The following is a 114,373-nucleotide window of genomic DNA, read 5'->3' as shown; positions in this document are numbered from 1 at the left end:
TAACCCTTCGGAAAACGCTGCTTGATCTCTTCCTCATCCTTGAGCGAAGGCACGATCACCACCTCTTCACCGTCCTGCCAGTTGGCCGGGGTGGCCACCTTGTAGTTGTCGGTGAGCTGCAGCGAATCGATCACCCGCAGAATCTCGTGGAAGTTGCGCCCGGTGCTCGCTGGGTAAGTGATGGTCAGGCGAATCTTCTTGTTCGGGTCGATCACGAACAGCGAACGCACGGTCAGCGTGTCGTTGGCGTTCGGGTGGATCAGATCGTAGAGGTCGGAAACTTTGCGATCGGCATCGGCCAGGATCGGGAAGTTGACGACCGTGTTCTGGGTTTCGTTGATGTCTTCGATCCACTTGTGGTGCGAGTCCACCGGATCGACCGACAGCGCAATGGCTTTGACGCCGCGTTTGCTGAACTCATCCTTGAGCTTGGCGGTGAAGCCCAGCTCAGTGGTGCACACCGGGGTGAAGTCCGCCGGGTGGGAGAACAGCACGCCCCAGCTATCGCCCAGCCATTCGTGGAAACGAATCTTGCCGGCGCTGGAATCCTGTTCGAAATCGGGGGCGATGTCGCCGAGTCTGAGGCTCATGGTGCTGCTCCTGATGAGTTGTTCGAGACCTCAACTGTAGCCCGTGATTTGCCATCGTGAAAAAGAATAAATAATGAGATATCTAGATCATAAGTGAATATTAAACATCTGTTCACTGGACGCTGGCAGGCATCCCGACGAACATCGGCCCCAAGGTTCGAGAAGGCCTTGAGTTGCTGTAAAGAGGGGAATTTCGGGGAGGGCTTACGGGGGTGAGTCTGACTCGAAAACGCAAAAGCCCCGTCCGGCGCGATGCCGGACGGGGCTTTTTTTACTTCAGCGAGTCGAGGCGCGCTATTACAGCAGCGGGATCGAGTAGCTGAGGATCAAGCGGTTTTCATCCTGGTCGCGAACGCCCGGGATGTTGGTGCGCCAGGTAGCGTTTTTCCACATGAAGCCGACGTTTTTCAACGGGCCTTCCGGTACGACGTAACCGATGGTCAGGTCGCGCTCCCACTCGGAGCTGTTGTTGCCAGCTGGAGCGGTAGAGGTTCTGTTGGTGTCGATATCGTCACCACGCAGGTAAACCATGCCAGCAGTCAGGCCAGGCACACCAACTTTGGCGAAATCATAGGAGTAGCGTGCCTGCCAGGTTTTCTCGCCAGCACGACCGAACTTCTGGATTTGCATGTCAGTGATGGTGTAGTTCGAGGAACCGTCGCCCTGGTTCAGCCAAGGGAAGTCGCTGCTGCCGTTGCTGACCTGATAACCGCCACCGAAGGTGTGGCCTTCAACGGTGTACAGGAACAGGCCGCTGTAAAGGTTGTTGTCGACTTTACCTTTACCGTTACCGGTACTGCTGTAGTTGCCGTTGCTGTAATAAGCCGGGTTGTGGCCGTTCAGACCGTCGTCGGAGCTATTGAAATAACGGAAATCGGACTTCAATACACCTGGGCCGATCGACCAGTTATGAACCAGGCCCAGGAAGTGCTGCTTGTAGAAGTCTTCCAGGTTGCCGTAGTAATACTGAGCTGTCAGGTCCTTGGTGATTTTATAATCACCACCGGCATAGATGAACTTGTTGCTGTTAGCGGTACGCGCGTTTGCACCACCGATGGACAGCTGTTCATTGTTGCTGGAGTTACGACCTTTAACGTGTTCGATCTGACCGCCGACCAGGGTCAGGTCTTTGATCTCGGCGGAGGTGATCTGACCACCCTGCCAGGTTTGTGGCAGCAAACGACCGTCGTTGGTAACGATAACCGGCAGTTTTGGCTGCAGGGTGCCCAGTTTCAGTTCGGTCTGAGAGATCTTGGCTTTGGCAGTCAGGCCCAGGCTGGAGAAGTCATCAACTGCTTCGCCATTGGACTTGCTCGGGAACACAGTGCCGCCGTACGAGTTGTTGGAAGCACCGTTGGTGCCGCCACCTGAATCCAGACGCACGCCCAACAGGCCGATAGCGTCGACACCAAAGCCCACAGTGCCTTGGGTGTAGCCGGAAATGAACCGCAGATCGAAGCCTTGGCCCCACTCTTCGTTCTTGTTGGCGCCCGGACCACTACGGTTGTCAGTGTTGATGTAGAAGTTACGCAGCCCCAAAGTAGCTTTGCTGTCTTCGATGAAACCGGCGGCGCCTGCCTGCTGCGCCATAACCCCTACGGCCACAGCCAGGGCCAAGGTGGACTTGTTCATGTAAAGCTCCTCTCGTTTCTAATTCTTGTGTTCCTGGCCCGGGGTCTGATGCCCTGGGTCCTAAGATGCGCGATTAGCGCCAGACCGTGACTGACAAGTCAATCGTAACCTTGTATGTCTACGACCAAGGTCTAATCGCAGTGATTTGGTCCGTGCAGAGTAAAGATTTCCTGATAAACCCAAAAAGAATTTATTCATTCTTTTTCATATCATTTCGGAATATGGCCATTATCGTGCCATCTCCGCTGGGAAACAGCGTATCGGCGACTAAGCTCATTCCTAAATGGTATTTGTTAGCCTTTTTTTATATCGATTAGCTTTGGCGCAACCCCGAATCGTCAAACCCTATCGAAAAGGCGACGCCATGATGGCCAAACGCGCACTATCTAGTCAATTTGTTACAGTTTGTGTGTCGGCGATGATTAGTTTTTCCGCCCATGCCGCCAACCTCACCGTGGGTTATCAAACCGGTATCGACCCGAGCAAAGTCCCCCAGGCCGACGGCGTCTACGAAAAAACCATCGGCGAGAAAATCGACTGGCGCCGCTTCAACAGTGGCCCGGAAGTTGTGACAGCCATTGCTTCGGGTGACGTGCAGATCGGCAACCTCGGTTCCAGCCCGTTGGCAGCGGCGGCCTCGCGTAATCTGCCAATTGTCGCGTTCATCGTTTCAGCGCAGATCAATGCCGCCGAAGCGTTGGTGGTGCGCAATGGCAGCGGCATCAACACACCCCAGGATCTGGTCGGCAAGACCATCGCCACGCCCTTCGTTTCCACCTCCCACTACAGCCTGCTCGGCGCACTCAAGCATTGGGGGCTGGATAGCTCGAAAGTCAAAGTGGTGAACCTGCAACCGGCAGAGATTGCAGCGGCGTGGAAACGTGGCGATATCGATGGCGCGTTTGTCTGGTCGCCGGCGCTGGGGGAAATCCGCAAGACCGGCAAGACTCTGACCGATGCCGCACAGGTCGGTCAGTGGGGCGCGCCGACCTTCGAGGTTTGGGTCGCGCGCAAGGATTTCGCCGAGAAGCACCCCGACGTCGTAGCGAAATTCGCCAAGGTCACGCTGGATTCATTTGCCGATTACGCGGCGCATAAAGACAGCTGGACGGCCGACTCGGTGCCGGTACAGAAAATCGCCAAACTGACCGGTGCCAACGCCGCCGATGTACCGGAATTGCTCGCAGGTTCAGCGTTCCCGGATGCCAAGGCGCAGCAAACTACAGCGCTGCTGGACGGCGGCACAGCAAAGGCGATTGGCGAGACGGCGAAGTTTTTGAAGGAACAGGGCAAGGTTGAGACGGTGCTGCCGGACTACTCGCCGTACGTCAGCGCGAAGTTCATCGCCCAGTAAAAAGCTTCGCGAGCAGGCTCGCTCCCACATGGGTTCATTGAACAAATGTGGGAGCGAGCCTGCTCGCGAATGGAGCGCCTCGGTTACAGAGTCTTTTCGAAGATTTTCGAATTGCGCTGGAAGTTGTACAACGAAGCCCGCGCCGCTGGCAGGCGTTCAACGCTGCTCGGTTCGAACCCGCGCTCACGGAACCAGTGCGCGGTGCGCGTGGTGAGAACGAACAAGGTCTTCAAACCCTGCGCCCGCGCACGGGTTTCGATGCGCTCCAACAGTTCATCACCGCGACCGCCATGACGGTACTCCGGATTCACCGCCAGACACGCCAGTTCACCGGCATCGGAATCGGCGATCTGATACAGCGCCGCACAGGCGATGATCATGCCTTCACGCTCGACCACGCTGAACTGTTCGATCTCGCGTTCCAGCACTTCGCGCGAACGCCGCACCAGAATCCCCTGCTCTTCCAGCGGACTGATCAAGTCGAGCAAGCCGCCGACGTCTTCAATCGCTGCCTCGCGCACCAGTTCGAATTGCTCCTGCGCGACCAACGTACCGCCACCGTCACGGGTAAACAGCTCGGTCAGCAGTGCGCCGTCTTCGGCATAACTGACGATATGACTGCGCGCGACACCGCCACGGCAAGCCTCAGCGGCAGCATCGAGCAGTTCCGCCTGATAGTTGCTGCCAAGGCGCTGTAAATGCGCCGGCACTTGCTGTGGACGCAGTTCGCGCACCAGTTTGCCGTTTTCGTCGATCAGACCGAGGTCGGCACCGAACAGCAGCAGTTTGTCGGCGCCCAGGTCGATGGCGGCGCGGGTAGCGACGTCTTCGCAGGCGAGGTTGAAGATTTCACCGGTCGGCGAATAGCCCAGCGGCGACAGCAGCACAATCGAGCGCTCATCGAGCAGGCGATTGATGCCCTTGCGGTCGACCCGGCGCACTTCGCCGGTGTGGTGATAGTCGACGCCTTCGAGCACGCCGATCGGCCGCGCGGTAACGAGGTTGCCGCTGGCCACGCGCAAACGCGAGCCCTGCATCGGCGACGACGCCATGTCCATCGACAAACGCGCTTCGATGGCGATGCGCAATTGGCCGACCGCGTCGATCACGCATTCCAGGGTCGCGGCATCGGTGATGCGCATGCCGTGGTGGTAATGCGGGGTCAGCCCACGCGCGGCGAGGCGGGTTTCGATCTGCGGGCGCGAACCGTGCACCAGCACCAGTCGAACGCCAAGGCTGTGCAGCAAGACTAGGTCGTGGACGATGTTGCCGAAGTTCGGATGCTCCACGCCGTCGCCGGGCAGCATGACGACGAAGGTGCAGTCGCGGTGGGCATTGATGTAAGGGGACGCGTGACGAAGCCAGTTAACGTATTCGGGCATGAACCTGGGCCTGTAATAAATAGCAGCCTAAAAAGGGGCGAAACGGAAAACGCACAGCGGGCTGATGGTTATCGTCGGAACAGGCTTGGCGACACGCGCGCTCTCCTCATGAATACGGGTTGGATTCCCACTAATTTAGCGGCTCACCCCTGTAGGAGCTGCCGCAGGCTGCGATCTTTTGATCTTCAGAACAAAAGCAAAAGATCGCAGCCTTCGGCAGCTCCTACAAGGGAGGCGTTCAATTCTTCAGGCAGTAATGTTCAATCAGTTGCCGTAATAGATGCACGGTAGGCTGCAAACGTGACATTTCAAGGTACTCGCCGGGCTGATGCGCACAGGCAATGTCGCCGGGGCCGAGCACGATGGTTTCGCAGCCAAGGCGCTGAAGATAAGGCGCTTCGGTGCCGAACGCTACTGCTTCGGCGCAATGACCGGTGAGCTTTTCGGCGATGCGCACCAGTTCGGCGTCTTCCGACTGCTCAAACGGTGGCACTTCCGGGAACAACGGCTTGTAATCGATCTTCACCTGATGCCGCTCGGCGACCGGGTTGAGCTTGCGCAGGATCTCTGCGCGCAGGACTTTCGGGTCCATGCCCGGCAACGGCCGCAGATCAAACTCCAGCGAACACTGGCCACAGATGCGGTTGGGATTATCGCCACCATGAATGCAGCCAAAGTTCATCGTCGGCTGCGGCACGCTGAACTGCGGATTATTGAATTCACGCTGCCACAACAGACGCAGGCCGCGCAGTTCGCCGATCGCATCGTGCATCGCTTCGAGGGCACTGTGGCCCAGGCGCGGATCCGACGAATGGCCGCTCTGCCCGAGGATGTCGATGCGCTCCATCATGATGCCTTTGTGCATGCGGATCGGCTTGAGCCCGGTCGGCTCGCCGATCACCGCCGCGCGGCCCAGCGGACGCCCGACCTCGGCCAGCGCGCGGGCGCCGGACATCGAGCTTTCTTCATCGCAGGTGGCGAGGATCAGCAGCGGTTGCTTGAACGGCTGATCGAGCAGCGGCAACACCGCTTCGATGATCAACGCGAAAAAACCCTTCATGTCGCAACTGCCCAGCCCGACCCAGCGGCCATCGACTTCAGTGAGCTTCAGCGGATCGGTCTGCCACAACGCATCGTCGTACGGCACCGTGTCGCTGTGCCCGGCCAGCACCAGCCCGCCGGGGCCGCTGCCGAAACTGGCGAGCAGGTTGAATTTGCCGGGGCTGACCTGCTGGATATCGCAGCTGAAACCGAGGTCACCCAGCCAGCCGGCGAGCAAATCGATCACCGCGCGGTTGGACTGATCGAGGTTCGGTTGGGTACAGCTGACCGATGGCGCGGCGATCAGCGCAGCGAACTGGTCTTGCATGGACGGCAAAGGCATCGCTGACTCCAACTCCCGAATTGAGGTCCATCATAGAACCATCCGGCGCTCGGAATAAACCGCCGCAGGGCGTAGGAAGTTTGAGTCCTGTACACTGCACGGCCTTGGCAGCCACACATTCCCCCGGCTGCGCTCCCGATCCTGGATTTTCCGGCCATGCAGAAAGAAACCGAAATCAAACTCCGCGTCAGCCGCGAAACCCTCGCCGCCCTGCGCGAGCACCCGTTACTGAAAAAACGCAACAAAAGTGGCTGGGAACGCCGTGAGTTGATGAACCAGTACTTCGACACCCCCGAGCGCGATCTGGCTCAGGCCAAAGTCGCCCTGCGCCTGCGCAAGGACGGTGACGAAGTGATTCAGACCCTCAAGACCCGTGGCCAGAGCGTCGCCGGTCTGTCCGAGCGTAACGAGTACGACTGGAAGTTGCCGAAAGCCAAGCTCGACGTGAAGAAACTCGACGGCGAATGCTGGCCCGAGTCGCTGGCCGAGCTGGACAAGAAAACCCTCAAGCCGATCTTCACCACCGACTTCGTCCGTGAGCGCGCCGAAATCGCCTGGGGCCGTGGCAAGAGCAAAGTGGTCATCGAAGCCGCGCTGGATCTTGGTCACGTTGTCGTCGGCAAGCAGAAAGAAGAAATCTGCGAACTGGAACTGGAATTGCGCGAAGGCGAGCCTGCCGCGCTGCTGGAACTGGCTGCCGAACTGGCTGAAACCCTGGCGCTGATGCCGTGCGACATCAGCAAGGCTGAGCGCGGTTATCGTCTGTACGACGCCAACAGCTACTCGCTGAGCCTGCCGGCGCCGGAACTGACTCCGGAAACCCAACTCGACGACGCCTTCGCCGCGCTGAGCTGGCACTTGCTCGGCAGCAGCCAGCGTCTGGCTGAACAGTATCGCTTCAACGGCCACTGGCGCCTGTTGCTCGACTGGGTTGAAAACCTCGCGGAAATGCGCGCTCTGCTCAGCAGCCTCGGCCAGGCCGCGCCGCGTCAGTCGACCCACGACTTGCGCGTTGCTCTGGATGCGTTGCTGGAAGACTGGCGCCCGCTGGTGCAGGCCGGTATCGAAGACGAAGACGTGCGCAAAGCCGCACCGGAGCAGTTCCTCGAAGAACTCGAAGACCCGCGCTGGGGCTTGTTCTCGCTGAACACTTCGCGTTGGTTGCTGGCCCGCACCTGGACCGCCGAGCGTAACGTGCGTGGCAATCGTCAGGGCGGCGCGCAATTGCACAGCTGGCTGCCGCGTACCTTGGGCGAAGAAGCCACGGCCCTGCAATTGCAGCGTTATCAACAGCAGCCGGAAGATCTGGCTGAACAACTGCCGCGTATCGAGCGCATTCAGGTCTGGCTGCACCACGCCCGTAACGTGCTGGACATCGCGGAAATGGATCGCTTGTACGGCGAGCTGAACAAACTGGCGCAACTGGCCAACGAGCCGACGATCACTGACGAACTGCTCGACGCACGCAAGCAGCAGGCGATTGCGGTTTACCAGAATCGTGCGTGGAAAATGCTGCTGCGTATGTAATACCGCTAAAAGATCGCAGCCTTCGGCAGCTCCTACAGGGTGTACGCCATTCCCTTGTAGGAGCTGCCGCAGGCTGCGATCTTTTGCTTCTTCGCTATACCGGCAAACTGGTTGTGGACTTGATCTCCGACAGCGCCACAATCGAGTTCACTTCCTGTATCCCCGGCACCAGCGACAGCTTCTCGAAGAAAAACCGCTCATACGCCTCGATGTCCGCCGCGACAATCCGCAACAGAAAATCCACCGCGCCCATCAGCACATAACACTCCAGCACCTCCGGAAAGCCGCGAATCGCTTCGGTGAACTCAGTGAAGTTCGAACGCCCGTGTGCGTTGAGTTTGATCTCGGCAAAGATCTGCGTGTTCAGGCCGATCTTCTTGCGATCGAGCAAGGTCACCTGACCACGAATGATGCCCTCCTCCTTCATCCGCTGAATCCGCCGCCAGCACGGCGATTGCGACAGGCCGACCTGCTCGGCGATCTGCGCACTTGAGAGCGATGCGTCCTCCTGCAGCAGGGCGAGAATCTTGCGGTCGTAGCCGTCCAGTTCGCTGTGCATAAAAAAACCTCAAATAGCGCACTATACGAATTGATCCAATCGATCAATCATCAATAACGCCGATCATAGCCAAGAAATACCCCGCACCGAATGTAAAAATTCCTCCAGAGATTTTGGAGACTCGTCATGCCGCACCTCGAAGCCGTAACCACCGCGCCAACCCGCGCCGATGTCTGGAGCGTCAGCAACACCCATTGCCTGGCGCAGTATCAGATTCTCGCCGAGGCTGAGCCGGACTTGCTGGTGCGGGTGCTCAACCTGTTCGCACTGCAATTCCTCACACCGGAACAAGTCACCGTGCAGCGCATGGATGACTTGATGTCGATCGACATTGTCATGGGCGGTTTCAGTTGGCATCGCGCGCAAGTGATCGCGGAAAAACTTCGTAACTTGATCAGCGTTTGCTCGGTGAACCTGCAAAACGCCGACAGCTTCTGGGATGCACCCGCGCAAGCCGCTGGCTGACAAATCCGGCAACGGCTTCGTCGGGTAGTGGCCCAACGGTCTGCGGGGCCACGACTATCCTTTTGCGCACTGTCGCTCAAAAGGAAGCCCGCATGTCCGTTCAACTCGCCACTCAGGACCGCTGGCTGGAACTCAACGAGGTGCTGCGTGAACTGGTCGCCCAAGGTTTTATCGGCCAAGACTCGGCGGAACAGGCGCTGAACGCCCGTCGCCGTCACGCCGCCCACGGCCAGATGCATCCGCTGGAATTCATCGCCAGTCAGCAACTCGATGACCTTAGCCGTCCAGGCAAACACCTCGATCTGGAAAGCCTGACCCTGTGGCTGGCGCAGCAGGCCGGTCAGCCGTACCTGCGCATCGATCCGTTGAAAATCAACGTCGCCGCGATCACGCCGTTGATGTCTTACGCCTTCGCACAACGGCACAAGATTCTCGCCGTAGCGGTCGACCGCGACTCGGTCACCGTGGCCAGTGCCCAGCCTTACGTCACCGGATGGGAAGCCGATCTCACCCACGTATTGAAGCTGCCGATCAAGCGGGTGGTGGCCAACCCGGCGGATATCCAGCGCTTCAGCGTCGAGTTCTTCCGCCTGGCCAAATCGGTCAGCGGCGCCAGCAATGGCGATCAGCAGAGCGGTAACCTCGGCAACTTCGAACAACTGCTCAACCTCGGCGCCAGCGATCAGGAGCCGGACGCCAACGACGCGCACATCGTCAACATCGTCGACTGGCTGTTCCAGTACGCCTTCCAGCAGCGTGCCAGCGATATCCATATCGAACCGCGCCGCGAGCAAGGCACCGTGCGTTTTCGCATCGACGGCGTGCTGCACAACGTCTATCAATTTCCGCCGCAGGTGACCATGGCGATAGTCAGTCGCCTGAAAAGCCTCGGGCGGATGAACGTCGCCGAAAAGCGCAAACCCCAGGACGGCCGGGTCAAGACCAAGACCCCGGATGGCGGCGAAGTCGAGTTGCGCCTTTCAACGCTCCCCACCGCGTTCGGCGAAAAAATGGTCATGCGGATTTTCGACCCGGAAGTGCTGCTCAAGGATTTCGACCAGTTGGGTTTCAGCGCCGATGACCTGCGCCGCTGGCAGGACATGACCCGTCAGCCCAACGGCATCATTCTGGTCACCGGGCCGACTGGTTCGGGCAAGACCACCACGCTGTACACCACGCTGAAAAAACTGGCGACGCCGGAAGTGAACCTCTGCACCATCGAAGACCCGATCGAAATGGTCGAACCCGCGTTCAACCAGATGCAGGTGCAGCACAACATCGACCTGAGCTTCGCCGCCGGGGTGCGTGCGCTGATGCGGCAGGACCCGGACATCATCATGATCGGCGAGATTCGCGATCTGGAAACCGCTGAAATGGCGATTCAGGCAGCGCTCACCGGGCACTTGGTGCTGTCGACGCTGCACACCAACGACGCCCCCAGCGCGATCAGCCGTCTGCTCGAACTCGGCGTGCCGCACTACCTGATCAAAGCCACCGTGCTCGGGGTCATGGCCCAGCGTCTGGTGCGCACCTTGTGTCCGCATTGCAAGGCGCCGCTAACGCTGGAAGACGAAGACTGGCAAACCCTGACCCGCCCCTGGCAAGCGCCACTGCCAGGTAACGCGCAGCGTGCCATCGGTTGCGTGGAATGCCGCGACACCGGTTATCGCGGTCGCGCCGGGGTTTACGAAATCATGCAATTGAGCGACAGCCTCAAAGCCTTCATCACTCCGGATACCGACCTCACCGCCATTCGGCGGCAGGCGTTCAAGGAAGGCATGCGCAGTTTGCGTTTGTCCGGCGCGCAGAAGGTTGCGGCAGGGCTGACGACGGTAGAGGAAGTGCTACGGGTGACGCCGCAGAGCGAGCAGAAATAAGTCACCATGGAACCGGATCGGGGAAATGGCGATCCAAGGCCCTAGTTAACCCCCAGGAGTCATCTCATCATGCGTCTCAAACTTGCTGTCGCCACTCTGGCCTTGCTGTCCCTTCCCGTTGGTTCGGCCATGGCGGACAGCTTTTGGCGTAACGTCATCTCGTCCGGTGCCACCACCGGTTCGACCTACCTGACCTTCAAGGACCACAAACTGATCATCGCCGCGCAGGACGATGCCGGCAGTTTCGTTGCCAGTGACGGCAGCATTCGTGGCCCATATCTGGAAGCGGCGATGCAGAAAGTCCGCGCCGACAATCCGGGCCTGCAGGCGTCGGACATGGAGCTGGCGAATGCGATTCTGGCGAAGAACGCCGTGGCTTCCGAGTAACAAAAAATGCCGCTCAAATGAGCGGCATTTTTTTGCCTGAATTTCAGGCTTACCACAATCCCTTGTAGGAGTGAGCCTGCTCGCGATAGCGGTGTATCAGGCAAATTCTCCGGTGACTGATTCACCGCTATCGCGAGCAGGCTCACTCCTACAGGGGACGGTGTGCCACCAGAGAGTTCAGCGGTAATCATCCACCGGGACGCAGGCGCAGAACAGATTGCGGTCGCCGTAAACGTTATCCACCCGATTCACCGCCGGCCAATATTTGTGCGCTTTGGTGTGCGCATCCGGGGTAATGCCCTGCTCGATGCTGTAGGGACGCTCCCAAACCCCGGTGACATCCGCCAGAGTATGCGGCGCCCGTTTCAACGGGTTGTCCTCGGCCGGCCAGTTGCCGTTCTGCACTTCGGTGATTTCCGCACGAATGCTCAGCATCGCACCGATAAAGCGATCCAGTTCAGCCTTGGATTCACTCTCGGTCGGTTCGACCATCAACGTGCCCGGCACCGGGAATGACATGGTCGGCGCGTGAAAGCCGTAATCCATCAGGCGCTTGGCGACGTCTTCCTCACTGATTCCGGTCTGCGCCTTCAATGGCCGCAGATCGAGAATGCATTCGTGGGCCACGCGCCCGTTGCGCCCGGTATACAACACCGGGAACGCGCCGGATAAATGCTGCGCCAGGTAATTCGCCGCCAGGATCGCCACTTCACTGGCGTCCGCCAATTGCGGCCCCATCATGGCGATGTACATCCAGCTGATCGGCAAAATACTTGCGCTGCCCCATGGCGCCGCGCTGACGGCGCCGTTCTGCGCCAACGGCCCATCGATTGGCACCACCGGGTGATTGGCGACGAACGGCGCCAGATGCGCGCGCACGCCAATCGGTCCCATGCCCGGTCCACCGCCGCCATGGGGAATGCAAAAAGTCTTGTGCAGATTCATGTGCGAAACATCGGCGCCGATATCTGCCGGGCGTGCCAAACCGACCTGCGCATTGAGGTTGGCGCCATCCATGTACACCTGGCCGCCGTGCTGGTGGATAACTTCGCAGATTTCACTGATGCCCTCTTCGTACACGCCGTGGGTCGACGGATAGGTCGCCATCAGACAGGACAGTTTCGCCCCGGCCTCGGCGGCTTTGGCTTTCAAGTCATCGAGATCAACGTTACCGGCCTCGTCGCACTCAACGATCACCACCCGTAACCCGACCATCTGCGCCGAGGCCGGGTTGGTACCGTGGGCCGAGGACGGAATCAGGCAGATATCCCGCGCGCCCTGCTGCCGGCTCTCGTGATATTTGCGGATCGCCAGCAGCCCGGCGTATTCACCCTGGGCGCCGGAGTTGGGCTGCATGCAGATCGCATCGAACCCGGTGATTGCGCAGAGCCAGCGCTCCAGTTCTTCGATCATCAAGGTGTAACCAACTGCCTGCTCACGCGGCACGAACGGATGCAGGTTGGCGAATTGCGGCCAGGTGATCGGGATCATTTCGCTGGTGGCGTTGAGTTTCATCGTGCACGAGCCCAATGGGATCATCGACTGGTTAAGCGCGAGATCCTTGTTCTCCAGTTGTTTGAGATAGCGCAGCATCTCGGTTTCGCTGTGATGGGCGTTGAATACCGGATGGCGCAGATAAGGCGTCTTGCGCTGAAGATTGTCGGGGATGCCGGAAACCAGTACTTCGGCGTCGAGATCGTCGACGTTCAGCCCATGATCGGCACCGAGCAGTACATCGAACAGTTTCGCCACGGTGCGTTCATCGCAGGTCTCATCGAGACTCAGCCCGACCCGACCACGGCCGAGAATCCTCAGGTTGATCTGTGCAGCCTGGGCGCTCTCGATAATCGCGGTTTGCGCACCGCCGACGTCCAGCGTCAGCGTGTCGAAGAACTGCGCATTGACCCGGCTGATGCCATTGCGCTCAAGCCCCGCCGCCAGAATGCAGGTCAACCGATGCGTGCGCTGGGCGATGCGTTTCAACCCTTCCGGCCCGTGATAGACCGCGTAGAAACTGGCAATGTTGGCCAGCAGTACCTGCGCGGTGCAGATGTTCGAATTGGCCTTCTCGCGGCGGATATGTTGCTCGCGGGTTTGCAGGGCCATGCGCAGCGCCACGTTGCCCCGGGCGTCCTTCGACACACCGATGATCCGCCCCGGAATCGCCCGTTTGTATTCCTCGCGACTGGCAAAGAACGCTGCGTGCGGCCCGCCATAACCCATCGGCACGCCAAAACGCTGAGAGGAACCGAACACCACATCGGCGCCCAGCTCACCTGGTGGAGTCAGCAGTAGCAAGCTCAATAAATCGGTAGAGACACAAGCCAATGCCTGTTGCGCATGCAAATGATCGATCAGCGGACTCAGATCAAGCACCTCGCCATGGGTGTCGGGATACTGCAACAACGCACCGAACACCTGATGCTGTTTCAAGTTATCCACAGCGTCGATGATCAGCTCGAAGCCGAAACCTTCCGCGCGGGTCTGCACCACGGAAATGGTCTGGGGATGACAGTTCTCATCGACGAAGAACAGATTGCTCTTCGACTTTGCCACGCGCTTGGCCAGTGCCATGGCTTCCGCCGCCGCCGTGGCTTCATCGAGCAGCGAGGCGTTGGCCAATTCGAGGCCGGTGAGGTCGATGGTCAACTGCTGGAAATTCAGCAGCGCTTCGAGTCGGCCTTGAGCGATCTCCGGTTGATAGGGCGTGTACGCGGTGTACCAGCCTGGATTTTCCAGCACGTTGCGCAGGATGACGGTCGGTGTGAGTGTGCCGTGGTAACCCATGCCGATCAAGCTGGTCCAGACCTGGTTCTGCTCGGCGTAACCGCGCAGTTTGGCCAGCGCGGCCTGTTCATCGAGGGCGGGCGGCAGATCCAGTGCGCGATTGAAGCGAATGCCCGGCGGCACGGTCTGCTCGATCAGTTCGACCCGGCTGCCGAGGCCGAGGCTGTCGAGCATCGCCTGTTGTTCGGCGATGTCGGGACCGAGGTGGCGGCGCAGAAAAGCATCGGGGTCGCGTAACTGGCTCAGGGACGGCAACTGGGACATGACGGGCTCTCTCTTGGCTGGCGCTCGGCGTCAATGCAACACGGTCAAACCAGCATAGCAGCCCACATGGCAACCCATTTTCAGTGCACCGCTTCCCCCTGTAGGAGTGAGCCTGCTCGCGATAGCGGTGTGTCAGTCAGCATTAATGTGTCTGAAAGAACGCTATCGCGAGCAGGCTCACTCCTACAGGGGATTTGTATCGCCCATGAAAAAGCCCCGACGGGTCGGGGCTTTGGGTATTGCTTAAAGCTTACTCGCCGATGGCAGCCTTGTACGCTGCAGCATCGAGCAGCTTGTCCAGCTCAGCCTTGTCGCTTGGCTTGAGCTTGAAGATCCAAGCGCCGTACGGGTCGGAGTTCAACAGCTCTGGCGAACCGCCCAGCTCTTCATTGACCGCGATGACTTCACCGCTGATCGGCGAATAGATGTCGGAAGCAGCTTTTACCGATTCAACGACGCCAGCCTGATCTTCAGCGGCGAACACCTTGCCCACTTCGGTCAGCTCGACGAACACCACATCGCCCAGCGCTTCCTGCGCGTGATCGCTGATGCCCACGGTGACGGTGCCGTCGGCTTCCAGACGTGCCCATTCATGACTTTCGGCAAAACGCAGTTCAGCGGGGATATTGCTCATCTTCGGTGTCCTCGGGAATTGGGTCAGCGGTCATGCCCGCCGGAAAAAGGTTAGATCAAAGTTTTGCCATGGCGTACGAAGGTCGGTTTGACCACTCGCACCGGGTACCACTTGCCACGGATTTCCACTTCGGCGCGGTCGGCGGTTGCCATCGGAACACGCGCCAGGGCAATCGATTTGCTTAGCGTAGGAGAGAAACTACCACTGGTGATCTCCCCTTCGCCAACATCGGCGATACGAACCACCTGATGAGCACGCAAAACACCGCGCTCTTCCAGCACCAGACCGACCAGTTTGTGCGCAACGCCGGCGGCTTTTTCCGCCTCCAGAGCAGTGCGACCGATGAACTGGCGCGAAGCCGGCTCCCAGGCAATGCTCCAGGCCATATTCGAAGCCAATGGCGAAACGTCCTGATGAATGTCCTGACCGTAGAGGTTCATACCGGCTTCGACACGCAGGGTGTCGCGGGCACCGAGGCCGATCGGGGAAATGCCGGCGCCGACCAGATCGTTGAAGAACCCCGGCGCCTGACTGGCCGGCAGGCAGATTTCCAGACCATCTTCACCGGTATAACCGGTACGGGCGATAAACCAGTCACCGTCGGTGTAGCCTTCGAACGGTTTGAGGTGCTGGATCAGCGTGGCGCGGGACTGGGTCACCAGTTCGGCAATCTTGTGCCGGGCCTGTGGACCTTGAATGGCGAGCATCGCCAGTTCGGCGCGCTCGTGCAACTGCACGTCGTAATCGCCGCGCTGCGCGTTCATCCAGGCCAGATCCTGATCGCGGGTGGAGGCGTTGAACACCAGACGATAAGCGTCGTCGAGGCGGTAGACGATCATGTCATCGACGATGCCGCCGCGCTCGTTGAGCATGGTGCTGTACAACGCACGGCCGGGGCGGTGCAGGCGGTCGACGTCATTGGCCAGCAAATGCTGCAGCCAGGCTTTGGCCTGGGGGCCGGTGACGTCGATCACGGTCATGTGGGATACATCGAACACCCCGCAATCGCGGCGCACTTCGTGGTGCTCCTCGACCTGCGAGCCGTAATGCAGGGGCATGTCCCAACCGCCAAAATCGACCATCTTCGCGCCGAGGGCGAGATGCAGGTCATACAGAGGCGTACGCTGTCCCATGGGTTTCTCCTTCCGGGCGTGGCGAAGGTGCGGACAGTCGCTGCACAGCGTGAAAGCCTTGTAATAGAAGGCTTTCAGCCAATCTCAGCGAAAAGATCTGTCAGACGAACCGCACCGAATGCCGCGCATTGTAGCCGCATGATTCAGGACTCACTACTAAGTGTTTCGATGGGCGGAGCGGCGAATCAGGCCGATGACCGGTAACAATCCAACCAGAACCAGGGTCAGCGCCGGCAAAGACGCCCGCGCCCATTCGCCTTCGCTGGTCATTTCAAAGATGCGTACGGCCAGCGTATCCCAGCCAAACGGGCGCATCAGCAGGGTCGCGGGCATTTCCTTGAGCACATCGACGAACACCAGCAGCGCCGCGCTCAATGTGCCGGGCAGTAACAACGGCAGATACACTTTGAAAAACAGTCGCGGCCCACTGACACCCAGGCTACGTGCCGCTTCGGGCAAAGAGGGCCGTATACGCGCCAGACTGCTTTCCAAGGGTCCGTAAGCGACCGCAACGAAACGCACCAGGTAAGCCATCAGCAATGCCGCCAGACTGCCGAGCAGCAACGGTTTGCCTGCGCCACCGAGCCAACTGGAAAGTGGAATCACCAGTTCACGATCCAGATAACTGAACGCCAGCATGATCGATACCGCCAGCACCGAACCCGGCAAGGCGTAGCCAAGATTGGCCAGACCAACGCCGGAGTTGATCGTCTGCGTGGGTGCCAAGCGCCGGGCAAACGTCAGCAGCAAAGCAACGCTTACAGTAATCAACGCGGCCATGCCGCCTAGATACAGGGTGTGCAGGATCAGCCCGGCGTAGCGTTCATCCAAATCAAAGCGACCACGCTGCCAGAACCAGACGATCAGTTGCAGCATCGGAATGACGAAGGCGCAAGCGAACACCAGTCCGCACCAGCTCATCGCTGCGAAAGCCTTGAATCCGCGCAAGTGATACAAGGCTTTGACCCGTGGCCGCTCGTTGCTTGCCCGGTTGGCGCCGCGCGCACGGCGTTCACCGTAGAGCACCAGCATCACCACCAGCAATAACAGACTGGCCAGTTGCGCAGCACTCGACAGGCTGAAGAAGCCGTACCAGGTTTTGTAGATGGCGGTGGTGAAGGTGTCGAAGTTGAACACGGACACTGCACCGAAATCGGCAAGGGTCTCCATCAGCGCCAACGCCACGCCCGCACCGATGGCCGGACGCGCCATCGGCAACGCCACCCGCCAGAAGGCTTGCCACGGCGACTGGCCAAGTACCCGCGCGGCTTCCATCAGGCCTTTGCCCTGGGCGAGGAACGCGGTGCGCGCCAGCAGGTAAACGTACGGGTAGAAGACCAGCACCAGCACGATAATCACCCCGCCAGTGGAGCGCACCCGTGGCAGGCGCAGACCGGTGCCGAACCATTCACGCAGCAGGGTTTGTACGGGGCCGGCGAAATCGAGCAGGCCCACGAAGACGAACGCCAGCACATAGGCCGGAATGGCAAAGGGCAGCATCAGCGCCCAGTCGAGCCAGCGCCGCCCGGGGAATTCGCAGAGGCTGGTGAGCCAGGCGAGGCTGACACCGAGCAGCGTCACACCGACACCGACGCCAACGACCAGCGTCAGGGTATTGCCCAGTAGGCGCGGCATCTGGGTTTGCCACAGGTGCGACCAGATTTGTTGATCGATGGTCTGCCATGAGAGCAGCAGAACGCTCAGGGGCAACAGCACCAGCGCGGCGATGGCGAAGACGATGGGGTACCAGCGGCGTTGGGCGGGGTGGGCCACTTTTGGGTCTCTGGGGGGATTGGGGGTGTTCTTGGGTTGAGTATTTCAGGTTGGGATTGCTGCCCTCACCCTAGCCCTCTCCCGGAGGGAGAGGGGACTGACCGCGTAGTTTATGAGAATTACGCCGACCTGAGATATCGAGTCGAACTCAAGTTTCGAAAACAACACAGATCGGCTCCCTCTCCCTTGGGAGAGGGCTGGGGTGAGGGGCAGCGATCTTGAAGCAGACAAGTCTATCGAAAAAGCCTCAATTCCAACCCGCCCGATCCATCATCCGGATCGCCTCAGCCTGACGCTTGCCCGCCACTTCCACCGGCAAAGTATCGGCGATGAACTTGCCCCACGCCGCCACTTCTTCCGAAGGTGCCACCGCCGGGTTGGCCGGGAATTCCTGGTTCACGTCAGCAAAGATCTTCTGCGCCTCAGGCGTGGTCATCCACTCGACCAACGCCTTGGCCGCTTCCGGGTGCGGCGCATGTTTGGTCAGGCCAATGCCCGACAGATTCACGTGCACGCCACGATCGGCCTGATTCGGCCAGAACAGCTTCACCGGCAGCTCCGGCTTCTGCTTGTGCAGGCGGCCGTAGTAGTAAGTGTTGACGATGCCGACATCACACTGCCCGGCATTGATCGCTTCGAGCACCGCAACGTCATCGGAGAACACGTCGGTGGACAGGTTGTTAACCCAGCCCTTGAGGATCTTCTCGGTCTTTTCGGCACCATGGACTTCGATCATGGTCGCGGTCAGCGACTGGTTGTAGACCTTCTTCGCCGTGCGCAGGCACAGGCGTCCTTCCCAGTTCTTGTCGGCCAGCGCTTCGTAAGTGGTCAGTTCGCCCGGCTTCACGCGTTCGGTGGAGTAGGCGATGGTCCGCGCGCGCAGGCTCAGGCCGGTCCAGGCATGAGTCGAAGAGCGATATTGCAGCGGAATGTTGGCGTCGATGGTCTTCGAGGTGAACGGCTGGAGGATGCCCATCTGCTCGGCTTGCCAGAGGTTGCCGGCATCAACGGTGAGCAGCAGGTCGGCGGTGGCGTTTTCACCTTCGGCCTTGATCCGCTGCATCAGCGGCGCTTCCTTGTCGGTGATGAACTTGATCTTCACCCCGGTCTTGGCGGTGTAGGCATCGAACACCGGTTTGATCAGCTCATCGATGCGCGACGAGTAAACCACCACCTCATCAGCGGCCTGGGCCGTTGTGCTGCCAATCAGGGTCAGGGCCAGTGCGGTCAGAAGACGCTTGGGTGCCAACATGGGAGTGGTCTCTCGGTCGGGAATTGTGGGCCAAATGATAAGGACTCACATTTACCACCTCAATCGAACTCTTTTTGAAGGAGTTACCAGATGTTGCACAGCCTGAAATTTGTAGTGGCTGTTCTGGCCCCTTCGCGAGCAGGCTCGCTCCTACATTTGAAATGCGATCCCCTGTAGGAGTGAGCCTGCTCGCGATGAGGCCATTAGCAGCAACGAAAAGATCAGGGCTTGGCCAGCGCCGGAAGATCCCCGGTCAACCCGAGGGCCTCCCGCACAAACAACGCCTTCGCCTCCGGCATCTGCTCCACCAGCTTCAACCCGGCATTACGCAACCAGCGCACCGGCAACGGATCGGCCTGAAACAACCGCTCAAACCCTTCCATCGCCGCCATCAGCGCCAAGTTATGCGGCATGCGCCGACGCTCGTAACGGCTCAGCACCTTAACATCCGCCAGACGCTCACCGCGTTCCGCCGCTTGCAACAGCACTTCCGCCAACACCGCCGCATCAAGGAAACCCAGGTTTACGCCCTGCCCCGCCAATGGATGAATGGTGTGCGCCGCATCGCCGATCAACGCCAGGCCTTCCGCCACATAACGCTTGGCATGGCGCTGACGCAGCGGCACGCACAGTCGCGGATCGGCACTCATCACTTCGCCGAGTCGCCCTTCAAAGGCACGTTCCAGCTCACGGCAGAAATCCGCTTCATCCAACGCCATCAGGCGTTCAGCCTCGCTCGGCGTGGTCGACCAGACGATCGAACACCAATCCTGCTGCCCGTCACGTTCCAGCGGCAGAAACGCCAGCGGCCCGTGATCGGTAAAGCGCTGCCACGCGGTCATCTGGTGCGATTTGCTGCTGCGCACGCTGGTAACGATGGCGTGATGCAGGTAATCCCACTCACGCGTCGCCACACCGGTCAGACGGCGCACTGCCGAGTTGGCACCGTCAGCGGCAATCACCAGCGGCGCGCGCAACTGGCGACCGTCAGCCAACGTCAGCAGCCAGTCATCGCCGGAGCGGCGCATCTGTTCCAGCCGCGCATTGGCCAGCATGCCCAGATCACAATCGTGCAAGCGATCGAGCAAGGCATCCTGCACCACACGGTTTTCGACGATATGCCCCAGCACCTCGGCATGCACACTGCTCGCCGAGAAATGAATCTGCCCGGTGCCGCTGCCGTCCCAGACGTGCATGTCGGTGTATGGACTGCTGCGGCGTTTGGCGATGCCTTCCCACACGCCGAGGCGTTCAAGAATGCGCTGGCTGGCTGCCGACAAGGCACTCACTCGCGGCTCAAAAGCGGCTTCGGCGTCGAAGGGTTTGACGCTCAACGGGCTGCCGTCGAGCAGCAGGACTTCGAGGCCGCTGTCCTGCAACGCCAACGCCAAAGCGCTGCCGACCATTCCGGCTCCGACAATCAGCAGATCTGCGCGCATTTCCATGCTTTAAGCCTGTCTCGCTTGCGGCTTGAGCCGCACGTAAACGGTTTTACCGACCCGCGCCACCAGATTGCCGGCGCCGTCATGAATGTCGACCTGCAACTGTGGCAGGTATTTCTCGCCATCGGCGGTCTGCCGGCGGATCTCGGCGAGCAAGGTCTCGTCGATAGTGAAGCGGGCGAACACCGGGCCTTTGCCCGGCGCAATGAAATCGATGTCGGCAGCCTTGTCCCAAACGATGTAGCGCGAGCCAAGATTCTCCATGAGCATCAGCATGAAGAACGGGTCGACCATCGAATACAGGCTGCCGCCGAACTGGGTGCCGACGTAGTTGCGGTTGTACCAGCCGAGGCCCATCGACACCTGCACGTCGCGAAAGTCATCGCTGATGTGCCGAACCCGAACACCGGCGCCAAGATACGGCGGGTAGAACGTCATCACCCAGCGCATCAATCGTGCTTTACCGAATTTGCCGGTTAACCACTTAAGCATCCGGACGCGTTCCCAAACCCATGGCCTGACGGGCAAACCAGCGCTTGGCCGGCGGCAACAGATCGAGGCCGAGCAGGCCGATATTTCGCCCCAGCGAGACCAATGGCTGCGTGCTGCCGAACAGCCGCGTGACCTGATCGGAAAAACCGACGGTGAGGTCCTGATCCAGACGCTGACGCTCGCGATAGGCCTGCAATGTGGCGAAGTCGCCCAGCGGCTTTTCACTGGACAACAACGCGGCGGCCAATGCGTCGGCATCCCGCAGCGACAGGTTGAAACCCTGGCCGGCGATCGGGTGCAGGCTATGCGCCGCGTTGCCGAGCACAGCCAGATGCGAACGCACTTGTTCTTCGGCCTCGACCAGCGTCAGCGGATAAAGATGCCGTGCGCCAACCTGTTTCAACGTGCCGAGGCGGTAACCGAATACGCCCTGCAATTCGCTGAGGAAATCGCGCTCGCTCAGATCGGCCAGACGCTGCGCGTCCATGCCCAAACGGGTCCAGACCAGAGCACAGCGGTTTTCCGGCAGCGGCAGCAGGGCCATCGGCCCTTCGTCGGTGAAACGCTCGAAGGCCATGCCGTTGTGCGCTTCACTCGGGGTGATGTTGGCGATCAGCGCACTCTGGTTATACGGACGCTTACGCACGTTGATGCCCAACTGCTCGCGCAGCCCGGAGCGACCGCCATCGGCGAGTACCGCGAGGTCGCATTCAAGGGTGGTTTCATCGTTGAGGGTCAGGCGATAGCCGTCGGGCAGCGGTTCCATGCGCGTGACTTCCGCCGGGCAGCGCCAGCTGATCACGTCTTTATCGATGTGCTGCCACAGGCACTGGCCGAGCCAGGCGTTTTCCACCACATAACCGAGCGCCGGCACACCCTCTTCCATCGCCGACAAACGCGCGGTGGAGAAGCGCCCACGGTCGGAAACGTGAATCTGTTTGATCGGCTCGGCGCGGCGGGAGATTTCCTGCCACACGCCCAAGCGTTGATAAATCTGCCGCGAGCCGAAGGACAACGCCGACGAACGTGCGTCGTAGCTCGGCTGCCAGCTGTCGCCGGGAGCGAACGGCTCGATCAGCACGATCTTCCAGCCACGCGCCTTGGCCCCGGCCTGCAAGGCCAACGCCAGACTGGCGCCGACCAGGCCGCCACCGATGATTGCCAGATTGACTCGACTCATGCTGCGTGTGTCCTTGCTTGCGCCATCAGCGCTTCGATGTCGGCGACGGTTTTCGGCACGCCGCTGGTGAGGATTTCACAACCGGTTTTGGTCACCACCACGTCGTCCTCGATGCGCACGCCAATGCCGCGCCATTTCTTCGCGACGTTCTGATTGTCCGGGGCGATGTAGATGCCCGGCTCCACGGTCAGCACCATGCCGACTTCCAGCACGCGCCATTCGCCGCCGACCTTGTACTCGCCGACGTCGTGTACATCCATGCCCAGCCAGTGACCGGCGCGGTGCATGTAAAAGGCTTTATAGGCTTCGCTGGCGATCAATTCATCGACCTCGCCTTGCAGCAAACCGAGTTTCACCAGCCCTGTGGTAATCACTCGCACTGTGGCTTCATGCGCCTGATTCCAGTGCTTGTTCGGGGCGATTTCGGCGAATGCGGCTTCTTGCGAGGCCAATACCAATTCGTAGATCGCTTTCTGCTCCGGCGAAAACTTGCCGTTGACCGGCCAGGTGCGGGTGATGTCACTGGCGTAACAATCGATCTCGCAGCCAGCGTCGATCAGCACCAGATCACCGTCCTTGAGCAGCGCGTCATTCTGCTGGTAATGCAGGATGCAGCTGTTGCGCCCGGCAGCGACGATCGAGCCATAGGCCGGCATCTTCGCCCCGCCCTTGCGGAATTCGTAATCGAGTTCGGCCTCGAGACTGTACTCGTAGAGCCCGGCCCGACTGGCCTGCATCGCGCGGATATGGGCTTGCGCCGAGATCCGTGCGGCTTCGCGCATCACCTTCACTTCTGCCGCCGATTTATACAGACGCATGTCGTGCAGCAGATGATCCAGCGCAACGAATTCGTTCGGCGGCTGGGCGCCGAGGTGCGCCTTGGAGCGGATGACGTTGATCCAGTCCATCAGGTGGCGATCGAATTCAGGGTTGCTGCCCATCGCCGAATACACCCGGTCGCGGCCTTCGATCAGGCCCGGGAGGATGTCGTCGATGTCGGTGATCGGGAAAGCGTCGTCGGCACCGAAGTCGCGGATCGCGCCTTCCTGCCCTGCACGCAAACCGTCCCACAACTCGCGTTCGGCATTGCGCTCACGGCAGAACAGCACGTACTCGCCATGTTCGCGGCCGGGCATCAAGACGATAACGGCTTGCGGCTCGGGAAACCCGCTGAGGTACTGAAAATCGCTGTCCTGACGGTAGACGTGCTCGACGTCGCGGTTGCGAATGGCCACCGCGGCGGCGGGCAGAATCGCGATGCTGTTGGGTTCCATCTGCGCCATCAGGGCCTTGCGGCGACGGCTGTATTCCGCTTTCGGGATATGGGTCATGGGCAGATGGCTTTCCCTGGCACGCGATTAATGCAGCGACGGCTTGGCGGCTGGCGGCACGTCGGTTTTCTTGGTTTCCGAGAACAGCAGCAGCGGCGCGACACGCAGGTACTCCATGACTTCCATGTAGTCGGTTTCGCCGTCTTCGGATTCTTCGAGGGCGTCTTGCACCTGGGAAATGGCGGCCAGATCCTGCAACACTTCGGTGGCTTCAGTGCTGAGCATGCTGCTGTCGCGGCAGTTCAGGCCGAAACCGCTGAGGAAGCCCTGGCACCACTCGCCCAGTGCAGCGGCGCGGTCGGCCAGCGGTGCGTCATCGGTCGGCAACAGCAGCACGACAGTGACGTCGTCGCCGGTCAACTCGCCTTTGACCATCTCTTGCAGGCCGATCAGGGCGTTGCGGACGTTGTCCTGAATGTCGCCTTCGAGCAGTTCGGCGGCGTCGATCAGCCAGCCTTCGTTATCGAAGCCGGCACCGGCGCAACTGCGTCCGAGCAGCACGCCATGCAGTTCGGCAGGCGAGACGTTGTGGCCGCTGGAAGTCAGCAGGGTGGCAAAGGCTTGGTACGGGGAATTCGCAATGGTCATGGGCAGCTAGGCGCCAGACGGCGCTATGTCTAGAATGAAGGCCTTGTATCCTACATCGACAGACTCGCCAAGACTATTAAAGGCTGTCCGCCAGCTAACCCATCAGACAGTGAAACCAATGGAAGACAACGACCTGCAAGCGCTGATGGCCAGACTCGAACTGCTGATTGGCCGAGTCGAGCAACTAAAGAGTCAAAATGCACTCTTACTAGCTCAGGAAAAGACCTGGCGCGAGGAACGCGCTCACCTCATTGAAAAAAACGAAATCGCCCGGCGTAAGGTCGAATCGATGATTTCGCGCCTCAAGGCCCTGGAGCAAGACTCATGAGTTCAAGCAATAGCGTCACCGTGCAGATCCTCGATAAAGAGTATTCGATCATCTGCCCGCAGGAAGAACGCAGCAATCTGGTCAGCGCCGCGCGTTATCTGGATGGCAAAATGCGCGAAATCCGCAGCAGCGGTAAAGTCATCGGCGCCGACCGCATTGCCGTGATGGCCGCACTGAACATCACCCATGACCTCTTGCACAAAGAAGAGCGCCCGGATATCCAGGCCAGCGGTTCGACCCGTGAACAGGTGCGTGACTTGCTCGATCGTGTCGATCTGGTGCTGGCCGACGATCAGAACACCACCAAGGGCTGATTCGACTGGCCGCTTGCGGTATACTCGCGGCACTCCCTGGGGTGCTTGCCAGTTGACGATGTCCCTGAGCCGATTCGCACTACCCTGGAAGTTGCACGTTGGGCTGGTGTGCATGTCCGCCAGACGGAAAGCCTTAAAGTCTACTGCATCTTCCACCTTGAACTTTCGGGTTCAAGGGCTAAGTTGACAGCGGTTCATCCGGGGAGCCTGATTCGAATCCGATGTCGGTGAATGCCGGCATCGGATTTTTTATGCGTACGTTTTCGTCCAACCTGCCGAAGCCGAACCATGACCGAACCCGCGCTGCTACCCCGCCCGCAACTTCGTCGCCTGCTGCGCAAGGCGCGCCGCGCGCTCACGCCGGGCGAGCAACGCCAGGCAGCCAAAGGCCTGTTCCGGCAATTGGCCCAAGACCCGCACTTTCGTCGGGCGAAACACATTTCCCTGTACCTGCCCACCGACGGTGAAATCGATCCGCGCCTGCTGCTGCGTGAAGCCCAGCGCCGAGGCAAAGCCACGTACCTGCCAGTGCTCAGTGCCTGGCCGCGAACCAAAATGGTCTTCCAGCGCATTCGCCCCGGCGAGAAGCTCAAAGCCAATCGCTTTCGCATTCTTGAGCCGCGGGCCAATCTGGCTCGGCAACGCAAGGTCTGGGCGCTCGATCTGGTGTTGTTACCGCTGGTGGGTTTTGATGACGTCGGCGGACGCCTGGGAATGGGCGGCGGTTTTTACGATCGCAGCCTTGCGTACCTGGCCCGGCGCCAGAACTGGCGCAAGCCGACGCTATTGGGGCTGGCTCATGAATGTCAGAAGGTCGAACGCTTGGCGCAAGCAAGCTGGGATGTACCGTTGCAAGGCACGGTCACCGATAAGGCGTGGTATTTCGCGGGATAGGACGCCGCACAGAACAGCGGCGTCGAGAAAGCAGTTTCAGCGCTTGAAAGCGGTCGACTGTTGAACCTGTTGCGCGACTTCAATCGGCGCATCGGCCTTGTTCGACCACAGGCTCTGCGCGTAACCGGTGGTCACGACACCCAAGCCAAACAAAATTACCAAAGTCCATAGTAAATCCGGTTTGCGTTTCATCGATTGCCCCCCTCAAGGCACATCATCACGATGACAGCAGCGGTTTCCGTTTGTAGGCCGTGCAGCAGCGTCAAGCTTTAAAGGCCGGCATTTTGCGACAACGTGAACCTGCGCGCAAACGCTGACGTCAACCGACCGTCGGTTTGTCATAAAATTGCCCGACAACCTGCCCAATGACCGTTTCAGGAGCAAAAACCATGGCCTATTGGCTGATGAAGTCCGAGCCCGAAGAACTTTCGATCAAAGGCCTGGAAAAACTCGGCAATGCGCGCTGGGATGGGGTTCGCAACTATCAGGCGCGTAATTTTCTGCGCGCGATGGCAGTGGGCGATGAGTTCTTTTTCTACCATTCCAGCTGCCCGGAGCCGGGGATTGCCGGGATTGGCAAAATAATCGAGGCGGCGTACCCGGATCCCACCGCACTGGAACCGGAGAGTCATTACTTCGATCCCAAGGCCACGCCGGAGAAAAATGCCTGGAGTGCGATTGACGTTGAACACGTCGAGACGTTTGCGCGGGTGTTGAAGCTGGACTATCTGAAGCAGCAGAGCGCATTGGCAGAGATGCCGTTGGTGCAGAAGGGTTCGCGGTTGTCGGTGATGCCGGTGACGGCGGAGCAATGGGCGGCGGTGCTGGGATTGCGGTAACGGCCACAAAGAAGATCGCAGCCTTCGTCAGCTCCTACAGGGGAACGCATTCCAATGTAGGAGCTGACGAAGGCTGCGATCTTTTGACTTTCAGAATTTGTATTACTGAATGATCAGGTTGTTGAACAGCAGATCCTCAACCACCGGCTTGCCGGTCTCGTCATTCATCACTTGCTGGGTCTGTTTCAGCGCTTCCTGACGCAGCTTCTCTTTACCTTCGATGCTGCCCATCGCCTCGGTTGTCTGCTGCGTGAACAATGCCACCAGTTGATTACGGATCAGCGGCTCGTTGGCCTTGACCAGTTTGCTCGCCTCTTCACCGGTCACACGCAGTGCCACATCGGCCTTGTAGACCTTGAGCTTCGGCGTGCCGTCCAGTCCATAGTTACCCACGAACGGCGGGCTCAGAGTGATGTAGCTTACCTTCGGCGCCTCGCCTTCTTTGGCTTCTTCGGCCAGCGCTGCCACAGGCAGAGACAGGGCCAGCAACAACATGATCCACGCTTTCACAATTCGCTCCTTATCCGGTTTGCGGCCTAGCATAACGACCCGCCGCGCAAGCACAAGCTTATGGCTGACTATCAGGGCCGGGCATGCTCGTTGACCCGTTGACTGACACACCTACACTTATCGGCCATCACTCCCAAAGGAATAGCCCTGATGAAAGCCGTGCTGTGCAAAGCCTTCGGCCCTGCCGAATCGCTGGTGCTGGAAGACGTCGCCAGTCCTGTCGTGAAGAAGAACGAAATCCTGCTGGACGTGCACGCCGCCGGGGTCAACTTCCCGGACACGCTGATTATCGAGGGCAAGTACCAATTCAAGCCGCCCTTTCCGTTCTCGCCCGGAGGTGAAGCGGCCGGTGTGGTGCGTGAAGTCGGGGAAAAGGTCAGCCACCTGAAGGTCGGTGACCGGGTCATGGCCCTGACCGGTTGGGGCAGTTTTGCCGAACAGGTCGCGGTGCCGGGCTATAACGTGCTGCCGATTCCGCCGTCGATGGATTTCAACATCGCTGCCGCCTTCAGCATGACCTATGGCACTTCGATGCACGCGCTCAAGCAACGCGCCAACCTGCAACCGGGCGAAACCCTGCTGGTGCTTGGCGCATCCGGTGGCGTCGGCCTCGCGGCGGTGGAAATCGGCAAAGCCATGGGCGCCCGCGTCATCGCTGCCGCCAGCAGCGCGGAGAAACTGGCGGTGGCCAAAGCTGCCGGCGCCGATGAGTTGATCAATTACAGCGAAACCAGCCTCAAGGACGAAATCAAACGCCTCACCGACGGCCAGGGTGCCGATGTGATTTACGACCCGGTCGGCGGCGATCTCTTCGATCAAGCCATCCGCGCCATCGCCTGGAATGGTCGTCTGCTGGTGGTCGGCTTCGCCAGCGGGCGCATCCCGGAGTTGCCAGTCAACCTCGCCCTGCTCAAAGGCGCGGCGGTGCTCGGCGTGTTCTGGGGCTCCTTCGCCCAGCGCCAGCCGCAGGACAACGCGGCGAACTTCCAGCAGTTGTTCGCCTGGTTTGCCGAGGGCAAGTTGAAACCGTTGGTGTCGCAGGTCTATCCGCTGAGCAATGCGGCGCAGGCAATCAATGATCTTGGCCAGCGCAAGGCGGTGGGCAAGGTGGTGGTGCAGGTGCGCTGAGTGACCTTTCGATAAAGGCCAGAATCTCCGGTTCGGTCGTTCTGGCCTTTGTTATCAAAGCAACTCACGAATCTCCTCCGGCAACAGGCTCATGAATTTGCGCGTAGGGCTGTCTCGACACGCCCTGACGATCTTCTCAACCTGCCGGTTCATCTTGGCAATCATTGCCAGACGTTGTGCGTCCGGTAACTGAGTTTTATGGAAGACGTTCGTAAGATAGGCGCGGGTTTGTGCGAACGCCGCCGAATCGATCCATGAGTACTCGGCAATGTTGGCGAGATTCTCGTTAACCGTTCGGCATCGCAAGACTTTCAGTTGCTGATTGACATGAATGGGCTGATCCAGATCGAGCCGAAAGGCTATCGGCGCGACGACCTCCTGTTTTTCGGGTTTGCCCTCCTCAACGTCCCAAGGTTCGAAACGCCACTGCGCCAGCGCGACTCTGACCGCCTCGGCCAGATCGGGGTGATCGCTTTTCAAGATGCTGATCTCGCCGACCGAGCCGTCCGCCCTGGCGATGAAACGGGCCTTCACCTCACCCGTAATCCCTGCCCTGGACAGCGCTTGAGGATAAACCGGTCTGGGGTTGTCTTCAGGAATCAAAAGCACCTCTCCCGGCGCAACACCGCCGACGACCAACAAAAACAACGCCACAATCCACCGCATACCCCACCCCCTAGCGCTCGAATGCCAATCCCGGCAACAACACAAAGGTTACGGAGCGATGACGCTTAACTGAATGGCGCAACTTCTGCTTTCGGTGCAGGACATTTCCCAAGACAAGACGGTAAATCGGGCGAAAAAGCGCCACGCGAATGCTCAGAGGTAACTCTTCTGACGGATTCCTTTACCGCTCAGCCTGCAATATCACCCGGCATCAGATGTTCCTGAACCTTTTCGCTACGCGACTGGATTAACTGCCCCTTGTCATCGAAGCGCAGAACAATCAGCCAATCGTAAACATCGACCGGCCATTTCGGCTGGCCGATCAGTGCCGGGCCGTCTCCACCGAACGCCGCAATCAGTTTGTTGATATGGCTGTGGTGCCAGGCGATCAACACGGTTTTCGCCTGATTATTCTTGCGCAGCGAGCTGACCAGTTTGTCGACGTCGTTATTGGCGTAGGGCTGCTCGATCGGCAGTTGCAGGCGTTGGGACAGTGGAATCAGCGTCTGTCGCGGGCGGATGCTTTCCGGGCTGTCGGCAGTAGCGATCAGACGTTGGGGGGTGAGTGTCTGGTCGTCCAACTGCAAAGAGGTGAAATAGTCCGCGTAAGCGGCGGCGCGCTGTTCGCCCCGGGCATTGAGTTCTCGGCCGACATCAGGCTTTTCCGCATGGCGGACGATCAATACGGTGACATTGCGCAGGCCTGGTGCTGCAGAACCTTGGGCGAAGCTCAGTGCCAACACTGAAACAGTCACCGCTGCGACCATCAACAGCCTGGGCAATAGCCTGCGAACTTTCGGGGTCATCGTTTATCTCGAGATATCAGTCGATCTGTAGATCGCGAGTCTAAGTCACAACGTCCCGAGCGCGACAAAAACGCCCCGTTCTTACAGCTGAGCGACAGGTTCGTAAAGGAACACGCGACATCCAACATTTTCCGCTATTTGCTCGATGCGAACCGGTGCTATTTTCGGTAACGAAACTGTAACATTCGCATCCGCAGTCAAAACAAGAAATCTGGAGCTCTTGAATGTTTGCTTTCTTTCGTCCTGCCGCACATCAGGCTCCATTGCCTGAAGAAAAAATAGACAGCACCTACCGACGCCTGCGCTGGCAGATCTTCGCCGGTATTTTCTTTGGCTACGCGGGTTACTACCTGCTGCGCAAAAACTTCTCGCTGGCCATGCCGTACCTGATCGACGAAGGCTACAGCCGCGGCGATCTGGGTCTGGCAATGTCGGCGATCGCCATTGCCTACGGCCTTTCCAAGTTCCTCATGGGCCTGGTGTCCGACCGTTCCAACCCGCGTTACTTCCTGCCGTTCGGCCTGCTGGTCTCGGCCGGTGTGATGTTCATTTTCGGTTTCGCACCTTGGGCAACGTCCAGCGTGACCATGATGTTCATCCTGCTGTTCATCAACGGCTGGGCCCAGGGCATGGGTTGGCCGCCCAGTGGCCGGACCATGGTGCACTGGTGGTCGCAGAAAGAACGCGGTGGCGTGGTGTCCGTATGGAACGTGGCGCATAACGTCGGCGGTGGCCTGATCGGCCCGCTGTTCCTGCTCGGCATGGGCTTGTTCAACGACTGGCATGCAGCGTTCTACGTACCGGCAGCCGTGGCGTTGGGCGTGGCCGTGTTCGCGTTCATCACCATGCGCGACACCCCGCAATCGGTTGGCCTGCCGCCGATCGAGAAGTACAAGAACGATTACCCGGAAGGCTACGACGCCAGCCACGAAGACGAATTCAGCGCGAAAGAGATCTTCGTCAAATACGTGCTGCGCAACAAAATGCTCTGGTACATCGCCATGGCCAACGTCTTCGTCTACCTGCTGCGCTACGGCGTGCTGGACTGGGCACCGACCTACCTGAAAGAAGCCAAGGGTTTCACCGTCGATAAAACCTCGTGGGCGTACTTCTTCTACGAGTGGGCGGGGATTCCGGGCACGCTGCTGTGCGGCTGGATGTCGGACAAGATCTTCCGTGGCAACCGTGGCCTGACCGGCATGGTGTTCATGGCGCTGGTGACCGTTGCGACCCTGGTTTACTGGCTGAACCCGGCCGGCAACCCGACCGTCGACATGATCGCGCTGTTCTCGATCGGCTTCCTGATCTACGGCCCGGTGATGCTGATCGGCCTGCAGGCGCTGGAGCTGGCACCGAAGAAAGCCGCTGGCACTGCGGCGGGCTTCACTGGTCTGTTCGGTTACCTCGGTGGTTCGGTCGCGGCCAGTGCGGCGATGGGCTACACCGTTGACCATTTCGGCTGGGACGGTGGTTTCGTGCTGCTGGTGGGCGCTTGCCTGCTGGCGATGGCCTTCCTCGCCCCGACGCTATGGCACAAGCAAGTCGCCAGTCAGAGCCGCGAAGCGGTCGCTTGATCAGTCTGTGACTTACAGCGCTTGAGCCGCGCCTCCAGATTTCGATCTGGCATGGCGTGGCTGCGCAGGGCGTGTGCGGTCTGCTCGACATAATCGCGAGTGGTGCCGTAACGCCCGCTGGCGCTTTCGAACACCTGGCTCAGCACGTGATCCGGCAAGTTACCGGCATAGCTGGGCAGGTGCCGCTCCAACACAAATCCCAATGCCTGCACCTGAGTGCCGTCTTCGAGCCGGCAGTTGAGCCAGTGTGGCCGATAGGACGGCACCGGCATTTCGCGTTTCCACAAGGCGTACAGCGCAGTGTCGAGATTGTCTTCCGGCAAGCGATAGGCGAAGCCGCTGCACGAACCGCCACGATCCAGACCAAACACCAGACCGGGCATTTCCGGCGTCCCGCGGTGCTCGTGCGACCACAGGTACAAGCCGCGATGGTAGCCGTGCACGCGTCCGCGCACCCGTTCTACCGCCGAGCACTCCGGCCGCCAGATCAGCGAACCATACGCGAACAGCCACACCGGCCCGCCCTTGTGGCGCGCCATGGTCGATTGCATGGAAGCGAGAAGTTGTTCGTGCGTCAGCTGCGGCCCAAGATCGAGCCGCGGAGGGTAATTCAAATTCAGAAAAGCGTTTTCAATGGCGCTCATGGCGAATAGCGTTCAGCTCCCCGCGGGTAAAGAATTACTTAATAGAACGCACCGCTGTAACAATAAGGCACATATGTTTTAAGGCAATTTGAGTGCCATGGCACAGTTCTTAATTGATTGCCTGATGGATATATAACCTAGCGGTATTTATGCAATTACATAAATACCGATCGGCTATATAGCGAGTTATAACGAATCAGGAGCGGGGGGCGTAAGCGAACACGTCCGCACGCATTTGATGGGCGTCCATACCCGCTTCAACCAGAGCGTCCAGCGTGCCGTAGACCATGGCCGGCGAGCCGCTGGCGTAGACGTGCAGCGGTTTCAGATCCGGGAAGTCTTCACAGACCGCCTCGTGCAGCATGCCGCAGCGCCCTTCCCAACCGCATTGATCACTGACGACTTTGTGCAGGAACAGATTGGGCAACTTCAGCCATTCATCCCAATGTTCGATCTCATAGAAATCTTCCGGACGGCGCACGCCCCAGTACAGATGCACCGGGTGTTTGAAGCCGTTGGCGCGGCAGTGTTCGATCAGGGCGTGAATCTGGCCCATGCCGGTGCCGGCGGCAACCAGCACCAGCGGACCATCCGGCAATTCGGCCAGATGCGTGTCGCCGAACGGCAGCTCGACGCGCACCATCGCGTTGCGTTGCAGCTGTTCGATCAGGCTCAGTGCACTGGCTTCGCGCGCCAGCACATGGATTTCCAGATCACGTCCGCCATGCGGTGCAGAGGCCATGGAGAACGCCGATTTCTCGCCGTTCTCGCGCTCGATCATCAAGTACTGTCCGGCGTGATAGCGCGGTGGCTTGCCCGCCGGCGCACGCAGACGCACGCGCCAGGTATCACCACCCACATCGCGGCATTCGATGACCTGACAAGACAGGCTACGCACCGGCAGTTCTCCCAGCGCGAGCACGCCATCCCACAGCAGGACGCAGTCTTCCAGCGGCTCGGCTATGCAAGTGTAGAACTCGCCGTGGTCATGCACCTTGCCGTCCTGCGCGACACTACCTTCAACCAGCAGCGCCGCACACACATGACAATTGCCGTTGCGGCAGCTTTGCGGGCATTCGTAGCCCAAGCGCCGCGCGCCGTCGAGAATCCGCTCACCGGGCTGTATCTCAAGCACTGCTCCGGAGGGCTGCAGGGTTACACGCATCAATCTATTCCTAACTGATTCCAGATGGCATCGATCCGTTGGGTGACGGCGTCGTCCTTGACGATCACGCGGCCCCACTCGCGAGTGGTTTCGCCCGGCCACTTGTGGGTGGCATCGAGGCCCATTTTCGAACCCAGGCCGGAGATCGGCGAGGCGAAGTCGAGGTAGTCGATCGGCGTGTTATCGATCATCACCGTGTCGCGCTTGGGGTCCATGCGCGTGGTGATGGCCCAGATCACGTCGTTCCAGTCACGGGCGTTGATATCGTCGTCGGTGACGATAACGAACTTGGTGTACATGAACTGTCGCAAAAACGACCAGACACCGAGCATCACGCGCTTGGCATGCCCCGGATACGACTTCTTCATGGTCACGATGGCCATGCGGTACGAGCAGCCTTCCGGCGGCAGGTAGAAATCGGTGATCTCAGGGAATTGCTTCTGCAGGATCGGCACGAACACTTCGTTCAGCGCCACGCCGAGAATCGCCGGCTCATCCGGCGGACGGCCGGTGTAGGTGCTGTGGTAGATCGGTTTGATCCGGTGGGTGATGCGCTCGACGGTGAACACCGGGAAGCTGTCGACTTCGTTGTAGTAACCGGTGTGGTCGCCGTACGGGCCTTCATCGGCCATTTCGCCGGGGTGGATCACGCCTTCGAGGATGATTTCGGCGGTGGCCGGCACTTGCAGGTCATTGCCGCGGCACTTGACCAGTTCGGTGCGGTTACCGCGCAAGAGGCCCGCGAAAGCGTATTCGGAGAGACTGTCCGGCACTGGCGTCACGGCGCCCAGGATGGTCGCCGGATCCGCACCCAAGGCCACCGACACCGGGAACGGCTGACCCGGATGCTTCTCGCACCACTCACGGAAGTCGAGGGCGCCGCCACGATGGCTGAGCCAGCGCATGATCACCTTGTTGCGGCCGATCACTTGCTGGCGGTAGATGCCGAGGTTCTGGCGTTCTTTATTCGGGCCTTTGGTGACAGTCAGGCCCCAGGTGATCAGCGGACCGACGTCGCCGGGCCAGCAGGTCTGCACCGGCAGCATCGCGAGGTCGACGTCGTCGCCTTCAATGACCACTTCCTGGCACACCGCGTCTTTGACGACTTTCGGCGCCATCGAGATGATCTTGCGGAAGATCGGCAGTTTCGACCACGCGTCTTTCAAGCCCTTCGGTGGCTCCGGCTCCTTGAGGAAGGCCAGCAGCTTGCCGATTTCGCGCAGCTCGCTGACCGACTCGGCGCCCATGCCCATGGCCACCCGCTCAGGCGTACCGAACAGGTTGCCGAGCACCGGAATGTCATAGCCAGTCGGTTTTTCGAACAGCAGCGCCGGGCCCTTGGCCCGCAGCGTGCGGTCGCACACCTCGGTCATCTCCAGCACCGGCGAGACGGGAATCTGGATGCGTTTCAACTCTCCGCGCTGCTCAAGCTGCTGCACGAAATCCCGAAGATCCTTGAATTTCATTGACGATGGCACCCTCAAAATAGGCGTACATCCTACCTGCTCTGACGGGCAAACAGCAGCCCGTCAGGCACCGGCATCGCTCAATTGTGCCTCGTGCCCAGCAGCAGCGGTGCAAACAGCGGGCTCAGTCGGGCACTGCCGGCATCCGACAGGTGATCCTCATCCTTGTACTGCGAATGACCATTGACCTCGATACTGCAGACTCCGTTCGCACACATCAGCGGTGTTGGATCGATCACGTGAACCCCCGGATCGGCGGCGCTCATGGCGTCGAACAAGGTACTGAGGAACTGCTGTCGCGTCAGATGTTCTTCAAGCGGACGGCCCAGCCCTTCGGCCGAACGCCCGATGCGCGCCAGACTGGTCAACCGGTTGATGATGCCTTTGCGTTGTAAAGGCACTTCTTTGAACAACCAGACTTGCGCGCCCGCCGCTCTCAGCGCGGCCACTCGCGCCTTGAGTGCAACGGCCATGCGTTGCTCGGCCTGGGCAGTAGTGTCGTGGGCGTTGAGCAGTACTTTTTTATCGCCGTCTTCACGGCCGTACACATAAAGGCTCCAGTTCGAGGCCAGCACTACGTCTTTGATACCCAGGCTGCGCACACGCTCCATGGTTTGTTCGTTGAAGTCTTTGCAGCGCTGACGCGGATCATCGCTCAGAATCGGTGGGCAGGCACTCATGCTGTACAGCCACACCGGACGTCCTTCGCGGCGAGCATTGCTTTCGATAGCCGGCAGCAACGCAGCGGTGTGGCTGTCGCCCCAGAACAATTGCGTGGCCGGGACATCCTCGCGACCACCCACCAGGCATGCCTTGTCCAGCGACTTGTCCTGGGTGACCAACATGCACTTCATCTGCCCGGCGCGCCATTCCCGCGACTGTGCATATTCCAGCGCTTTGCCGGTCAGGCGTTGTGGCACACCGTCAGCTGAACGGATCGCCGAGCCCGTCGCCACCAACACGACAATCGCAGCCACAGCCCCGGCCAATATGGCGTTACGTCCGGCCAACAGGCGTTTTTCCCGAAACGGCAACTCGACATAGCGCAGGCTCAGCCACGCCAGTCCCAGCGCCATGGCCATCCAGGCGAACGCCTCGACAGGCTGAATACCGTCGATGGAAATCGCGTTGGCGTAGACAAAGACCGGCCAGTGCCACAGGTACAGCGAATAGGAGAGCAACCCGACCCAGACCAACGGCCGCAGGCTCAAGAGTTGCGCGGTCCAGCTCTGACCCTGCGCGCCCGACCAGATCAATGCCGTGGTACCCAGTACTGGCAGCAACGCCGCCCAGCCCGGAAACACCGTAGATTTGTCGAACGTAAACACCGCAAACAGCACGGCAGCCAGACCCGCGATGCCAACCGTTTGATACAACCATGGGCGCACCGCCTGCTTCGGCGCCGGCGTCACCGCGAGCATCGCGCCGCAGAGCAGCTCCCAGGCCCGGGTCGGCAGCGAGAAGAAGGTAAATTCCGGTTTGTGTTCGATATACGCGATATTCAAGCCGAACGACACCAGCAACACCGCGAACAACATCCAGCGCCAATGCCGGACATAACGGATCAGCACCGCCATCAGCAGTGGAAAGAAGATGTAGTACTGCTCTTCTACCGCCAGCGACCAGGTATGCAGCAGCGGCTTCAGATCGGAGGCCGGCTGGAAGTAGCCATCCTCACGCATGAACAGGATGTTGGAGATGAACAATGACTGATAGCGCACCGTTCGCCCAAGCTCGGAGAAGTCCTTGGCCGTCAGCAGCAGCCAGCCCAGCGCCAACGTGACCAGCATGACCACGCTCAGCGCAGGAATGATGCGACGGGCACGGCGCGCCCAGAAATCAATGAAACTGAAGCGCTGTGCGCTGATTTCACGGAACAGAATGGTGGTGATCAGGAATCCGGAAATGACGAAAAAGACGTCCACCCCGACAAATCCGCCACTGAATGTACTGAATCCGAAATGAAACAGTACGACAGGAATAACCGCCAGTGCCCGTAACCCGTCGATATCACGGCGATTGCCAAACGTGTGCATGAAAAACCTTTCTCTTTTTGGATACAGCGTCCCTGGAAAGCGCGAAAGTTATCAGCAGCGTACATTTCAATCCAGACACAAATAATCCGGCGCAAAAAAAAACGCCCCTTTCGGGGCGTTCTTTTTCAAACCGCTTACGTATTACTTGCGCTTCATCGACAAGAAGAACTCGTCGTTGGTCTTGGTCGTTTTCAGCTTGTCGACCAGGAACTCGATGGCAGCCACTTCGTCCATCGGGTGCAGCAGCTTGCGCAGAATCCACATACGCTGCAGTTCGTCGTCGGCGGTCAGCAACTCTTCGCGACGGGTGCCGGAGCGGTTGATGTTGATGGCCGGGAACACGCGCTTCTCGGCGATCTTGCGATCCAGAGGCAGTTCCATGTTGCCGGTACCCTTGAACTCTTCGTAGATCACTTCGTCCATCTTCGAGCCGGTTTCAACCAGCGCGGTGGCGATAATGGTCAGCGAGCCGCCTTCTTCGATGTTACGCGCAGCACCGAAGAAACGCTTTGGCTTCTCCAGAGCGTGGGCATCGACACCACCGGTCAATACCTTGCCGGAGCTCGGGATCACGGTGTTGTAGGCACGGGCCAGACGGGTGATGGAGTCGAGCAGGATCACCACGTCCTTCTTGTGCTCGACCAGGCGCTTGGCCTTCTCGATCACCATTTCAGCAACCTGCACGTGACGGGTCGGCGGCTCGTCGAAGGTCGAGGCAACCACTTCGCCGCGCACGGTGCGCTGCATTTCGGTCACTTCTTCCGGACGTTCGTCGATCAGCAGCACGATCAGGTGAACTTCAGGGTTGTTCCGGGCGATGTTCGCTGCAATGTTTTGCAGCATGATCGTTTTACCGGCTTTCGGCGGTGCAACGATCAGACCGCGCTGGCCTTTGCCGATCGGGGCGCACAGGTCGATTACACGACCGGTCAAGTCTTCAGTGGAACCGTTACCGGCTTCCATCTTCATGCGCACGGTCGGGAACAGCGGGGTCAGGTTCTCGAAGAGAATCTTGTTTTTCGCGTTCTCGGGACGATCGAAGTTGATCGTGTCGACCTTGAGCAGAGCGAAATACCGCTCGCCTTCCTTCGGAGGGCGGATCTTGCCAACGATGGTGTCACCGGTGCGCAAGTTGAAGCGGCGGATCTGGCTTGGCGAGACGTAGATATCGTCCGGGCCGGCCAGGTAGGAAGCGTCAGCGGAGCGCAGGAAGCCGAAGCCGTCCTGGAGAATCTCCAGCACGCCATCACCGGAGATTTCCTCGCCGCTTTTCGCGTGCTTTTTCAGCAGGGAGAAAATCACGTCCTGCTTGCGCGAACGGGCCATATTTTCTATGCCCATCTGTTCGGCCAATTCGAGCAGTTCGGTAATCGGCTTTTGCTTGAGTTCAGTCAGATTCATATAGGAATGACGTAATCATTTATGGAGGGGGGGAAATTAAGCTTTTGGCTTAATGAGGCCGCGCCGCGGAGAAGGCGACAGGATCGCGAACTAATTCGAAAAGGAGTGCGTCGGCGACGGCTAGCAGGGGGCAATGGAGAAACCAGTGCGGGGCCGAATGTACCACCTGAGTTTCGGAGCGTCTAGCCCTGAATACGCAAAAAGCCCCGCTATTTTGCGGGGCTTTTTTTCAGGCACTTTACAGCGACGCTTAGATGTTGGCGTCGAGGAAAGCAGCCAGTTGCGACTTCGACAGGGCGCCGACTTTGGTCGCTTCAACGTTGCCGTTCTTGAACAGCATCAGGGTCGGGATACCACGCACGCCGTGCTTGGCCGGGGTTTCCTGGTTCTCGTCGATGTTCAGTTTGGCAACGGTCAGCTTGCCTTTGTAAGTCTCGGCAATCTCGTCCAGAACCGGAGCGATCATTTTGCAAGGACCGCACCATTCAGCCCAGTAATCGACCAGGACAGCGCCTTCGGCCTTGAGGACGTCAACGTCGAAGCTAGCGTCGGTGACGTGTTTGATAAGATCGCTGCTCATGGAATTCTCCAGGTTGTAAGCAAAAAAACGTGGCCCATCATAGCCGCCCTTCCCCTGTTCAGGAAGCCGCAGTTGATTGAGTCTTGCTATGGCACTCGATGAGTTTGGGTATAGCTCAAGTCACGCCGTGGCGGGGGCGATGAAGGAAATTCCGGTACGCAGGGCGGCGTTGCGCACGTGTTCCTGCATGGCTTTTTGCGCCGCACCCGACGCCCGGCGCGCGAGGGCGCGGAGGATCTTGCGGTGTTCCTGCCAGGTTTCCATGGCGCGCTCGGCACGGATGAACGGTAGTTTCTGGCTTTCCAGGAACATTTCAGCGCTGGCCGTAAGGATGCTGAGCATCGCCTGATTGCCGCTGGCCAACAGAATGCGGCGATGGAACTCGAAGTCGAGTTTCGCCGCCGCGTCAAAGTCGCCGGCCTTCAACTGATCGCGCATGGCCGCGACATTGTCTTCCAGCGCATCCAGATCGAACGTGCTCAACGTCACCGCCGCCAGCCCCGCCGCAAATCCTTCCAGCGCATAGCGCAGTTGAAAGATGTCCAGTGGCGACGCCTGCGCCGCGAACGACCAGCCCGGTGCGTTTTCGCCACGCGACAATTCCACTGGCGACTGCACGAACACGCCTTTGCCCGGCTGAATACTGACCACACCCAGCGCACTCAGCGACGACAACGCCTCACGCAACGACGCCCGACTCACGCCCAATTGCAGCGCCAGATCCCGTTGCGATGGCAAAGCATCGCCCGGACCGAAACCCTGCTCGGTGATCAGTTTGCGGATCGCTTGCAGCGCCACTTCGGGTACCGCACGGGAAATCGAGTTCATGGTTTTTCAGACGCGCCAGGCCAATGTGCGGCTAGTTGTAAAGCTATTCGCCGAGTCCGGCAAGTCGTGCCCCAGCGGGGTTCGGTGCTGCGGAGCGATGCGCGATAGCGGTGCGAAAAACAACCTGACTGTTCAGACCAGTAAGACCGAACAAACCCGCTGAAACCGCGGCCTGCCACGACGAAAGCCACGTATTGGCACGGCCCATGCTCTGTCCGAACGCAGAAATCACTTCCCGCCGATCCGGAGATTGTCCATGACCAAGCGTTACAGCGCCCTCCTCGCCGCCCTGTTTTCCTCTTTGTTGCTCAGCCAGGCTCCCGCTCACGCCGACGGTCTGGACGACGTGGTCAAGCGCGGCACGCTGAAAGTCGCCGTGCCCCAGGACTTCCCGCCGTTCGGCTCGGTCGGCCCGGACATGAAACCTCGTGGTCTGGACATCGACACGGCGAAATTGCTGGCCGATCAACTCAAGGTCAAACTCGAACTGACCCCGGTCAACAGCACCAACCGCATTCCGTTCCTGACCACCGGCAAGGTCGACCTGGTGATCTCCAGCCTCGGCAAAAACCCCGAGCGCGAGAAAGTCATCGACTTCTCCCGCGCTTATGCACCGTTCTACCTCGCCGTGTTCGGCCCGCCGGACGCCGCCATCACCAGCCTCGACGACCTCAAGGGCAAGACCATCAGCGTCACCCGTGGCGCCATCGAAGACATCGAGCTGACCAAAGTCGCCCCCGAAGGCGTGACCATCAAACGCTTCGAAGACAACAACTCGACCATCGCCGCCTACCTCGCCGGCCAAGTCGACCTGATCGCCAGCGGCAACGTGGTGATGGTCGCGATCAGCGAAAAGAACCCGAAACGCGTGCCGGCGTTGAAAGTGAAGCTCAAGGATTCGCCGGTCTACGTCGGCGTGAACAAGAACGAAGCGGCGCTGCTGGCCAAGGTCAACGACATCCTGACTACCGCCAAGGCTGACGGCGCACTGGAAAAGAATTCGCAGACCTGGCTGAAAGAGCCGCTGCCGGCCGATCTCTGATCGACTGCGCGGGAGACCTTCATGGCTTATCAGTTCGATTTCATGCCTGTGGTGGAAAACACCGACCTGTTGCTGCGCGGGGCGTTGTTTACCCTTGAGCTGACGGCCATCGGCGCGTTGCTCGGGGTCAGCGTCGGGATTGTCGGGGCGCTGGTGCGAGCGTGGAACATCCGCCCGTTCTCGGCGATCTTCGGCGTCTACGTCGAGTTGATCCGCAACACGCCGTTTCTGGTGCAGTTGTTCTTTATCTTCTTCGGTTTGCCGTCGCTAGGCGTGCAGATTTCCGAATGGCAGGCGGCGGTGCTGGCGATGGTGATCAACCTCGGCGCCTATTCGACCGAGATCATTCGCGCCGGCATTCAGGCGATTCCTCGCGGGCAACTGGAAGCCGCAGCGGCGCTGGCGATGACGCGCTTCGAGGCGTTTCGCCATGTGGTGCTGCTGCCGGCACTGGGCAAGGTCTGGCCGGCGCTGAGCAGCCAGATCATCATCGTCATGCTCGGCTCGGCGGTGTGTTCGCAGATCGCCACCGAAGAGTTGAGTTTTGCCGCCAACTTCATTCAGTCGCGCAACTTCCGCGCTTTTGAAACCTATGCGCTGACCACGCTGATCTATCTGTGCATGGCGCTGCTGATCCGCCAACTGCTCAACTGGATCGGTCGCCGCTACATCAGCAGGAGCCGCGCATGAGCGATTTCACCTTCTGGGACATCCTGCGCAACCTGCTCGTCGGCCTGCAATGGACGCTGGCGCTGTCGCTGGTGGCGTTTGTTGGCGGCGGGATCGTCGGGCTGCTGATCCTGATCATGCGCATCTCGAAAAACTCTCTGCCAAGCAGCATCGCCCGCACCTGGATTGAGCTGTTCCAAGGCACGCCACTGTTGATGCAGCTGTTTCTGGTGTTCTTCGGCGTGGCGCTGGCCGGGATCGAAATCTCGCCGTGGATGGCCGCAGCGATTGCCCTGACCTTGTTTACCAGCGCTTATCTGGCGGAGATCTGGCGCGGCTGCGTCGAGTCGATCTCCAATGGCCAGTGGGAAGCCTCGGCGAGTCTGGCGCTCAATCCGCTGGAGCAGCTGCGCTACGTGATCCTGCCGCAAGCGCTGCGCATTGCCGTGGCGCCGACCGTGGGTTTCTCGGTGCAAGTGGTCAAAGGCACCGCCGTGACCTCGATCATCGGCTTCACCGAACTGACCAAGACCGGCGGCATGCTCGCCAACGCCACGTTTGAACCGTTCATGGTCTACGGCCTCGTCGCCCTCGGCTACTTCCTGCTCTGCTACCCCTTGTCGCTCAGTGCGCGTTACCTGGAAAGGAGACTGCATGCCTCTGCTTAGAATTTCCGCCCTGCATAAATACTACGGCGATCACCACGTGCTCAAAGGCATCGACCTCAGCGTCGAAGAAGGCCAGGTCGTGGCAATCATCGGCCGCAGCGGCTCGGGCAAATCCACCCTGCTGCGCACGCTCAATGGCCTGGAATCGATCAATGACGGCGTGATCGAGGTCGATGGCGAATACCTCGACGCTGCCCGCGCCGATCTGCGCAGCCTGCGGCAGAAGGTCGGCATGGTCTTTCAGCAGTTCAACCTGTTCCCGCACCTGACCGTGGGCGAAAACGTCATGCTCGCGCCGCAGGTGGTGCAGAAAGTGCCGAAAGCCAAAGCATCGGAACTGGCGCGCGAAATGCTCGAACGGGTTGGTCTCGGAGAAAAGTTTGATGCTTTCCCGGATCGGTTGTCCGGTGGTCAGCAGCAGCGTGTGGCGATTGCCCGGGCGCTGGCGATGTCGCCGAAGGTTTTGCTCTGCGACGAGATCACCTCGGCGCTCGACCCGGAACTGGTCAATGAAGTGCTCAGCGTGGTGCGGCAACTGGCCAAGGAAGGCATGACATTGATCATGGTCACTCACGAAATGCGCTTCGCCCGCGAGGTCGGGGATAAATTGGTGTTCATGCACCATGGCAAGGTGCATGAAGTGGGGGATCCGAAGGTGTTGTTTGCCAATCCGCAGACGGCGGAGCTGGCGAACTTTATTGGCACGGTGGAAGCGACAGCCTGAAATTGCCGTAGTGATGCGGCGGACGCCTTCGCGAGCAGGCTCGCTCCCACAGGGGATGCGCATTCCAATGTGGGAGCGAGCCTGCTCGCGAATGGCCACGCCGCGATCTCCAGACTTTCTGCGCTGAATCAACGGTTTGAACCATGCGCGTTGGCGCCAGCGTTTGATCGTGGCACGATGACGGGGTTATCGACCGAGACCCCCTGACCATGCCGCAATCCCAAGCCAAGAATCTGTCCCTGATCGCCGCAATCGACCTGGGCTCGAACAGCTTTCACATGGTCGTGGCCAAGGCCCAGAACGGCGAAATCCGCATTCTCGAGCGCCTCGGCGAGAAGGTTCAACTGGCTGCCGGCATCGACGATGAGCGCAAGCTCAACGAAGAATCGATGCAGCGTGGCCTCGATTGCCTCAAGCGCTTTGCCCAACTGATCAACGGTATGCCGCTCGGCGCCGTGCGCATCGTTGGCACCAACGCCCTGCGTGAAGCGCGCAACCGCCTCGAATTCATCCACCGCGCCGAAGAAATCCTCGGCCACCCGGTGGAAGTGATTTCCGGCCGTGAAGAAGCGCGTCTGATCTATCTGGGCGTATCGCACACCCTCGCTGACACCCCGGGCAAACGTCTGGTCGCCGACATCGGCGGCGGCAGTACCGAGTTCATCATCGGCCAGCGCTTCGAGCCGCTGCTGCGCGAAAGCCTGCAAATGGGCTGCGTCAGCTTCACCCAGCGCTACTTCAAGGACGGCAAAATCACCCCGGCCCGCTACGCCCAGGCATACACCGCGGCGCGGCTGGAGATCATGAGCATCGAACACGCCCTGCATCGCCTGACCTGGGATGAAGCCATTGGCTCCTCGGGCACCATCCGCGCCATCGGTCTGGCGCTGAAGGCCGGCGGTCACGGCACCGGCGAAGTGAACGCCGAAGGCCTGGCCTGGCTCAAGCGTCGCCTGTTCAAGCTCGGTGACGTCGACAAGATCGATTTTGAAGGCATCAAGCCGGATCGCCGGACTATTTTCCCGGCGGGTCTGGCGATTCTCGAAGCGATTTTCGACGCCCTCGAATTGCAACGCATGGATCACTGCGACGGCGCGCTGCGTGAAGGCGTGCTCTACGACCTGCTCGGCCGCCATCATCACGAAGACGTACGCGAACGTACGTTAACTTCGCTGATGGAGCGTTACCACGTCGACCTGGAACAGGCGGCGCGGGTGGAGCGCAAAGCCTTGCACGCATTTGATCAGGTGGCGGCGGACTGGGAGCTGGATGACGGTATCTGGCGCGAACTCCTTGGCTGGGCGGCGAAAGTGCACGAAGTCGGCCTCGACATCGCGCACTATCACTACCACAAACACGGCGCCTACCTGATCGAGCACTCGGACCTCGCCGGCTTCTCCCGCGAAGACCAACAGATGCTCGCGCTATTGGTGCGCGGCCACCGCCGTAACATCCCCAAGGACAAGTTTGCCGATTTCGGTGACGACGGCGACAAGCTGATTCGCCTGTGCGTGCTGCTGCGCTTTGCGATCCTGTTCCATCACATTCGTGGCACGCAGGCGATGCCGCAGGTGGTGTTGCACGCCAAGGGCAACACCCTGGATGTGGAATTCCCGGAGAACTGGCTGGATGAGAATCAGCTGACTCAGGCGGATTTCGGGCTTGAGGCGGATTGGCTGACGCGGGTGGGCATCGTTCTTACCGTTCACTGAGTTAAATCTCAGGTGCAATAAAGGCGATCCTTCTGGATCGCCTTTTTTATAGGGTTCGACTTGAGAGCGGAGGTGAACCTTCCCCTCACCCCAGCCCTCTCCCGAGGGAGAGGGAGCCGATTTGTGGGCTTTTCAAATCCTGAGTTCGACTCGGTACTGCAAGTCGGCGTACCCCTGACATCCACCTCGGTCAGTCCCCTCTCCCTCCGGGAGAGGGTTAGGGTGAGGGGCTTTTGACCTTCAAGGCCTCAGCTGCTCACCGGCAATATCGGGCTACCCAACCGCTCCAGCAACGTCGCCTGCGCACTCCTCGGGTTCTGGTTACCGGTCGGCGTGTTGCGAATGTAACGGCCATCCGACTGCAAGCTCCAGCTATGAGTGTTGTCAGTCAAATACAACTCCAGCTCTTTCTTCACCCGGGTCAGCAGCTTCTTGCCTTCCACCGGGAAGCAAGTCTCGACGCGCTTGTCGAGGTTGCGCTCCATCCAGTCGGCGCTGGAGAGGAACATCTGCTCGTCGCCGCCATTGAGGAAGTAGAACACTCGGGTGTGTTCGAGGAAGCGGCCAATGATCGAGCGCACATGGATGTTGTGCGAAACCCCGGCAATCCCCGGACGCAGACAGCACATGCCGCGCACCACCAGGTCGATGCGCACGCCGGACTGGCTGGCCTTGTACAGCGCGCGGATGATCTTCGGATCAGTCAGCGAGTTGAACTTGGCGATGATGTGCGCCGGCTTGCCTTCAACAGCGAACTGGGTCTCGCGGGCAATCATGTCGAGCATGCCCTTCTTCAGGGTAAACGGCGCATGCAGCAACTTCTTCATGCGCAGGGTTTTACCCATGCCGATCAACTGACTGAACAGTTTGCCGACGTCTTCGCACAAGGCGTCGTCGGAGGTCAGCAGGCTGTAGTCGGTGTAAAGCTTGGCGTTGCCGGCGTGGTAGTTACCGGTGCCGAGGTGCGCGTAACGGACGATTTCGCCGGCCTCACGACGCAGGATCAGCATCATCTTGGCGTGGGTCTTGAAGCCGACCACGCCGTAGATCACCACCGCACCGGCCGCTTGCAGACGACTGGCGAGTTGCAGGTTGGATTCTTCGTCAAAACGCGCACGCAGTTCGATGACCGCCGTCACTTCCTTGCCGTTACGCGCGGCATCCACCAGCGCGTCGACGATCTCGGAGTTGGCGCCGGAGCGATACAGGGTCTGACGCACAGCGAGAACGTGCGGGTCTTTCGCCGCCTGACGCAGCAGGTCGACCACCGGGGTGAACGACTCGAACGGGTGCAGCAAGAGAATGTCCTGCTTGCTGACCACGCTGAAGATGTTTTCGCTGTTCTGCAGCAGTTTCGGGATCTGCGGGGTGAACGGCGTGTATTGCAGCTCCGGATGGCTGTCCAGACCGGTGATGCTGAACAGCCGCGTCAGGTTGACCGGGCCGTTGACCTGATACAGCTCGCTCTCGCTCAGGTTGAACTGCTTGAGCAGGTAGTCCGAAAGATGTTTCGGGCAAGTGTCGGCGACTTCCAGACGTACCGCATCGCCGTAGCGGCGCGAGAACAACTCGCCACGCAGGGCGCGGGCCAGGTCTTCGACGTCTTCGGAGTCGAGCGCCAGGTCGGCGTTTCGGGTCAGACGGAACTGGTAGCAGCCTTTTACCTTCATGCCCTGGAACAGGTCATCGGCGTGGGCGTGGATCATCGACGACAGGAATACATAGTTGTCGCCGGGGCCGCCGACTTCTTCCGGCACCTTGATGATCCGTGGCAGCAAGCGCGGCGCCGGGATGATCGCCAGACCGGAGTCGCGACCAAAGGCATCGATGCCTTCCAGCTCGACGATGAAGTTCAGGCTCTTGTTCACCAGCAACGGGAACGGGTGCGTCGGGTCGAGGCCGATCGGGGTGATGATCGGTGCGATCTCGTCACGGAAATAGCGGCGCACCCAGGTTTTGATCTTGACCGTCCAGTGGCGGCGACGGATGAAGCGCACTTGGTGCTTTTCCAGCTCCGGCAACAGAATGTCGTTGAGGATCGCGTACTGACGGTCAACGTGACCATGGACCAGCTCGCTGATCCGCGCCAGCGCCTGATGCGGTTGCAAGCCATCAGCTCCGGCCTGCTCACGGGCGAAGGTGATCTGCTTCTTCAGACCGGCGACGCGAATTTCAAAGAATTCGTCAAGGTTGCTGGAGAAGATCAGCAGGAACTTCAAGCGTTCCAGCAACGGATAGGACTCGTCCAGCGCCTGTTCCAGCACGCGGATATTGAATTGCAGTTGCGAAAGCTCACGGTGGATGTACAGGCTGCTGTCATCCAGGCCCGGTATCGCAATCACTGGCGCCGCCGCGACAGGTTCGGTGGCTGGCGCGGGTGGCGCAGGCTCCAGTTCCGGCGGGGTCTCGGTGATTTGCTCGACCACCGGTTGAGCTTCTTTTACTGCAACTTCCGTGAGTCCTTCGGTATTCATTGAATGTTCCTGGGAGGGCTATTTCTGCTCTCGTAACAATTGAGCGGCGCGGACAGCAAAGTAAGTCAGGATGCCATCAGCGCCGGCACGTTTAAAGGCGGTCAGTGATTCGAGAATCACCGCCTCGCTCAACCAGCCATTCTGGATCGCCGCCATGTGCATGGCGTATTCGCCGCTAACCTGATAGACGAAGGTCGGCACTTTGAAGGCATCTTTTACCCGGAAAAGAATGTCCAGATAGGGCATGCCCGGTTTGACCATGACCATGTCCGCGCCTTCAGACAAGTCCGCACCGACTTCGTGCAGCGCTTCGTCGCTATTGGCCGGGTCCATCTGATAAGAGGCCTTGTTGGCCTTGCCAAGGTTCGACGCCGAACCGACAGCATCGCGGAACGGGCCGTAATAGGCGCTGGCGTACTTGGCCGAGTAGGCCATGATCCGCACATTGACGTGGCCGGCGATTTCCAGCGCTTCGCGGATCGCCTGAATGCGACCGTCCATCATGTCCGACGGCGCAACGACCTGCGCACCGGCTACGGCATGGGACAAGGCCTGACGCACCAGTGCGTCGACGGTGATGTCGTTCTGTACGTAGCCTTCTTCGTCGAGAATGCCGTCCTGGCCGTGAGTGGTGAACGGATCAAGTGCGACATCGGTGATCACCCCCAGCTCCGGGAAGCGTTCACGCAGGGCGCGGGTGGCGCGCTGGGCGATGCCTTGAGGATTCCAGGCTTCAGAAGCATCGAGGGATTTCAATTCAGGTGGAGTGACCGGGAACAGCGCCAGCGCCGGAATCCCCAGCTCGACCCACTTCGCCGCTTCTTCCAGCAGCAAGTCGATAGTCAGCCGCTCTACCCCAGGCATCGAAGCCACGGCTTCGCGGCGGTTTTCACCGTCAAGCACGAACACCGGCAGGATCAGGTCATCGACCGTCAGCACATTTTCCCGCACCAGCCGACGCGAAAAATCATCACGACGATTGCGGCGCAGGCGTGTGGCAGGGAACAGACGATTGGCAGGGGTAAAGCTCACGGCGGACTCCTGAGCCCGCGCAAACGGGCGAGCGTGACAGTTATAGACGGCCATTATGACGAACAGATGACAGTTATGTGTGCCCCGTGACATGTAGCCGCATTCCATTGTCAGTGTAGGAATTGTTCACGTCGAGACACATTTGGACACTTTCATGAATGTGTCCGAAGGGTTAGGCTGCGCGTTCATTTCGCCAGCACCCAGACAATGCTCCAACAATTTCTGCATGACTTTGGCTACTTTGCCTTGTTCCTCGGCACGTTTTTCGAAGGCGAAACCATTCTGGTGCTCGCGGGCTTCCTCGCGTTCCGTGGATACATGGACATCAATATGGTGGTGGTCGTGGCGTTCTTCGGCAGCTATGCCGGTGATCAGCTGTGGTATTTCCTGGGGCGCAAGCACGGACGCAAATTGCTCGCGCGCAAACCGCGCTGGCAGATGATGGGCGACCGCGCGCTGGAGCACATTCGCAAGCATCCGGACATCTGGGTTCTGAGCTTCCGCTTCGTCTATGGCTTGCGCACAGTGATGCCAGTGGCGATCGGTCTGTCGGGTTATCCGCCGGGGCGTTATCTGCTGCTCAACGGCATCGGTGCAGCGATCTGGGCGACCGCGCTGGCCGCTGCGGCTTACCACTTCGGGGCGGTGCTGGAAGGCATGCTCGGCAGTATCAAGAAGTACGAGCTGTGGGTGTTGGGTGCATTTCTGGTGCTGGGCGTTGGCTTGTGGCTGCGCCGTCGTTTCAAGAATGCCCGTCTCGCCAGGCAGGTCTACGCCGACGAGCAAGCCGCAAAAGCTGCACTGCTGAATCAAGCCGAAGTGACCAAACCTGCCGAACCGAAGACGCCAGCCGAGTAACTCGCTGGCGACTGGCGTACAGCCCTGTGCACAGCGCGGGCTGGCCGCCTCTTTCAGTCATTTATCCCCCTCTGCGCTCGCGAACTTCCGTTCGTCAGCGGCGTTCTCACGCCAAAAATCACCCGTTCATCACGCAACAGACTTGCCAAATAATGAACACCCCGCCGTTGTTGCGATCCATGTAGAAAGCGCTCCATGCAGGTGCAGCCGCGACTTGGGCCTATGGCAACGCGCGACAATTTAGTGGACATTTAGCGCCATGAATCTGGAGAGAAACCCATGAGCAAAAAAGTTGCAGTGATCCTGTCCGGCAGTGGCGTGTACGACGGCGCCGAGATCCATGAAAGCGTGATCACCCTGCTGCGTCTCGACCAACGCGGCGCGCAGGTGCAGTGCTTCGCCCCGAACATCGCGCAATTGCATGTGATCAACCACCTGACCGGCGAAGAAATGCCCGAGTCGCGCAACGTCCTGGTGGAATCGGCGCGGATTGCCCGCGGCAACATCAAGGACATCCGCGAGGCCGACGTCGACGACTTCGATGCGCTGATCGTGCCCGGGGGTTTTGGTGCGGCGAAGAACCTTTCGAACTTTGCCGTTGAAGGCGCAGGCTGCAGCGTGCAGCCTGAGGTGCTGGCCTTGGCCGAGGCGTTCGCCGAAGCCGGCAAACCCGTTGGCCTCATGTGCATTTCCCCGGCGCTGGCGGCGAAGATCTATGGCCCAGGCGTGACTTGTACCATCGGCAACGACGCCGACACGGCCACGGCAATGAACAAGATGGGCGCCACCCACGAAGACTGTGCGGTGACGGAGATTATCGAAGACAAGGCGCGCAAACTGGTGACGACCCCGGCTTACATGCTGGCGCAGAACATCAGTGAAGCGGCGTCGGGGATCAATAAACTGGTCGACCGCGTCCTCGAACTGACCCACGAAAACGACGCCTGACACGGTCTACTGTAGGAGTGAGCCTGCTCGCGATGGCGGTGTATCAGGCGGCACATATCTGTTGAATGACCGACCGCTATCGCGAGCAGGCTCACTCCTACAAGGGGATTTGTGTAGGGCTTAAGGTTTGCGCGTCAGTCGGGTGAGGATCCGGTCCAGCGCATTGGCAAACGCCTGTTTTTCGCGATCGCCGAACGGTGCAGGTCCACCGCTCATCTGGCCTTGTTCGCGCAGATCGGTGAACAGGTTGCGCACGGCCAGGCGCTCGCCCATGTTCTGCGCATCGAACTCCTTGCCGCGCGGATCCAGCGCCGCGACGCCCTTCTTCACCAGCCGGTCGGCCAGCGGGATATCGCTGCAAATCACCAGTTCACCCGGTACCGCGTGCTCGACCAGATAGTCGTCCGCCGCATCCGGACCGCTCGGCACAACGATCAACTTGACGATGGCCAGCCCCGGTTTGATCTGCGGCTGCCCGGCCACCAGCACCACTTCGAACTGGCGCTTGAGGGCGAACTTCACCACCAGATCCTTCGCCGCCCGTGGGCAAGCATCGGCATCGATCCATACACGCATTTTCTTTACCTCTAAAAGCAAAAGATCGCAGCCTTCGGCAGCTCCTACAGAGTGCGCGTCGCGCCGCAATATTGCGACATGCTACGCCCCTGTAGGAGCTGCCGAAGGCTGCGATCTTTTAAGGGAGCACTCAATCAAGCAGCCGAAACCCGTCGCTTCTCCGCCATCCAACTGCGCCCATACAACACAGCAATCGCCAGAATCGCCACCGCCTGCGCCGTCAACGAATAGGCATCGGCATGAATGCCCAGCCAATCGAATTCAAAGAACGCCACCGGCCGCGTGCCGAAGATCCCGGCTTCCTGCAAGGCCTTCACACCGTGCCCGGCAAACACCACCGACAGCGCACACAGCAGCGCCGCGTTGATGCTGAAGAACAGCGTCAGCGGCAGTTTCGCCGAACCGCGCAGAATCACCCACGCCAGACCCACCAGCAGCACCAGTGCGGTCGCGCCGCCGGCGAGCACGGCGTCATGCCCGGCCGCGCCAGCCTGCAACCACAGGGTTTCGTAGAACAGGATCACTTCGAACAACTCGCGGTACACCGAGAAGAACGCCAGAATCGCGAAGCCGAAACGCCCGCCGCCGCCAACCAGGCTGCTCTTGATGTAATCCTGCCAGGCCGCTGCGTGGCGACGATCGTGCATCCACACGCCGAGCCACAAGACCATGACACTGGCGAACAGCGCCGTCGCGCCTTCGAGCAGTTCACGCTGCGAACCACTGACATCGATGACATACGCCGCCAGCGCCCAGGTGCCCAAACCCGCCAGCAGCGCGAGGCCCCAACCGACGTTGACGCTGCGCACCGCCGATTGCTGGCCGGTGTTGCGCAGGAACGCGAGGATCGCCGCCAGCACCAGAATCGCTTCCAGACCTTCGCGCAGCAGAATCAGTAAACCGGAGATGTAGCTCAGCGACCAGCTCAGACCATCGCTGCCAAGCAGGCCGGCAGACTCTTTCAACTTGGCCTTGGCCGCCTCCAGACGCTGCTCGGCCTGCTCGACCGGCAAGCCGTCCTGCAACGATTGCCGGTACGCCATCAGCGATTTTTCAGTGTCCTTGCGCACGTTGGCGTCGACGTTATCCAGCGAGCTCTCGACCAGTTCGAAGCCTTCCAGATACGCCGCGACCGACAGGTCGTAAGCCTGATCGTGTTCACCGGCGCGGTACGCGGCAAGACTCTTGTCCAGCGTTGCAGCGGTGTAGTCGAGCAACTGCGCCGGGCCACGCTTGACCTGTGGCGGCTGCGCGCGTTGCGCACGGAACGTCGCCGCCGCTTGTGGGCCTTCGGCAGCCTGTACTTCGGCCGGGGTCTGGCGGGCCAGATCGGCGATGTTGTAGCTCTTCTCAGACTTGGCCGCCGCCGGATCGGCGCTGAAGCCGGCGATGTAAGTCGCCAGATCCCAACGCTGGCGATCATCGAGCTGATCGGCAAACGCCGGCATGTCGGTGCCTTCGACGCCTTGGCCGAGGGTGTTGTAGATCGCGTACAGGCTCAGGTGATCCAACCGCGCCGCATCACGCAGATTGGCTGGCGCCGGGCTCATGCCGAGTCCCGCCGGGCCATCACCGGCGCCGCTGTCACCGTGGCACACCGAGCAATTCTGCGCATAGAGCGGTGCGCCGCGGGTCGGATCCGGAGTGATGATCGGTGCCTGGCTGACTTCATACGCCACCGCCAGTTGCGCGCCCAGTTGCCGCGCCTGACGGGCCACTTCGGCGCCGTCCTGCTTCGCGGTGATCGCTGCCTTCAATGCGCTGACACCTTGCTCCAACGCAGCTTTTTCAGGCTTGGCCGGCATGCCGGCGATCAAGCCTTGCAGCGCTTGGGTGAACTCCAGTTGCTCGCGATATTCGGAGTCATCGACCACCTTGCCTGCGGCTACCGTCGGCGGGTAGTCGGCGCTGATGTAGTCGAGCAGGTGCAGCGCTTGCGGTGCGCCTTCCACGGTATCGGCCAGCAGATTGAAGCTGCTCAGGGCAAACAGCGGGAACACCAGCCAGGCCAGAAAACGGGACGAGGCAGTCATGGAGGATTCTCAAATGGAAATGCGAAGTTACATATTGTTCACTTCGAACGCGTTTCCCTCAAGCTTTGTCGACGTAGCGCCAGACATGACGCGAGCCATCGGCCTACAAAAATGCCACATCACTTAGCCACTATTGCACCCTATACTGCGCGACCTGTCGCATTTCCCGCTCAAGGATGAACCCCTTTCATGCGCCATCGCTTGCACTTGCCCCTGTTGATCGCCGCCGTTGTGCACCTGAGCGGCTGCGGTGCGTATCGCAATTACGATCTGGAACTGCAACAGACCACCGATCAGTTCAAGGCCGGCAACATCGACAGCACTCTGTCCGTGATCGAGGCGAACAACCCGGCTGCGGAAAAAGACCTGCTCTACTATTTCGAAAAGGGCACTGTACTGAGTGCCGGCGGCGAGTTTGCGCAGAGCCAGACAACCTGGCGCAGCGCCGAGCAGATGATCATCGAGCGCCAGGACACCATTGAAACCACCGGCGACAAGTTGCTCGCCGCCATGGGCGATCACTGGGGCAGCATCATCAATGACAAGCTGCGCCGCTACGATGGCTACGACTACGAAAAAGTCATGCTGACCACGCAAATGGCCCTCAACCAACTGGCCATGAATGACTTTGACGGTGCTCGCGCCGACATCAAGAAAACCCACGAGCGAGAAGCGCTTATAGCCCGCCAGCGGGAGCTGGAATACGAGCGTGTCGAAGAAGCGGCCAAGGCCCAGGGCGCGCGCGTGCATTACAAGGATCTGCAGGGTTACCCCGTGGTAATGCTCGAATCGCCTGCGGTGATTGCTCTGAAAAACGGTTACCAAAGTGCATTCAGTCACTATCTCGCCGGCTTCACTTACGAAGCGCTGGGCGAGAAAGATCTGGCAGCGCCCGGCTATCGTCAGGCAATAGAACTGCGTCCGGACATGGCGTTTTTCCAACAGGCATTGCGCGACCTCGACAGCCCTGGCTTGAAGGCAGACGAAAGCGATGTGCTGATCATCGTGCAGAGCGGCCTGGCGCCGGCCCGCAGTTCCGTGCGCGTGCCCTACCCGGTGAAGCTCGCGGACGGGCAAGTCATCGTCGCCAATGTTTCGTTTCCTGTGATGGTTCCCGACACCTCGACCCCGGCATTCAATCAAGTGGCTATTGATGGTCGTCAGAAAAAGCTGATTGCGGTCAACAGCATTACCGACATGTCTTTGCGCACCCTGCGTGACGACATGCCGGGCATCATCCAGCGCACAACCTATCGGGCATTTCTGGCGGCCGATGTTCAGGCTACGGACAATCGACGCGATCCGAGCAAAGCCTCCTACGTCACGCACTGGGATGGCTTCGAGCAGGCCGACACCCGCACCTGGCGCACCCTGCCCAACCTCACCCAGGTCGTGCGCCTGCGCCTGAAAAAAGGTGACCACCTGATCAGCCTGCCTAACGCGTCCGGGGCTGCGCCACTGAAAATCCGTATCGACCAGAACCGCCAGGTCATCGGCCTGCGTGCCTTGGGTGATCGGGTGTTTGCCAATGGCAGCGCATTTCAGTCGGATGGGGCGCCGGCAAAGAGCGTGGTATCCAACCTGAAATAAGTAATGGCACAAAACTAACAAGTGCGATTAAAAAGCTATTACATAGCCATCACCGCCTGCTTATAATGCCGCGCCCGCGTTATTGCGATCGGGCATTAAAGCTCCTCAGGTTATGAGGAATTGGCAGGAGGCCAACGCCACTGTCGATGGGTCACACCAGCCCGACCAGCATTCGCGGCTGTTTTACTCCAGGGAAGAAGTACCCCCATGGCATTCCGCGCCCCCACCTTGATCGCGCTCAGCGCCGTCACTCTGCTGTCCGGCTGTTCGGCGTTTCGCAACTACGACTCCGAACTGGCCCAGACCAATCAGCAACTGGCCTCCGGCAACGTCGACGCCGCGCTGACTCTGCTGGAAAAGAACAACACCGGCCCAGACAAAGACCTGCTCTATTACTTCGAGAAAGGTGAGTTGCTGCGCGCCAAGGGTGACCTCTCTGGCAGCCAGAATGCCTGGAGCAGCGCCGATGGGGTGGTCGGTCAGTGGGAAGACGCCGTCAAGCTCGACACCGGGAAGTACCTGGCCCAGTTCGGCAGCTTCATCGTCAATGACAAAGTGCGTCGCTACGAAGGCTACGACTACGAAAAAGTCATGCTGACCACGCAGATGGCCCTGAACCTGCTGGCGGTCAATGACTTCGACGGTGCGCGTACCGCGATCAAGAAGACTCACGAACGTGAAGCGGTGATCGCCGAGTTGCGTGACAAGGAATACCTCAAGAGCGAGGAAGAGGCCGAGAAAGAAGGCATCAAGACTCAGTACAAAGACTTGCAGGGTTATCCGGTCGCCAGTCTCGACGCGCCGGAAGTGGTCGGTCTGAAAAACAGCTACCAGAGTGCGTTCAGCCATTACCTGTCCGGTTTCGTCTATGAAGCCCTGGGCGAAAAAGGCCTGGCTGCACCGGGCTACCGCAAGGCTGCCGAACTGCGTCCGAACACGCCGCTGCTGGAGCAGGCGCTGGTCAACCTCGACAAGCCGAGCAAATCCGCCGACAGCGACATCCTGATCGTGGTGCAAAGCGGTCTGGCGCCAGCCCGTGACTCGATCCGCGTGCCGTTGCCATTGCCGATCTCCAACAACGTGGTGATCACACCGTTGTCGTTCCCGATCATCAAGCCTGACACCTCCACGGCGACTTTCGCGCAGATCGGCGTCGACGGTCAGCAGGTCGATCTGACCGCGCTCAACAGCACCACCGCGATGTCCCGCCGCGCCCTGCGCGACGATATGCCGGGAATCATTGTGCGCACCACCGTGCGGGCGATCACCAAGGGTGTAGCGCAGAAGCAGATCAACGAAACCAACCCGCTGGCCGGTCTGGCCGTCGGTATCTCTTCAGCTGTGCTCGAAGGTGCCGATACCCGTACGTGGCGCACCCTGCCGGATTACACCCAAGTGGTGCGTCTGCGTCTGAAGAAGGGTGAGCATCAGGTTACCCTGCCAAGCGCCGTCGGCGGTTCAGTGGTCAAGGTCACTGTCGATCAGCGTTATCAAGTGATCACTCTGCGCGCCGTGGGCAACCAGGTGTTCGCCGGTGGCCTCGCCGCACACGTCATCCCGAGCGCCGGCGCGACCAACGTCGCCAGCCTCAAACAACCTTAAGAACGGAGTCTTTGCATGCGCTTCAAACTCATCGCCGTCGCCGCCCTCGCCTTGTTGGCGAGCGGCTGCGCCACCCCGCCACCGCCAGAGCCGGGCAGCGCCGCGAGCAAAGTCGTGGCCATGGGTCCGCAGAAACACATCGTCGTCGGCGCCATGCGCGTCGCCCGCGAAAACGGCTTCATGACGGTCAATGTGCAGTTGAGCAACACCCTCAACAGCAACAAGACTTTCTACTACCGCTTCGCCTGGCTCGGCGCGGAAGGCTTCCCGATTGCCGAAGAAGAAGTCTGGAAAAGCCAAATGATGTACGGCGCCCAGACCAGCTTCATTCAAGGCATCGCCCCGACCCCGAAAGCCGTGGACTTCCGTCTGGAAATCAAGACGCCGTAAGCCTGCCACCCTATTCCTGATTTAGAGAGCATCCCCATGTTTGCACGCTTTTCCTGCATCGCCGTTATCGCCCTGCTGGCCTCCGGTTGCGCCAACACTTCGCCGACCCTGGGCAGCAAGAACATCAGCTACGGCGACACCAAAGCGGTTGAAACCGTGACCAACGAATTCGGTTCGACCGACCTGCAAATGATCGCCGAGTCGATGACCCGCTCGCTGGCTCAGTCCGGCATCCTGCAGGGCCGTCCGGTGGTTCAGGTCTACGACGTGAAGAACAAGACCAGCGAGTACATCGATACCCGCGAAATCACCACCAGCATCAAGACCCAGCTGATGAAAACCGGCGTTGCGCGTTTCGCCAGCGACAACAACGCCATGCAGAGCCAGGTTGACCAGCTCAAGCTGCAAAACCAGAGCGGTCTGTACAAGAAGAGCACCGTGGCCAAGACCGGCAACATGGTTGCCGCCAAGTACCGCATCGAAGGCTCGATCAGCTCGATCGTCAAGCGCAGCAGCGACTACAAGGACGTCTTCTACAAATTCAGCCTGCAACTGATCGACGTTGAAAGCGGTCTGGCCGAGTGGATGGACGAAAAAGAGATCCGCAAAACCACGGAGCGTTAATTGATGCGCGCATGGATTGGCATGATGGCCCTGGCTTGCGCGTTTGGCGCGCAAGCGGCCCCGAAAGTCGCGGTGACGGATCTGGCGTATCAGGAACGTGTGGAGCAATACATCCACATCGTTTCGGCCCAGAGCAATCATCGCGAGGGTTACTACAGCTCCAGCGGCTCGTCGAGCTACAACGAGATCGAAGCGAGCACCAGCTACATCGAGCAAGGCGAGTTGCGCAAATTCACCGGCGACATCAAGGGTGAAATTCTGCGTACCGGCATGTTCCAGCTGGTGCAGGGCACGCCGTACACCGCGTCGTCCAAGGGTGACGTCTACGACGTGATCAAGCGCATCAAGGCCGGCAACTTCAAAGGCGCCGACTATGTGCTGTTTGGTACGGTGTCGGACATCGACTTCACTCAGGACATCAATGAGCTGGCGAACACCGACAGCTATTCGGCGGTGCTGGGCCTGACGTTGGTGGCGGACTTCAGCCTGATCAACACCAGGACCTTCGAGATCACCTCGGCCTTCACGGCGATGGGCGAAGCGCAGGACACCAAACTGGTGAACCACCGCGACATCAAGATCTCGCTGAACCGTCCTCGGGTGGTGCGTGACGTGTCGAAGGCGCTGGGTGAGGACGTGGCCGGGCAACTGAGCATGCAGCTCGGTGGCGGCGGTTACGAGCAGCCGCGCGAAGCACCGCAGCGCAACAACCTGCCGCGTGATACCGCGCCGGTGATCTTGCGCTGATGACGGGCCACTGATCATTCCCATGCTCCGCGTGGGAATGCATCCCGGGATGCTCTGCGTCCCAGCCACAAAAAAGGCGACCTGCAAAGGTCGCCTTTTTTCTGCCCGCGATGTTTACGCCGCCGCTTTACGCAACGTTGCCATAAACGCCGCCGCACCGATGAATAGCCCGGCAAACGTGCGGTTCATGCGCTTCTGCTGCTGCGGGGTGCGCAACAGACGCAACACCTTCGACGCCAGACCGGTGTAGCCCGCCATGACGATCAGGTCGACACAAACCATGGTCACGCCGATCACCACGTACTGAATCAACAGCGGCGCATGCGGGTTGATGAACTGCGGCAACACCGCCAGCATGAACACCAAGGCCTTGGGGTTGCTGATGTTCACCAGAAAGCCACGGAATATTAGCGCCAGCGGTTTGCCGATCGGCCGTACAGCCGCGTCATCACTCATGTCCATGGGCAGCGCGCGCCATTGCTTGATGGCCAGATACACCAGATAAGCGACACCAAACCATTTGATCGCATGGAAGGCCGTGGCCGACGCAGTCAGGATCGCGCCAACACCGGCGCCGACAATCGCGATCTGCACCGCCAGGCCAATCTGCAGGCCGAGGGCGTTCCAGTAACCGCGCCAGAAACCGTATTGCAGACCGCTGGACATCGACGCAATGGCGCCAGCACCCGGGGACAGACTGATCACCCAGCAGGCGGCAAAAAACGCCAGCCATGTTTGAAGCTCCATCGCACACCTCGACTCATGCTCGTGACAAATGCCTAAGCTAATGCGGGTTTGAATGGATGACTACCGATTTTTTGCTGAATGTTGCAGGAGCTGCTGAGGGCCTCTTCGCGAGCAGGCTCGCTCCCACATTTGATCGCGGTCTACTGTGGGAGCGAGCCTGCTCGCGAAGGCGCCAGATCAGACGCCGCAGAAATTACTTTTCGAAACCACTCGACGGAAACACATCAGTCCCGCGCCAACGCCGCACCGAACGCTGGAAGAACAAGCTGTTCGGCACCTGCACCATCGCGCTGCCAGTGCCCAATTCCTCAGCCTCGATCAACGTGGTGTAGAGCAGATTGATCGCCACAACCCGGCCTTTGACGCCTGGCTTGTCCGTGGTGTCCACCAGCTCGACGATATCGCCCAACCGAAACGGCCCGACCGTGAAGATCAGAATCGCGCAGAGCAGATTCGACAGCACGCTCCACATCGCAAAGAACGCCACCGCCGCTACCGCGACGAACCCCGACAGCGCCGTCCACAACACCGTGGCGGAGACGCCGAGGCGTTCCAATACGAAGATCAGCGCGCTGCCCATGATCAACCAGCGCAACACGCCACGCAGCGGCATCAACAACTGCGGCGGGAACGGATAGCGCTCGCCCAATCTTGTCAGGCCTTTGGCGACGAAGCGCTGGGTGAGGTAACCGGCCAGCAGGATCAGCAGAATCTGCACCGTGAACCAGACCGGCTCGACCCACACCGCCGGCAGCGGCAGCTTGAACGCTTCCATCAGGACAGCGCCTCCAGCTCCGCCTGCATGCTTTCCAGCACCTCGAGGGCTTCCATCCACGCCTCTTCCAGCTCGCCTTCACGAACCTTCAGCTTGGCCTGCTCGGCGAGCAGATCACGCAATTCATTCTTGCGCGCCGGCTCGTAGATGTCGCTGTCGCCAAGGCTCGCATCGACCTTGGCGAGTTTCTCGTGGAGCTTGCCCAGTTCGGCTTCGAGCTTGTCGGCTTCACGCTTGTGCGGGGCCAGTTGCTGACGCAACGCGGCGGCCGCCTGACGCTGAGCCTTCTTGTCGGTCTTGTCCGGGTTCACCGGGGTGTTGCTGACCGGCGCGTTGCGCTGGCGGTATTCCACCAGCCAGCGTGCGTAGTCTTCGAGGTCGCCATCGAACTCTTCGACCTTGCCATCAGCGACCAGATAGAAGTTGTCGGTGGTGCTCTTGAGCAAATGCCGATCGTGAGACACCACCAGCACCGCGCCGCTGAATTCCTGCAGCGCCATGGTCAGCGCCAGGCGCATTTCCAGATCGAGGTGGTTGGTCGGTTCGTCGAGCAGCAACAGGTTCGGGCGTTCCCAGGCGATCAACGCCAGGGCCAGACGCGCCTTCTCGCCACCGGAGAAATTCAGCACTGGCTCGTCGATGCGCGCGCCACGGAAGTCGAAACCGCCGAGAAAGTCGCGCAGGGTCTGCTCGCGTTCGGTCGGCGCCAGACGCTGCATGTGCAACAACGGGCTGGCCTTGGAATCCAGCGAGTCGAGCTGATGCTGAGCGAAATAGCCGACCACGGTGTTCTCGCCACGGGTCAGGCGCCCGGCGATCGGTGACAGTTCGCCGGCGAGGTTCTTGATCAGTGTCGATTTACCCGCGCCGTTCGGGCCAAGCAGGCCGATCCGCGCACCCGGGGTCAGTTGCAGCTTGACCTTCTCGAGGATGGTTTTGTCGCCGTAACCCAAGCTGGCATCGGACAGGTCGATCAGCGGGCTGGAGATCTTGGTCGACTCGCGGAAGACGAAATCGAACGGCGAATCAACGTGGGCCGCCGACAACTCTTCCATCCGCTCCAGAGCTTTGATCCGGCTCTGCGCCTGACGGGCCTTGGTCGCCTGCGCCTTGAAGCGGGCGATGTAGCTTTCCATGTGCGCACGTTGCGCCTGCTGCTTCTCGTAGGCCTGTTGCTGCTGGGCCAGACGTTCGGCACGGGCGCGCTCGAACGCGGTGTAGCCGCCGCGATACAAGGTGATTTTGCGCTGATCGACGTGGGCCACGTGATCGACGACTTCGTCGAGGAAATCGCGGTCGTGGGAGATCAGCAGCAAGGTGCCCGGATAGCTTTTCAGCCAATCTTCGAGCCAGATGATTGCGTCGAGGTCCAAGTGGTTGGTCGGTTCGTCGAGCAACAACAGGTCCGACGGGCACATTAATGCCTGCGCCAGGTTCAGACGCATCCGCCAGCCGCCGGAGAAATCCCCGACCTGACGATCCATCTGCTCGTTGGTGAAACCGAGACCGGCGAGCAGCTTGCGCGCCCGCGCATCGGCGGTGTAACCGTCGGCGCTGTCGAGTTCGGAATGCAGACGGGCCTGAGCGGCACCGTCGTGCGCCGCTTCGGCGGCGGCGAGGTCACTTTGCACTTCGCGTAGACGCAAGTCACCATCGAGCACATAGTCGACGGCAAGGCGCTCAAGCGTCTCGATTTCCTGGCGCATGTGGGCGATGCGCCAGTCAGCCGGCAGGAAGCAATCACCCGAGTCGGGGTGCAGCTCACCCCGAATCAGGGCGAACAGGCTCGATTTGCCGGCGCCGTTGGCACCGATGAGGCCGGCTTTGTGGCCGGCGTGTAGGGTCAGCTCGGCGTCTTCTAGCAGACGTTGCGGGCCACGCTGTAAAGTCAGGTTCTGAAGTCGGATCATAATGGCGGCGGAGTCTACCAGCTTCGCTCACAACTGGCGCGAGTAGCACGATGTCCTCTGACCTGTGGAGCTTTTCCCTTGCCACCTACGCCCGACCGGGCGTGGAAGACGCCTGCCTGCAACTGCAAACGGCGGGGGCCAATGTCTGCCTGCTGCTGTGCGGCTTATGGCTGGAACAACGTGGCGCAACCTGCGACGAACAACGCGTAAGGCAGCTTCAGGCGCTGACCGGTCAGTGGGATATCGAGGTGGTGCGGCCGCTGCGAACCCTGCGCATGCAATGGAAAGCGCGGGCGGTGGATGACGCGGTTTTGAAAGGCATGCGCGAGCAGATCAAATCACTGGAGCTGGAAGCTGAGCGAGCGTTGCTGTCACGGCTTGAAGGTGTGGCGCAGGAGTGGACGCGAAACGATGCTGGTTCAACAACCTGGCTTGAAGAGTTGGCCGGCACGGTGGCCAGCCCGAACCGCGACGCGCTGCAAGTGCTGCGCGTCGCGGCAACCGACACTTAGGAAGCGCTGGTTGGGTTGTTGCTGGTGCTCGACACAGCGGCTGGCGATGGCGCAGTCGATGGCGTCGAGGTAGTCGCGGCTGGAGCAGCTGCCGATGGCGCAGCCGACGCTGCCGGTGCGGTAGGCTTAGCGGCAGGCGCGGTAGCCGGTTTAGCGGCAGCTGGTTTGGCAACGGCTGGCTTTTTAACGGCTGGTTTGGCAGCTGGTTTGGCAGCTGGTTTGGCAGCAACAGGCTTGGCAGCAGCAGTCGCTGGTTTGGCAGCAGCGGCCGGTTTAGCGGCTGGCTTGGCTGCCGGTTTGGCGGCGGCATTCACGGCTGGTTTGGCAGCAGCTTTTGCTGGTGCTTTTGCAGCTGGTTTGGCGGCAGCTGGTTTAGCGACAGTCTTGGCAGCTGGTTTTGCAGCAGCAGTTTTAGCAGCAGGTTTTGCGGCAGCTTTGGCAGCAGGTTTAGCAGCGGCGGTTTTCGCTGGAGCAGCTTTTGCTGCAGCTGGTTTGGCGGCTGGTTTAGCAGCGGCGGCACGGGTAGCCGGCTTGGCAGCGGCAGTACGCGCAGCAGGTTTTGCCGCCGTGGTTTTAGCTGCTGGTTTTGCAGCGCTCGCCGCAGCAGGTTTCTTCGCTGCAGGTTTTGCGGCCGCTTTGGCAGCTGGTTTTGCAGCGGCTTTCACCGGTGCTTTTGCAGCTGGCTTGGCAGCGGTTTTAGCAGCAGCTTTTGCAGCAGGCTTGGCCGCTGCGGTTTTCGCTGGAGCTTTTGCAGCAGCAGGTTTGGCAGCTGCTTTCTTCGCCGGTGCCGCTGCCGGTTTGGCTGCGCGGGTGGACAATACTTTGCCCACGGCTTCTTGAACGCGACCAACACCCTGAGCCAGTTTCAGACTTTCCTGGGCATCGCGCTTGAGTTGCAGAATGTAGCTGCGAGTGTCGGACTGACGATCCTTCAAGGCATCGAGCAGGTCTTCCAGTTCTTTCACGGCGCCTTTGGCTTTGGTCTGTGCCTTGGCTTTGCCGGCGGCAGCTGCGTCCTGCAATTTGGTGCGGGACTTGTGCAGTTTTTCTTGCGCCTTGCCGCGTTGCTTTTCCAGTTTGGCGAGCAGTTTTTCAGCATCAGCCAAGGCTTGAGAGCAAGCGTTTTCCAGATGCTCGAGCAAGCTGCCCGAGAGTTGTTGGAGTAAGTGCAACGGAGTATTTACAGGCTTCTTGGTGGCCGACATGGTTTACCTCCTGGCTGACGTGAGTGCGGCTCATACTAGACCTCTGCAGTTACCGCCGCTAGGGCATCTTGACAGTATCGATTGCGTTGCGTTGCACCGAATCGAAAATGTTCTGCGTGAAGGCAAAAGCAGTTCACCGTTGCAGACGTTCGCGCTGGCATAATCCACCGCATCTCAGGACGGAGAGTGCCCATGTCGCGCTACTTTTTTTTATCCCTCTGGATGATTTTTTCGGCCGCTCATGCGGACGAAAAAACCACCGCGAATGATGCTCACGATCTGGCCTACAGCCTCGGTGCCAGCCTCGGTGAACGGCTGCGCCAGGAAGTCCCGCAATTGCAGATTCAAGCGTTGGTCGACGGCTTGCAGCAAGCCTATCAAGGCAAGCCGCTGGCATTGAGCGAGGCACGTATCGAGCAGATTCTGGCCGATCACGAATCGCAGAATGCCGAACACTCGGCACAGCCTTCGAGCGACGCGGCGATGGAAAACGAACAGCGTTTTCTCACCGCTGAAAAAGCCAAACCGGGCGTGAAAGAACTGGCCGACGGCATCCTCCTCACCGAGCTGACGCCTGGCACCGGCACCAAGGCCGGCCCCGATGGAAAAGTGCAGGTGCTGTATGTCGGTCGATTGCCCGACGGCACCGTGTTCGATCAGAACACTCAGCCGCAATGGTTCAATCTCGACAGCGTGATTGCCGGGTGGCGCACTGCGTTGCAGAACATGCCGGTGGGCGCGAAATGGCGTCTGGTGATTCCATCGGATCAGGCCTATGGCGCCGACGGTGCCGGCGACTTGATCGCTCCGTTCACACCGCTGGTATTTGAAGTGGAGTTGCGCGGCGCCACCAGTTGAGCAGGCAATAAAAAACGGTGCGCTTTTGGGCGCACCGTTTTTTTTCGATCAGGGAAAAAGATCAGGCCTGAACCGGATCCTCTTCCTTGTGTGCTGTGTGCAGCACTTCAATCAGACAGTCTTCGAGTTCGAAGCGCTCGTGCAGCAGGCCACCGAGTTCCTTGAACTTCTCGGCTACGCACTTGCCTTCATCGCACAGATCGTTGAAGGCGAGCAGCTTCTCGGTGATGACGTCGATGCGCGGATAGATCGTCTCGGCGAGCTCCAGACCGCGCTTGTCGTTGAACGCCTTGGCTTCGCCAGTCAGCTGTTCATAGATTTCGAAGTGCCCGGCCGATACATAATCGACCAACACACCGCAGAATTCCTGCAAGGGCTTGCGGCTCTCGGACAGCGACTCAGGCTGTGCGCCGAGCTTGTCGTAGGCGCCGATCAGCTCTTCACGCTCCTGCAACCAGCGGTCGATCAGCAGATGAACTCCACCCCAGCGTTCCTGAGCATTCTGACAACTTTCGAGCATGGCGATCTCTCTTCCCTTGTGGGTCATGCTGCTCTACACCCGCGCCCCTCTTTTGATTTTGACTTGGGGGACGGCCGGGCAGAGCGTCATCGAGCAACATAAATCCAATGACACGTGCGGGCCAGATTATGCCCGCACGCCTATGGCTTCAAGGTACGCAGGAGATAAAGTTCATACAAGTGTTTAATCCCGCAGCAGCTGCCGGTGCGACGCTTCGCCGCTGAGCGGGCGTTGCAGAGCACTCCAGACCAGCCGTAACAATTGATATACCGCCAGTATCGATACCGCGACAAAGAACAACAGGCTCCACTCCGGGATGCTCAGGTCGAACAGCGTCCAGGATATTTCCGCGCAATCGGTGCCGCCGCTAAACATCCTTTGCAAGGCGCAGATCCAGGGCAGACCACTGAACAATGTCTCGGGGTGCGGGATACATTTGAGCAGTTGCAGCATCGGGTCACTCTGTATCAATACCTGTCGCCAGGCAGCCGTAGTGCCGCCCAGGCTCGCGACCAGCGTCAACAGCCAGTAGAACCACAAACCGACACGCCCGGGGCCGTGCACCGCTGCCATGCCACTGGACACACACAGCAGCGTGAGGAACAGGCGCTGCACCAGACACAGGCTGCACGGCGTCAGACCGACAGCATATTCAAGATAATAGGAAGCTCCCAGAGCAAAGGCCCCCGCAGTGAAAGCCATGAAGAACAAGGAGCGTGAGCAGGCCAACGACATGGCTTTTCCGTAACAGTAGAGACAGACGGTTACGGTAGAGGAAAGCGTGTCAGCCTTTCAAGGCGAGGCCCTGCCGACAGTTCACCAGAGGTGTAGGGAAAACCCGACAGGTTCAAGAGGAAATGGTGTAGCCCGCTGTAGGACTTTGCCTGGGACGATTGCTGAAGTTGAAATTTCAGCCACAAAAGGTAAGCGAGGGAGCGAGCTCCCTCGCCACTTCAGACCTGCGCTGGAACCGGCAACGGCGCGGCCAGCAGGCGTTCGTCCAGCAGACCGAGGCCTTCCTGGAACAACTGATTGCTGCGTTCGGTATCGCCCAACTGTGCAAGCAGGCGCGCCAGCTCTGCACAGGCCTCCGGATTGCGCTGCACACGCAGGCTGCTTTCCAGATAATCCCGCGCTTTACCCCAAAGGCTGGTTTGCAGACACAACCGGCCGAGGGTCAACAGCAAGCTCGGATCGTTCGAATGTTCCTTCAGCCAGCCTTCGGCGGTTTGCAACTGACGGGCCGGATCGCTGCCGCGCACCAGACCATAGAGGCGGGCCAGATGGCTGTCGTACTTGCGCTTGAGGGCAGTGCGCAGCACTTCTTCCGCTTCGACCTGAGCGCCCAACTGCCGCAACTGTTCGGCATACGCCAGCACCAACGGCGGTTCCTGACGCTGTGCCGAGGTGAGTTGCTCCCAGGCGCGCGTGAGCGACTGCAAACCAACGCTGCCATCCTCTTCACGCTGTGCGGCCAGCGACAGGTTTTCACCCCAGGCGCGGCGCTCAAGTTCGGCCAGTTCAGCACGCGGCAGGACTTTGTCCTTGCGCAATTCCGGCAGCAAACGAATCACCGCCGACCATTCGCCGCGCTGCTGATACAAGCGCTGCAACTGACGCAGCGTCTGTGCATTGTGTGGATGCCGATCGTGCATCGCTTGCAGGGTCACCAAGGCACCGTCGGTATCACCACGATCGGTCTGCAACTGCGCATGGCTCAAGGCAATCGCCAACTCTGCCTGCGGCTGACGCTCCAGTGCGCGCTCCAGCAAACGATCGCACTCTTCGTAATTGCCTTGTTCGTTGGCCGCGCGGGCAGCGCCGAGGTAGTACAGCAGCGGCTGGCGCTCGGCCTCAGCCGCTCGATACAGATGACGCTGCGCGCTGGCCCAGCGACCTTCGGCCAGATCCAGTTGACCGTGCTCGATCGCCACTTGCACGCGCCGACTGCGGTTGCGTCGCGACCAGGGATTGACCACGCCAGTGGAGGTCATGACCAGCTCGACCAAGGCCTTGATGCCCCAGATCAGCAGCCACAACACCGCGATCACCGCCAGCGTTGCCCAAAGACTCGCTTCGTAACGGAAGCTCTTGTAGGCAATCAGCACGTAGCCGGAATGCTGGGCCACTGCAAAGCCCAGTGCCGCCGTCGCCGCGATCACCAGAAACACGATCACATACAGGCGTTTCATGGCGTGGCCTCCTGCGCAGTATTGGCCGCAGGTTTGGCAAAGGGTTTCACCGACTCTTCGGCGTTGACGTTGCGTCGCTCAAGGTAGGCTTGCACGGCACTGAGGGTGCCGGCCAGATCAGGCGTCGTGACTGTGACCGGTTCCTTGCTCAACTCACCGACCTGTTCCAGCATCACTTTGCTTTGCGGATTGTCCGGATTGAAATTGCCCTTGAGCACATCGCGCGCTTCGGCCAGTGACTGGGTGTAGACCGGCGCCTGCCCGTTGAGGGCGGCCCACTGCGCCTGCTCCAGTGCCAGGCTCAGCGCCAGGCGCACCTGACTCAGGCTCTGCCCGGCCAGCAGCGGCCGCACATTTTTGTCGGCGTTGAAATCGATACGGATGTAGCGCGAGACCTGATCCCACCACTGCGCCCAACGACTGGCACCGTCACCGTCAGCGGTCAGGCCCAGCAGTGATTCGCCGCGATCCTTGTACTCCGGCGCCAGCTCGGTGAGTTCGATGACTTGATCACGCAGTGCGCCGAGACGCAGGAACAGTCCGGTGCGATCCGGCTGCGCGGTGCTGCGCAGCGCCACCAGGGTTTTCGCCACTTGCTCGCGAGCGGCGAAAGAACCGGGATCGTTTTGCTCACGAAGAATTTCGTCAGCGCCCTGCACCAGCGCTTGAGCACTGCTGATGTCCTGCAACGCCGAAAGACGCAAGCTGGCCAGACGCAGCAGGTGCTCGGCCTCGGCCAGACGCCAGTCCTTGCGGCTGGCGCCGAGAACCGTTTCCAGACGTTGATTAAGGCGCTGTTGATCGCCCTGAAGTTGCGTCACCAGACGCTGGCGCTCGGCAAGTTCGTCGGCCCCCGGCAGCTGCGCGAGGCGCTCGGTCAGGCGCTGCTCATTGAGCTTCAGGCTCTGCGCCTGATCGTTCAATGCCTGCACTTCACCGGACTGCTGCTGAGTATTGGTCTGCAGGTGACGGACCTGCCAGACACCCCAGCCACCGATCGCGACGCCGGCAGCGCCGAGCAACAGGGCGACGATGGCCAGTCCATTGCCTCGGCGCGGCTCTATGGCCGGCGGTGGAGTTTCAACCTGGGTTTCAATCACAGGCTGCACATCATCTTTAGGCAAGGCTGTTTCGCTCACGTATCCATCCTTTGCATTAGAAAACGGGTACGGGATGCTCCCGTAGCGCCGTCAGCAAAGCCGCGGCACTCGCGCCGCGGCAATCCACAACTGTTTGAGCCCCGGCGGCAAATGCCTGCTCGGCGACTCTTGGGCTTGGTACAAACAACGGCAATTGCGCGATTGTCGGCCAGGCATCGCCGGCCATCTGACGCAGGTGCTCGAAACCCTGTCCACTGCTGACCACCAGCCCGTTCAAGCGTTCCGCTTCGATCCGCCGTGGCAGCTCATCCGGGGCATAGGCTGGCAGGTCGCGTCGATACAATTCCAGATACTCGACACTAGCACCAAGCTCGCGCAGGCGCTCGGCAAGTAGCTCGCGCCCGCCCTCCCCGCGCAGGATCAACACCCGCGCACCAGGCTGGCTGACCGCCTCACGCAGACGCGGCAATTGCAGCAAGGCTTCGCTGTCATCACCGGTGGCCGGGAAATTCGCGTCCAGACCGTGATCCAGCAGAATCTGCGCGGTCGCCGCGCCGACACTGAACCAAGGCATCGTCAGCGCAGAACTGCCATCGAGCAGATCCAGCGCAATACGTGCTGCGGGCTTGCTGACGACGATCACTGCGCTGCAACCGGACAGCTGCGCCATCGACTGACGCATTTTGTCAGAGACTGGCAGCGGGACAATTTCCAAAAGCGGCAGGCAACTGCTGAAAATCCCCTGCGCGGCCAACGTCGCGGCCAGCGCCGCACAGTCTTGCGCAGGGCGTGTCAGCAGCAGGCGCCAGCAAGTCACTCGTGACCTGCCTCGCCGTAGACCGCTTTGAGAATGTCGTCGGCGCCCTGGCTGAGCAAGTCTTCAGCGACCTTGACGCCCAATGCTTCGGCATCGGTACGCGGCGCGCGCGCCTCAGCGCTCAGCAGCTTGCCGCCACTCGGTTCACCGACCAGACCACGCAACCACAACTGCTCGCCTTCGAGCACCGCATAGCAGGCGATCGGCACTTGGCAGCCGCCATTCAAATGTTTGTTGAGGGCACGTTCAGCGGTGACCCGCGACGAGGTATCGGCGTGATGCAGCGGCGCGAGCAAGGCGTGGATTTCAGTGTCGGCGCTACGGCATTCAATGCCGACCGCACCTTGGCCACCGGCCGGCAGGCTGTCATCAACGCTGATCGCCGAGGTGATGCGCTCTTCGAAACCAAGACGGATCAGACCGGCCGCCGCGAGGATGATCGCGTCGTACTCACCGGCATCGAGCTTGGCCAGACGTGTATTGACGTTGCCACGCAGGAAGCGGATCTGCAGGTCCGGACGACGGGTCAGCAACTGTGCCTGACGACGCAGACTCGACGTGCCGACAATGCTGCCGGCAGGCAACGCCTCCAGGCTGGCATAGGTGTTGGAGACGAAAGCATCACGCGGATCTTCACGCTCGCAGATGCAGAACAGGCCAAGGCCTTCAGGGAAGTCCATCGGCACGTCTTTCATCGAGTGCACAGCGATATCGGCTTCGTTTTCCAGCAGCGCGGTTTCCAGTTCTTTGACGAACAGGCCCTTGCCGCCGATCTTCGACAGGGGCGAATCAAGCAGCTTGTCGCCGCGACTGACCATGGGCACCAGCGTCACCAGCAAACCCGGATGGGCCGCTTCCAGACGAGCTTTGACGTATTCGGCCTGCCAGAGGGCCAGCGCACTTTTACGGGTGGCGATGCGGATTTCGCGAGAGGACATGGATCAATCCGTACTGAATAGATACGGCGGATAATAACAGCTCAGCCAAATCCACTTTGACTTGAATCAGAGTCGGCACGGCCTCCCTGGCCGGCAATGCCTGGTAAATAGAATGAAGAACCGCCCGGAATGACCGGGTTACAGCCCCTGCATCATCTTGCGCACACCGGCCACATGCCGACGGCTGACGATCAGCGCATCACCATTGAGACCTTTGAGGAACAACTGGAAATGCCCCAGCGGCGTACGTTGCAGCCGCTCGATACGATCGCGGGCGACCAGCGCGTTGCGGTGGATGCGCACGAAGCGTTCACCGAACTCGTCTTCGAGGGCCTTGAGCGGCTCGTCCAGTAATACTTCACCGGCCTCGTGGCGCAAGGTCACGTATTTGTGGTCGGCGATGAAGTAGACCACCTGATCCAGCGGGATCAGTTCGATGCCTTTGCGGGTACGGGCACTGATGTGGCTGCGCGGGCCGGTGCCGCTTTCGGCAGCGGGACGGGTCAGGGCCGAGAGTTGCGTCCGATTGGGACGTTCAGCCCGTTTCAGGGCGTCATGCAGATGTTCAGTTCGCACGGGTTTCACCACATAGCCCACGGCGCTGGCCTGCAGGGCTTCCACGGCAAATTCATCGGGGCTGGTGCAAAACACCACGGCCGGCGGCGTTTCGCGTTCGCACAGACGGGCAGCGACCTGCAGGCCATCGAGGCCTGGCATACGGATATCGAGTAGCACGATATCCGGCTTGTGGCTGTCGATCAGTGCCAACGCCTCTTCGCCATTCGTGGCGCTGGGCTCCAGAACTGTGTAGCCCTCGAGCTCGCTCACCATTCGGCTGAGGCGCTCGCGAGCCAGTGGTTCGTCATCAACGATCAGGACATTCATATTGCGCTGGATTCCTGCGTGAGTCTCGCACAAGGATAGCGTAGACAGGTGAAGTGACGTCCGTCACCGCGATCCACGCTAAGACTAGCCCGAGCGCCAAAAAGTGCCGTACGTCGGCCAGCAATATTTGCCAGTGTCCGGGTCGTACTGCTCAAAGCCCGCTGTTTCCTGCGTTTTTCACGGGGATTGCCGAAGGACAATTACACCCATCCCCTCTTCTTATAGTCGGCGGCCAGACCTTTGCCCGATCCAAGTCACACCGACCCTTATGTCCTACTGTAGACGCTCGTCGGGCCGATATTGCTCAATCGAAAAATATCCTTGCGCAAAACCTCCGGGGCCAGCGCCGACTATGCCGCACACAATGAGAAAAAAACGTATCGACCAGTGTCAGCGACAGGATTGGCAACCCTGTTATTATCCGCGCCAGCGTTTCACGCCTTTTTTCTTCAAGCCGATACGAGCGAATTCATGAGCACTGACAAGACCAATCAGTCCTGGGGCGGCCGCTTCAGTGAACCCGTCGACGCCTTCGTCGCCCGCTTCACCGCCTCCGTCACTTTCGACCAGCGCCTGTATCGCCACGACATCATGGGCTCGATCGCCCACGCCACCATGCTGGCCAAGGTCGGCGTGCTGACCGATGCCGAGCGCGACAGCATCATCGATGGCCTGAAGACCATTCAGGGCGAAATCGAGGCGGGCCAGTTCGACTGGCGCATCGACCTCGAAGACGTGCACATGAACATCGAAGCACGCCTGACCGATCGCATCGGCGTCACCGGCAAAAAGCTGCACACCGGGCGTAGCCGCAACGACCAGGTCGCCACCGACATCCGCCTGTGGCTGCGTGACGAAATCGACCTGATCCTCGCCGAGATCACCCGCCTGCAGAAGGGCCTGCTGGAGCAAGCCGAGCGCGAAGCCGCGAGCATCATGCCCGGCTTCACTCACTTGCAGACCGCACAGCCAGTGACTTTCGGTCACCACATGCTGGCCTGGTTCGAAATGCTCAGCCGCGACTACGAGCGTCTGGTCGACTGCCGCAAGCGCACCAACCGCATGCCACTGGGCAGCGCCGCGCTGGCTGGCACCACCTACCCGATCGACCGTGAATACACCGCGCAACTGCTGGGTTTTGACGCGGTTGGCGGCAACTCGCTGGACAACGTTTCCGATCGCGACTTCGCCATCGAATTCTGCTCGGCCGCGAGCATCGCGATGATGCACTTGTCGCGCTTCTCCGAAGAGCTGGTGCTGTGGACCAGCGCGCAATTCCAGTTCATCGATCTGCCGGACCGCTTCTGCACCGGCAGTTCGATCATGCCGCAAAAGAAAAACCCCGACGTGCCAGAGCTGGTGCGTGGCAAGACCGGCCGCGTGTTCGGCGCACTGATGGGCTTGCTGACCTTGATGAAGGGCCAACCGCTGGCCTACAACAAGGACAATCAGGAAGACAAAGAGCCGCTGTTCGACGCCGCCGACACCCTGCGCGACTCGCTGCGGGCCTTTGCCGACATGATCCCGGCGATCAAACCGAAGCACGCAATCATGCGTGAAGCGGCGCTGCGTGGTTTCTCCACCGCAACCGATCTGGCGGATTATCTGGTGCGTCGTGGTCTGCCGTTCCGTGATTGCCACGAGATCGTTGGTCACGCCGTGAAATACGGTGTCGACACTGGCAAGGATCTGGCCGAGATGAGCCTGGAAGAACTGCGTCAGTTCAGCGATCAGATCGAGCAGGACGTGTTTGCCGTGCTGACCCTGGAAGGCTCGGTGAATGCCCGTGACCATATCGGCGGCACTGCGCCGGCGCAGGTCAAGGCAGCGGTGGTTCGCGGCCAGGCGCTGATCGCCAGCCGCTAACAGCAAAAGCCAAAAGCATCGCGAGCAGGCTCACTCCTACATTGGAATGCGTTCCCCTGTAGGAGTGAGCCTGCTCGCGATAGCTGCTTTCAACTCACTACAAACCTCACTTCTTGGCAGCGATCATCGCCAAAAACGCCGGCATCGCCGCCCCCTTGTCCGCCGCAATCTTCTGCACATGCGGATTCTGTTCAAGCCGCTCCAGCAACGCCTTCGCCTGTGGCATCTCAGCCAGCAAATCAATCCCGAACAGCTTCTGCCCGACCGCACAGGCCAGCGGCACGCTGTAGAGGAAATACAAATCTGCGATGCTCAGACTGTCGCCCGCCACGTACGGGGCGAACTTGCCGTGTCGTCCCAGCGCCGCAAAACCCAGCAGCAATTCGGTTTTGGTTTTTTCCTTGATCGCCTCCGGCAGGGTCATGCCGAAGAACGCTTCGCCATAGCAGGCGCGTCCCGGCAGTTCGATGTACAGCTCGATTTCCTTGGCAATTGCCAGCACCTGTGCGCGCTCGAACGGATCGCTCGGCAGCAGCGGTGTGCCTTTCTGGGTCTGTTCGACGTATTCGAGAATGATCGCGGTCTCGTTAATGAAACCGGCGTCCACGCCCAGCACCGGTACCTTTCCGCGCGGGCTGATGGCCAGTGATTCCGGGGTCTGCGCCGGGTAGAACGTGACCTCCTCGAACGGCAGGCCTTTTTCCAGCAGCGCCAGTTTGACCATGTTGTAGTAGTTGCTGACTGAGAATCCGTAAAGCTTGAACATCAAATAGCCTCCAGGCCGTGCGGGGTGGGCAGTGCCTGTTTATAGATCGCGCAGGCGAATCGCGCCAGCAGCATCACGCCGCTGAATGCGGGTAAACTGGCGCCTTTCCTTGAGGAGCCTGCCATGAGCGAGCCGACAGACATCGACAACGACAATGACGAAGAAGAGTTCGCCGAGGCTACGTTGATCGAAGCCATCGAGAACCAGATCGAAAGCGACAACCCGCCAGCGGCCAAAGCGACTTTCAACAAGCTGACACTGGTCGGAACCGAGCGTGAAGAAATCCTCAACCTGATGGCGCATGTACTGGCTTATGAGATTGACGCGATGCTCGATGAAGACCGCGCGTTCAATACCGAATGGTACGAAGCGGCGTTGCGTGCATTGCCGGAATTACCGCCAGAAAAGCAGTAAGCCAAACACATCCCCCTGTGGGAGCGAGCCTGCTCGCGAATGCCGTGTATCAGCAAAAACCACGCTAAATGACACACCGCTTTCGCGAGCAGGCTCGCTCCCACACAATTTGTCACCCATCTATCGGCCCTGCGCCTGAGCCCCGACTACACTGGAATCCGCCTCAAGACAAAATCCCTGATCTGAGCACTGGACATGCCGCAAAAGCGGGTTCACCTTAGGGACGCTGTCGTCCAATTCCTAGAAAGTCTGGAGTCCTTATGTCGCTTACCCCTGAGTTGGTTGCCGAACTGGAAGTCCTCGCACTCTTCAACCTGGACAGTTCCCAGGAAGGTTTGAAAATTCATCAGACCGCTGCCCCGAAACACATTGCCGCTGCCAAACGCCTCTTCGAAAAAGAACTCACTGATCAGCCCGATGGCGGTTATCTGACCAGCCTCGGTCGCGACGCTGCACAAAATGTGCAAACCGTGCTGACCATTCTGAGAGAGCAGGAAACCGCCTGATCCCCCTGACTTCGCCCACGGGAACTCCTGCCACGGGATTTCCGCGGGCCTGCCCGGCCTCCCGCGATATAAATCTGCCGTCAAAAAACAAATTCAGCTTAAAAGTCCCGCTGCGCTAAGGCTAAACTGCCTGACATTCCGAGACCCTCTACGTCCGAGCCTGCGAGCCGGTTTGAGCTGACATGACGCGCACCCACGAAATCCGCCCCGACCTGGACGAAGGCATTGACCGCAAGGTCCTCAGCCAGCTGCGCGCGCGTTTTCTCAAACTCAATGAAGGCCGCCTCGGCCGCGCCCTGGAAGGTTTGTCGACGCGCCAACAGAGCGTGTTGACGCTGTTGCCGCTGTTCTTCCACGTCAACCATCCGCTGCTGCCGGGTTATGTCTCGGGCAGTACGCCGGCGGGTCTGTCGAATTACGAGCCGGACACCAATACGCTTGCCGAAGCGCAACGCCTGACCCGTTCGTTCTCCTACAAACCGCGCCACGGCAGCAATCCACCGCGACCGATTCATGGCCTGTTTCTGATGGGCAGTCTCGGCACGCTGGCCCAGGCCGATCAGAGCGACATGGACGTGTGGGTCTGCCACGCGCCGGATCTGAGCGAAAGCGAGCTCGCCGAACTGAGCAAGAAATGTCAGCTGCTGGAAGCCTGGGCGGCGAGTCAGGGCGCCGAAGCGCATTTTTTCCTGATCGACCCGGAGCGCTTCGTCAAAGGCGAACGCGACACCCAGCTCAGCTCGGAAAACTGCGGGTCCACGCAACACTATCTGCTACTCGACGAGTTTTACCGCACCGCAATCTGGCTGGCCGGGCGCACGCCGATCTGGTGGCTGGTGCCGGTTTACGAAGAAACCGCCTACGACCTCTACACCCACACCCTGCTGTCCAAGCGTTTCATCCGCGCCGACGAAACCCTCGACCTTGGCCATCTGGCGAGAGTCCCGCCAGGCGAGTTCATCGGCGCCGGATTGTGGCAGCTGTTCAAGGGCATCGAGTCACCGTACAAATCGGTACTCAAACTGCTGCTGACCGAGGTTTACGCCAGCGAACACCCGCAGGTGCAGTGCTTGAGCCTGCGTTTCAAGAAAGCCGTGTTCGCCAACCAACTGGATCTGGATGAACTGGACCCGTACATGGTCGTGTACCGGCGCATCGAGGAGTACCTCACCGCGCGCAACGAGCCGGAGCGGCTGGAACTGGTGCGCCGCGCGCTGTACCTGAAGGTCAACCGCAAGCTCACCGGCAACAGCCGCACCCAGAGCTGGCAACGCACGTTGCTGGAACGACTGGCCAGCGAATGGCATTGGGATCAGCGACAACTGACCCTGCTCGACAGCCGCAGTCAGTGGAAAGTCCGCCAGGTCAGCGCCGAACGCCGCGCGCTGGTCAATGAGCTGAACTACAGCTATCGCTTCCTGACCCAATTCGCCCGCACCGAGCAGACCGTCAGCCTGATCAACAAGCGCGACCTCAATGTGCTGGGGCGCCGGCTCTACGCGGCCTTCGAGCGCAAGGCCGACAAGGTCGAGTTCATCAACCCCGGCATCGCCCCGGATCTGGCCGAAGACACCCTGACCCTGGTGCAGTCGCGTAACAAAAAGGAACCGGGACAAACCCAGTGGGGCTTGTATAACGGCAGCCTGACCGCACTGGAGTGGGAACACTTCGCACCGATCAAGCGCAGCCGCGAGTTACTGGAGCTGCTGACCTGGTGCCACCGCAACGGTGTGATCGACAGCAGCACGCGTCTGGCTTTGCATCCCGGCACCAGCGACCTGAGCGAGTTTGAGCTGTTCAACCTGCTCGGCAGCCTGCAACAGTGCATCGCCCTGCCCCTGCCTACAGTGGCTGAAGAGCCATTGCTGCGCGCCGCGGTGCCGAGCGAAGTGCTGATTCTGGTCAACGTAGGGATTGACCCGCTAAAACATCACCGCGACCTCAATATCCTGATGACCACCGAGCGTACCGACTCGCTGAGTTACGCCGGGGTGCGCGAAAACCTCGTGCTGACGCTGGACCAAGTCACGCTCAACAGCTGGAACGAAGTGCTGGTCAGCCGCTTCGACGGCCCGCATGCCCTGCTCGATTGCCTGCGCGATTACCTCAACAACTTGCCACGCGGACCGTTGCAGCCGTCGTTGAAGGTGCGTTGCTTCTGCCACAATCGCGCGCAGTTCATTGCCCGCCGGGTTGAAGAAATCATCGACACCGCGCAGAACCTGTTGCTCAGCGAGTTGAATCACCGCTACCTGATTCAAGTGCAGCAGCATTACCACGTACTGGAATTGGTGCCGGGCCAGGTCAACCACGTCGCCCTCGCCACCCTGCCGGCACTGCTCGATTACCTCGGTGAAGAACAGCCGCGCTACAGTCCGCTGCACCTCGACCCAATGGCGCTGGAAGATCACGACCTCGCATTGATCCTGCCGATGGGTCAGCCGGAATGCATTCAAGTGTTCTACCGGATTACCGAGCAGCAGGCTGAGTTGTATGTGCTGGATGAGTACAACGCGCTGTGGCAGCAACATTTGCCTTATCACGACGAACAAAGTCTGTTAGTGCCGCTGCAGCGTTTCCTGCAATCGATCCTGTTCCGCCGCGAAGCCGTGCTACCGATGGACGCCGGCCCGGATAGCCGCCTTGAAACTTTGTATTACCAGTTATTGCCTTCCGGCCCGGGGCGCGCACGACGGGTCGAAGCACGGCCGGCACCGCAGACGCCAGTGAACAAGCCGTTCTACGACGTACAGGCGATCGTCGGCAAAGCCGCACCGGGCGAAGTGCAGGTCACTCTGTATTGCAATCAACGGGAATTCAGCGAGCTGGAACATGGCGACCAGCTGTTCAGCGTGGTCGCCCGGGAGATCGTCGAGCAGCGCCGCGACAGCGAACGCTATCGCTGCTACATCACCGACCTCGACCTTTCAGGCCTGCTCGGTGACGGGCAGAGTTCAAGCAATCTGTATCTGCGCTACAAGGCTGACTTGGAGCGCGCCCTGAACGAGGCACTCGAACAGGTCTGAGGCGGGTTACTCGGGAAAAGCGCCACCGTTGGCCGGTTGCGATTCGACTTCAAGCAAGGTCAGTTTGAGGGTCTTGCCACCGGGTGCCGGCCAGTCAATGTGCTGACCGACCTTCAGGCCCAACAACGCGCTGCCGACCGGGGCCAGGATCGAGATCTTGCCTTCATCGGCGTTGGCATCCTTCGGATAGACCAGCGTCAGGTGGTAATCCTTGCCACTGCCTTCTTCGCGGCAATGCACACGGGAATTCATCGTCACGACATCGGCGGGCACTTCATCGTGGCCGACCACGGTGTCGGCGCGGTCCAGTTCGGTTTGCAGCGCAATCACGCCCGGCGCAGCCTGGTCTTTATCGTTCAGGCTATCGATCAGGCGTTCCAGACGTTGCACGTCCAGACGGGTAAGGGTGATGGAAGGTGCGGTCATGATCCGGGCAGACTCCTTTCTTCTGCACACAAAAAAAGCAAAACCCCGCCAAAAAAGACGGGGTTTTCACCAGGCCTCGATGGGTTGAGGCGTGTTCGGACACTATCACAGCTCAAAAAATATACAAGTCACCCACCCGGCCGGCCCCTACATTGAGGAATTGCGGCGGTCTGCGGCTTGGGCGCAGATGACCCGGCGGCGTTGATCGTCCGCCGAACGCCATTCGCGAATGTCTTCGACATGGCGGAAGCAGCCGAGGCAGACCTTTTGCTCGTCCAGTCGGCATACACCGCTGCACGGCGAAGGCACTGCCGCGCTGACATTGCTGTAAAGCGGCTTCGGCGGACGAGCGGGAGCAGTATCAGTCACGGAATCACAGACCTTCGAAGTCGAATTCAGCGCCGGCCTGCTGCTTGACGATGCGCTCGAGCATTTCGCCCAATTGCTCTTCGCTCTTGTCGCACATCCAGCGCTCGCTTTCTTCGTCGTAGTCGAAGTGGAAACCACCGGACACCGCCGCCAGCCACAGCTGACGCAGCGGCTCCTGGCGGCTGAAGATCAGCTGCGAGCCGTTTTCGAACTTGACGGTAAGCACACCGGCCGAGCTCTCCAGATCGATATCCAGATCACTTTCGTCAAAGATGTCTTCCAGTTTTTCCTGGGTTTCATCGACCAGATCGTGAAAACGGGCTTCGGACAAACTCATTGCGGCAACCTCAAAAAATGTCTGATCAGGCACAAGCGCCGAAAGATACGGACGCTGCCGGCCGATTGCAAAGATTAACGACCAAGCACCGGTCAGGGCATCGAACACCCAACCCTGTGGGAGCGAGCCTGCTCGCGAATGGCCGGCACATTCAACATTATTGTTGCCTGACACACCGCCATCGCGAGCAGGCTCGCTCCCACAGGGTTACCAGTGCTCACGGGCAAGCCCCGCCGGACGGGAGGGCCATCACATAGGCAAGCCGCCGGGTGGCCGGTATACTCCGGCGCAATTAACGCATTTTCAAGGATTTCGCCATGAAGCGCCTGATCTCTTCCCTTGCTGCGCTCGTCGCGGTTGCCTGCCTTGTTTCGGCCTGCGGTCAAAAAGGCCCGCTGTACCTGCCCGATGATGATCAGGACCCGGCCGAGCAAGCCCATTCTTCGCAAAAGCAGCCTGCTTCGAAAGCACACAAGCACGACGTTTACTAAGGGATCGCCATGGACGCTTTTAACTACCGTGGCGGGGAGCTGTTCGCGGAAGGCGTGGCGCTGTCAGCCATCGCCGACCGCTTCGGCACGCCCACCTATGTCTACTCGCGCGCGCACATCGAAGCTCAGTATCTGGCTTACGCCGATGCCTTGGCCGGCATGCCGCACCTGGTCTGCTTTGCGGTCAAAGCCAACTCCAACCTCGGCGTGCTGAATGTCCTGGCCCGTCTCGGTGCCGGTTTCGACATCGTTTCCCGTGGTGAGCTGGAACGCGTGCTCGCCGCTGGCGGCAGCGCTGACAAGATCGTCTTCTCCGGTGTCGGCAAGACCCGTGACGACATGCGTCGCGCGCTGGAAGTCGGCGTGCACTGCTTCAACGTCGAATCCACCGACGAGCTCGAGCGTCTGCAAGTGGTTGCCGCCGAGCTGGGCGTTCGCGCGCCGGTATCGCTGCGCGTGAACCCGGACGTCGATGCCGGCACCCACCCGTACATTTCCACCGGTCTCAAAGAGAACAAGTTCGGCATCGCCATTGCCGACGCCGAAGACGTGTACGTGCGTGCCGCGCATCTGCCGAACCTGGAAGTGGTTGGCGTTGATTGCCACATCGGCTCGCAACTGACCACGCTGCCACCGTTCCTTGATGCCCTCGATCGCTTGCTGGATCTGGTTGATCGTCTCGGCGATTGCGGCATTCACCTGCGCCACATCGATCTCGGTGGTGGTTTGGGCGTGCGTTATCGCGATGAAGAGCCGCCATTGGCTGCCGACTACATCAAAGCGGTTCGCGAGCGTCTCAACGGTCGTGATCTGGCGTTGGTGTTCGAGCCGGGCCGTTTCATCGTTGCCAACGCCGGAGTGCTACTGACCCAGGTCGAATACCTCAAGCACACCGAACACAAAGACTTCGCCATCGTCGACGCGGCAATGAACGACCTGATTCGCCCGGCGCTGTATCAAGCGTGGATGGACGTTACCGCGGTCAAACCGCGTGACACCGCTGCGCGCAAATACGACATCGTCGGCCCGATCTGCGAAACCGGCGACTTCCTCGCCAAGGACCGTGAGCTTGCGCTGGAAGAAGGCGACTTGCTGGCGGTGCATTCGGCCGGCGCCTACGGTTTCGTGATGGCTTCCAACTACAACACCCGCGGCCGTGCCGCCGAGGTGCTGGTGGACGGTGATCAGGTCTTTGAAGTGCGCCGCCGCGAAACCGTGGCCGAGCTGTTTGCCGGCGAAAGCCTGCTGCCGGAGTAACCCATGCTGCTGCGTTTTACTAAAATGCACGGCTTGGGCAATGACTTCATGGTTCTCGACCTGGTCAGCCAGCACGCGCATATTCAGCCAAAGCACGCCAAGCAATGGGGCGACCGCCACACCGGCATCGGTTTCGACCAGTTGCTGATCGTCGAGGCGCCGAGCAACCCGGACGTGGATTTCCGTTATCGGATCTTCAATTCCGATGGCTCGGAAGTCGAGCAGTGCGGCAACGGTGCGCGCTGTTTTGCGCGCTTCGTGCTCGACAAGCGTCTGACCGCCAAACGGCAGATTCGCGTCGAGACCAAGGGCGGCATCATCGAACTGGACGTGCGTAACGACGGCCAGATCGGCGTGAACATGGGCGCCCCGCGTCTGGTGCCGGCGGACATTCCGTTCGAAGCGCCGGCTCAGGCCAGCAGCTATCAGCTGGAAGTCGACGGCACCACGGTCGAACTGGCCGCCGTGTCGATGGGCAACCCGCACGCCGTATTGCGCGTGCAGGACATCAACAGCGCGCCAGTGCATGAACTGGGGCCGAAAATCGAACACCATCCGCGCTTCCCCGCGCGAGTGAACGTCGGTTTTCTCCAGGTCATCGACCGTAACCGTGCGCAGTTGCGCGTGTGGGAACGTGGTGCCGGGGAAACCCAGGCCTGCGGTACCGGTGCCTGTGCAGCGGCTGTCGCTGCGATCAGCCAGGGGTGGATGGATTCGCCGCTATTGATCGACCTGCCCGGCGGGCGTCTGTCCATTGAATGGGCAGGCCCTGGCCAACCGGTACTGATGACCGGTCCGGCAGTGCGTGTATACGAAGGACAAGTACGTCTTTGAGTGAGCAGAAACCATGACCGATAAGCCTCAGGTACCCGCCCGACAGTCCGACGAATCAGCGTCCGAGAGCCTCGAGGCGGCAGCGGTTGCCGCATACCTCGAGGCGCATCCGGACTTCTTCGTCGAGCACGAAGAACTGCTGCCCGCCCTGCGCATTCCTCACCAGCGCGGTGACACCGTTTCGCTGGTCGAGCGGCAGATGACTATCCTGCGCGACCGCAACATCGAGATGCGTCACCGCCTCTCGCATTTGATGGACGTCGCCCGCGACAACGATCGCCTGTTCGACAAGACCCGCCGTCTGATTCTTTCCCTGATGGACGCCGCTAGCCTGGAAGACGTGGTGATCAGCGTCGAAGACAGTCTGCGCCAGGATTTTCAGGTGCCTTTTGTCAGCCTGATCCTGCTCGGTGACAACCCGGCACCGGTCGGTCGCTGGGTTACCCACGCTGACGCGCAAGTCGCCATCGGCGGCTTGCTCACCGAAGGCAAAAGCGTCAGCGGCAGCCTGCGCGAGCATGAACTGGACTTCCTCTTCGGCGAAGAACAGCGCAAGCAAATCGGCTCCACCGCCGTGGTCGCCGTCAGTCACCAAGGCATCCATGGGATTCTGGCGATCGCCAGCCGTGATCCGCAGCACTACAAGAGTTCGGTCGGTACGCTGTTCCTCAGCTACATCGCCGAAGTCATGGGCCGCGTGCTGCCACGGGTCAACAGCTCCCTGCGCTCGGTACGCTGAACATGGAACGACAACTGGACGCTTACTGCGAACACCTGCGCAGTGAGCGACAGGTGTCGCCGCACACGCTGTCGGCCTACCGCCGCGACCTCGACAAAGTCCTTGGCTGGTGCGTCAAACAGAACATCGGCAGCTGGGCGGCACTGGATATTCAGCGCCTGCGCAGCCTGATCGCTCGCCTGCATGCGCAAGGACAATCTTCGCGCAGCCTCGCCCGGTTGCTTTCGGCGGTGCGCGGGCTTTATCACTATCTGAATCGCGAAGGTCTTTGCGACCACGATCCGGCGACCGGATTGGCGCCGCCGAAAGGCGAACGTCGCCTGCCGAAAACTCTCGACACCGATCGTGCACTGCAACTGCTTGAAGGTGCGGTCGAGGATGATTTTCTCGCGCGGCGTGATCAGGCGATTCTTGAGTTGTTCTATTCCTCCGGCCTGCGCTTGTCAGAGCTGACCGGGCTTAATCTTGATCAGCTCGACCTCGCCGACGGCATGGTCCAGGTGCTCGGCAAGGGCAGCAAAACCCGTTTGCTACCGGTGGGTAAAAAGGCCCGCGAAGCACTGGAGCAATGGCTGCAGTTGCGGGCCATGACCAACCCGGCGGACGATGCCGTGTTCGTCAGCCAGCAAGGCCGACGCCTTGGCCCGCGAGCGATTCAGGTGCGGGTCAAACTGGCCGGCGAACGTGAGCTGGGGCAGAACCTGCACCCGCACATGCTCAGGCATTCCTTCGCCAGCCATCTGCTCGAATCCTCGCAGGATCTGCGCGCGGTGCAAGAATTGCTCGGCCACTCCGATATCAAGACCACGCAGATCTACACCCATCTGGACTTCCAGCATCTGGCGGCGGTCTACGACAGCGCCCATCCACGGGCCAAACGCATGAAAGGCGACGATTCATGAGCATCCAGTTGATCACCTTCGACCTCGACGACACCCTGTGGGACACCGCCCCGGTAATCGTCAGCGCCGAAGCGGTATTGCGCGAATGGCTGAGCGAACATGCGCCGAATCTGGGCGCGGTGCCGGTCGAACATTTGTGGTCGATCCGTGAGCGGGTATTGGCTAATGAACCGGGGCTCAAGCATCGGATCAGCGCTCTACGTCGGCGGGTGTTGTTTCATGCGATGGAGGACGCCGGCTACGCCCATGGCGAAGCCACCGACCTGGCCGACAAGGGCTTTGAAGTGTTTCTGCATGCGCGGCATCAGATCGAAGTGTTCCCTGAAGTCGAGCCGGTGCTGGAGATTCTCGCCAATCACTATGCGCTTGGCGTGGTCACCAACGGCAACGCCGATGTGCGTCGATTGGGTCTGGCGGACTACTTCAAGTTTGCGTTGTGCGCGGAAGATATCGGCATCGCCAAACCGGATGCCCGGTTGTTCCACGAAGCCTTGCAGCGCGGTGGCGCCACGGCCGAAACCGCCGTGCACATCGGTGATCATCCGGGCGATGACATTGCCGGCGCACAGCAGGCCGGGTTGCGGGCGATCTGGTTCAACCCGGCGGGTAAGGTCTGGGAAGCGGATCGCCTACCGGATGCCGAGATTCGTAGCCTGAGCGATTTGCCAGCCGTTCTCGCGCGCTGGAATGCCTCCTCGAACTGACACAGTTCCCTTGTAGGAGTGAGCCTGCTCGCGATAGCGGAATGTCAGATACATCTATGTTGACTGACATTCCGCTATCGCGAGCAGGCTCACTCCTACAGGGGATGGTGGCGCGTGCGGAGTTCCAGGCATGAAAAAGCCCGCAGCGACGGCGGGCTTTTTCAGCAAGCAAGCGGCACGCCTCAGATAGGGCGGCTACCGTACTTGTTGTCTGGCTTCTTCGGAGGATCGGCGACCACATTGGCCTCCACTTCCTGCACTTTTCCGCCGCGCGACAGGAACTCTTCCATGGCCTTGGCCAGGGCGTCGCGTTCCTTGTTCTTGGCTTCAATGCTCGGCAACTCGTCTACCGACACCGCAGCCTTGGCTTTGCCTTTGGCAGCCGGGGCCGGCGTATCGTCGCCACCATCGTCGTCAGCAACGTCTTCCGCTGCTGCTTCCAAGCCTTCCTCGGCCTCGTCTTCGTCGCCTACTTCGAGGTCGTCGTTTTCCAGATCATCGTCGCTCATGTTCTACCTCATGACTTGCGAAAAGCAGATTAGTTATAGACCAGCTTTGGCAACTGTCGAAAGTCGCCGTTAAAAAATCAGTAACCATTGGTGACCAACGGTTTATGCCCCTTCACCGTGCAAGGTGGCGAGGACTTTTCGAGCACCGCCGTGATCACGGTGCTCGCCCAGATAAACGCCTTGCCAGGTCCCCAGTGCCAAACGACCTGCCGAAACCGGCAGACTGATCTGGCAGCCAAGCACGCTGGCCTTGAAGTGCGCCGGGAGGTCGTCCAGGCCTTCGTCGTTATGCTCATAGCCGTCTGTTCCTTGTGGGATCAGACGATTGAAAAATCGTTCGAAGTCGCGACGTACCGCCGGATCGGCGTTCTCGTTGATGGTCAACGACGCCGAGGTATGCTGCAGCCACAAATGCAACAGACCGACCCGGCACTCCCTGAGTTCAGGCAGGCCAGCGAGTAACTCGTCCGTTACCAGATGAAAGCCCCGGGGCCGCGCCCGCAGGGTTATCAGAGTCTGTTGCCACATACAGTTCTCCGCACGTTCGGGGCGCATTCTAGCGCGCTCTGGGAAAAAACAAAGGCCCTAATATTCCTGCAATCATGTAAGCCATTGGCCGCAGAAAAACGCCCGTCGTAAACACGACCAAAGCAGTACGAAAAATCCTTTCAGCTGCTCTCTGAATGACAAATTCCGGACAAAAAAATGCCCGGCGAACCGGGCAAATTTTTTAATGCGCGTACTTACAGGTTGTAGCCGCGTTCGTTGTGTTGTGCCAGATCGAGGCCAACCGACTCTTCTTCCTCGGTCACACGCAGACCCATGACGGCGTCGAGGACCTTGAGGATGATGAAGGTGACGATCGCGGTGTAGATCACCGTGAAGCCCACGCCTTTGACCTGAATCCACACTTGCGCACCGATATCGGTGACGGTGCCGAAGCCACCCAGCGCCGGCGCAGCGAAGACACCGGTGAGGATCGCGCCGAGGATACCGCCGATACCGTGCACGCCGAACGCGTCCAGGGAGTCGTCATAACCGAGTTTGCGTTTCAGGGTGGTGGCGCAGAAGAAGCACACCACGCCTGCGGCCAGACCGATTACCAGTGCGCCCATCGGGCCCACGGTGCCAGCAGCCGGAGTGATCGCTACCAGACCGGCCACCACACCCGAGGCAATGCCCAGTGCGCTTGGCTTGCCGTGGGTGACCCACTCGGCAAACATCCAGCCCAGTGCGGCGGCAGCGGTAGCGATCTGAGTGACCAGCATCGCCATGCCGGCGGTGCCGTTGGCCGCTGCAGCGGAACCGGCGTTGAAGCCGAACCAGCCAACCCACAGCATCGCCGCGCCCATCAGGGTGTAACCGAGATTGTGCGGAGCCATCGGGGTGGTCGGGAAGCCTTTACGCTTGCCCAATACCAGGCAGGCAATCAGACCGGCCACACCAGCGTTGATGTGCACCACGGTGCCGCCCGCGAAGTCGAGCACGCCCCAGTCCCACATCAGGCCGCCGTTGCCGGACCAGACCATGTGCGCGATCGGTGCATAAACCAGGGTGAACCAGATAGCCATGAAGATCAGCATCGCGGAGAACTTCATCCGCTCGGCGAACGCACCGACGATCAGCGCCGGGGTGATGATCGCGAAGGTCATCTGGAAGGTGATGAACACCGCTTCAGGGAACAACGCCGCAGGGCCGGTCAGGCTCGAAGGCGTGACACCGGCGAGGAACGCCTTGCCCATGCCGCCGAAGAACGAGTTGAAGTTGACGACGCCCTGCTCCATGCCGGTGGTGTCGAACGCAATGCTGTAGCCATAAATGACCCACAGGATGCTGATCAGACCGGTAATGGCGAAGCACTGCATCATCACGGAAAGAATGTTTTTCGAGCGAACCATGCCGCCGTAGAACAGCGCGAGGCCGGGGATGGTCATGAACAGCACGAGGGCTGTCGAGGTGAGCATCCAGGCAGTGTCGCCGGAATTGAGGACTGGGGCCGCCACTTCGTCTGCCGCCATTGCAAGGCTTGGCATTACGATGGACAACAGGGCTCCTAGCCCTGCGAATTTACGCAGAGTCATATTGTTTTCTCCTGGGGCGTTGGGGTTTGTGGCGGCGTTTAAATCGCGTCGGTATCGGTTTCGCCGGTACGGATGCGAATCGCCTGTTCCAGATTGACCACGAAGATCTTGCCGTCACCGATCTTGCCGGTGTTGGCCGCTTTGGTTATCGCCTCGATAACCCGATCCAGATCCTTGTCGTCGATGGCCACGTCGATTTTCACCTTGGGCAGAAAATCGACCACATATTCCGCGCCGCGATACAGCTCGGTGTGACCCTTCTGCCGGCCGAAGCCTTTGACTTCAGTAACGGTAATGCCCTGCACGCCGATTTCGGACAGCGACTCGCGCACGTCGTCCAACTTGAACGGCTTGATGATGGCAGTGACTAGCTTCATGAAAACTCTCTCCCGAATTGGTGGACTTGCCCCAGGAAAACAAACCCGACTCAAGTCTAAGCGCAGTGCCTGGCTTTGTAACGCATCGTCGGCCGTACCTGCCCGACTGACGCCAGCTAACCGCTGCCGACGAAACTCCCCGCTCCGTCTGCCGCACTGCATTCGTCACAGCGACTGCATCAGTGCATGGGTCGAAGGTGACTAAGCAGAAACCTTGCCATCTCGCCAAAGTCCCCTGATTTCAATCCCTTGGCCGCTGTCGCAAGCCGTCCGGTGCAAAAGGCCCTGCGGATACGCACAACAACGGTGCGTGGCCGTCCGTCCGCCTGCGCGAAAAGCGTGCATCCCTGACCACAAGATTGACTATAGACACTGCGTGATACACTGCCGGCCATTGTTTCCAGGACATCCACCATGCTCGCGCCCAAAGACTTCCTCGACGCCCTGAGCGGCACCGCCTCCCGCCTGTTCAGCGGCGACACCCCGCTGCCGAAAGCCGAAATCGAAAGCCAGTTCAAGATGCTGCTGCAGAGTGCCTTCAGCAAACTCGATCTGGTCAGCCGTGAGGAGTTTGATAGTCAGATGGTTGTGTTGGCGCGTACTCGCGCTCGACTTGAGAGTCTCGAAGCCAAAGTCGCCGAGATGGAAGCCAAGCTGACACCGCCCGCTGAATAACACCGCAATCCCCTGTGGGAGCTAGCCTGCTAGCGATTGAAGGTCGGTACGACCTTCCCATTCTTGGCAAACATTCGAAGTATGTATGTCGAAAGGTCAATCAAACCGCTCCTGCCGAGACAGGAGCGGTTTCCGTCAGATCAATCCTTACAACGAATTATTCCAACGGTCTCGCAGAATCTCGTACAGGCGAAAAGCCCATAACGCGATCCTGACGAGGCGCCACATATGTTTAAGAAACTTAGACATACTTTGGCCCTCCTTGCGTGGGGCCAAACCTCCGATGCACTTTCCGGCGTACGAACACCTTCGGGACTACACACGAGTGTGTCCGCCAAGGCGGCCGGGTGTGGGCTCCCCAAGATCAGCACCGGCACGGGTCTCAAACCGTGTCGAGGAACATGAATTTTTTTCGCTCCCGGCCACACTTTGCGAACACTCGATGAGTGGGCATCGTCACGGCGAATGGTATTCGCTGTCCGGCCGTGGCATTTAAACAAGTTGTATCAAGTCGTTATCATGTACCGGCAAACCGATGTCGGTCCTCGAATCTTTTAATCGATTGATTGGCTGAAATTTCAATGAAGCTTGCGCCACCGGTCAAATATGCATAATCTCGGGAAACACGAGTGTGTCCGCAAAGGATGCGCAGGCCTTGGCCTCACCGAAGCCTGCATATAAAAAACCGCCTTCTCAAGGCGGTTTTTTTCGTCTCGATTTTTATGGGGCATTACCCATAATTCAGGTTTACCTCATGGAGGCCACTTCCATGTGAAAGCACCGAACTATTTGCGGAGTGCCTACGCCTACCATGAGCTAGCCAGCTCAAATGTCCTTCATTCAAGTAAACAGCGTCCTAAATGACTTTCCCCTCACCTGATTGAGTGAGCATCCTCACCTTCGCTATTGTCTGCGACCTGATACAAGCAGAGCACAAACTATGTCTATGTATCTAGAAGCCTTGGCAGCAGGAATGCGTTCGATTCGAGCGTTCGAGACGTGAGGTATCCATGAAGCAGAAGAAGCAGAAAACCCAACCGGCACGGGTTTCCAAAACAGGTACCGAGACACTCGGTTTGCCGGACAGAGTTTCAGCCAGTCAGCGGCATTTTCTGAAAGTGGCCGCGACCTATGGCAAGGAAATGGAGCCCGATGGCTGGCTCGCCGGTGGTGAAACCTGAGTACCGCAAAAATGACCGCCAAACAGGTGGTTTTTTTATGCCTGAGGATTAGTGCCTTCAGCAACATCCAGTGAAAGTTCGCCCTTAAAACTGTCCGACCAACGCCCTCTCCCCAGACTACCCTTCAAAAAACCCGCAGGAAGCGGCTCCCCGATTCAGCTCAAGGAACGACCATGTCCCTCTCCATCGTCCACAGTCGCGCCCAGATTGGCGTGGAAGCCCCCGCTGTCACCGTCGAAGTCCATCTGGCCAACGGTCTGCCGTCGCTGACCATGGTCGGCCTGCCCGAGGCGGCTGTGAAGGAGAGCAAGGATCGGGTGCGCAGCGCGATCATCAATTCCGGGCTGCAGTTTCCGGCGCGGCGGATCACCTTGAATCTGGCGCCGGCGGATCTGCCCAAGGATGGCGGGCGGTTTGATCTGGCGATTGCCTTGGGGATTCTGTCGGCGAGTGTGCAGGTGCCGTGTCTGACGCTGGATGATGTGGAATGTCTGGGTGAGTTGGCGTTGTCCGGCGCAGTACGAGCGGTGCGCGGGGTTTTGCCGGCAGCGTTGGCCGCGCGCAAGGCGGGTCGTGCGCTGGTGGTGCCGCGGGCGAATGCCGAGGAGGCGTGTCTGGCCTCTGGACTGAAGGTGTTTGCGGTGGATCATCTGCTGGAGGCGGTGGCACATTTCAATGGGCATACACCGGTTGAGCCGTATGTGTCTGACGGGCTGATGCATGCCAGCAAGCCTTATCCCGACTTGAATGAAGTGCAGGGGCAAGCGGCGGCGAAACGGGCATTGCTGATTGCTGCTGCGGGTGCCCATAACCTGCTGTTCAGTGGGCCGCCGGGAACGGGTAAGACATTGCTGGCCAGCCGATTACCGGGACTGTTGCCGCCGCTGGCCGAGAGTGAAGCGCTGGAGGTTGCGGCGATTCAGTCCGTCGCCAGCGGCGTGCCGTTGACCCATTGGCCACAGCGGCCGTTTCGCCAGCCGCACCATTCCGCATCCGGCCCGGCACTGGTCGGGGGCAGCTCAAAACCGCAACCCGGCGAGATTACCCTCGCCCACCACGGCGTGCTGTTTCTCGATGAGTTGCCGGAGTTTGATCGCAAGGTGCTGGAGGTGCTGCGCGAGCCGCTGGAGTCCGGGCATATCGTGATTGCCCGTGCCAAGGATCGCGTGCGCTTTCCGGCACGCTTTCAACTGGTGGCGGCGATGAATCCCTGTCCCTGTGGATATCTTGGCGAGCCCAGCGGCAAATGTTCCTGCACCCCGGACATGGTGCAGCGCTATCGCAATAAGCTATCGGGGCCGCTGCTGGATCGAATTGATCTGCACCTGACGGTGGCGCGGGAAGCCACGGCGCTGAATCCTGCGATTAAGCCCGGCGAGGACAGCGCCAGCGCTGCCGCATTGGTGGCCGAGGCGCGGGAGCGCCAGCAAAAGCGCCAAGGCTGTGCCAACGCGTTTCTCGATCTGCCAGGACTGAAAAAACACTGCAAGTTATCCACAGCCGATGAGAAATGGCTGGAATCAGCGTGTGAACGGCTGACGCTATCGCTGCGCTCGGCACACCGGCTACTCAAGGTCGCCCGCACTCTGGCAGACCTTGAGCAAGTCGATGCAATCAAACGCGAACACTTGGCCGAGGCGCTGCAATATCGGCCGGCGACACCTTAATGCTCGGTCAGATCCACCAACGGCGTCTGCCGCACTTCGGTCTCGCGCCCCGCCTGAATCTCGGTCACACGCTTCAAGGCCTTATCCACAGCACCTTTGTCCGCGAGCAGACTGTAGCTGATCTGGAACTGTTTGTGTTCTTTCGGTGCAATGGTCGGCACCAGATTCAGCGGACGCTGATAGCGGCGGTTGTAAGAAAAACTGGTGCCCGGCTCCAGTCCCGTGACATAGCCCTGCCCTTGGGTATCAGTGTTTTTCCACAGGGAAAACACCGGCAACTGCTGGGTATTGAAGCCAACAGAAACACCGAGGCTGCCGGCCTTGTTATGCAGAACAGTCAGGGTTTCGCCTTTGGCGTCGGCATAGGGCACGACGTTGTAGACGGTTTCGTCGTAGTCCTTGGTCGGTGCGCGGTAGGTCTGCCAGTCTGGCAAATCACCCTTGGCCTTGTCGTTGAACGGCGACACCTGTTTCACCGGAGCGGCAAATCGTGCGCCTTGCTCGAGGAACGGCGTGCTGAAATTGCTGTGATACAGCGCCTGGTATTCCTTCGGATAATCGCCGTTGTTGGTCAGCGTATCGTTGAGGGCGAAGCGCACGCTGCCGGGCTCGGTGACCAGCTCAGTGACGACCGAGAAGTCGACTTTCTTGAACGCTTGCTCTTTCAGCTCGCCACGCAGACTGATGGCGTAGGGCGGCTTTTCATCGATGTGCAGCGTGACGGTACTGGCCGGGATGTTGGCAGCGCGTCCGTGCAAGGTCAGCAGTTCGCCATTGTCGATGCCGGGATGGCCAACCCATTCGTAACCGCAGCGGGCGACCAGTTCATTGAAGCCTTCCAGCCAACCCAGCCCGCCGCGTCCGTTGAGCTCGATGAAGGCCGGGTTGACCACGTCCTTGACTGGCGAATCCCAGCCCATACGCACGTTGCCGACAGAGGCCTGCAAGACATTCATGCCTCGGGTTGGCACCACCGAGAGTTTCATCATGCCGTTATCGATATCAACGATGCTGACACCTTCCTGCCGCCCACCGTGCAAGGTACGCAGGCTTACGGAGAAGGGTTTGTCGGTTTTTACACCGAGCTGTTCACTGGTGATGCTCCAGTTTTGTGCGGGCTTGTTGGTATCGAGAAGGACGTAATCCCAGGCCATGGCGTGGGAAGCAGCAGTGAATGCGCCGAGGGCGACGGCGAGTTTGAGCGGGGTCATGGCAGCAGCCTTTATTGGAGTTGTGCCATTTTTATAGCGCTGCGGAAACGTTTCAGCAAGTATGAAAGATCAAGAGTTCGAGTGTTTTACCCAGGATTGGCAGTGAGGCGATCGCGAGCAGGCTCACTCCTACAGGGATCTTCAGTGATCACAAACATTGCGACCAACCGATACACCTGTAGGAGCGAGCCTGCTCGCGAAAGCTATTTCAAAGGTGCATCAACGGAAGCGATCAACCTCGGAACGCAGGTCCGCCGCCAGCTTCTCCAGCTCCTTAGCCGTAACAGCCAGGTTCGACACAACCTCACGCTGCTCACTGTTGGCCAGTGCGATGCTCTGCAAATTACTGCTCAACAACGTCGCAGTGCTGCTCTGCTCCTGAGTCGCCGTGGTGATCGCGGCAAACTGCTGCCCCGCCGAACGGCTCTGCTCATCAATACGTGCCAGCGCCGACGCCACGTTGGCGTTACGCGACAAGCCTTCCTGCATCAGCACATTGCCCTGCTCCATGGTGCTGATCGCGTTGCCGGTTTCCTGCTGGATGCTGTGAATCATGCTGGAAATTTCATCCGTCGCCTGACGAGTACGCGAGGCCAGGCTGCGCACCTCATCGGCCACCACAGCAAAGCCACGACCCTGCTCACCGGCGCGGGCAGCTTCGATTGCTGCGTTAAGTGCCAGAAGGTTGGTTTGCTCGGCAATCGACGTAATCACACCGACGATGCCGCCAATTTCCTGCGAACGCTGACCGAGGGTGTTGATCACGGTGGCGGTGCTGTTCAGGGCGCCAGCGATTTGCTCCAGCGAGGACGACGCTTCTTCCATCGAACTGCGGCCAATCTGCGTCTGCTGAGCATTCTCCTGCGCCAGACGCTGGGTCGCGCCCATGTTGTCGGCAATGTTCAGCGAGGTCGCGCTGAACTCTTCCACCGCACCTGCCATGCTGGTGATTTCGCCAGACTGCTGCTCCATGCCTTCATAGGCACCGCCGGACAGACCGGACAAGGCTTGCGCACGGCTGTTGACCTCTTCCGAGGAGCGGCGGATATGCTCGACCATGGTCGACAGCGCCTGGCTCATCTGGTTGAACGCACGAGACAACTGACCGATTTCGTCATTGCTCGATACGTTCAGGCGAACGCTCAGATCACCGGCGCCCAAGGCCTCGGCCTGACGCACCAGATCACTCAATGGTGCGAGCTTGCTGCGCAGCAGCCAGACCACCGAACCAACCGCCAACAGCATCGCCAACAGACTGCCGATCGCCAGTTGCGTACCGACGCTCCAGGTCACTGCGCGGATCTCGGTTTTCGGCATGCTCGCCACCACCGACCACGGCCCGCCGTCGAACGGCACGGCAACGCTGTAGAAGTCCTCGGATTTGTCGGCCCAGAACTGACCTTTGCCCGGCGTCTTGGCCAGACCAGTGATCACTGGAATCGACTGATCCAGCGCCTGCACACCCGCCGGTGCAACCAGCCATTTGTTCTGCTCGTCGAGCAGCGCCAGCGAGCCGGTCTGACCGATGCGGAAGCGCTTGAGGTTGTCGAACTGGGCGTTCTGCGCGTCGGTGTAATCGAAACCAACGAACAGCACCGCAATCACCTTGCCGCTGCCATCGCGCACCGGGGTGTATTGGGTCATGTAAGAGCGCTCGAACAACAAGGCGCGACCGACGTAGCTTTGTCCTGCCATCAGCTTCGCGTAAGCCGGGTGCGCGTGGTCGAGCAAGGTGCCAATGGCGCGAGTGCCATCCTGCTTGGTCAGCGAGGTGCTGACCCGTACGAAGTCTTCGCCGCTGCGCACGAACAGCGTGGCGACGCCGGCGGTCATCTGCTTGAACTCGTCGACTTCCTTGAAGTTGTTGTTCAACACTTCGCTGCCCAGGTGCAGGCCCGGGGTCTGGGTGCCGGCCACCGTCACCGGTTCACTCGGGTGAATGCTCAGACCCGCGCTGAAGCGCTTTTCGAACAACCCGCTGAGCCGCTGGGTGCTTTCACGCAGCGTGCCGTGAAAGGTGCTCAGTTGGTCGGCCAGCAGCCGCGCCTCACTGGCCAGATGCTCTTCACGGGTAGCGAGGTTGGCGGAATCCAGCGAACGCAGGGCGAACACCGTACTGCCACTGATGACTATCGCCAGTATCACGGCGAGGGCGAGGCCTAACTGTGAGGCGATCCGAGCGCGAGGTTGAGACATGACAGCTCCTGGCCGAACTTTCCGATCCTCCTTGATCGCAGCTCGGATAATTTTTAATAGTGGGGGTGAATCGTGGATACCGGCACGACGGTTCCACATGCACGTATTCGGCGGTAAAGCCGAATACTTGAGCGAGCAGCAGGGTTATGGCACAAGGCCGCCATTGTGGCGGCTCGAACGTTTCAGCTCAAGCGCGCAACCGCCGGCAGTTCCATGGCGCGGACTTCGCCTTGCAGGAAGTCGCTGAGACGACGCAAACGTTCACCTCCGGGACGGGTTTTTGGCCACACCAGGTAATAATTCAGTCCGCTGGCGACGGCCGTCGGCCACGGCAGGCTCAGTCTTCCCTGCGCCACATCTTCTGCGACCATCAACAGGTCGCCCATCGACACACCATAACCGCGCGCCGCTGCGATCATGCCCAATTCCAGAGTGTCGAACACCTGCCCGCCCTTGAGCGAGACCTGATCGGACAAACCCATGTGCTCCAGCCAACTGCGCCAGTCGCGGCGATCCGGCGTCGGATGGAGCAATTCGGTGGACGCCAGCCGGGCCAGATCCCACGGTTGATCATTGAGCAGGTTCGGTGCGCCGACGGGAATCAGCTCTTCGGGAAACAGCAAACTCGCCTCCCAGTCCGGCGGAAAATGCCCGTCACTCAACAGCACAGCGCAATCAAAAGGCTCATCGTTGAAGTCCACCGAATCCACATCCATCCAGGCGCTGGTCAGTTGCACTTCATTGCCCGGTTGCAAATGACGGAAACGACTGAGCCGCGCCAGCAACCAGCGCATGGTCAGGGTCGACGGGGCTTTCATGCGCAGGATGTCGTCTTCGGCGCGCAAGGTATTGCAGGCCCGTTCAAGCGCACTGAAGCCTTCGCGGATTCCCGGCAACAGCAAACGCGCCGCTTCGGTCAGCTGCAGATTGCGCCCGCTGCGATGAAACAGCCGACAGGCGAAGTGATCTTCCAGGGTGCGAATATGCCGACTCACTGCACTCTGGGTAATCGACAACTCTTCAGCCGCACGGGTGAACGAGCTATGTCGCGCCGCCGCTTCAAATGCGCGCAGGGCATACAAGGGAGGAAGACGACGGGACATGCAGAAAGCTCCTACAGCGGGATGCAGCCGACGTGAAAGAATTTGCTCAAGATGAGTTTTAATCATGCCACCCATCCTTTTTATCCCTTTGTGCAAAGCCTGCCAAGCGCCGAGAATCCTCGATCTCCTGTTCCCTCTGAAAATCGAGTGGTGATGACCATGCAGCATCCTGTGCGTACCGAACTCTGGGCCATCCTGCGGCTGTCCGGGCCGTTGATTGCTTCACAGTTGGCGCACATGTTGATGGTGCTGACCGACACTCTGATGATGGCGCGCATCAGCCCCGAAGCGCTGGCCGGCGGCGGTCTGGGCGCGGCGAGCTATTCGTTCGTGTCGATCTTCTGCATCGGCGTGATCGCAGCCGTCGGCACGCTGGTGGCGATCCGCCAGGGCGCAGGCGACATTCTGGGCGCTGCACGCCTGACCCAAGCAGGGTTGTGGCTGGCATGGCTAATGGCGCTGGGCGCCGGTTTATTGCTGTGGAATCTGAAACCGGTGTTGCTGCTGTTCGGCCAGACCGAAACCAACGTCAACGCTGCCGGGCAACTCCTGATCGCCCTGCCCTTCGCCCTGCCCGGCTACCTGAGTTTCATGGCCCTGCGCGGCTTCACCAGCGCAATTGGCCGGGCGACACCGGTGATGGTCATCAGCCTCGGCGGCACAGTGGCTAACTTTCTGCTCAATTACGCGCTGATTACCGGTATGTTCGGCCTGCCGAAACTGGGGTTGATGGGGATCGGGCTGGTCACAGCGATTGTCGCCAACTGCATGGCGCTGGTGCTGGCTTGGCATATTCGCCGGCATCCAGCCTACGACGCTTATCCGTTGCGCGCGGGCCTGTCGCGGCCCAATCGACAATACCTGAAGGAACTGTGGCGCCTCGGCCTGCCGATTGGCGGCACCTACGCGGTGGAAGTCGGGCTGTTTGCCTTTGCAGCGCTGTGTATGGGCACCATGGGCAGCACGCAAATGGGCGCGCACCAGATTGCCCTGCAGATCGTTTCGGTAGCGTTCATGGTGCCAGCCGGTATGTCGTATGCGATCACCATGCGTATCGGCCAGCATTACGGCGCCGGTCAGTTGCTGGATGCACGCATGTCGGGCCGGGTCGGCATCGCGTTCGGCGCGGTGGTGATGCTGGCTTTTGCCATGGTGTTCTGGCTGTTACCGAATCAGTTGGTCGGCTTGTTCCTCGACCATAACGATCCGGCGTTTGCCGAGGTGATCCGCCTCGCGGTGAGCCTGCTGGCCGTGGCGGCGTGGTTCGAGCTTTTCGACGGCACGCAGACGATTACCATGGGCTGCATTCGTGGCCTCAAGGATGCGAAAACCACGTTCCTGGTCGGGCTCGCCTGCTATTGGCTGATCGGTGCGCCGGCGGCGTGGTGGATGGCGTTCCACCTCAACTGGGGGCCGACGGGCGTCTGGTGGGGGTTGGCGCTGGGGTTGGCGTGTGCGGCGGTGAGTTTGACGCTGGCGTTCGAATGGAAGATGAAGCGGATGATTCGGCTGGAGCCTGCGTCATCAAGTCAGTTCACTGTCCCGCAGACCGACTGAGATCCCTTGTAGGAGTGAGCCTGCTCGCGATAGCGGTGTGTCAGACAACTCATCATTTCTGACACACCGCTATCGCGAGCAGGCTCACTCCTACATTGGTTATGTGCTCAGTTCACGATTTCGAGGGCTGGCTGCTGACTCGATCCAAACGTCAGATATTCCACCAACTCCGCCAACGGCAACGGCCGGCTGATCAGATAGCCCTGCACCTGATCGCAACCAAATCCGCGCAGCAGCTCCAGTTGTTCCGGCGTCTCGACCCCCTCTGCCACCACTTCCAGATGCAGGTTGTGCGCGAGATTGATCATCGCGTGCACCAGTTTGCGGTTCTCCTCACGCTGCTCCATGCCGCCGACAAAGCTTTTGTCGATCTTCAGCAAGGTGATCGGCAGGCTGTTGAGGTGCACGAACGACGAAAACCCGGTGCCGAAGTCATCCAGCGAGAAACGCACACCGAGGCGGCCGAGGGCGTCCATGGTCTGCTTGACCAGATCGCTGCGGCGCATCACCGCGGTTTCGGTCAGTTCGAACTCCAGCCATTGCGCCTCGACGCCACGCTCGGCGATCAAGCGGCTCAACGTCGGCAACAACTGACTGTCCTGAAACTGGCGGAACGACAGGTTGATCGCCATGTGCAGCGCCGGCAATCCGCGTTCACGCAGCGCCTGCATATCGCGCAGGGCCCGGGAAATCACCCAGTAACCCAACGGCACAATCAAGCCGCTCTGCTCGGCCAGTGGCACGAACTCGCTCGGCGGCAGCAGGCCGCGCTCGCTGTGACGCCAACGTACCAAGGCTTCGAGGCCGACAATCTGGCCATCCTGCATGTTCAGACGGGGCTGGTAATGCAGCTCCAGCTCATCGCGGCGCAAAGCCCGGCGCAGCTCGCTTTCGAGGTCAGCCATGCTCCGCGCATTGCGGTTGATGCGTTCGTTGAAGATGTGAAAGGTGCAGCCCTGCGTACTCTTCGCCTGCTGCATGGCGATGTGCGCATGCCACATCAGCGGGTCGGCGCCGCCCTGCGCGCGAGCGTGGGCGATGCCGAGGCTGGAGCCGATCAGCAGGCTTTCGCCGTCGACCCAGTAAGGTTCGGCGAGCGCTTCGGTGATGCGTTCAGCCATCCATTCCGCGCGTTGTGGCGCACGGCGGGTGTCGATCAGCAAGGCAAATTCGTCGCTGCCCAATCGCGCCAGTTGATCACCGGCCTCCAGCTGACTTTTCAGCCGCGCGACCACTTGCAGGATCAAGCGATCGCCCGCCTGATGGCCCAGCGCATCGTTGGCATGACGAAAGTTGTCGAGATCGAGATGCCCGAGGGCCAAGCCACGCCCGTCGTTTTCCGCAAGGCGCGCGGCGAGCAAGGTCTGGAAACCCTGACGGTTGGCGATACCGGTCAGCGGATCCTGTTCGGCCAGGCGTTGCAGGGTGTTTTCGAGAACGCCGCGTTCGCGCACATGGCGCAGGCAACGGCGTAGCATGCCGGCGTCGAGGGCGTCGAACACCAGCCAGTCGCTGACGCCAACCGGCGCGGTGTCCGGTTCATGTTCCAGCAGCAAGACCGTCGGCAGGCTGCAACGGCCGGGTGCCGGTTGCAATGCCGGAAGGGTCAACAACACCGCATTGCGGTTGTCTTCGAACAAACTGCTGACCGACTCCCAGCTCGGCGCGCTGATCAGCACCGCCGCGCTCCCCAACGGAGCCAGACACTCGCGCAATAACGCTGTCCACGCTGGCTCTTCGGCCAGTAGCAGCAAACGCAAGGGTTCGACAGGCGTAGACAAGCTAGCTCCCTAGACTCTGCAAAGATGTGGGCGGGGCATTATGCCGTTGCGATGTTCAATGACCAAATGACAACGGTTATCAAAACGTTATTTTGTGTCACGAATGAGTACATTAGCCGCAAAATCACCGCGCATCCTCCGCGAAAGTAACAAAACCGGCAAATTTGAATCGCGTGGTACGTCACAAGTCGGACAGAGCAGCACAATTCGCTGAGCCTGTTAAAATGCCGGCCCATTTCGTCAACGACTCCCGAATTTTCGTATGTCCCGACTCAATCCCCGGCAGCAAGAAGCCGTGAACTACGTCGGCGGCCCTCTATTGGTGCTCGCCGGTGCTGGCTCCGGCAAGACCAGCGTGATCACGCGCAAAATCGCGCACCTGATCCAGAACTGTGGCATCCGCGCCCAGTACATCGTCGCCATGACCTTTACCAACAAGGCCGCGCGCGAGATGAAAGAGCGGGTCGGCACCCTGCTGCGCGCCGGCGAAGGGCGTGGCCTGACGGTCTGTACGTTCCACAACCTCGGTCTGAACATCATCCGCAAGGAACACGTGCGGTTGGGCTACAAGCCCGGTTTCTCGATCTTCGACGAGACCGACGTCAAGTCCCTGATGACCGACATCATGCAGAAGGAATACGCGGGCGAAGACGGCGTCGACGAGATCAAGAACATGATCGGCGCTTGGAAAAACGACCTGATCCTGCCGCCTCAGGCGCTGGAGAACGCGCGTAATCCCAAGGAACAGACTGCCGCCATCGTCTACACCCACTATCAGCGCACCCTGAAAGCGTTCAACGCGGTGGACTTCGACGACCTGATCCTGCTGCCGGTAAAACTCTTCGAAGAACACGCCGACATTCTCGAAAAGTGGCAGAACAAGGTGCGTTACCTGCTGGTCGACGAATATCAGGACACCAACGCCAGCCAATACCTGCTGGTAAAGATGCTGATTGGCAAGCGCAATCAATTTACCGTGGTGGGCGACGACGACCAGTCGATCTACGCCTGGCGCGGCGCGCGGCCGGAAAACCTGATGCTGCTCAAGGACGACTATCCATCGCTGAAAGTGGTGATGCTCGAGCAGAACTACCGCTCGACGAGTCGCATCCTGCGCTGCGCCAACGTGCTGATTTCGAACAACCCGCACGAATTCGAAAAGCAGCTGTGGAGTGAGATGGGCCACGGCGACGAGATCCGCGTGATCCGTTGCCGTAACGAAGACGCCGAAGCCGAGCGCGTGGCCATGGAAATCCTCAGCCTGCACTTGCGCACCGACCGCCCGTACAGCGATTTCGCCATCCTTTATCGCGGTAACTATCAGGCCAAGCTGATCGAACTGAAGCTGCAGCACCATCAGGTGCCGTACCGCCTGAGCGGCGGCAACAGCTTCTTCGGCCGTCAGGAAGTGAAAGACCTGATGGCCTACTTCCGCCTGATCGTCAACCCGGATGACGACAACGCCTTCCTGCGGGTAATCAACGTGCCGCGCCGGGAAATCGGCTCGACCACCCTGGAAAAACTCGGCAACTACGCCACCGAACGCAAAATCTCGATGTACGCCGCCACCGACGAAATCGGTCTGGGCGAGCATCTGGACAGTCGCTTCACCGATCGCCTGTCGCGCTTCAAGCGTTTCATGGACAAGGTCCGCGAGCAGTGCGCCGGCGAAGACCCGATCTCGGCGCTGCGCAGCATGGTCATGGACATCGACTACGAGAACTGGCTGCGCACCAACAGCTCCAGCGACAAGGCGGCCGATTACCGGATGAGCAACGTCTGGTTCCTGATCGAGGCGTTGAAAAACACCCTCGAGAAGGACGAGGAAGGCGAAATGACCGTCGAGGACGCCATCGGCAAACTGGTCCTGCGCGACATGCTCGAACGTCAGCAGGAAGAGGAAGACGGTGCCGAAGGCGTGCAGATGATGACGCTGCATGCGTCCAAGGGTCTGGAATTCCCTTACGTGTTCATCATGGGCATGGAAGAAGAAATCCTCCCACACCGCTCCAGCATCGAAGCCGACACCATCGAAGAAGAACGCCGCCTGGCCTACGTGGGCATCACCCGCGCGCGCCAGACCCTGGCGTTCACCTTCGCCGCCAAGCGCAAGCAGTACGGCGAGATCATCGACTGCGCGCCGAGCCGCTTCCTCGATGAGCTGCCGCCGGACGATCTGGCCTGGGAAGGCAACGACGACACACCGACCGAAGTCAAAGTCGTGCGCGGCAATAGCGCATTGGCTGATATACGCGCGATGTTAAAGCGCTAGAATTGACCACTTTTTTTACTAGACCTTCGGCGCACAAAGCGCCAAAAGAGGACAGCTTCATGGAAGCATTGCAGCAGAAAATCCGCGAACAAGGCATTGTGCTTTCCGACCAGGTCCTGAAGGTCGACGCCTTCCTGAACCACCAGATCGACCCGGCCCTGATGAAGCTGATCGGCGACGAATTCGCCTCGCTGTTCAAGGACTCAGGCATCACCAAGATCGTCACCATCGAAGCCTCGGGCATCGCTCCGGCGATCATGACCGGTCTGAACCTCGGCGTGCCGGTGATCTTCGCCCGCAAGCAACAGTCCCTGACCCTGACGGAAAACCTGCTGTCGGCGACCGTTTACTCGTTCACCAAAAAGACCGAAAGCACCGTGGCCATCTCGCCGCGTCACCTGACCAGCAGCGACCGCGTGCTGATCATCGACGACTTCCTGGCCAACGGTAAGGCCTCGCAAGCGCTGATCTCGATCATCAAACAGGCCGGCGCGACCGTTGCCGGTCTCGGCATCGTCATCGAGAAGTCGTTCCAGGGCGGCCGCGCCGAACTGGATTCGCAGGGCTACCGCGTTGAATCGCTGGCTCGCGTGAAATCGCTGACGGGTGGCGTGGTCACCTTCATCGAATAAGCCAGCAGCACCGCAGTCCCCCTGTAGGAGTGAGCCTGCTCGCGATAGCGTAGTGTCAGCTGATATTTTCGTCGGCTGATACCCCGTCATCGCGAGCAGGCTCACTCCTACATAATGTGGCCTCACTCCATGAGTGAGCTCAGTCTCAAGCCTTCGACAAATCCATTCTGTACCCCGCCCCCGGCACCCCTTCATGCATCGCAGTTTGAATATCCGCGTACAACGCATTCGCCTCGCCGGTAGTAATCGAGCGCGAACAATCCCGTAGCACCACATGCAAAAGCACGTTCTCCTGACCCTGCAACATTCCGAGTCGCTCAATGGCTTGCGCCGGTAAATCCGAACGCTGCCAACGCCCCTTGATTCGCATCTCCTCAATCCATCCAGAACAATCCCCTGCCGCCTGCAACATCCTCTCGGTCAATACCTCTTCACTCAATCCCGGCGTTACCGCCAACGAGATATCGCGGGCAATCGACGGCAAACGAGATACCGCAGTCCAAGGATCCAGATCATGCATCTGCGCCTGCACGCGCACATTCTGATCACGCAACAAACGAATATCAGGAATGCCTTTACGCAACATCGTCAGGCGATCCAGCCCCATCCCTAAAGCCAGCCCGCCATGGCGCAGAGGATCAATCTGCAAACGCTGCAATAGCGACTTCGCGATACGCCCGCACTCTAGAACCTCAACCGACACGCCATCATTCAACACATTCACTTCAATCCCGCCCTCGGTGTAGTGATGTGGACTATCGCTATAAACCCAGGATTTTTCAGGAACGGCCGACTGCAAAATATCGCCAACAAGACGCAGTAAATGCTCATGGGATGCCAGTTCTGGATCGCCCAATACCCAAATGTCCATTTGGTGCGGCTCGGCGCAATGCCAACGATCTCGGCTATCACGCCTGAAGGTAATGCCTGGCGCTGCCAGCAAAATGGTTTGTCCCGGCTGACGAACCTCGGCGGCCCGCTGAAGCGCCGCAGGTATTTGGCTGGTGGTCTGTGTTCGCAAAAGCGAATGCTCATCGACCCAACGTGTGTGCTCACTGCCGAGGGTAATTTCTGCCGGGTCGTAACCCAGCAAACCGTAGTTTTCTTCGGCGGACACAATCCTTGGCCCAACCTGCAACTGCGCTCGGGGCCAGCCCTTTTCTTCGAGTCCCTGAAGGACTTCATTCAGTAATAGTCGAACAGCGTGATCAGGGTGGCTCTTTTCGGTTAAGTCAGTGAGGAGTAAGGCTTGGTGGACAGATGCATCTGTCAGGTATTTCTTTGATATATGCACTTTGTGCCCCTGTATTTATGGTTGGCATGAGCCCAAAAAAACAAAACCCATAAATAAAACCTAACCAGACAAGACCTCTCACCACAATTTAAAAATCTTGAATTTACAACTTTCAGATTAAGCCTACAGACGCAATCCGCTTAAATAACCGAACCACCCACCTTACAAAACAAGACGGACGAAATGATTCTTAAAAAGCGAAAATAATTATTTAACACGACCACAAACTTATGCATTAATCCGCTCACCCCCATACAACATGGGGGACCATAACAAAATCAGCAAAAGGACAATAAAATGCAAACTGAAAAAACCATAAAAGAAAATCTTAATCGAATCACTTCTGGCCCGGACAATTTCGGGTGGGCACCGTTAGCCTGGGCGCATACTGAAGATTAATTGAAAGCACCGCGCGGCAACCGCCCTTGCCGCGCACTTCAGAATAAGGAGGGTTTTATGTCACCGCCAAATATAGCGTCGGCGCTCTTCAATTATGAAGAATTTTCGATTATCGCCGACTCGAATGAATTCCTTAGAGAATGTGAGCTTTGGGGATTCGCGACGTTCAATATTACTCAGTTAGAGACGTTTCCAAAAAATAGCATCGTTTTTTCTTTCAGCAACGAAGCTGCAAAATTAACATTTGAGATCGCAAAAAAATGGAGCGGAAAAAAATCATCTTTTGCGCGACCCAAGTATTTGAACCATCCTTAGCCGCCGCGCTTTACAGCCTAAGGCTTCTGATGGACAGCGATTTTCAGCAATCGCTCTGCTCGCAGCGAGCTGTATTGAATATGCTTAATTCCCATCAGACCTTTTCGTTATCTGGCAACGAATCCAATGCAACCGTAACTATTCTTCCCCATGCACAGCCTTATGCATTGCTTGGCGAAGATGTGACCGAAAATTTCGTGCAGTCCGTCGCAGAATTTTTTGAAGTTCATTACGCACATATGAACCCATTAGAGCCCTGCCCTTTTATATTTTCAGGCACGCTGAATGTTTCTGGAATACTGACTGTACTCAGAAAGCCTAACCCCGAGTTGCCTACCGGTGTAAAAACATCTCTAAAATGGCTAAGCGATCGAATATCAAACGAAGAGACCTTACTCACAATAGAAGAAAACAACATAACCTCATTGAGAATAAATAACGAAGAACATATAAAACTTCTGGATCTGGCTGCGGGCAAACGCGGACTGAAACTTACGGAATTTGCCATCGGTGTTAACGAATCCATCTCGAATAAAATCGATTACAAAATCAACTCCCAAATGAACGAGGGAATCAGCGGTGTTCATTTAGCTATTGGTGATGGTTCCTCTGGCTACCACATAGACTTTCTTAGCCCATCCGTGAGCGTCCATCCTATTCACTCGTTAGAGTGCTCTTAATATGTAGGAGTAAGCGTGATTACGAATGCTTAGGGTCAGTCGACATCTTGTTTGACTGATACACCGTCATCGCGAGCAGGCTCACTCCTACAGTTGTTTTGGGTCAGGCAGTTATTGGATGGTGGCTTTCAGGCCGGTGAGGAGCAGGCGTTGGAAGAGGTCTTCTTTCAGGCCCTCCGGGTGGGTGAGTTGCATGCGTTCAAGATGCTCGGGGTATAGCGATGCTTCGGGGGCGTCGAGGGCGGCTTTGCCGAGTTCGAGGATTTCGGTGAGTTTGAATTTGCTTTTTAGCCAGTTCAGCGCACGCAATAGATCCCGTTCGATCGCGGTGAAATCACAGCCCAGCGGGTATTCCGGAAAGAGGTTTTTGTGCCGTGCGGCGATCGCCTGCAAACGCTGTGGCGTGTTGTCGGCGAAGCGTGGATCGAGGCGGAAATCTTTTGGCAGTTTGCCGACCTTTTGCGCTTGTTCGATCAGGCCCTGCTGGAAGCGCGAGTCACTGATGTTCAGCAGCGATTCGATCACTACGGCATCGGTTTTACCGCGCAGATCAGCGATGCCGTATTCGGTCACGACGATATCGCGCAGGTGCCGGGGGATCGTGCAGTGGCCGTATTCCCAGACGATGTTGGAACTGACGTCGCCACCGGATTCACGCCAGCTGCGCAGAATCAGAATCGAACGGGCATCGTGCAGCGCGTGGCCCTGCGCGACGAAGTTGTACTGCCCGCCGACACCGCTGAGTACCCGTCCGTCTTCGAGTTGATCCGCCACGCCAGCGCCAAGCAGGGTCATGGTGAATACGGTGTTGATGAACCGCGCATCAAGGCGTTGCAGGCGTTTGAGTTCTTCCTGTCCGTAGAGCTCGTTGATGTAGCTGATGCGGGTCATGTTGAATTCGAGGCGTTTGCTCTGTGGCAACTCACGCAGGCGCTCGTAGAAACTGCGCGGGCCAAGGAAGAAACCGCCGTGCACCGAGATGCCGTCAGTCTGTGCCGCCTCGTCGAGGGTGCCGGCGTTGGCCTGTTCCTGCGTCGGCACATCCGGGTAGACCTTGCGCCGGATGATCCCGGCATCCGCCAGCACCAGCAGGCCGTTGACGAACATTTCGCTGCAGCCGTACAGGCCTTTGGCGAACGGTCCGGTGCCGCCCTCGCGCTCAATCAACCGCGCCCATTGGCTGAGATTGATGTCATGGAGCAAGGCCTGATAACCGGCGTTATCCGCCTGACGTGCGAGCAGTGCGGCGGTCAGCGCATCGCCCATCGAGCCGATGCCTATCTGCAACGTACCCCCGTCGCGCACCAGCGTACTCGCGTGCAAGCCAATGAAATGATCCTGAAAACCGACGGGCATGTTCGGCGTGGAAAACAGCGTGCTGTTGTCCTTGGCGTCGATCAGCAGGTCGAAGGTGTCGATGTCGACTTCTGCATCGCCGGGCATGTACGGCAGATCGGTGTGGACCTGGCCGACCAGCAAAATGGTTTCCCCGGCGTCGCGGCGCTTGGCGATCATCGGCAACAGGTCGAGGGTGATATCGGGGTTGCAACTCAGGCTCAGGCGATCCGGGTGTTCGCTGCTGCTGGCCAATAACTGCGCCACCAGGTTCAGCCCGGCAGCGTTGATGTCGCGAGCGGCGTGGCTGTAATTGCTGCTGACGTAATCCTGCTGGGCCGGCGCGCTGTTGAGCAGGCTGCCGGGCTGCATGAAGAACTGTTCGATGCGGATGTTGGCGGGCAGGCTGTCGCGGTGCAGGTCGGCGAGGAAATCGAATTCCGGGTAATCACCGAATACGCGCTCGACGAAGGGTTCGATAAAGCGCTTCTGCAAGCCATCGCCCAACGCCGGGCGGCCGAGGCACAGTGCGGTATAGATCGTCAGTTGCCGCTCGGGCAGGTCTTTGATCCGCCGGTACAGCGCGTTGACGAAGTGATTGGGTTTGCCCAGGCCCAGCGGCATACCCATGTGGATATGCGCCGGCAAGCGCGCCAGCACGTCGTCCACTGCCTGTTCGATCGAACACAACTGCACCATCTGAAGCCTCCTGCCCGTTCCGTGAATAGGGGTAGACCGAGATTGCCTTGAGTTTGCTGCAAAGAACAGCTTCAGAGTGAGTGTGCGCTGTTCTTGAAATGTTTTTCCGACTCGAAATTGTTGCCCTCACCCTAACCCTCTCCCGGAGGGAGAGGGGACTGATTGGGGGTTGCTGTGAAGATACGCCGACGTGAAAGTGATGTGCTGAATCCATAATCGCCAAGGTCTTTCAGGTCGATGTCGGACGCCAGACACCTCGGTCGGCCCCCTCTCCCTCCGGGAGAGGGCTGGGGTGAGGGGCTCTTGAATCGCAGGCACAAAAAAACCGTCCGAAGACGGTTTTTTTCATCAGATGCACGCCTTACTTCAGGCCGGACATTTTCTCGATTGCGCCTTTCAGGTCAGCATCGGTGCAGTCGGCACAGGTGCCTTTAGGCGGCATAGCGTTGATGCCTGTAATGGCCTTGGCCAGGATGCCGTCGAGGCCGCCCTGGTGATCGGCGCGTTCCTTCCAGGCTGCGGTATCGCCGATTTTCGGCGCGCCTAAAAGGCCGGAGCCATGGCACGCGTTGCAATGTTTGGCAATGATTGAGTCTGGAGTCTTCGCATCACCGCCGCCGGCAGTCGCAGCCACTTCCATCCCTTTGCATTCCTGCCCCTGTACACACACCTGGCCAACCGGCTCGAGGCGTTTGGCAATGTCGTCATTCGTCGCAGCTTGAGCGCTGACAGCCCAGAGGGCCAGTACGGTTGCTGGTGCAGCCAGCATTTTCATAATTAGATTCACGCGTTCACCCTCAATGGTGGCTATTCACGCCTGCGGCCACGGTTCGCAGGCGGGCGGAAGTATAGCGGGTAGCCCGTCACACTGAAACAACCCCATAGTCGAAGGGGTTATACCGCACGGTAGAAAAACTGTCCGGGTGCCTTTGCCATAATGGCCTGGCGCCTCTTTGTTAAAAATTCGCCGGCGTGGCTGCGCTGATTAGTCGCGCAGGCGCGTCGAACGGATTACGGAAACGATGCGGCTTGGTACTTTCAAAGTAGTAGCTGTCGCCGGCTTCGAGAATAAAAGTTTCCAGACCCACCACCAGTTCCAGACGACCTTCCACCAGAATCCCGGTTTCTTCGCCTTCATGGGTGAGCATTTCTTCGCCGGTGTCAGCGCCCGGCGGGTAGATTTCATTGAGGAATGCGATGGCGCGGCTGGGGTGCGCGCGGCCGACCAGTTTCATGGTCACGGCTCCGTCGGAAATGTCGATCAGCTCGTTGGCCTTGTAGACGATCTGGGTCGGGACTTCCTGCAGGATTTCTTCGGAAAAGAACTCGACCATGGACATGGGGATGCCCCCCAGCACCTTTCTCAGCGAACTGATCGAAGGGCTGACGCTGTTCTTTTCGATCATCGAAATGGTGCTGTTGGTGACGCCCGCGCGTTTGGCGAGTTCACGCTGGGAAAGCCCTTTGAGCTTGCGGATCGATTGCAGTCGTTCACCGACGTCCAAGGCGGGAGCCTCCTGATGTTGTAAGAATATTGAGCGTTATCATGGCGACAGCGTTCAGTATTTACAACACTTGGCCCCCGCAGTGGCGTCAACCCTCGGAATAGAGCCTTGGCACTCGACGCAGGTTGCAGAAGATCTGGTACGGAATGGTGTCCGCCCACTGCGCCACTTCGCTGGCGAGGATGTTTTTGCCCCACAGTTCGACGCTCGAACCGAGGTCTGCTTCCGGCACATCGGTCAGATCGATGCAGAGCATGTCCATCGACACTCGACCGAGGATGCGACTGCGCTTGCCAGCCACCAAAACCGGCGTACCGGTCGGCGCCTGACGCGGGTAGCCGTCGGCGTAACCCATGGCGACCACGCCGATGCGCATAGGCTTGTCGGTGATGAATTTGGCGCCGTAGCCGATCGGCTCGCCAGCGGGCAGCTCACGGACGCAGATGACTTTCGATTCCAGGGTCATCACCGGTTGCAGGCGATCAGCCACGGCGTTGGCTTCTTCGAACGGCGTGGCGCCGTATAGCATGATGCCCGGACGCACCCAGTCGCTGTGAATCTGCGGCCAACCGAGCACCGCCGGCGAGTTACGCAGGCTGACTTCCGCCGCCAGGCCCTGACGCGCCGCTTCAAACACCGCGACCTGCTCGGTGCTGCTCTGCGCGTGCAACTCATCGGCGCGGGCGAAGTGGCTCATCAACACGATCTTCGCCACTTTGCCGCTGGCCAGCAGACGCTGGTAAGCCGCCGGATAATCCTTTGGATGCAAACCGACGCGGTGCATGCCCGAATCGAGCTTCAGCCACACGGTAATCGGTTTGCTCAGTGTTGCCTGCTCGATCGCTTCGAGCTGCCACAGCGAGTGCACCACCGTCCAGAAATCATGCTCGACGATCAACGCCAGCTCATCGGCCTCGAAGATCCCTTCCAGCAACAACACCGGCGCACGAATACCGGCAGCGCGCAGCTCCAAAGCCTCCTCGATGCAGGCCACGGCAAAACCGTCGGCCTCGGCTTCCAGCGCCTGCGCGCAACGCACCGCGCCATGGCCATAGGCGTCCGCCTTGATCACGGCAAGCGCCTTGGCACCGGTGACTTCGCGGGCAATTCGGTAGTTGTGGCGCAGGGCTTCTAGGTCGATCAGGGCACGGGCAGGACGCATGGCGGCAGACTTCTAGGCGGTCATGGGAAGAAAAACCGGCGCCGACTGACGACGTGAACCGCCAACAGCGCCGGGAGAGGGATCTTTACAACGGTTACGGCAGCGCGGCGACGATAGAGATTTCTACCAGAATGCTCGGCTTGGCCATTTTCGCTTCGACGGTGGCACGGGCCGGGGCAGCGCCTTTTGGCAGCCACTGGTCCCACACCGAGTTCATCCCGGCGAAGTGCGCTTCGATGTCGTTCAGGTAGATCGTCGCCGACAACAGATGCTGTTTGTCAGTCCCGGCCAGATCAAGCAAACGCTCGATATTGGCCAGTACGTCACGGGTCTGCTGTTCAATCCCGGCGTCGAAGTCGTCGCCGACCTGCCCCGCCAGATACACGGTGCCGTTGTGGCTGACGATCTGACTCATGCGCTCATTGGTGAGCTGGCGCTGGATTGCCATGTTTTGCGGACTCCTGAGTTTTGTTGCCGTAACGGGAAATATCGAGGCCTTCGGCGCTGATCTGTGGCTTTTTCTTCGCCATCAGGTCGGCCAGCAAACGACCGGAACCGCACGCCATGGTCCAACCGAGCGTGCCATGACCGGTGTTGAGAAACAGGTTCTTGAACGGCGTGGCGCCAACGATCGGCGTGCCGTCCGGTGTGGTCGGACGCAGACCGGTCCAAAAACTTGCCTCAGCCAGATTGCCGCCCTGAGGATAAAGGTCGTTGACGATCATCTCCAGGGTTTCGCGGCGGCGCGGGTTGAGCGACAGGTCAAAACCGGCAATCTCGGCCATGCCGCCGACGCGGATGCGGTTGTCGAACCGGGTGATCGCGACCTTGTAGGTCTCATCGAGAATGGTCGAGGTCGGGGCCATCGCCGGGTTGGTGATCGGCACAGTCAGCGAGTAACCCTTGAGCGGATACACCGGGGCCTTGATGCCCAGCGGTTTGAGCAGTTGCGGCGAGTAGCTGCCGAGGGCCAGCACGTAGCGGTCGGCGGTTTCCAGCTTGCCGTCGATCCACACACCGTTGATGCGATCACCGGCGTAGTCGAGTTTCTGAATGTCCTGGCCGAAGCGGAATTCGACACCGAGTTTCACCGCCATTTCGGCGAGACGCGTGGTGAACATCTGGCAGTCGCCAGTCTGGTCGTTCGGCAGGCGCAGGGCACCGGCGAGAATGTCAGTGACACCTGCCAGCGCTGGCTCAACGCGAGCAATGCCGGCGCGGTCGAGGACTTCAAACGGTACGCCGGACTCTTTCAGCACGGCGATGTCTTTGGCGGCGTTATCCAGTTGCGCCTGGGTGCGGAACAGCTGAGTCGTGCCGAGGCTGCGGCCTTCGTAGGCAATGCCGGTTTCGGCGCGCAGTTCATCGAGGCAGTCGCGGCTGTACTCGGACAGACGCACCATGCGCTCCTTGTTCACCGCGTAACGGCTGGCAGTGCAGTTGCGCAGCATCTGCGCCATCCACAGGTACTGGTCGATGTCGGCGGTGGCCTTGATCGCGAGAGGGGCGTGGCGTTGCAGCAGCCACTTGATCGCCTTCAGCGGCACGCCCGGCGCGGCCCACGGCGAGGCGTAGCCCGGCGACACCTGGCCGGCGTTGGCGAAACTGGTCTCCATGGCCGCAGCTGGCTGCCGGTCGACCACCACCACTTCGAACCCGGCACGGGCCAGATAGTAAGCACTGGCGGTACCGATGACGCCGCTACCCAAGACCATTACGCGCATTTTTGTATCCCTCATCGCGGCAGGGCCGCGTACGTCTGTTGTTAGAGCAATGATGCGCGCAGTGTAAAAAAGAAATGCCAGTGCTTTTCACTATATAAGCGCCTATATTTGGCGACAATTCTCGGCAAAAACCCTTTTCACGGAGGCGCATCCCCTATGCGTACCAACACTCAGACCAAACGTGAGCTGGACAAGATCGACCGCAACATCTTGCGGATCCTGCAGGCGGACGGACGGATTTCCTTTACCGAACTCGGGGAAAAGGTCGGCCTCTCCACCACGCCGTGCACCGAGCGGGTGCGGCGCCTGGAGCGCGAAGGGATCATCATGGGCTACAACGCCCGGCTGAATCCGCAGCACTTGAAGGGTAGCTTGCTGGTGTTCGTCGAGATCAGCCTCGACTACAAGTCCGGCGACACTTTCGAGGAGTTCCGCCGCGCGGTACTGAAGTTGCCGCACGTGCTGGAGTGTCATCTGGTATCAGGGGATTTCGACTACCTGGTGAAGGCGCGGATTTCCGAGATGGCCTCGTACCGCAAGCTGCTGGGCGACATTCTGCTGAAGCTGCCGCATGTCCGCGAGTCGAAGAGTTATATCGTGATGGAAGAGGTGAAGGAGAGCCTGAGCTTACCTATTCCGGATTGAAGATCGGTGGCGCTCCATTCGCGAGCAGGCTCGCTCCCACAGGGGAATGCATTCCAAATGTGGGAGCGAGCCTGCTCGCGAAAGCGTCGACTCGGTCCCGAGTGAACGCGTTAAACCAACACCTGCCGATGCGCCGCCATGTACTCGAAAATCTGCTTTTCAACGCGCGGATGAATCAGCTCCACCGGCCGCCGCTCATTCGGGCAAGGCAAGGTTTTCGTCGTACCGAACAACCGGCAAATCAGCGGTCGCTCTTCATATACCGTGCAGCCATTCGGCCCCAGGTGCACACAGTTCAACTCCTCCATCGCCGCATCCTGCTCGGCGCGGGTCTTGCGCGGCAGGCGCGCCATTTCTTCCGGCGAAGTGGTCACCGGCCCGCAGCAGTCATGGCAGCCGGGCACGCACTCGAACGAGGGGATCTGCTGACGCAAAGTGCGGATTTTCTGGCTGTTGCAGCTCATTGCAGCGGTAACCGAGGTGAAATAGACGGCAATTGTGCCGCAAAAGCCGCGATCCAGACACCGCAGGCCGACCAGTGTTGCCCACGTTCGGGCGTGCGGCTTATGCTCCGTCAAATTTTCTCGACACTTAGCCGTTGGATGACGCCCATGACTGCCCGCGCCTTCACCTCCGCGAGCCAACCCCACGTTGCCTCTTACTACGCCGCCAGCAGCCTGCCGCAGCCGGATCATCCTGCGCTGCAAGGTGAAATGGTGGCTGATGTCTGCGTGGTCGGCGGCGGGTTTTCCGGGTTGAACACGGCGCTGGAACTGGCTGAACGCGGCCTCAGCGTGGTGTTGCTCGAGGCGCACAAGATCGGCTGGGGCGCCAGCGGCCGCAACGGCGGGCAGCTTATTCGCGGGGTCGGTCACGGCCTCGATCAGTTCACCAACGTCATTGGTGCCGACGGCGTGCGCGAGATGAAACTGATGGGCCTGGAAGCGGTGGAAATCGTTCGCCAGCGGGTCGAGCACTTTCAGATTGCCTGCGACTTGACCTGGGGCTACTGCGATCTCGCCAACAAGCCGTCCGACCTCGAAGGTTTTGCCGAAGACGCCGAAGAACTGCGCGGCCTCGGTTATCGCTACGAAACCCGCTTGCTGCAAGCCAACGAGATGCACACGGTGGTCGGTTCCAAGCGCTACGTTGGCGGCTTGATCGACATGGGTTCCGGGCATCTGCATCCGCTTAACCTGGCCTTGGGCGAAGCAGCAGCGGCGCAGCAACTAGGCGTGAAGCTGTTCGAGCACTCGGCAGTGACCCGTATCGATTACGGCTCTGAAGTGAAAATCCATACCGCTCAGGGTTCGGTGCGCGCCAAAACATTGGTGCTCGGTTGCAACGCCTATCTCAATGATCTGAATCCACAACTCAGCGGCAAAGTCCTGCCGGCCGGCAGCTACATCATCGCCACCGAACCGTTGAGCGAAGAGCAGGCACACAACCTGTTGCCGCAGAACATGGCGGTCTGCGACCAACGTGTGGCGTTGGATTACTACCGGCTCTCGGCGGATCGTCGTTTGCTGTTCGGCGGGGCCTGCCATTACTCGGGACGCGACCCGAAAGACATCGCCGCGTACATGCAGCCGAAGATGCTCGAAGTGTTTCCGCAACTGGCCGGGGTGAAGATCGATTATCAGTGGGGCGGCATGATCGGTATCGGCGCGAACCGCTTGCCGCAGATTGGGCGGCTCGCGGATCAGCCGAATGTGTATTACGCCCAGGCGTACTCCGGGCACGGGGTGAATGCCACGCACCTGGCGGGCAAGTTATTGGCCGAAGCGATCAGCGGGCAGCACAGCGGGGGCTTTGATCTGTTTGCCAAGGTGCCGCATATCACCTTCCCGGGCGGCAAGCATTTGCGTTCGCCGTTGTTGGCACTCGGCATGTTGTGGCATCGGATGAAAGAGCTGGTCTGATGGTTTTGCGGCGCTCATGAGGCCGCTTTCGCGAGCAGGCTCGCTCCCACAGGGGATCTGCGGTGGATGGGAATCTTGTATCCACTGAAGATCAATGTGGGAGCGAGCCTGCTCGCGAAGGGGCCGCAAGAACAATACAGATCTCAGATCCGCCAGAACGGCTTTAACCCCTCCTCCAGCGCCTGCTCACGGGTCAGCCCGATATCCTTGAGCTGATCCGCCGTCAGCGCCAGCAACGCCTTGCGCGTGTGCAGACGATGCCAGAACAGATTCCAGCGACTCAGGCCGGACGGTGCGTTACGCATGATCTCATTGCGTGCACGATCCTTCTGCCCTGCCGCCAGTTCCTGACTGTGTAACGTCAGCCGCACATCGCTCAAGCCGTTCATTTTCAATGCTCCTGTTTACTTGGGTAGCCAGAGATTCCATGATGCGCGGGCGAGCAAAACCATTACAGATTCAAAGCAACTGTATTAACCCCATACAGATTTGCCGCTTTACTGACTGAATTGTCGATTTTTGCCGTATCTGTACTGGTTTATCGAATCATCTGCACCGAGGCAGCGCCATGACCCTTTATGTAAACCTTGCCGAATTGCTCGGCACGCGCATCGAAAACGGCTTCTATCGACCCGGCGATCGGTTGCCGTCGGTGCGCGCCTTGAGCGTCGAACACGGGGTCAGCCTGAGCACGGTGCAACAGGCCTATCGCATGCTCGAAGACAGCGGTCTGGCCACGCCGAAACCCAAATCAGGCTACTTTGTGCCAGTCGGTCGCGAACTGCCGGAACTGCCCGTCGTCGGCCGCCCGGCGCAACGGCCGGTGGAGATTTCGCAATGGGATCAGGTGCTGGAATTGATTCGCGCGGTGCCGCGCAAGGACATCGTGCAACTGGGTCGCGGCATGCCCGACATCAGCTCGCCGACCATGAAACCGTTGCTGCGCGGCTTGGCACGAATCAGCCGCCGTCAGGACATGCCCGGTCTGTATTACGACAACATTCACGGCACCCTCGAACTGCGCGAACAGATCGCTCGACTGATGCTCGATTCCGGCTGCCAGTTGAGCGCCAGCGATCTGGTGATCACCACCGGTTGCCACGAAGCGCTGTCCACCAGCATCCACGCGATCTGCGAACCGGGCGACATCGTCGCGGTCGATTCGCCGAGTTTCCACGGCGCCATGCAGACGCTCAAAGGCCTGGGCATGAAGGCCCTGGAAATCCCCACCGACCCGCTCACCGGGATCAGCCTTGAAGCGTTGGAACTGGCGCTCGAACAATGGCCGATCAAAGTCATCCAGCTCACCCCGAACTGTAACAACCCGCTCGGCTACATCATGCCGGAGTCACGCAAACGCGCCCTGCTTACCCTCGCCCAGCGCTTCGACGTGGCGATCATCGAGGACGATGTGTACGGCGAGCTGGCCTACACCTACCCGCGTCCGCGCACGATCAAATCCTTCGACGAAGACGGCCGCGTGCTGCTGTGCAGTTCGTTTTCCAAGACCTTGGCGCCGGGGCTGCGGATTGGTTGGGTCGCACCGGGCCGCTACCTCGAGCGCGTGCTGCACATGAAATACATCAGCACCGGATCGACCGCACCGCAGCCACAGATCGCCATCGCCGAATTCCTCAAGGCCGGCCACTTCGAACCGCACTTGCGGCGCATGCGCACGCAATATCAGCGCAGCCGCGACATGATGATCGATTGGGTGACCCGCTATTTCCCGGCAGGTACCCGCGCCAGCAGGCCGCAAGGCAGCTTTTTGCTCTGGGTCGAATTGCCGGAAGGCTTCGACACCTTGAAACTCAATCGTGAGTTACACGACCAAGGCGTACAGATTGCCGTCGGCAGCATCTTTTCCGCCTCGGGCAAGTACCGCAATTGCCTGCGGATGAACTACGCTGCCAAACCGACAGCGCAGATCGAAGAGGCGGTGCGCAAGGTCGGGGCGACGGCCATCAAACTGCTCGCTGAAGCCGACTGACCTTTTTCCAGAGACCAGCGTCCATATGCCGACCCCAGCCGCCAACCGGAACGATCCTACGTGAGCTTCAGACAGCCCCTACTCGCTTTGCTGTTACTCGCCTCGTTCCTGAGCGGCTGTGCCAGTTTCGATGTGCCGCGCGAGCCCAGCCAGGCGTTGCCAGCGGCCGATTCCAGCTTCGGCCGTTCGATCCAGGCGCAAGCGGCGCCCTATCAAGGCCGCTCGGGGTTTCGCCTACTGTCGAACAGCAGCGAGGCGTTCACCGCCCGCGCCGAACTGATCCGCAACGCCCAGTCCAGCCTCGATCTGCAGTACTACATCGTCCACGACGGCATCAGCACGCGGATGCTGGTGGAGGAATTGCTCAAGGCCGCTGATCGCGGCGTGCGCGTGCGCATCCTCCTCGATGACACCACCAGCGATGGCCTCGACCAGATCATCGCGACACTCGCGGCGCATCCGCAGATTCAGATTCGCCTGTTCAACCCGCTGCACCTTGGTCGCAGTACCGGCGTCACGCGGGCAGCGGGCCGCTTGTTCAATCTGTCGCTGCAACACCGGCGCATGCACAACAAGCTGTGGCTGGCGGACAACAGCGTGGCCATCGTTGGCGGGCGCAATCTGGGGGACGAGTATTTCGACGCCGAGCCAAACCTGAATTTCACCGACATCGACATGCTCAGCGTCGGCCCGGTGGCCGAGCAACTGGGCCACAGTTTCGACCAGTACTGGAACAGCGCGCTGAGCAAACCGATCGACGAGTTCCTCACCAGCCAACCAACCGCCAAGGATCTGCAGAACACCCGCACGCGCCTGGAAGAATCGCTGGAAGACACGCGCAAACAGAATCATGCGCTGTATCAACAGTTGATGACGTTCAAGACTGCGCCGCGCATGGACATCTGGCGCAAAGAGCTGATCTGGGCATGGAATCAGGCGCTGTGGGACGCGCCGAGCAAGGTCTTGGCCAAGGGCGAGCCGGATCCGCAATTGCTGCTGACCACGCAACTGGCACCCGAGCTCAGAGGCGTGAGCAAAGAGCTGATCATGATTTCGGCGTACTTCGTGCCGGGCCAGCCGGGGCTGGTTTACCTGACCGGTCGTGCCGATGCGGGCGTCTCGGTGAGCCTGCTGACCAACGCGCTGGAGGCCACCGATGTGCCGGCGGTGCATGGCGGCTATGCGCCGTATCGCAAAGCGTTGCTGGAGCATGGCGTGAAGTTGTATGAACTGCGCCGTCAGCCTGGGGATAACTATGGCAGCGGCCCGCATGTGTTTTACAGCAAGTCGTTTCGTGGCTCGGACTCAAGCCTGCACAGCAAGGCGATGATCTTCGATCGGCAGAAGTCGTTTATCGGCTCGTTCAACTTTGATCCGCGTTCGGTTTTGTGGAACACCGAAGTCGGGGTGTTGGTGGACAGCCCGGAACTGGCCGGGCATGTGCGCGAACTGGCGCTGCAAGGC

At 59.8% G+C, this 114,373-nt stretch carries 108 protein-coding genes, 1 other RNA gene and 1 pseudogene (2 of these 110 cut by a window edge); 47 read left to right on the top strand and 63 right to left on the bottom strand.

Features of this window, described 5'->3' with window-relative positions; translation table 11 throughout:
- Together CKW17_RS11260 and CKW17_RS11255 are read right to left on the bottom strand one after the other, a co-directional pair.
- A protein-coding gene (locus CKW17_RS11260; RefSeq protein WP_007913831.1) for a peroxiredoxin crosses the window boundary here: on the bottom strand, positions 1-590 show its 5' portion. Its footprint begins 49 nt before the window's first position; 590 of the gene's 639 nt are visible here — the first part of the coding sequence; the start codon lies at positions 588-590; its stop codon lies off the left edge, out of view.
- A gap of 297 nt (positions 591-887) precedes the next feature.
- Positions 888-2,222 carry an OprD family porin gene (locus CKW17_RS11255; protein ID WP_095119883.1) on the bottom strand — a complete coding sequence of 445 codons (1,335 nt, stop codon included), beginning with the start codon at positions 2,220-2,222 and terminating at the stop codon, positions 888-890.
- Between the two features lie 418 nt (positions 2,223-2,640).
- On the opposite strand from CKW17_RS11255, the gene tauA reads away from it, so the two are divergent.
- Entirely contained in the window at positions 2,641-3,576 is a 936-nt protein-coding gene (gene tauA / locus CKW17_RS11250) for a taurine ABC transporter substrate-binding protein (RefSeq protein WP_371850955.1), read from the top strand.
- A gap of 83 nt (positions 3,577-3,659) precedes the next feature.
- Here tauA and argA read toward each other — a convergent pair whose 3' ends face one another.
- Complete coding sequence (gene argA, locus CKW17_RS11245) at positions 3,660-4,958, bottom strand: amino-acid N-acetyltransferase (RefSeq protein ID WP_095119881.1); 1,299 nt, start codon at positions 4,956-4,958, stop codon at positions 3,660-3,662.
- A gap of 238 nt (positions 4,959-5,196) precedes the next feature.
- The gene (gene argE / locus CKW17_RS11240; RefSeq protein ID WP_095119880.1) at positions 5,197-6,342 is read right to left on the bottom strand and encodes an acetylornithine deacetylase; all 1,146 of its coding nucleotides are present in this window, start codon (positions 6,340-6,342) and stop codon (positions 5,197-5,199) included.
- Between the two features lie 156 nt (positions 6,343-6,498).
- Here argE and CKW17_RS11235 point away from each other — a divergent pair, with 156 nt between their 5' ends.
- Positions 6,499-7,869, top strand: coding sequence for an inorganic triphosphatase (locus tag CKW17_RS11235; RefSeq protein WP_008081465.1), 1,371 nt, complete (start codon positions 6,499-6,501; stop codon positions 7,867-7,869).
- Between the two features lie 94 nt (positions 7,870-7,963).
- On the opposite strand, the gene CKW17_RS11230 is transcribed toward CKW17_RS11235, so the two are convergent.
- A complete protein-coding gene (locus CKW17_RS11230) occupies positions 7,964-8,428 on the bottom strand; it encodes an Lrp/AsnC family transcriptional regulator (RefSeq protein WP_095119879.1) in 465 nt (154 codons plus the stop codon).
- A 126-nt stretch (positions 8,429-8,554) separates the two neighbouring features.
- Here CKW17_RS11230 and CKW17_RS11225 point away from each other — a divergent pair, with 126 nt between their 5' ends.
- From CKW17_RS11225 to CKW17_RS11215, 3 genes are all read left to right on the top strand, one after another.
- A complete protein-coding gene (locus tag CKW17_RS11225; RefSeq protein ID WP_095119878.1) occupies positions 8,555-8,893 on the top strand; it encodes a hypothetical protein in 339 nt (112 codons plus the stop codon).
- Between the two features lie 92 nt (positions 8,894-8,985).
- Positions 8,986-10,770 carry a GspE/PulE family protein gene (locus CKW17_RS11220; RefSeq protein ID WP_095119877.1) on the top strand — a complete coding sequence of 595 codons (1,785 nt, stop codon included), beginning with the start codon at positions 8,986-8,988 and terminating at the stop codon, positions 10,768-10,770.
- 66 nt (positions 10,771-10,836) lie between these two features.
- A complete protein-coding gene (locus tag CKW17_RS11215; RefSeq protein WP_176470061.1) occupies positions 10,837-11,157 on the top strand; it encodes a DUF2388 domain-containing protein in 321 nt (106 codons plus the stop codon).
- A gap of 177 nt (positions 11,158-11,334) precedes the next feature.
- On the opposite strand, the gene gcvP is transcribed toward CKW17_RS11215, so the two are convergent.
- From gcvP to CKW17_RS11165, 10 genes are all read right to left on the bottom strand, one after another.
- Positions 11,335-14,208, bottom strand: coding sequence for an aminomethyl-transferring glycine dehydrogenase (gene gcvP / locus CKW17_RS11210; protein WP_095119875.1), 2,874 nt, complete (start codon positions 14,206-14,208; stop codon positions 11,335-11,337).
- A gap of 250 nt (positions 14,209-14,458) precedes the next feature.
- Entirely contained in the window at positions 14,459-14,842 is a 384-nt protein-coding gene (gcvH, locus tag CKW17_RS11205) for a glycine cleavage system protein GcvH (RefSeq protein ID WP_064389477.1), read from the bottom strand.
- Between the two features lie 50 nt (positions 14,843-14,892).
- Positions 14,893-15,975, bottom strand: coding sequence for a glycine cleavage system aminomethyltransferase GcvT (gcvT, locus tag CKW17_RS11200; RefSeq protein ID WP_077574971.1), 1,083 nt, complete (start codon positions 15,973-15,975; stop codon positions 14,893-14,895).
- Between the two features lie 156 nt (positions 15,976-16,131).
- Positions 16,132-17,748, bottom strand: coding sequence for an iron ABC transporter permease (locus tag CKW17_RS11195; RefSeq protein ID WP_095119874.1), 1,617 nt, complete (start codon positions 17,746-17,748; stop codon positions 16,132-16,134).
- Between the two features lie 247 nt (positions 17,749-17,995).
- A complete protein-coding gene (locus CKW17_RS11190; RefSeq protein ID WP_016772637.1) occupies positions 17,996-19,000 on the bottom strand; it encodes an extracellular solute-binding protein in 1,005 nt (334 codons plus the stop codon).
- A 221-nt stretch (positions 19,001-19,221) separates the two neighbouring features.
- On the bottom strand, positions 19,222-20,439 hold the full coding sequence (locus CKW17_RS11185; protein WP_176470060.1) for a 2-octaprenyl-3-methyl-6-methoxy-1,4-benzoquinol hydroxylase: 1,218 nt from the start codon (positions 20,437-20,439) through the stop codon (positions 19,222-19,224).
- 9 nt (positions 20,440-20,448) lie between these two features.
- Positions 20,449-20,934, bottom strand: a complete 486-nt coding sequence (locus CKW17_RS11180) for a DUF4442 domain-containing protein (protein ID WP_095119872.1) — start codon at positions 20,932-20,934, stop codon at positions 20,449-20,451.
- Complete coding sequence (gene ubiH / locus CKW17_RS11175; RefSeq protein ID WP_095049392.1) at positions 20,927-22,114, bottom strand: 2-octaprenyl-6-methoxyphenyl hydroxylase; 1,188 nt, start codon at positions 22,112-22,114, stop codon at positions 20,927-20,929. Before ubiH ends, CKW17_RS11180 begins: the two co-directional genes overlap by 8 nt.
- A complete protein-coding gene (gene pepP, locus CKW17_RS11170) occupies positions 22,111-23,445 on the bottom strand; it encodes a Xaa-Pro aminopeptidase (RefSeq protein WP_095119871.1) in 1,335 nt (444 codons plus the stop codon). Before pepP ends, ubiH begins: the two co-directional genes overlap by 4 nt.
- Positions 23,446-23,472: 27 nt before the next feature.
- A complete protein-coding gene (locus CKW17_RS11165; protein ID WP_016985920.1) occupies positions 23,473-24,033 on the bottom strand; it encodes a YecA family protein in 561 nt (186 codons plus the stop codon).
- A 118-nt stretch (positions 24,034-24,151) separates the two neighbouring features.
- Here CKW17_RS11165 and CKW17_RS11160 point away from each other — a divergent pair, with 118 nt between their 5' ends.
- The 4 genes from CKW17_RS11160 to CKW17_RS11145 all read left to right on the top strand — a co-directional run bounded on the left by CKW17_RS11160 (position 24,152) and on the right by CKW17_RS11145 (position 25,569).
- A complete protein-coding gene (locus tag CKW17_RS11160) occupies positions 24,152-24,361 on the top strand; it encodes a TIGR02449 family protein (protein WP_016985919.1) in 210 nt (69 codons plus the stop codon).
- Complete coding sequence (locus tag CKW17_RS11155; protein WP_034151990.1) at positions 24,358-24,675, top strand: cell division protein ZapA; 318 nt, start codon at positions 24,358-24,360, stop codon at positions 24,673-24,675. The genes CKW17_RS11160 and CKW17_RS11155 overlap by 4 nt, the downstream gene beginning before the upstream one ends.
- A gap of 30 nt (positions 24,676-24,705) precedes the next feature.
- Positions 24,706-24,884, top strand: a non-coding RNA gene (ssrS, locus tag CKW17_RS11150) — 6S RNA.
- A gap of 79 nt (positions 24,885-24,963) precedes the next feature.
- Positions 24,964-25,569, top strand: a complete 606-nt coding sequence (locus tag CKW17_RS11145) for a 5-formyltetrahydrofolate cyclo-ligase (RefSeq protein WP_016985918.1) — start codon at positions 24,964-24,966, stop codon at positions 25,567-25,569.
- A 36-nt stretch (positions 25,570-25,605) separates the two neighbouring features.
- Here CKW17_RS11145 and CKW17_RS30350 read toward each other — a convergent pair whose 3' ends face one another.
- A complete protein-coding gene (locus tag CKW17_RS30350) occupies positions 25,606-25,761 on the bottom strand; it encodes a hypothetical protein (RefSeq protein WP_016985917.1) in 156 nt (51 codons plus the stop codon).
- Between the two features lie 197 nt (positions 25,762-25,958).
- Between CKW17_RS30350 and CKW17_RS11135 the strand changes: the two genes are divergently transcribed.
- Complete coding sequence (locus tag CKW17_RS11135; RefSeq protein ID WP_095119870.1) at positions 25,959-26,408, top strand: EVE domain-containing protein; 450 nt, start codon at positions 25,959-25,961, stop codon at positions 26,406-26,408.
- A gap of 102 nt (positions 26,409-26,510) precedes the next feature.
- On the opposite strand, the gene CKW17_RS11130 is transcribed toward CKW17_RS11135, so the two are convergent.
- Complete coding sequence (locus CKW17_RS11130; RefSeq protein ID WP_026000663.1) at positions 26,511-26,918, bottom strand: flagellar basal body-associated protein FliL; 408 nt, start codon at positions 26,916-26,918, stop codon at positions 26,511-26,513.
- Positions 26,919-27,068: 150 nt separating this feature from the next.
- Between CKW17_RS11130 and CKW17_RS11125 the strand changes: the two genes are divergently transcribed.
- Positions 27,069-28,046, top strand: coding sequence for an NADPH:quinone oxidoreductase family protein (locus CKW17_RS11125; RefSeq protein WP_095119869.1), 978 nt, complete (start codon positions 27,069-27,071; stop codon positions 28,044-28,046).
- Positions 28,047-28,100: 54 nt separating this feature from the next.
- Here the strand turns inward: CKW17_RS11125 and CKW17_RS11120 are convergent, their stop codons facing one another.
- Both CKW17_RS11120 and CKW17_RS11115 read right to left on the bottom strand, forming a co-directional pair.
- Positions 28,101-28,712 carry an energy transducer TonB gene (locus tag CKW17_RS11120; protein ID WP_095119868.1) on the bottom strand — a complete coding sequence of 204 codons (612 nt, stop codon included), beginning with the start codon at positions 28,710-28,712 and terminating at the stop codon, positions 28,101-28,103.
- 188 nt (positions 28,713-28,900) lie between these two features.
- A complete protein-coding gene (locus CKW17_RS11115; RefSeq protein WP_095119867.1) occupies positions 28,901-29,518 on the bottom strand; it encodes a flagellar basal body-associated protein FliL in 618 nt (205 codons plus the stop codon).
- 224 nt (positions 29,519-29,742) lie between these two features.
- Between CKW17_RS11115 and glpT the strand changes: the two genes are divergently transcribed.
- Positions 29,743-31,092 (top strand): glycerol-3-phosphate transporter, encoded by a 1,350-nt coding sequence (gene glpT, locus CKW17_RS11110; RefSeq protein WP_016985912.1) that lies wholly within the window; start codon positions 29,743-29,745, stop codon positions 31,090-31,092.
- Here the strand turns inward: glpT and CKW17_RS11105 are convergent.
- The 7 genes from CKW17_RS11105 to CKW17_RS11075 form a co-directional block, all read right to left on the bottom strand.
- Positions 31,068-31,736 (bottom strand): gamma-glutamylcyclotransferase, encoded by a 669-nt coding sequence (locus CKW17_RS11105; protein ID WP_095119866.1) that lies wholly within the window; start codon positions 31,734-31,736, stop codon positions 31,068-31,070. The genes glpT and CKW17_RS11105 overlap by 25 nt on opposite strands.
- A gap of 196 nt (positions 31,737-31,932) precedes the next feature.
- Positions 31,933-32,901, bottom strand: coding sequence for a CDP-6-deoxy-delta-3,4-glucoseen reductase (locus tag CKW17_RS11100; protein WP_095119865.1), 969 nt, complete (start codon positions 32,899-32,901; stop codon positions 31,933-31,935).
- Positions 32,901-34,367 carry a 4-hydroxy-3-polyprenylbenzoate decarboxylase gene (gene ubiD / locus CKW17_RS11095; RefSeq protein ID WP_008081413.1) on the bottom strand — a complete coding sequence of 489 codons (1,467 nt, stop codon included), beginning with the start codon at positions 34,365-34,367 and terminating at the stop codon, positions 32,901-32,903. The genes CKW17_RS11100 and ubiD overlap by 1 nt, the downstream gene beginning before the upstream one ends.
- An 80-nt stretch (positions 34,368-34,447) precedes the next feature.
- Positions 34,448-36,403, bottom strand: a complete 1,956-nt coding sequence (locus tag CKW17_RS11090) for an acyltransferase family protein (protein WP_095119864.1) — start codon at positions 36,401-36,403, stop codon at positions 34,448-34,450.
- 141 nt (positions 36,404-36,544) lie between these two features.
- A complete protein-coding gene (gene rho / locus CKW17_RS11085) occupies positions 36,545-37,804 on the bottom strand; it encodes a transcription termination factor Rho (RefSeq protein WP_003229334.1) in 1,260 nt (419 codons plus the stop codon).
- A 250-nt stretch (positions 37,805-38,054) separates the two neighbouring features.
- Positions 38,055-38,384: a thioredoxin TrxA gene (gene trxA, locus CKW17_RS11080; RefSeq protein ID WP_008150340.1), complete on the bottom strand. Its 330-nt coding sequence runs from the start codon at positions 38,382-38,384 to the stop codon at positions 38,055-38,057.
- 120 nt (positions 38,385-38,504) lie between these two features.
- Positions 38,505-39,212 (bottom strand): FadR/GntR family transcriptional regulator, encoded by a 708-nt coding sequence (locus CKW17_RS11075; RefSeq protein WP_095119863.1) that lies wholly within the window; start codon positions 39,210-39,212, stop codon positions 38,505-38,507.
- A 256-nt stretch (positions 39,213-39,468) separates the two neighbouring features.
- Here CKW17_RS11075 and CKW17_RS11070 point away from each other — a divergent pair, with 256 nt between their 5' ends.
- The 5 genes from CKW17_RS11070 (at position 39,469) to ppx (ending at position 44,027) form a co-directional block, all read left to right on the top strand.
- Complete coding sequence (locus tag CKW17_RS11070) at positions 39,469-40,254, top strand: transporter substrate-binding domain-containing protein (protein WP_095119862.1); 786 nt, start codon at positions 39,469-39,471, stop codon at positions 40,252-40,254.
- A gap of 21 nt (positions 40,255-40,275) precedes the next feature.
- Positions 40,276-40,944 carry an amino acid ABC transporter permease gene (locus CKW17_RS11065; RefSeq protein WP_016985906.1) on the top strand — a complete coding sequence of 223 codons (669 nt, stop codon included), beginning with the start codon at positions 40,276-40,278 and terminating at the stop codon, positions 40,942-40,944.
- Entirely contained in the window at positions 40,941-41,591 is a 651-nt protein-coding gene (locus CKW17_RS11060) for an amino acid ABC transporter permease (protein WP_095119861.1), read from the top strand. The genes CKW17_RS11065 and CKW17_RS11060 overlap by 4 nt, the downstream gene beginning before the upstream one ends.
- On the top strand, positions 41,578-42,315 hold the full coding sequence (locus CKW17_RS11055; protein WP_095119860.1) for an amino acid ABC transporter ATP-binding protein: 738 nt from the start codon (positions 41,578-41,580) through the stop codon (positions 42,313-42,315). Before CKW17_RS11060 ends, CKW17_RS11055 begins: the two co-directional genes overlap by 14 nt.
- 209 nt (positions 42,316-42,524) lie before the next feature.
- On the top strand, positions 42,525-44,027 hold the full coding sequence (gene ppx / locus CKW17_RS11050) for an exopolyphosphatase (protein WP_038359076.1): 1,503 nt from the start codon (positions 42,525-42,527) through the stop codon (positions 44,025-44,027).
- A gap of 248 nt (positions 44,028-44,275) precedes the next feature.
- On the opposite strand, the gene ppk1 is transcribed toward ppx, so the two are convergent.
- Complete coding sequence (gene ppk1, locus CKW17_RS11045; protein WP_095119859.1) at positions 44,276-46,501, bottom strand: polyphosphate kinase 1; 2,226 nt, start codon at positions 46,499-46,501, stop codon at positions 44,276-44,278.
- A gap of 18 nt (positions 46,502-46,519) precedes the next feature.
- A complete protein-coding gene (hemB, locus tag CKW17_RS11040) occupies positions 46,520-47,533 on the bottom strand; it encodes a porphobilinogen synthase (protein ID WP_095119858.1) in 1,014 nt (337 codons plus the stop codon).
- Between the two features lie 207 nt (positions 47,534-47,740).
- Here hemB and CKW17_RS11035 point away from each other — a divergent pair, with 207 nt between their 5' ends.
- Positions 47,741-48,391 carry a DedA family protein gene (locus tag CKW17_RS11035; protein ID WP_095119857.1) on the top strand — a complete coding sequence of 217 codons (651 nt, stop codon included), beginning with the start codon at positions 47,741-47,743 and terminating at the stop codon, positions 48,389-48,391.
- Between the two features lie 279 nt (positions 48,392-48,670).
- Complete coding sequence (gene elbB, locus CKW17_RS11030; RefSeq protein ID WP_038359087.1) at positions 48,671-49,339, top strand: isoprenoid biosynthesis glyoxalase ElbB; 669 nt, start codon at positions 48,671-48,673, stop codon at positions 49,337-49,339.
- A gap of 120 nt (positions 49,340-49,459) precedes the next feature.
- Here the strand turns inward: elbB and CKW17_RS11025 are convergent, their stop codons facing one another.
- Both CKW17_RS11025 and CKW17_RS11020 read right to left on the bottom strand, forming a co-directional pair.
- A complete protein-coding gene (locus CKW17_RS11025) occupies positions 49,460-49,915 on the bottom strand; it encodes a YaiI/YqxD family protein (RefSeq protein WP_007911138.1) in 456 nt (151 codons plus the stop codon).
- 134 nt (positions 49,916-50,049) lie between these two features.
- Positions 50,050-51,948: an FTR1 family protein gene (locus tag CKW17_RS11020; protein ID WP_095119856.1), complete on the bottom strand. Its 1,899-nt coding sequence runs from the start codon at positions 51,946-51,948 to the stop codon at positions 50,050-50,052.
- A gap of 189 nt (positions 51,949-52,137) precedes the next feature.
- Here CKW17_RS11020 and CKW17_RS11015 point away from each other — a divergent pair, with 189 nt between their 5' ends.
- The 5 genes from CKW17_RS11015 (at position 52,138) to CKW17_RS10995 (ending at position 56,901) form a co-directional block, all read left to right on the top strand.
- Positions 52,138-53,538 (top strand): COG3014 family protein, encoded by a 1,401-nt coding sequence (locus tag CKW17_RS11015; RefSeq protein WP_095119855.1) that lies wholly within the window; start codon positions 52,138-52,140, stop codon positions 53,536-53,538.
- Between the two features lie 207 nt (positions 53,539-53,745).
- Positions 53,746-55,140 (top strand): COG3014 family protein, encoded by a 1,395-nt coding sequence (locus tag CKW17_RS11010; RefSeq protein ID WP_095119854.1) that lies wholly within the window; start codon positions 53,746-53,748, stop codon positions 55,138-55,140.
- Between the two features lie 15 nt (positions 55,141-55,155).
- Entirely contained in the window at positions 55,156-55,530 is a 375-nt protein-coding gene (locus CKW17_RS11005; protein WP_095119853.1) for a YcfL family protein, read from the top strand.
- Between the two features lie 36 nt (positions 55,531-55,566).
- Complete coding sequence (gene lpoB / locus CKW17_RS11000) at positions 55,567-56,154, top strand: penicillin-binding protein activator LpoB (RefSeq protein WP_016772610.1); 588 nt, start codon at positions 55,567-55,569, stop codon at positions 56,152-56,154.
- 3 nt (positions 56,155-56,157) lie between these two features.
- Positions 56,158-56,901: a penicillin-binding protein activator LpoB gene (locus CKW17_RS10995; protein ID WP_095119852.1), complete on the top strand. Its 744-nt coding sequence runs from the start codon at positions 56,158-56,160 to the stop codon at positions 56,899-56,901.
- A 114-nt stretch (positions 56,902-57,015) separates the two neighbouring features.
- Here the strand turns inward: CKW17_RS10995 and rhtB are convergent, their stop codons facing one another.
- From rhtB to CKW17_RS10980, 3 genes are all read right to left on the bottom strand, one after another.
- On the bottom strand, positions 57,016-57,648 hold the full coding sequence (gene rhtB, locus CKW17_RS10990; protein WP_095119851.1) for a homoserine/homoserine lactone efflux protein: 633 nt from the start codon (positions 57,646-57,648) through the stop codon (positions 57,016-57,018).
- A 193-nt stretch (positions 57,649-57,841) separates the two neighbouring features.
- On the bottom strand, positions 57,842-58,423 hold the full coding sequence (locus CKW17_RS10985) for a mechanosensitive ion channel family protein (RefSeq protein ID WP_095119850.1): 582 nt from the start codon (positions 58,421-58,423) through the stop codon (positions 57,842-57,844).
- On the bottom strand, positions 58,423-60,333 hold the full coding sequence (locus tag CKW17_RS10980; protein ID WP_095119849.1) for an ATP-binding cassette domain-containing protein: 1,911 nt from the start codon (positions 60,331-60,333) through the stop codon (positions 58,423-58,425). Before CKW17_RS10980 ends, CKW17_RS10985 begins: the two co-directional genes overlap by 1 nt.
- A gap of 50 nt (positions 60,334-60,383) precedes the next feature.
- Here CKW17_RS10980 and CKW17_RS10975 point away from each other — a divergent pair, with 50 nt between their 5' ends.
- Positions 60,384-60,845, top strand: a complete 462-nt coding sequence (locus tag CKW17_RS10975) for a TIGR02444 family protein (RefSeq protein ID WP_095119848.1) — start codon at positions 60,384-60,386, stop codon at positions 60,843-60,845.
- On the opposite strand, the gene CKW17_RS10970 is transcribed toward CKW17_RS10975, so the two are convergent.
- Positions 60,842-62,050, bottom strand: coding sequence for an AlgP family protein (locus CKW17_RS10970; RefSeq protein WP_095119847.1), 1,209 nt, complete (start codon positions 62,048-62,050; stop codon positions 60,842-60,844). The two genes, CKW17_RS10975 and CKW17_RS10970, sit on opposite strands and share 4 nt — an antisense overlap.
- Before the next feature lie 192 nt (positions 62,051-62,242).
- On the opposite strand from CKW17_RS10970, the gene CKW17_RS10965 reads away from it, so the two are divergent.
- Positions 62,243-62,908, top strand: coding sequence for an FKBP-type peptidyl-prolyl cis-trans isomerase (locus CKW17_RS10965; protein WP_095119846.1), 666 nt, complete (start codon positions 62,243-62,245; stop codon positions 62,906-62,908).
- Between the two features lie 61 nt (positions 62,909-62,969).
- Here the strand turns inward: CKW17_RS10965 and CKW17_RS10960 are convergent, their stop codons facing one another.
- The 8 genes and pseudogenes from CKW17_RS10960 to CKW17_RS30740 form a co-directional block, all read right to left on the bottom strand.
- The gene (locus CKW17_RS10960) at positions 62,970-63,428 is read right to left on the bottom strand and encodes an Rsd/AlgQ family anti-sigma factor (RefSeq protein WP_016985889.1); all 459 of its coding nucleotides are present in this window, start codon (positions 63,426-63,428) and stop codon (positions 62,970-62,972) included.
- A gap of 183 nt (positions 63,429-63,611) precedes the next feature.
- Positions 63,612-64,163 (bottom strand): disulfide bond formation protein B, encoded by a 552-nt coding sequence (locus tag CKW17_RS10955; protein WP_095119845.1) that lies wholly within the window; start codon positions 64,161-64,163, stop codon positions 63,612-63,614.
- 218 nt (positions 64,164-64,381) lie between these two features.
- On the bottom strand, positions 64,382-65,620 hold the full coding sequence (locus CKW17_RS10950) for a heme biosynthesis protein HemY (RefSeq protein WP_095119844.1): 1,239 nt from the start codon (positions 65,618-65,620) through the stop codon (positions 64,382-64,384).
- Positions 65,617-66,759 carry a uroporphyrinogen-III C-methyltransferase gene (locus tag CKW17_RS10945; protein ID WP_095119843.1) on the bottom strand — a complete coding sequence of 381 codons (1,143 nt, stop codon included), beginning with the start codon at positions 66,757-66,759 and terminating at the stop codon, positions 65,617-65,619. The genes CKW17_RS10950 and CKW17_RS10945 overlap by 4 nt, the downstream gene beginning before the upstream one ends.
- Before the next feature lie 16 nt (positions 66,760-66,775).
- On the bottom strand, positions 66,776-67,537 hold the full coding sequence (locus CKW17_RS10940; protein ID WP_095119842.1) for a uroporphyrinogen-III synthase: 762 nt from the start codon (positions 67,535-67,537) through the stop codon (positions 66,776-66,778).
- The gene (gene hemC, locus CKW17_RS10935; RefSeq protein WP_095119841.1) at positions 67,534-68,475 is read right to left on the bottom strand and encodes a hydroxymethylbilane synthase; all 942 of its coding nucleotides are present in this window, start codon (positions 68,473-68,475) and stop codon (positions 67,534-67,536) included. The genes CKW17_RS10940 and hemC overlap by 4 nt, the downstream gene beginning before the upstream one ends.
- Before the next feature lie 138 nt (positions 68,476-68,613).
- Positions 68,614-69,360, bottom strand: a complete 747-nt coding sequence (locus CKW17_RS10930) for a LytTR family DNA-binding domain-containing protein (protein ID WP_095119840.1) — start codon at positions 69,358-69,360, stop codon at positions 68,614-68,616.
- Positions 69,357-69,497, bottom strand: a pseudogene (locus tag CKW17_RS30740) (sensor histidine kinase); the annotation flags it as partial. The gene CKW17_RS10930 and the pseudogene CKW17_RS30740, both read right to left, overlap by 4 nt.
- Positions 69,498-69,831: 334 nt before the next feature.
- On the opposite strand from CKW17_RS30740, the gene argH reads away from it, so the two are divergent.
- On the top strand, positions 69,832-71,226 hold the full coding sequence (argH, locus tag CKW17_RS10920) for an argininosuccinate lyase (protein WP_007911110.1): 1,395 nt from the start codon (positions 69,832-69,834) through the stop codon (positions 71,224-71,226).
- A gap of 106 nt (positions 71,227-71,332) precedes the next feature.
- Here the strand turns inward: argH and CKW17_RS10915 are convergent, their stop codons facing one another.
- Positions 71,333-71,992 carry a glutathione S-transferase gene (locus tag CKW17_RS10915; RefSeq protein ID WP_095119839.1) on the bottom strand — a complete coding sequence of 220 codons (660 nt, stop codon included), beginning with the start codon at positions 71,990-71,992 and terminating at the stop codon, positions 71,333-71,335.
- A 123-nt stretch (positions 71,993-72,115) separates the two neighbouring features.
- Between CKW17_RS10915 and CKW17_RS10910 the strand changes: the two genes are divergently transcribed.
- From CKW17_RS10910 to CKW17_RS10900, 3 genes are all read left to right on the top strand, one after another.
- Positions 72,116-72,406 carry a hypothetical protein gene (locus tag CKW17_RS10910; protein ID WP_095119838.1) on the top strand — a complete coding sequence of 97 codons (291 nt, stop codon included), beginning with the start codon at positions 72,116-72,118 and terminating at the stop codon, positions 72,404-72,406.
- Positions 72,407-72,666: 260 nt separating this feature from the next.
- Entirely contained in the window at positions 72,667-72,912 is a 246-nt protein-coding gene (locus tag CKW17_RS10905; protein WP_003229392.1) for a TIGR02647 family protein, read from the top strand.
- Positions 72,913-73,094: 182 nt separating this feature from the next.
- Complete coding sequence (locus CKW17_RS10900) at positions 73,095-75,938, top strand: class I adenylate cyclase (protein WP_095119837.1); 2,844 nt, start codon at positions 73,095-73,097, stop codon at positions 75,936-75,938.
- Between the two features lie 6 nt (positions 75,939-75,944).
- On the opposite strand, the gene rnk is transcribed toward CKW17_RS10900, so the two are convergent.
- The 3 genes from rnk to cyaY form a co-directional block, all read right to left on the bottom strand.
- Positions 75,945-76,364 carry a nucleoside diphosphate kinase regulator gene (gene rnk, locus CKW17_RS10895; protein ID WP_016985881.1) on the bottom strand — a complete coding sequence of 140 codons (420 nt, stop codon included), beginning with the start codon at positions 76,362-76,364 and terminating at the stop codon, positions 75,945-75,947.
- Between the two features lie 147 nt (positions 76,365-76,511).
- The gene (locus CKW17_RS10890; protein ID WP_095119836.1) at positions 76,512-76,733 is read right to left on the bottom strand and encodes a DUF1289 domain-containing protein; all 222 of its coding nucleotides are present in this window, start codon (positions 76,731-76,733) and stop codon (positions 76,512-76,514) included.
- A 4-nt stretch (positions 76,734-76,737) separates the two neighbouring features.
- On the bottom strand, positions 76,738-77,070 hold the full coding sequence (gene cyaY / locus CKW17_RS10885) for an iron donor protein CyaY (RefSeq protein WP_077575013.1): 333 nt from the start codon (positions 77,068-77,070) through the stop codon (positions 76,738-76,740).
- Between the two features lie 317 nt (positions 77,071-77,387).
- Here cyaY and CKW17_RS10880 point away from each other — a divergent pair, with 317 nt between their 5' ends.
- The 6 genes from CKW17_RS10880 to CKW17_RS10855 are packed head-to-tail and all read left to right on the top strand — an operon-like array spanning position 77,388 to position 81,997.
- Positions 77,388-77,561, top strand: a complete 174-nt coding sequence (locus CKW17_RS10880) for a lipoprotein (protein ID WP_095119835.1) — start codon at positions 77,388-77,390, stop codon at positions 77,559-77,561.
- A gap of 9 nt (positions 77,562-77,570) precedes the next feature.
- Complete coding sequence (gene lysA / locus CKW17_RS10875; protein WP_095119834.1) at positions 77,571-78,818, top strand: diaminopimelate decarboxylase; 1,248 nt, start codon at positions 77,571-77,573, stop codon at positions 78,816-78,818.
- 3 nt (positions 78,819-78,821) lie between these two features.
- Positions 78,822-79,652, top strand: coding sequence for a diaminopimelate epimerase (dapF, locus tag CKW17_RS10870; protein WP_095119833.1), 831 nt, complete (start codon positions 78,822-78,824; stop codon positions 79,650-79,652).
- 13 nt (positions 79,653-79,665) lie between these two features.
- Positions 79,666-80,391 (top strand): DUF484 family protein, encoded by a 726-nt coding sequence (locus CKW17_RS10865; RefSeq protein WP_008084574.1) that lies wholly within the window; start codon positions 79,666-79,668, stop codon positions 80,389-80,391.
- 2 nt (positions 80,392-80,393) lie between these two features.
- Positions 80,394-81,293: a tyrosine recombinase XerC gene (gene xerC, locus CKW17_RS10860; RefSeq protein ID WP_095119832.1), complete on the top strand. Its 900-nt coding sequence runs from the start codon at positions 80,394-80,396 to the stop codon at positions 81,291-81,293.
- Positions 81,290-81,997: an HAD family hydrolase gene (locus CKW17_RS10855; protein WP_095119831.1), complete on the top strand. Its 708-nt coding sequence runs from the start codon at positions 81,290-81,292 to the stop codon at positions 81,995-81,997. Before xerC ends, CKW17_RS10855 begins: the two co-directional genes overlap by 4 nt.
- Before the next feature lie 182 nt (positions 81,998-82,179).
- Here the strand turns inward: CKW17_RS10855 and sutA are convergent, their stop codons facing one another.
- The 4 genes from sutA to glnK all read right to left on the bottom strand — a co-directional run bounded on the left by sutA (position 82,180) and on the right by glnK (position 84,964).
- Positions 82,180-82,506, bottom strand: coding sequence for a transcriptional regulator SutA (gene sutA, locus CKW17_RS10850; protein ID WP_007920420.1), 327 nt, complete (start codon positions 82,504-82,506; stop codon positions 82,180-82,182).
- 102 nt (positions 82,507-82,608) lie between these two features.
- The gene (locus tag CKW17_RS10845) at positions 82,609-83,034 is read right to left on the bottom strand and encodes a secondary thiamine-phosphate synthase enzyme YjbQ (RefSeq protein WP_007920418.1); all 426 of its coding nucleotides are present in this window, start codon (positions 83,032-83,034) and stop codon (positions 82,609-82,611) included.
- 215 nt (positions 83,035-83,249) lie between these two features.
- Positions 83,250-84,587 (bottom strand): ammonium transporter, encoded by a 1,338-nt coding sequence (locus CKW17_RS10840; RefSeq protein ID WP_038359173.1) that lies wholly within the window; start codon positions 84,585-84,587, stop codon positions 83,250-83,252.
- A 38-nt stretch (positions 84,588-84,625) separates the two neighbouring features.
- A complete protein-coding gene (glnK, locus tag CKW17_RS10835) occupies positions 84,626-84,964 on the bottom strand; it encodes a P-II family nitrogen regulator (protein ID WP_002555808.1) in 339 nt (112 codons plus the stop codon).
- A 414-nt stretch (positions 84,965-85,378) separates the two neighbouring features.
- On the opposite strand from glnK, the gene CKW17_RS10830 reads away from it, so the two are divergent.
- From CKW17_RS10830 to CKW17_RS10825, 3 genes are all read left to right on the top strand, one after another.
- Entirely contained in the window at positions 85,379-85,639 is a 261-nt protein-coding gene (locus CKW17_RS10830) for an accessory factor UbiK family protein (protein WP_007920416.1), read from the top strand.
- 1,010 nt (positions 85,640-86,649) lie between these two features.
- Positions 86,650-86,820: a hypothetical protein gene (locus CKW17_RS30345; protein WP_176470058.1), complete on the top strand. Its 171-nt coding sequence runs from the start codon at positions 86,650-86,652 to the stop codon at positions 86,818-86,820.
- A gap of 173 nt (positions 86,821-86,993) precedes the next feature.
- Positions 86,994-88,487: a YifB family Mg chelatase-like AAA ATPase gene (locus tag CKW17_RS10825; RefSeq protein ID WP_095119830.1), complete on the top strand. Its 1,494-nt coding sequence runs from the start codon at positions 86,994-86,996 to the stop codon at positions 88,485-88,487.
- Here CKW17_RS10825 and CKW17_RS10820 read toward each other — a convergent pair.
- From CKW17_RS10820 to CKW17_RS10810, 3 genes are all read right to left on the bottom strand, one after another.
- Positions 88,484-89,698 carry an aldose 1-epimerase family protein gene (locus CKW17_RS10820; protein WP_095119829.1) on the bottom strand — a complete coding sequence of 405 codons (1,215 nt, stop codon included), beginning with the start codon at positions 89,696-89,698 and terminating at the stop codon, positions 88,484-88,486. The two genes, CKW17_RS10825 and CKW17_RS10820, sit on opposite strands and share 4 nt — an antisense overlap.
- 219 nt (positions 89,699-89,917) lie before the next feature.
- Positions 89,918-91,894 carry a methyl-accepting chemotaxis protein gene (locus tag CKW17_RS10815; RefSeq protein WP_095119828.1) on the bottom strand — a complete coding sequence of 659 codons (1,977 nt, stop codon included), beginning with the start codon at positions 91,892-91,894 and terminating at the stop codon, positions 89,918-89,920.
- A gap of 182 nt (positions 91,895-92,076) precedes the next feature.
- Complete coding sequence (locus CKW17_RS10810) at positions 92,077-92,997, bottom strand: LysR substrate-binding domain-containing protein (RefSeq protein ID WP_095119827.1); 921 nt, start codon at positions 92,995-92,997, stop codon at positions 92,077-92,079.
- A 159-nt stretch (positions 92,998-93,156) separates the two neighbouring features.
- Here CKW17_RS10810 and CKW17_RS10805 point away from each other — a divergent pair, with 159 nt between their 5' ends.
- A complete protein-coding gene (locus CKW17_RS10805; protein WP_095119906.1) occupies positions 93,157-94,554 on the top strand; it encodes a NorM family multidrug efflux MATE transporter in 1,398 nt (465 codons plus the stop codon).
- A gap of 107 nt (positions 94,555-94,661) precedes the next feature.
- On the opposite strand, the gene CKW17_RS10800 is transcribed toward CKW17_RS10805, so the two are convergent.
- Complete coding sequence (locus CKW17_RS10800) at positions 94,662-96,335, bottom strand: bifunctional diguanylate cyclase/phosphodiesterase (protein WP_095119826.1); 1,674 nt, start codon at positions 96,333-96,335, stop codon at positions 94,662-94,664.
- A 262-nt stretch (positions 96,336-96,597) separates the two neighbouring features.
- Between CKW17_RS10800 and rep the strand changes: the two genes are divergently transcribed.
- Both rep and CKW17_RS10790 read left to right on the top strand, forming a co-directional pair.
- The gene (gene rep / locus CKW17_RS10795) at positions 96,598-98,607 is read left to right on the top strand and encodes a DNA helicase Rep (RefSeq protein ID WP_053124992.1); all 2,010 of its coding nucleotides are present in this window, start codon (positions 96,598-96,600) and stop codon (positions 98,605-98,607) included.
- Positions 98,608-98,666: 59 nt separating this feature from the next.
- Positions 98,667-99,239, top strand: coding sequence for a xanthine phosphoribosyltransferase (locus CKW17_RS10790; protein WP_034152041.1), 573 nt, complete (start codon positions 98,667-98,669; stop codon positions 99,237-99,239).
- 145 nt (positions 99,240-99,384) lie between these two features.
- On the opposite strand, the gene CKW17_RS10785 is transcribed toward CKW17_RS10790, so the two are convergent.
- Complete coding sequence (locus tag CKW17_RS10785) at positions 99,385-100,533, bottom strand: hypothetical protein (RefSeq protein WP_095119825.1); 1,149 nt, start codon at positions 100,531-100,533, stop codon at positions 99,385-99,387.
- Between the two features lie 659 nt (positions 100,534-101,192).
- Here CKW17_RS10785 and CKW17_RS10780 point away from each other — a divergent pair.
- Positions 101,193-101,927, top strand: a complete 735-nt coding sequence (locus CKW17_RS10780) for a hypothetical protein (RefSeq protein WP_256586221.1) — start codon at positions 101,193-101,195, stop codon at positions 101,925-101,927.
- A 111-nt stretch (positions 101,928-102,038) separates the two neighbouring features.
- On the opposite strand, the gene CKW17_RS10775 is transcribed toward CKW17_RS10780, so the two are convergent.
- The 6 genes from CKW17_RS10775 to dadA form a co-directional block, all read right to left on the bottom strand.
- Complete coding sequence (locus CKW17_RS10775) at positions 102,039-103,961, bottom strand: acetyl-CoA hydrolase/transferase C-terminal domain-containing protein (RefSeq protein ID WP_095119824.1); 1,923 nt, start codon at positions 103,959-103,961, stop codon at positions 102,039-102,041.
- 361 nt (positions 103,962-104,322) lie between these two features.
- On the bottom strand, positions 104,323-104,736 hold the full coding sequence (locus CKW17_RS10770) for a cytochrome c5 family protein (RefSeq protein WP_064389547.1): 414 nt from the start codon (positions 104,734-104,736) through the stop codon (positions 104,323-104,325).
- A gap of 181 nt (positions 104,737-104,917) precedes the next feature.
- Positions 104,918-105,466 carry a cupin domain-containing protein gene (locus tag CKW17_RS10765; protein ID WP_007920393.1) on the bottom strand — a complete coding sequence of 183 codons (549 nt, stop codon included), beginning with the start codon at positions 105,464-105,466 and terminating at the stop codon, positions 104,918-104,920.
- An 88-nt stretch (positions 105,467-105,554) separates the two neighbouring features.
- Positions 105,555-106,628, bottom strand: a complete 1,074-nt coding sequence (gene alr / locus CKW17_RS10760; RefSeq protein ID WP_095119823.1) for an alanine racemase — start codon at positions 106,626-106,628, stop codon at positions 105,555-105,557.
- Between the two features lie 94 nt (positions 106,629-106,722).
- Complete coding sequence (locus CKW17_RS10755; RefSeq protein ID WP_038359209.1) at positions 106,723-107,076, bottom strand: RidA family protein; 354 nt, start codon at positions 107,074-107,076, stop codon at positions 106,723-106,725.
- Positions 107,048-108,352, bottom strand: coding sequence for a D-amino acid dehydrogenase (gene dadA / locus CKW17_RS10750; protein ID WP_095119822.1), 1,305 nt, complete (start codon positions 108,350-108,352; stop codon positions 107,048-107,050). The genes CKW17_RS10755 and dadA overlap by 29 nt, the downstream gene beginning before the upstream one ends.
- A gap of 156 nt (positions 108,353-108,508) precedes the next feature.
- On the opposite strand from dadA, the gene CKW17_RS10745 reads away from it, so the two are divergent.
- Positions 108,509-108,997, top strand: a complete 489-nt coding sequence (locus CKW17_RS10745; protein ID WP_003177284.1) for an Lrp/AsnC ligand binding domain-containing protein — start codon at positions 108,509-108,511, stop codon at positions 108,995-108,997.
- Between the two features lie 110 nt (positions 108,998-109,107).
- Here CKW17_RS10745 and CKW17_RS10740 read toward each other — a convergent pair whose 3' ends face one another.
- Positions 109,108-109,461 (bottom strand): YkgJ family cysteine cluster protein, encoded by a 354-nt coding sequence (locus tag CKW17_RS10740; protein ID WP_095119821.1) that lies wholly within the window; start codon positions 109,459-109,461, stop codon positions 109,108-109,110.
- Between the two features lie 147 nt (positions 109,462-109,608).
- Here CKW17_RS10740 and CKW17_RS10735 point away from each other — a divergent pair, with 147 nt between their 5' ends.
- Complete coding sequence (locus CKW17_RS10735; protein ID WP_095119820.1) at positions 109,609-110,919, top strand: FAD-binding oxidoreductase; 1,311 nt, start codon at positions 109,609-109,611, stop codon at positions 110,917-110,919.
- A gap of 143 nt (positions 110,920-111,062) precedes the next feature.
- On the opposite strand, the gene CKW17_RS10730 is transcribed toward CKW17_RS10735, so the two are convergent.
- The gene (locus tag CKW17_RS10730; protein WP_095119819.1) at positions 111,063-111,308 is read right to left on the bottom strand and encodes a DUF1127 domain-containing protein; all 246 of its coding nucleotides are present in this window, start codon (positions 111,306-111,308) and stop codon (positions 111,063-111,065) included.
- Positions 111,309-111,487: 179 nt separating this feature from the next.
- On the opposite strand from CKW17_RS10730, the gene CKW17_RS10725 reads away from it, so the two are divergent.
- Together CKW17_RS10725 and CKW17_RS10720 are read left to right on the top strand one after the other, a co-directional pair.
- A complete protein-coding gene (locus CKW17_RS10725) occupies positions 111,488-112,909 on the top strand; it encodes a PLP-dependent aminotransferase family protein (RefSeq protein ID WP_095119818.1) in 1,422 nt (473 codons plus the stop codon).
- A 60-nt stretch (positions 112,910-112,969) separates the two neighbouring features.
- Positions 112,970-114,373 carry the 5' portion of a phospholipase D family protein gene (locus CKW17_RS10720; protein WP_095119817.1) on the top strand. Its footprint extends 165 nt past the window's final position, so 1,404 of the gene's 1,569 nt are visible here — the first part of the coding sequence; its start codon is at positions 112,970-112,972; its stop codon lies beyond the right edge, outside the window.

Origin of the sequence: Pseudomonas sp. Irchel s3f10 (assembly GCF_900187515.1) — a bacterium.
GTDB lineage: Bacteria > Pseudomonadota > Gammaproteobacteria > Pseudomonadales > Pseudomonadaceae > Aquipseudomonas > Aquipseudomonas tensinigenes.
The sequence above is the reverse complement of the archived record's forward strand: the minus strand, read 5'-3'. Positions and strand labels throughout refer to the sequence as shown.

Coding starts and splice junctions, on each gene's coding strand:
- dapF (WP_095119833.1), top strand. CDS start 78,822: ATGCTGCTGCGTTTTACTAAAATGCACGGCTTGGGCAATGACTTCATG.
- gcvH (WP_064389477.1), bottom strand. CDS start 14,842: ATGAGCAATATCCCCGCTGAACTGCGTTTTGCCGAAAGTCATGAATGG.
- argA (WP_095119881.1), bottom strand. CDS start 4,958: ATGCCCGAATACGTTAACTGGCTTCGTCACGCGTCCCCTTACATCAAT.
- CKW17_RS10955 (WP_095119845.1), bottom strand. CDS start 64,163: ATGTCGTTGGCCTGCTCACGCTCCTTGTTCTTCATGGCTTTCACTGCG.
- trxA (WP_008150340.1), bottom strand. CDS start 38,384: ATGAGCAGCGATCTTATCAAACACGTCACCGACGCTAGCTTCGACGTT.
- CKW17_RS10910 (WP_095119838.1), top strand. CDS start 72,116: ATGAGCGAGCCGACAGACATCGACAACGACAATGACGAAGAAGAGTTC.
- CKW17_RS30350 (WP_016985917.1), bottom strand. CDS start 25,761: ATGAAACGCAAACCGGATTTACTATGGACTTTGGTAATTTTGTTTGGC.
- glnK (WP_002555808.1), bottom strand. CDS start 84,964: ATGAAGCTAGTCACTGCCATCATCAAGCCGTTCAAGTTGGACGACGTG.
- hemC (WP_095119841.1), bottom strand. CDS start 68,475: ATGTCCTCTCGCGAAATCCGCATCGCCACCCGTAAAAGTGCGCTGGCC.
- CKW17_RS10845 (WP_007920418.1), bottom strand. CDS start 83,034: ATGTGGCAACAGACTCTGATAACCCTGCGGGCGCGGCCCCGGGGCTTT.
- CKW17_RS11065 (WP_016985906.1), top strand. CDS start 40,276: ATGGCTTATCAGTTCGATTTCATGCCTGTGGTGGAAAACACCGACCTG.
- CKW17_RS11015 (WP_095119855.1), top strand. CDS start 52,138: ATGCGCCATCGCTTGCACTTGCCCCTGTTGATCGCCGCCGTTGTGCAC.
- CKW17_RS11115 (WP_095119867.1), bottom strand. CDS start 29,518: ATGACCCCGAAAGTTCGCAGGCTATTGCCCAGGCTGTTGATGGTCGCA.
- CKW17_RS10965 (WP_095119846.1), top strand. CDS start 62,243: ATGTCGCGCTACTTTTTTTTATCCCTCTGGATGATTTTTTCGGCCGCT.
- CKW17_RS10975 (WP_095119848.1), top strand. CDS start 60,384: ATGTCCTCTGACCTGTGGAGCTTTTCCCTTGCCACCTACGCCCGACCG.
- CKW17_RS10970 (WP_095119847.1), bottom strand. CDS start 62,050: ATGTCGGCCACCAAGAAGCCTGTAAATACTCCGTTGCACTTACTCCAA.
- ubiD (WP_008081413.1), bottom strand. CDS start 34,367: ATGAAATTCAAGGATCTTCGGGATTTCGTGCAGCAGCTTGAGCAGCGC.
- CKW17_RS11160 (WP_016985919.1), top strand. CDS start 24,152: ATGGAAGACAACGACCTGCAAGCGCTGATGGCCAGACTCGAACTGCTG.
- CKW17_RS11025 (WP_007911138.1), bottom strand. CDS start 49,915: ATGCGTGTATGGATCGATGCCGATGCTTGCCCACGGGCGGCGAAGGAT.
- CKW17_RS11090 (WP_095119864.1), bottom strand. CDS start 36,403: ATGCACACGTTTGGCAATCGCCGTGATATCGACGGGTTACGGGCACTG.
- CKW17_RS11220 (WP_095119877.1), top strand. CDS start 8,986: ATGTCCGTTCAACTCGCCACTCAGGACCGCTGGCTGGAACTCAACGAG.
- CKW17_RS10815 (WP_095119828.1), bottom strand. CDS start 91,894: ATGTCTCAACCTCGCGCTCGGATCGCCTCACAGTTAGGCCTCGCCCTC.
- CKW17_RS10915 (WP_095119839.1), bottom strand. CDS start 71,992: ATGTTCAAGCTTTACGGATTCTCAGTCAGCAACTACTACAACATGGTC.
- rho (WP_003229334.1), bottom strand. CDS start 37,804: ATGAATCTGACTGAACTCAAGCAAAAGCCGATTACCGAACTGCTCGAA.
- ppk1 (WP_095119859.1), bottom strand. CDS start 46,501: ATGAATACCGAAGGACTCACGGAAGTTGCAGTAAAAGAAGCTCAACCG.
- CKW17_RS10905 (WP_003229392.1), top strand. CDS start 72,667: ATGTCGCTTACCCCTGAGTTGGTTGCCGAACTGGAAGTCCTCGCACTC.
- elbB (WP_038359087.1), top strand. CDS start 48,671: ATGAGCAAAAAAGTTGCAGTGATCCTGTCCGGCAGTGGCGTGTACGAC.
- CKW17_RS11190 (WP_016772637.1), bottom strand. CDS start 19,000: ATGTTGGCACCCAAGCGTCTTCTGACCGCACTGGCCCTGACCCTGATT.
- CKW17_RS11035 (WP_095119857.1), top strand. CDS start 47,741: ATGCTCCAACAATTTCTGCATGACTTTGGCTACTTTGCCTTGTTCCTC.
- argH (WP_007911110.1), top strand. CDS start 69,832: ATGAGCACTGACAAGACCAATCAGTCCTGGGGCGGCCGCTTCAGTGAA.
- CKW17_RS10820 (WP_095119829.1), bottom strand. CDS start 89,698: ATGACCCCGCTCAAACTCGCCGTCGCCCTCGGCGCATTCACTGCTGCT.
- CKW17_RS11075 (WP_095119863.1), bottom strand. CDS start 39,212: ATGAACTCGATTTCCCGTGCGGTACCCGAAGTGGCGCTGCAAGCGATC.
- sutA (WP_007920420.1), bottom strand. CDS start 82,506: ATGAGCGACGATGATCTGGAAAACGACGACCTCGAAGTAGGCGACGAA.
- CKW17_RS11135 (WP_095119870.1), top strand. CDS start 25,959: ATGGCCTATTGGCTGATGAAGTCCGAGCCCGAAGAACTTTCGATCAAA.
- CKW17_RS10985 (WP_095119850.1), bottom strand. CDS start 58,423: ATGGAAGCGTTCAAGCTGCCGCTGCCGGCGGTGTGGGTCGAGCCGGTC.
- gcvP (WP_095119875.1), bottom strand. CDS start 14,208: ATGTCCCAGTTGCCGTCCCTGAGCCAGTTACGCGACCCCGATGCTTTT.
- CKW17_RS11120 (WP_095119868.1), bottom strand. CDS start 28,712: ATGCGGTGGATTGTGGCGTTGTTTTTGTTGGTCGTCGGCGGTGTTGCG.
- CKW17_RS10980 (WP_095119849.1), bottom strand. CDS start 60,333: ATGATCCGACTTCAGAACCTGACTTTACAGCGTGGCCCGCAACGTCTG.
- CKW17_RS10825 (WP_095119830.1), top strand. CDS start 86,994: ATGTCCCTCTCCATCGTCCACAGTCGCGCCCAGATTGGCGTGGAAGCC.
- argE (WP_095119880.1), bottom strand. CDS start 6,342: ATGCCTTTGCCGTCCATGCAAGACCAGTTCGCTGCGCTGATCGCCGCG.
- rnk (WP_016985881.1), bottom strand. CDS start 76,364: ATGACCGCACCTTCCATCACCCTTACCCGTCTGGACGTGCAACGTCTG.
- CKW17_RS10735 (WP_095119820.1), top strand. CDS start 109,609: ATGACTGCCCGCGCCTTCACCTCCGCGAGCCAACCCCACGTTGCCTCT.
- CKW17_RS10775 (WP_095119824.1), bottom strand. CDS start 103,961: ATGGTGCAGTTGTGTTCGATCGAACAGGCAGTGGACGACGTGCTGGCG.
- CKW17_RS11060 (WP_095119861.1), top strand. CDS start 40,941: ATGAGCGATTTCACCTTCTGGGACATCCTGCGCAACCTGCTCGTCGGC.
- dadA (WP_095119822.1), bottom strand. CDS start 108,352: ATGCGCGTAATGGTCTTGGGTAGCGGCGTCATCGGTACCGCCAGTGCT.
- CKW17_RS11020 (WP_095119856.1), bottom strand. CDS start 51,948: ATGACTGCCTCGTCCCGTTTTCTGGCCTGGCTGGTGTTCCCGCTGTTT.
- lpoB (WP_016772610.1), top strand. CDS start 55,567: ATGTTTGCACGCTTTTCCTGCATCGCCGTTATCGCCCTGCTGGCCTCC.
- CKW17_RS10805 (WP_095119906.1), top strand. CDS start 93,157: ATGCAGCATCCTGTGCGTACCGAACTCTGGGCCATCCTGCGGCTGTCC.
- CKW17_RS10840 (WP_038359173.1), bottom strand. CDS start 84,587: ATGACTCTGCGTAAATTCGCAGGGCTAGGAGCCCTGTTGTCCATCGTA.
- CKW17_RS10960 (WP_016985889.1), bottom strand. CDS start 63,428: ATGCTCGAAAGTTGTCAGAATGCTCAGGAACGCTGGGGTGGAGTTCAT.
- CKW17_RS10900 (WP_095119837.1), top strand. CDS start 73,095: ATGACGCGCACCCACGAAATCCGCCCCGACCTGGACGAAGGCATTGAC.
- CKW17_RS10930 (WP_095119840.1), bottom strand. CDS start 69,360: ATGAATGTCCTGATCGTTGATGACGAACCACTGGCTCGCGAGCGCCTC.
- ppx (WP_038359076.1), top strand. CDS start 42,525: ATGCCGCAATCCCAAGCCAAGAATCTGTCCCTGATCGCCGCAATCGAC.
- CKW17_RS11105 (WP_095119866.1), bottom strand. CDS start 31,736: ATGAGCGCCATTGAAAACGCTTTTCTGAATTTGAATTACCCTCCGCGG.
- cyaY (WP_077575013.1), bottom strand. CDS start 77,070: ATGAGTTTGTCCGAAGCCCGTTTTCACGATCTGGTCGATGAAACCCAG.
- CKW17_RS11055 (WP_095119860.1), top strand. CDS start 41,578: ATGCCTCTGCTTAGAATTTCCGCCCTGCATAAATACTACGGCGATCAC.
- CKW17_RS11235 (WP_008081465.1), top strand. CDS start 6,499: ATGCAGAAAGAAACCGAAATCAAACTCCGCGTCAGCCGCGAAACCCTC.
- ubiH (WP_095049392.1), bottom strand. CDS start 22,114: ATGAGTCGAGTCAATCTGGCAATCATCGGTGGCGGCCTGGTCGGCGCC.
- CKW17_RS10725 (WP_095119818.1), top strand. CDS start 111,488: ATGACCCTTTATGTAAACCTTGCCGAATTGCTCGGCACGCGCATCGAA.
- gcvT (WP_077574971.1), bottom strand. CDS start 15,975: ATGGGACAGCGTACGCCTCTGTATGACCTGCATCTCGCCCTCGGCGCG.
- CKW17_RS11180 (WP_095119872.1), bottom strand. CDS start 20,934: ATGCTTAAGTGGTTAACCGGCAAATTCGGTAAAGCACGATTGATGCGC.
- CKW17_RS11145 (WP_016985918.1), top strand. CDS start 24,964: ATGACCGAACCCGCGCTGCTACCCCGCCCGCAACTTCGTCGCCTGCTG.
- alr (WP_095119823.1), bottom strand. CDS start 106,628: ATGCGTCCTGCCCGTGCCCTGATCGACCTAGAAGCCCTGCGCCACAAC.
- CKW17_RS10830 (WP_007920416.1), top strand. CDS start 85,379: ATGCTCGCGCCCAAAGACTTCCTCGACGCCCTGAGCGGCACCGCCTCC.
- CKW17_RS10755 (WP_038359209.1), bottom strand. CDS start 107,076: ATGGCAATCCAGCGCCAGCTCACCAATGAGCGCATGAGTCAGATCGTC.
- CKW17_RS11225 (WP_095119878.1), top strand. CDS start 8,555: ATGCCGCACCTCGAAGCCGTAACCACCGCGCCAACCCGCGCCGATGTC.
- CKW17_RS11155 (WP_034151990.1), top strand. CDS start 24,358: ATGAGTTCAAGCAATAGCGTCACCGTGCAGATCCTCGATAAAGAGTAT.
- CKW17_RS11165 (WP_016985920.1), bottom strand. CDS start 24,033: ATGACCATTGCGAATTCCCCGTACCAAGCCTTTGCCACCCTGCTGACT.
- CKW17_RS11070 (WP_095119862.1), top strand. CDS start 39,469: ATGACCAAGCGTTACAGCGCCCTCCTCGCCGCCCTGTTTTCCTCTTTG.
- CKW17_RS10995 (WP_095119852.1), top strand. CDS start 56,158: ATGCGCGCATGGATTGGCATGATGGCCCTGGCTTGCGCGTTTGGCGCG.
- CKW17_RS10740 (WP_095119821.1), bottom strand. CDS start 109,461: ATGAGCTGCAACAGCCAGAAAATCCGCACTTTGCGTCAGCAGATCCCC.
- CKW17_RS10865 (WP_008084574.1), top strand. CDS start 79,666: ATGACCGATAAGCCTCAGGTACCCGCCCGACAGTCCGACGAATCAGCG.
- CKW17_RS11185 (WP_176470060.1), bottom strand. CDS start 20,439: ATGCGCGCAGATCTGCTGATTGTCGGAGCCGGAATGGTCGGCAGCGCT.
- tauA (WP_371850955.1), top strand. CDS start 2,641: ATGATTAGTTTTTCCGCCCATGCCGCCAACCTCACCGTGGGTTATCAA.
- CKW17_RS10745 (WP_003177284.1), top strand. CDS start 108,509: ATGCGTACCAACACTCAGACCAAACGTGAGCTGGACAAGATCGACCGC.
- glpT (WP_016985912.1), top strand. CDS start 29,743: ATGTTTGCTTTCTTTCGTCCTGCCGCACATCAGGCTCCATTGCCTGAA.
- CKW17_RS10790 (WP_034152041.1), top strand. CDS start 98,667: ATGGAAGCATTGCAGCAGAAAATCCGCGAACAAGGCATTGTGCTTTCC.
- CKW17_RS10810 (WP_095119827.1), bottom strand. CDS start 92,997: ATGTCCCGTCGTCTTCCTCCCTTGTATGCCCTGCGCGCATTTGAAGCG.
- CKW17_RS11005 (WP_095119853.1), top strand. CDS start 55,156: ATGCGCTTCAAACTCATCGCCGTCGCCGCCCTCGCCTTGTTGGCGAGC.
- CKW17_RS10855 (WP_095119831.1), top strand. CDS start 81,290: ATGAGCATCCAGTTGATCACCTTCGACCTCGACGACACCCTGTGGGAC.
- xerC (WP_095119832.1), top strand. CDS start 80,394: ATGGAACGACAACTGGACGCTTACTGCGAACACCTGCGCAGTGAGCGA.
- CKW17_RS10770 (WP_064389547.1), bottom strand. CDS start 104,736: ATGAAAATGCTGGCTGCACCAGCAACCGTACTGGCCCTCTGGGCTGTC.
- pepP (WP_095119871.1), bottom strand. CDS start 23,445: ATGACCCATATCCCGAAAGCGGAATACAGCCGTCGCCGCAAGGCCCTG.
- CKW17_RS10880 (WP_095119835.1), top strand. CDS start 77,388: ATGAAGCGCCTGATCTCTTCCCTTGCTGCGCTCGTCGCGGTTGCCTGC.
- CKW17_RS11230 (WP_095119879.1), bottom strand. CDS start 8,428: ATGCACAGCGAACTGGACGGCTACGACCGCAAGATTCTCGCCCTGCTG.
- CKW17_RS10780 (WP_256586221.1), top strand. CDS start 101,193: ATGGAGCGGAAAAAAATCATCTTTTGCGCGACCCAAGTATTTGAACCA.
- CKW17_RS11255 (WP_095119883.1), bottom strand. CDS start 2,222: ATGAACAAGTCCACCTTGGCCCTGGCTGTGGCCGTAGGGGTTATGGCG.
- rep (WP_053124992.1), top strand. CDS start 96,598: ATGTCCCGACTCAATCCCCGGCAGCAAGAAGCCGTGAACTACGTCGGC.
- lysA (WP_095119834.1), top strand. CDS start 77,571: ATGGACGCTTTTAACTACCGTGGCGGGGAGCTGTTCGCGGAAGGCGTG.
- CKW17_RS11010 (WP_095119854.1), top strand. CDS start 53,746: ATGGCATTCCGCGCCCCCACCTTGATCGCGCTCAGCGCCGTCACTCTG.
- CKW17_RS30345 (WP_176470058.1), top strand. CDS start 86,650: ATGAAGCAGAAGAAGCAGAAAACCCAACCGGCACGGGTTTCCAAAACA.
- CKW17_RS10950 (WP_095119844.1), bottom strand. CDS start 65,620: ATGAAACGCCTGTATGTGATCGTGTTTCTGGTGATCGCGGCGACGGCG.
- CKW17_RS11100 (WP_095119865.1), bottom strand. CDS start 32,901: ATGCGTGTAACCCTGCAGCCCTCCGGAGCAGTGCTTGAGATACAGCCC.
- rhtB (WP_095119851.1), bottom strand. CDS start 57,648: ATGGAGCTTCAAACATGGCTGGCGTTTTTTGCCGCCTGCTGGGTGATC.
- CKW17_RS10730 (WP_095119819.1), bottom strand. CDS start 111,308: ATGAACGGCTTGAGCGATGTGCGGCTGACGTTACACAGTCAGGAACTG.
- CKW17_RS11125 (WP_095119869.1), top strand. CDS start 27,069: ATGAAAGCCGTGCTGTGCAAAGCCTTCGGCCCTGCCGAATCGCTGGTG.